Raw genomic sequence first — 115,343 nt, 5'->3', positions numbered from 1 at the left:
GTTGATTTATCTGAATACAAAGATGAGAAATTTATGACCTTGCAGGACGGTTTCGCAACGACTGCAGGTTTTTATGAGGCCTTTCGCTTGGCTGGTTTTGAGCCGAGTGTTGTGATGAAAGTAGGCGATATTTTTTCCCTGATGAATATGGTTTCGGGTGATTTGGGAAGGTCGCTGCTGCCTGGAAGAGTCAAGGCTTTAATGGGCGATGCCCTAGACTTCACCCCTCTAATGCCAAAATATCAGGTCTTTCAGCATATTGCCCTTTTGTACCTTCAGGCTAATGAAGCCAACCCCAATGTTTTAGCCTTAGCGGCTGAAACCCGTATGTTGCAACGCAATAATAATTAAGCACTCCAAAACTTTGCTAATATTCATTAACTTAAAGTTAATGAATATGAATCTGCGTTAATTGATTCTGACATCAAGCGGTAATAAATTGAATCGGTCTATTTACGGACTGATTTTTTAAAGAGATCTACATGCTTGAAAAGTTAGCAAAAGCCCGTTACTTATCTCGCCTAACCGGCGCAGTAAATCGCTTGATATCTGAGCGAGGGGAGTCTAATGCTGTCAGCATGGCAGATGAAGTGATTAACAATTACCGCAAGTTGTCAAAAGATCAGCACGCGAAGTTTTTCACATTCTTATTTCAAAAACTCAATCCGGATCCAGCAGCAGTGATGGCTGCAGCACAAAATTTTTCCGCAGAAGCCAACGCCAGAAACTATATTAAGTTACAACGTGTTGCTGAGCCACCAAGACAGGAGTTATTCCGTCGCTTAAATCGTGCCACCAATGGCACTGCTGCTCTTGTGGCAATGCGTCGTGATCTATTAGCGCTTCTTGAAAAGCAACCTGAATTAACGGCCGTAGATTTTGATTTACGGCACTTACTATCTTCTTGGTTCAATCCTGGTTTCTTAAAGATGCATCAGGTTGATTGGAAATCTCCTGCAGAGATTTTGGAGAAGCTGATTCAGCATGAAGCGGTGCATGCGATTGATGGTTGGGATGACCTGCGCCGCCGTCTCCAGCCTGATCGTAGATGCTTTGCATTTTTCCATCCGCAATTACCTAATGAGCCATTAATCTTTGTTGAAGTAGCCTTGCTGCCAGAGATTCCTGCGGTAATTACTCCGCTGGTCGATAAGAAAGCAGAGACTGTTCATCAAACTACAAACTATAAGGTTGCTGCGTTTTACTCGATCAGTAACTGCGAGCCTGGTTTGCGTGGTGTTTCGATGGGTAACTTTTTAATTAAGCGCGTTGCTGAAAAGTTGCATGCTGAATTTCCAGGATTAAAAACCTTTGTAACCTTGTCACCAATTCCAGGTTTTATTGACTGGGTTGCTGCCGGTGCTGATCTTGGTCCAGATAAAGCGGGCGCTCAACTGAAGCCAGCGATTCGGGTTGCTAAGGAGCAAGCTCTAGAAGCCTTGGGTTTAGCTAATCGCTCTTGGACGGAGAGATTGAGTGGTGGATGGCATCCAGATAATGCAACTGAAAAAGAAAAAAATGCTTTGCTAAGTTTGGCAAGTATTTATCTTGGATTAGGGTCTGCAGGCCGCAACGGTAATCCAGTAGCCAAATTCCATTTAGGTAATGGCGCAAGACTGCATCAGATTAACTGGGCTGCTGATCTCTCCCGCAAGGGATTGCGTCAATCTGCTGCGCTGATGGTGAACTATTTGTATGATCTCTCCGCAGTTGAGGAGAATCATGAGCGATTTACACAGGGTGAAATTGATTATTCGCGTGCAGTTGGTCGTTTAATGGCACCTTGATGGGGATGAAAGCAAGATTTAAAGCAGTTTAAGCAATATATAGCTGGAGGAGATGTTCTAAAGCAGAATTCATAGAGTATTCGCTTTAGAATGAAAACAAAGAAGCTGGGCGCTAAGATCCGGCAATTTATAAGTAGTTTGAATAAATATAAAGACAAGAAATTAGGAGATCAATATGAGCAATGAATTCAATTCAGGATCTGGCGCATCTAAACCAAATGCACTGCGCCGCCAATTGTTGGCGAGTTCTGCAGCGCTGCCTTTAGCTGGCGTAATGGGCTATAGCCCAAATATCAATGCACAAGGCGCCACAAAAACCTTAAATATTTCTCATCAGTTTCCTGGCGGAACCATTCAAGCAGGCGATTTTAGAGATCGCTTGTGTCGTAAATTTGCTGAGTCCGTAGAAAAGCGCACTAAAGGCGCGCTGAAGTTTCAGGTTTATCCTGGATCATCCCTCATGAAAACCAATGCCCAATTTAGTGCAATGCGTAAGGGTGCTCTAGATATTTCATTGTTCCCGATGCCCTATGCCGGCGGTGAAGTTTCTGAGCTCAATATTGGATTGATGCCAGCACTGGTGAGTAGCTATGAGCAGGCTGCAAAATGGAAAACTGCTGAAGTAGGGCGCATGCTGACCAAGATCCTAGAAGATAAGGGTATTGTGATTCTCAGTTGGGTTTGGCAGGCAGGTGGCGTTGCCAGCCGATCCAAGCCAATCGTGCTTCCGGAGGATGTAAAGGGCATGAAAATCCGTGGTGGTAGCCGTGAATTTGATTTGATGCTCAAAGCTGCAGGCGCATCTGTTATTTCTTTGCCATCCAATGAAATCTACGCAGCCATGCAGACCGGTGCAATGGACGCGGCATTTACTTCTTCAACCAGCTTCATGTCTTTCAAGCTGGAAGAGTTGGCAAAAGCATTTACTAGTGCCCGCAATAAATCCTATTGGTTCATGCTTGAGCCACTAATGATGTCCAAACAAATTTTTGATGCATTACCAAAAGATCAACGCGATGCTTTGATGGCTGCGGGTGCTGAGATGGAAAAATTTGGTATGGAGCAGGCCAAGGACGATGACAAAACAGCGGCACTGGCTTACGCAAGAGCAGGCAGCAAGGTGACAGATATCGATACAGCAATCGTGGATAAGTGGAAAGCCATTGCGCGCGATAGTGCTTGGAAGGATTACGCCGAAAAGAATGAAAGCTGTGCGGCATTACTCAAAGCAGCAGAAAAAGTGACCTAAACCATGACTCAACTTTTACAAGCGACCGACCGCTTCATGTCGGGATTAAACAAGCTAATGGTGTTATTTGGCTCTTTAGCATTGGTGGCAGCATCTGTGATATTGAGTTACAGCGTTGCCTCACGTGCCTTCTTTGGGGCTACGACAGACTGGCAAGATGAAGCAGCTGTATTTTGCTTGGTGGGCGCGACATTCCTATGTGGTGCCTATGTTCAGGAGATACGGGGCCATGTTGGAATCTCAGCAATCTCAACCATGTTGCCGAGGTCTATCAATCGTGTGCGGATTTTGCTAATTGATATCGCTTCCTGTGCCTTCTGTGCCTTTTTTGCATGGAAGTCGTGGGCCTTGTTTCATGAGGCCTGGATTGATGGTCAAGTCACATCCTCTTCATGGGCCCCGCCGCTGTGGATTCCTTACATCATGATGTCGATTGGTATGAGCTTATTGGCATTTCAAATCTTGCTCCAAGCGTTTGGAGATGTATCTAATCCAGGCAAAGGGGAATAAGCATGTCAATTATGATGCTCGGTTTATTGTTTGCAGTAGTCACGCTACTCATTATGTTTTCAGGAATGCCAATCTCTTTTGCATTGGGTTCTGTTGCAGTGGTCTTTATGTTTTTCTTCATGCCATCATCCTCTTTGGATACGGTTACCCAAAACGTTTATGAAGAAATGGCAAGTATCACCTTGCTCTCAATTCCGCTCTTTATTTTGAAGGGTGCTGCGATTGGTCGTTCACGTGCCGGTCAAGATTTGTATGAGGCTTTGCATGTATGGCTAGGCAAAGTTCCAGGTGGCCTTGGCGTGGCAAACGTGTTAGCTTGCGCCTTATTTGCTGCAATGGCGGGCTCAAGCCCAGCAACCTGCTCTGCAATTGGTAGCGCAGGTATTCCAGAAATGCGTAAGCGTGGTTATTCCCCTGGTTTGGCTGCAGGCATTATTGCTGCTGGCGGCACTCTAGGTATTTTGTTGCCACCATCGATTACGATGATTCTGTACTCTGTTGCGGCAGAGCAATCATTGGGGCGTTTGTTCCTTGCTGGTATTGGCCCTGGCTTGATGTTGGTATTGTTTTTCTCGATCTATACGGTTTACCGCTTCCGCAAGGAATACAACTTGGCTTTAGAGGCTGTTAAAGTTGGCGCGCCTCGCCAGCCAATCTTGGAGCGTCAAACCTACACCATGCAGCAGAAGATGAGTTCACTGCCACGGGTACTGCCATTTTTGGTTCTCTTGATTGGTGTCATGATTGCCTTGTATGGTGGTTATGCAACGCCATCAGAAACTGCTGGCCTTGGTGCAATTCTGGCCTTTGCTTTGATCGCCGGTATTTACAAGATGTGGCGTGTCAAAGATTTATCACCTTTGCTGAATGCAACGATCAAAGAGTCCACCATGTTGATGTTCATCATCGGTATGTCACTCCTATTCTCCAATGTGATGAGTCATTTGCACCTAAGTCAATCTGCAGCGCAAGCCATCGTTGATTTAGGCTTTGGTCGTTGGGGACTATTGGCAGCTATCCTGACTTTGGTGGTGATTTTGGGCTTCTTCTTGCCTCCAGTTTCGATTATTTTGATGACTGCTCCCATTTTCTTGCCACCCCTCAGAGCTGCTGGCTTTGATTTGGTCTGGTTTGGTGTCGTCATGACGATTGTTATGGAGACTGGATTGATTCACCCTCCAGTAGGACTCAACATTTTTGTGATTAAAAACATTGCTCCTGATATTTCGCTCAACGAGATTATTTGGGGTGTGTTCCCATTCGTGATCATCATGATTCTTTCCGTTGTTTTGCTCTGCTTCGTACCAGAGATTGCAACTGGATTGTCTGATCTTGTCATGGGTCCAGCCAAACTGCATTGAAAGCATATTGATCAATAAGTCCTTTAGGAATTTTCATGAATTTGTACTCGGTATTGGAAAAAGGTTTTCCAAAAGATAAAAAAGCTTGCGCATTGGAAACGCATGACGGTTTGTATTACTCATGGGGCGACCTAGAGGGTGCAACTGCTAAGTTAGCCAATTTACTCAAGAGCCTGAAGCTCCCTGCGGGCTCTCGTGTCGCGGTTCAAGTGGAGAAATCCCCAGAGGCGCTTTTCTTGTACCTGGCTACTATTCGTGCAGGCTATGTCTATTTGCCTCTCAATACCGCTTATCAAGCTGCTGAAATCCAATACTTCATTGAGAATGCCGAGCCTGCAGTGATGGTGTGCAGTAGTAAGAATTATTCTTGGGTATCCAAGGTCGCATCTAAAGCAGGTACAAATCATGTTTTCACTTTGGATGAAAACCGCACGGGTACCTTACTTGAGCGTGCAGCTGGTCTAAGCGACTCATTTAAAACTGTCGTCACTAAAGATGATGATTTGGCAGCAATCTTGTATACCTCTGGTACTACAGGGCGTAGCAAGGGCGCAATGCTGACCCATAAAAACCTCTACAGCAATGCTCAGGTCTTGCAAAAGTTCTGGGGCTGGAAAAAGGGCGACGTGCTATTGCATGCATTGCCAATCTTCCATGTACATGGCTTATTTGTAGCAGCACATGGCGCTTTGATCAATGGCAGCAAAATGATTTGGTTGCCTCGCTTGGATATCGCACAGTTGCTTCACCACATGCCACAGTCAACTGTCATGATGGGCGTGCCTACCTTCTATGTTCGCTTATTAGCAGATAAAGGTTTCAATAAAAAAGTTGCCCGCAATATGCGCTTGTTTGTTTCTGGATCCGCACCGTTGCTGACAGAAACCTTCAATTCATTCAAAGAGGTTATTGGTCAGCCAATTCTTGAGCGTTATGGCATGAGCGAAACCGTGATGTTGGTTTCCAATCCTTACAAAGGTGCGCGAGTGGGCGGATCTGTGGGACTACCTCTCCCTGGCGTTAAGGTTCGCGTGGTAAATGAAAACAATAAGCCATGTGGCGTAAATGAAATTGGCAGCATTCAGGTGAAGGGCCCCAATATATTCAAGGGCTACTGGCGTATGCCTGAGAAGACCGCTGAAGAATTTACTAAAGACGGCTGGTTTAAGACGGGTGACGTCGGACGTTGGGGTGGCGACGCTAATGGCGGCAAGGCCCCGAATGACTATCTCTGCATTGTTGGTCGCAGCAAAGATTTGATTATTTCTGGTGGTTACAACGTGTATCCAAAAGAAATTGAAGGCTTTATCGATGACATGGATGGTGTCGATGAGAGTGCAGTGATTGGCATTCCGCATCCAGACTTTGGTGAGGCGGTGATGGCAGTCGTAGTACCTAAAGCCGGCGCAAAGTTAAACGCTGACTCCATGATCGCAACTCTGAAAACTCAGATTGCTAATTTCAAGATACCAAAACGTTTAGAGATTGTGAGCGACCTACCGCGTAATGCAATGGGTAAAGTGCAGAAGAATATTTTGCGTGAGCAGTACGCTAAATAATTTCGTTGGGTATTAAAAACCAAACGCCTTGCGGCTTTCATTGAACATGAAGGCTGCAAGGAAAAATAACATGATGCCAAAAACACGCTTGAGTTGAGCGACATTCAGTTTTCTGGCCATCTTTGCTCCCCAAGGGGCAGTGAAAATGCTAATTACAACAATGCAGGCGACTGCAGGCAGATAGACAAAGCCTAGCGAGCCGGCTGGTAGATTAGGGTTGCCCCAACTACCATACATATACCCAATCGTCGCTGCAGCAGCAATCGGTAGTCCTAAGCCAGAGGAGCTGGCCATTGCGGTGTGGGGCTTTACATTGCACCAAAGCATAAAAGGGATGGTGATGAATGCGCCGCCTGCACCAACCAAGCTGGCTAGAGCGCCCGCAAATGTGCCAAAGCCAAATAAGCCTAAGGGTCCTGGAAGATCTCGTCCTGCTTTTGGCTTTTTATTGAGTAGCATCTGGATGGATGTGTAGACAATAAAGATGGCGAAAAATAAAGAGAGCCAAGAGGTTTTGATGGCTTCAAATAATTCACTGCCACCCACAAGACCGCCAAAAATCATTCCGGGGCTGAGTGAAGCAACCAACTTCCAATCAATTGAGCCATGCTTATGGTGAGCCCAAATAGCAGAAGAGGTAGTAAACAAAATAGTAGCCATACCAGTTGCAATGGCCATATGCACAATCACTGATTGACTAAATCCGAGATGATTAAATACCAGGATCATGAAGGGCACCAGAATCATGCCGCCACCAATGCCAAGAAGACCTGCTAAAAATCCAGAGATAGCCCCACATAAGAGGAGCATCAAGATATCGCTTAGTAACATGAATTCCCCGCCTTAGCCGCTAGGCCGTCATCCTGAACCCTAAGGTTCAAGGTGGAACGGCTACTCTGTTTCGGGTGCATTAAGGAGTTCAGGGAGTCACCAAGTCTAAGTTGGCACTGTGAACTACCGAAACGCTCACGCCCACAAGGTAAAGATCGTTCCGGATGCTTGCGCATCGGTTCAAGGAACTATTGGCCTTGGCGAACCAGGCAGGGAAAGGGTTTGCATCAAAGCATCCACTTGATCTTCGAGTGCACGAATTTCTGACTGAAGTCGAATGACTTCATCAGGGCTCACGTTGGAAGAGGGGGCTTGTTGCGTTTGATTTTTTTGCAGAGTAATTAAGTCACCTGCAATTTTAAGGGCGGCCATCATGCTAGCGCGTTCAATGCTGCGATTACCGCCGCCAATAGCTAATTGAATTTGTTCATCTACTAACACGCAGGCTGCGCGCAGGAGGGGTTCATGCTCAGTGCTAGTCGCCAGCGTAATTTTTTGACCGGCAAGAGTTACTTCAATGCGTTGTTGGCTCACTATCATCCTCTGCGTTGGTGGGTGGAATAGCTTCACCAAGTAAATTTAATTGGCGACCATCGTTTTGTTCTGGAAGACGACTCAAGATGCGTTGCACGCGTTTTTGAGCATCCTCAATTTTGCCCTCAAGCTGCACGCGATTCTGCGTTAACTGCTTTACAGATTCAGAGATCGAATGGATCTTCTCGGCAATCCTTTTAAGGGATGCGCTCAGGGCATCAGTATCAATGTCAGTAGAGAGAGGGGTGGGCTCATTCATACTGGCATTGTAGACTGAAAAAAGCCTTTATTTCATGGCGTAGCGAAGGCCCACAAATACATTAGATCCAGCATTGGCGTAGCCGTAGCTGGTCTGATATTGTGAATTGAATACGTTATTCCACCTAATGAAAGTGGAGAGACCTTTTTCTATTTGGTAGCTCCCATAAAGGCCAACCAGGGTGTAGCTAGGTAGGTTATTCACATTTGCTGTTTGATCGGAATTGACGCCTCCCCATCTTGCTCCAGTTACTGTGACATTTGACCCAACATTAAATTTATTAAGCTTGTAATCAATCAGTAAATTGCCAACCCAATTTGCCCTATTGGGCACATCTAGACCTGTGGTTTGATCTACAGTACTCATTGCATCGGCAGACGCTTTCAGCGTTAAATTTGAAATTCTTGCGTCTGCGCCCAAAGAAGCGCCTTTAATTTGAACCAGGCTAAAGTTTGCTGGATAGGATTGTGAATAATATGCTGGGTTTGCGCATCCTAGGTTCGGATCACAATTAATGGGAATAATAAAATTCTCAATTCTATTTTGATAGGCGGTGAGATGTAGGCCGTAACTTTGTGTCTCATAATGAATTCCGCCTTCAACGTTTTTGTTTGTCTCCGGCTGCAAATTGATGTTCCCGTAACCCGGGTAGTAAAGATCACTAAATGATGGCGCTCTAAATCCAGTGCCGTAATTCACATTCACTCTAAATTCTTTGGTTAGAAAATATCCATACGCAGCACTGTAAGTAACCTTAGACCCATATTGAGAAATTTGGTCATTTCTAACTGAGAGGGTGGCGAGGTTATTGCCCCGTTTTAATTCGTAAGCACCAGCAATGGAGTTAGTGGTTCGAAGTTGGCTGACATTGATATTGTTGCATGCACCTGCTGGACCATATCCGCAGTATGTCGAATAAGCCGAATTATCCATATTGGCATATTGCATATTTCGTTCTAACAGAACTTGCAATTTATCTGGACCAATTTTGATATCGTTTTGCCAAAGAAAATCATAGGCCGGCGTAACTAATTTGTCATTGCTTTGAGGAGTATTCGCTTGAGTTGCATTCGTTGAACTCGACATCTGAAACAGACTATTCCAGATATCCGTTACTTGATTTCGTGAGTAGGCAGAAAATACGGACAACTGGTTTACACCGCCGTTTACTGCTGCAGCCCCACCTAAATAATCGTAGCTTGGATATTGCCAATTGTTTTTGCTAGCAAATATTTTGAAACCCAGTTCTTGTCCTTGCGACCAAGTATTGGATATAGACCCAGTGGTTCCTATTCTGGTGTAGCCAGTCGCAACTGTAGGGTATGGCCCCCACCCACGATAATTTGCGCCACTGGGGTTAGCTGGATTGTTACTGGCAACGGTGTTAAACCCAGCTGAATTTTCTTGGCTTACCCCAATTGAATATTGGGTTGATTTCTCGCTTCCCAAGGATCCTGAGACGGATGCACTTGAAATGCTAGTGTTATAGGAGCCGTATCCTGCAGAGACATCAAACTCTGTTGCTGCACTGCCTTTCTTGGTAAAGATTTGCACTACACCACCCATTGCATCTGAGCCATAAAAGGTGCTTTGAGGGCCATAAATGATTTCAATATGATCTATTAGGGAGAGTGGAATAGAGTTCCATATAGCCCCGCCTCCAACAGAATCAATTTTCACGCCATCTATCAGAATTAAACTTTGAGCATTACTTGTGCCTCTTAAGTAAACGCTCGAAATATTTCCAGACCCACCGGAGCTCGATATCTGAACTCCTCTTTGTTGTTGAAGCAAATCAGGAAGGCTTGATTGCGCTGAATTTTCAATTTCATCTCTACTGATGTATGTGTAGTCTGCCAACACATCATTGCCTGACTTAGGCGTCCTCGTTGCAGTAACAATAATCGGATTGATTGGGTCTAGAGAATTGGTTACCGAAACACTAGAACTATTCTGCGCCTCTGTTGCGCCGCCATAAATAACTAGCCCGGCACAGAGAAGGGTGCCAAAGTGTTTGCTACTGAACTGCTGTTTCATTCTTGACTTTCTGTGATCGAATGCCTAGCTCACCTCCCCGTAAGCTGCGTCGAACAGAATTTCTCGTGCAGGAGATTGGCGTCAATTTGGCGCAAGATCGATAGACCAAGAGCTTCACTGGCGCGCGAAGGTCCCCGTCCGCGAAATTCCACCTGTCTTGGCCGGTATCCGGGCTAGTAAATCTCAGAATTTGGCCTTCCCATGCGATTGACGCGCACAGTGGCGTATTCAAATTCCTGACCTCCAAAACTGCTGCTGAAGAGGCATTTACTTACCGTTGCGGGGGCAGCACACGTTTAGTGTTTCCCGTTTAACCTTATTGCATTGCAATAAAGCACCACGACCTCTCAATTCTAGCCTATTTGGGGGTATTTACTGTGAAATTCAGGGTAAAAAAGCCTACAATAATGGGTCTAGGATTAAGGATTCATGACCGCATTAGACAAGCACCCCGAAAAAAACCTGATTCGCCTGCAGCTGAGTCAAAACTCCGTTCTCAGCAGCTTGAGTCCGGAAGAAATGGCTGAACTAGAGAGCCATTTGGAGATCTCGGACCTCAAGAAATCAGAAATCCTGCTGCATCAAGGCGATCACCAGATGGAGCAGTACTTTGTGCTCGATGGCATTCTGAAGCGGATTGTTTCTAGCTCTGATGCAAAAGAAATGATTCTGCGTTTTGCCATCGAAAAGGATATTGAGACCAGCTATGCTGCCTGGCGCCTTAAAACGGCCGCACCTTATAGCATTGCGAGTGTCACCAAAGCCCGTGTAGCTCGGATGCCCCTCAAAAAATGGGCTGAGTTTTTAGAGCAACATAAACCCCTCAAGGAAAGCTTTGAGTTCGAGGTCATGCGCTTAATGAGTGAGATCATGGCTCATACCATTACCTTGCATATGCTCGATGCCCCGGGCCGAGTAGAGCGCTTCTTACGTAAATACGAGGACTTGTTTGAGTTGCTCCCCAAAAAGGAGCTGGCGGCCTATCTGAACCTCTCCCCTGAGACCCTGAGTCGCCTTAAAACAAAGCATAAAGAGCTTTTTATCTGAGCTTGCACCCCCAAGATTTAGGGGGAAATTGACCGAAGTCAATGATGATCCACACCCCCGAGCCTAATATTCGTTACTGCCTAGGCGGGAGCAATACCCGTTGTGCAATTAATAACTTGATTGGAGACACTAGCGTAAGCTAAATTGCTAAGAGCTCATGAAGAGCCAAATTTGCAATTGACAAAAATACTATGACAACAGATAACCAAAACACACAATTAACTGATGGCTTTCATCTCGTCATTGACGCCTTGAAGGCGAATGATCTCAATACAATTTTCGGTCTTGTTGGTATTCCAATTACAGACTTATGCCGTTTAGCGCAAGCTGAAGGGATACGTTTTATTGGTTTCCGTCATGAGCAGCATGCCGGTAATGCTGCGGCAATTGCGGGCTACATGACCCAAAAGCCTGGTATCTGCATGACAGTTTCTGCACCTGGCTTCTTAAACGGTTTGACAGCCTTGGCTAATGCCACAGTGAACTGTTTCCCAATGATTTTGATTTCTGGTTCTAGCGAGCGTGAGATCGTTGACTTGCAGCAGGGTGATTACGAAGAGATGGATCAGCTCAATGCGGCGAAGCCTTACTGCAAAGCGGCATATCGTATTAATCACATTGAAGATATTGGCATCGGTTTTGCGCGCGCTATTCGTGCAGCCGTTTCTGGTCGTCCAGGTGGCGTGTACTTGGACTTGCCAGCACAGTTGCTCAGTCAAACCATGCCAGTGGAAGAAGCCAAGAAATCCATTTTCAAGGTAATCGATCCTGTCCCACGTCAAATCCCAGCTGCTGATGCTGTGGCTCGTGCATTAGATGTTCTCAAAGGCGCTAAGCGTCCATTGATCCTCTTGGGTAAAGGCGCAGCTTATGCACAGGCGGATAAAGAGATTCGTGATTTGATCGAGAAGTCTGGCATTCCTTACTTGCCAATGTCGATGGCCAAAGGTTTATTGCCTGATAACCATCCACAATCTGCTTCTGCCGCGCGCTCTTTTGTATTGGCTGAAGCTGATGCCGTTATGTTGGTCGGTGCGCGTTTGAACTGGTTGCTTGCACACGGCAAAGGCAAAACCTGGGGTAAAGATCCAAAGAAATTTATTCAAATTGATATTCAAGCCAACGAAGTGGATAGCAACGTACAAATCGCCGCTCCATTGATTGGTGATATCGGTTCATGCGTTGGTGAGCTCTTGAAGGGTATTGCTGCTGTTCCTAAGCCAAGTGCCGAATGGATTGCTGCAATTAATGAGAAGAAAGAGAAGAACACTGCGAAGATGGCAGAAACGCTTGCTAAAGAAGCAAACCCAATGAACTTCCACGGCGCATTGCGTGCAATTCGTGATGTGATCAAGAAGAACCCAGATGTGAACTTGGTAAACGAAGGTGCCAATACGCTTGACTATTGCCGTGCAATTGTCGATATGTACAAGCCACGTAAGCGTTTTGACTCTGGTACCTGGGGCATTATGGGTATTGGTATGGGTTATGCCATTGGTGCTGCAGTAATCAGTGATTTGCCAACTGTTGCCGTAGAAGGCGATAGCGCATTTGGCTTTAGCGGTATGGAGCTCGAAACGATTTGCCGTTACAACTTGCCTATCACCACAGTAGTTTTTAATAACAACGGCGTCTATCGTGGCACCGATGTAAATCCTACTGGTGGTGCTGATGTTGCCCCAACCGTTTTCGTAAAAGATGCACGTTACGACAAGATGATGGAAGCATTTGGTGGAGTCGGTTATTACGTTACCACTCCAGCAGAACTAGAGGCAGCTTTAACAGAAGCGATTGCAGCTCGTAAGCCAGCACTCATCAATGCTGTCATTGATGAAACTGCGGGTACTGAGAGCGGGCGTTTAACGAACTTAAACCCAGCTTCTACAGCTTCTAAGAAATAAGTTCATACAGGATTTAAGCCAGTAATAAAAAGATCATATTTTTGGAATACATTGAGTAACAAATAAGAAATAATTAAGGAGAAACAAACATGACTAAACCATTAGACGGCATTCGCATTATTGACTTCACCCACGTACAAGCAGGTCCTGCATGTACTCAGCTATTGGGCTTTTATGGTGCTGACGTCATTAAGGTAGAGCGTCCAGGATCTGGTGACGTAACCCGCAGCCAGTTGCGCGATGTGCCAGGTGCAGATGCTTTGTACTTCACTATGCTCAACGGTAACAAGCGTTCTTTAACTTTGGACACCAAAACGCCTGAAGGTAAAGAAGTATTAGAAAAGATGATCAAGACCTCTGACGTCATGGTGGAAAACTTTGGCCCAGGCGCTTTAGATCGCATGGGATTCTCTTGGAAGCGTATTCAGGAGCTGAATCCAAAAATGATTTTGGCTTCCGTTAAAGGCTTTAGCGATGGCCACTCATACGAAGACTTGAAAGTGTATGAGAACGTAGCGCAATGTGCTGGTGGCGCTGCTTCTACCACTGGTTTCTGGGATGGTCCTCCAACAGTTTCTGCTGCAGCGTTAGGCGACTCTAATACTGGTATGCACTTGGCAATTGGTATTTTGACTGCATTGATGCAGCGTCAAAAAACTGGCAAAGGTCAAAAAGTTTCTTGCTCAATGCAAGATGCTGTATTGAACTTGTGCCGCGTGAAGTTGCGCGATCAACAGCGTTTAGACAAAATTGGTTACTTGGAAGAGTATCCACAGTACCCACACGGTTCATTTACTGACGTAGTTCCACGTGGCGGTAACGCTGGTGGTGGTGGTCAGCCAGGTTGGGTGTTGAAGTGTAAGGGCTGGGAAACTGATCCTAATGCCTATATCTACTTCACTATTCAAGGCCATGCTTGGGAGCCAATTACCAAAGCATTGGGCAAACCAGAGTGGGCAACTGATCCAGCCTATATGACTGCTGAAGCGCGTCAAGACAAGATTTTTGACATCTTCGCAACCATCGAAGACTGGCTTAAAGACAAGACTAAATATGAAGCTGTGGATATTCTCCGCAAGTTCGATATTCCTTGCGCGCCAGTCCTCTCTATGAAAGAACTAGCAAACTCACCAGACTTGCGTAAGAGCGGTTCGATTGTTGAAGTTGACCACAAGGTTCGTGGCAAGTATTTGACTATCGGTAGCCCAATCAAGTTCTCTGATTTGGAAATTGAAGTGAAGCCTTCTCCAGTATTGGGTGAGCACACTGATGAAGTGTTGGCTGACCTTGGATATGGCAAAGAAGAAATTGCTAAATTGCACGAGGCACGTGCGGTTTAATTTCTAGTTACCGCATGAATTTAAAGGCGCTCCTTGTGAGCGCCTTTTTTATTCTATAGACTGAGAACATGAATACAACTGTAGATCTACATCAATTGGTTCAGTGCATGGGTGATGCCATTATTGTTGCGGATGCGCATGAAAAGATCATTCTGTGGAATCCGGCAGCAACGCGCATCTTTGGTTACTCAGCAGCAGAGGCGCTTGGCCAGACTTTAGATCTGATCGTGCCTGAGCGCCAGCGTCATCAACATAACGCGGGCTATAGCAATTCAATGAAGACGGGTACCACCCGTTATGGCGCTTCTTTGCTAAAAGTTCCCGCCTTACACAAAGATGGCAGCACGCTTTCTATCGCTTTTACAGTGGGGATGTTGTTTGATGACCATCATCAAGCGAATGGAGTCGTAGCGGTGATTCGGGATGAAACTGAGCGCTTTGCCCAGGAGAGGGCGCTCAAAAAGCGGATCGCTGACCTTGAAAACCCTCAGGCATAACCGCATATAGGCCTTAGAAGTAATGATTAAGGCTGATCTGGCATGGATGCCCAAAAACCGGGCATAACTGAATTACCCCCATTCCTCGCTGGTAAAATTGCCCTAATTCAAAATTTCATTCTTATTAGGACTTAAATCATGGCAAAAGCACTAGAAGGGGTCAAAATCCTCGACTTTACGCACGTTCAATCCGGGCCGACTTGTACTCAGTTACTCGCTTGGTTCGGAGCTGACGTTATCAAGGTAGAAAAATCTGGTGAAGGGGATGCAACACGCGGTCAGTTACGCGATATTCCTGACGCAGACAGTTTGTATTTCACCATGTTGAACCATAACAAGCGTTCAATCACCGTGAATACCAAAACCCAAAAGGGCAAAGAAATTCTTGAGCGTTTGATCAAGGAATGTGACGTATTGGTGGAAAACTTTGCACCGGGTGCACTCGATCGCATGGGATTTACTTGGGAGCGTATTCAAGAACTCAACCCAATGATGATCATGGCTTCTGTAAAAGGCTTTGGTCCTGGTCCATATGAAGATTGCAAAGTGTATGAGAACGTTGCGCAGTGTGCTGGTGGTTCTGCATCCACTACCGGTTTTGATGATGGCCCTCCGATGGTAACTGGAGCTCAGATTGGTGACAGTGGTACTGGTTTACATTTGGCGCTAGGCATCGTTACTGCTTTGTATCAGCGCACTCATACTGGCCGCGGTCAAAAGGTATTGGCTGCAATGCAAGACGCGGTATTGAACTTGTGCCGCGTGAAGTTGCGCGATCAACAGCGCCTTGAGCGCAACGGCACGATGAAAGAGTACCCACAGTACCCGAATGGCGAGTTTGGTGAGTCTGTACCCCGCGCCGGTAATGCCTCTGGTGGTGGTCAACCTGGTTGGATTCTGAAATGTAAAGGCTGGGAGACTGATCCCAACTCCTATATTTATGTAGTTGTACAAGCCCCTGTATGGGAAGCGATTTGCAAAGTCATTGGTCGTGAAGACTGGATTACAGACGTACGTTTTGCATCGCCAATGGCTCGCTTGCCCCATTTGATGGAGATCTTTGGTGAGATCGAAAAGTGGACCATGACCATGAGTAAGTTTGAGGTGATGGATGTCTTGAATAAATACGACATTCCATGTGGCCCAATTTTGTCCATGAAAGAGATTGCAGAAGAACCTGCATTGCGTGCTACAGGTACTGTAGTTGAAGTAGATCACCCGATTCGTGGCAAGTACCTAACTGTCGGTAATCCGATCAAGATGTCTGATAGCCCCACTGAGGTGTTGCGTTCGCCATTGCTCGGTGAGCACACTGATGAGATTTTGAGTGAACTTGGTTACTCAACAGATGAATTGATTTCTCTCCGTCACGATAAGGTTATTTAAGATGCGGGTCGCCTTGATTGGGAGTGCGGATTTCGGTAAGGCGGCTTTAGAGGCCTTTTTAGATCGCGGCGATGAAGTGGTTGCCGTTTTCTGTCCACCAGATAATCCCAAATCAACTAAGCCTGAAGTGCTTAAAGAGGCTGCGCTAGCAAGGGGATTGACCCCCTTGCAGTTTAGCTCCCTCAAGGGTCCAGAGGCTGCTCAAGCCATGATTGATAGCAATGCGGACATCTGCGTGATGGCCTATGTATTGCAGTTTGTTCCGCAAGAGCTCTGCAAGATTCCGAAGCACGGCACAATTCAATATCACCCATCACTCTTGCCAAAGTATCGTGGTCCGAGTGCTATCAATTGGGCGATTGCATTGGGCGAAGAAAAAACGGGCTTAACGATTTTCCGTCCTTCTGATGGTTTAGATGAGGGCGAAGTGATTTTGCAAAAGGAAGTTGCTGTCGGTCCCGATGACACTCTTGGAAAAATCTACTTTGATCATCTATTTCCAATTGGCGTGAAAGCATTGCTAGAAGCTGCAGACCTTGTAGTAGCAGGCAAGCATCAAGAGGTGGTTCAAGATGAATCACAAGCCAACTACGAAGGTTGGTTTGATGCTAATGCCGCACAGATTCACTGGGCAACACATATCAGCCAAATCTATAACCTCATCCGGGCTTGCAATCCAGCGCCTGGGGCATGGACAAAGTTTGGTGAGCAGAAAGTGCAGATCTACGATTGCCATAAGCATATCGCTGCAACTTATGGCGCTGTTAAAGGAAAGCCTGGAGAAATTACTCAGATCACCCTAGATTCATTCTTTGTCACTTGCCATGGCGGACAGATTGAGGTCCTCAAAGCCAAGGGTGGCGCAGGAAAGGTGACTGGTGCTGAATTGGCGAAAGAGTTAAACCTACAAGTAGGTCAATTTTTCGCCCTGTAGGAATATCGCCCAGATTAAATTTCTAGGTTATCAATCAAACGCGTTTTGCCTAGCTTCGCAGCCGTGAGAATCACCAGCGGCTCACCAGCTTGCAAGGTCTCATTTGAAGCCGGTGCTAAATCACTTTGCTGACGAATCGCGATGTAATCCGGTTCCCAGCCACGCCCAGCAAGGGATGCGACAGCAAGTTTTTCAATTTCTGAAAGCGATTTTGCGTCACGAACATTGAGGTCGAGGACCCGTTGACGCACGTCTTTTAAGGTTTTCATGAGCTCGGGTGCTTCTAAACGCTCTGCAGTGGATAGATAGCCATTGCGGGAGGAGAGGGCCAAGCCATCTTCAGCGCGAATGGTTTCACCTGGAACAATCTCAACAGGCAAAGCAAACTGCTTGGCCATTTGGCGAATAATCATCAGCTGTTGATAATCTTTTTTACCAAACACCGCCACCTTGGGTTGGACACAAGAAAATAATTTCAATACGACTGTGCATACGCCTTTAAAAAATCCTGGTCGGAACTCGCCTTCGAGGATATCGCCAAGCTGTTGAGGTGGATCAACACGGTACTCTTGGGGTTGTGGATACAGATCGCGTTCAGTCGGTGCAAACAGAATGTATACACCTTCTTTTTCTAACTTCTCAATATCAGCCTGCATAGTGCGTGGGTAGCTATCGAAGTCTTCGTTTGGACCAAACTGCAAGCGATTGACAAAGATGCTAGCCACCACTGGATCACCGTGTTGTCTTGCTAGTCGCATGAGTGAGAGGTGACCTTCATGCAGGTTGCCCATGGTCGGCACAAAAGAGGCCCGGTTTTGGCCGCGCAAATGGTCGCGCAGCTCTTGAATATCGCTAATGATTTTCATGCAACAGGAGTGTAGGCAAGGCGTACATAAATTGGTGCATAGGGCTCAGCTTGAGTGATCTCAACCAAAGCCTCGCGAGAGAGTTCTAGTATCGCAATAAAGTTCACGATCACAACTGGAATCCCCTTGCCACTCTTAATGGCATCTTCGAAGAGCTCGCCAAACTCAATAAAGCGACTGCTTTGTAAGCGACGCAAGATGCGGGTCATAAAGTCACGTACAGAGAGTTCTTCACGAGTAATGGTGTGGTGCTGGGTGAGTTTGGCGCGATGCAATACATCACGCCAGGCCATTTGCAAGTCTTCTAAGTTCACTTCAGGCCAAGTAATGGCAACGGTAGTATCCACAAAGCCATGTGCAACCTGGAAGTCCCGTCCTTGCTGAGGGATCTGGTCAAGCTCTTGTGCGGCTAACTTCATGCGTTCGTACTCTAAGAGACGACGTACTAATTCTGCACGAGGATCTTCGACTTCCTCTTCGCTATCTGCTTTTTTCATTGGCAGAAGCATGCGAGATTTAATTTCAATCAACATTGCTGCCATGAGCAAGTACTCGGCAGCAAGCTCAAGATTGTGATGGCGAATTTGATCGATGTAACTTAAGTATTGTTGTGTTACTTGCGCCATCGGAATATCAAGTACATTGAAATTCTGCTTGCGGATCAAGTAAAGCAAGAGATCAAGCGGCCCTTCAAATGCCTCCAAGAAAACTTCGAGTGCATCTGGCGGAATATAAAGATCAGTAGGAAGCTTAAAGAGTGGCTCGCCATACAGCTTGGCAAACGCTTCTGACATCCCGTCGGTTACAGACGGCGTGCTGTCCAGTAAATCGGAGATCGGTTGAGCACTTGGCTCAGGCTCCAACCCATTACCTAAATTAGTCATTCGAATATACGTAAGCGCGTTGCTTTAATTTCGCGGCTTTTGCGCGACGTTGGTCTTCAACGCTCAATGGCTCTTTGTCCCACAAGAGGGCGCGACCCGCTTGTTGCTCAGCCTCAAGATTGGGCTTCTCAGTTTTGAGCTCATTTAAGAACTGGGTGAATTCAGATTGATATCTTGCCATGGTATTTCCTAAAATACTCAATAAATTCAATGACTTAATGGAATAAATTCGGAAATTCATCCCAACAGTCATTCTTGTACTACGGCACCATTATAGGTGCTTTTTAGGGGTATTTTTACAGGTTTGCAGCCAGTAAAGCCTCAATTTGAGGGGCTTCCACTCGGGTCATGAGGTGTTTATAGGCCTGAATGGGGTTCTTGCTCGATAGCGGCGTGTGGATATCGTTCCAGACCTGCGGCGGGAGCGAGAGGAACTCCTCTACGCCTGCAGCAACCTGCGGAATAACCGGTTTGAGGTAGAGACTTAGCATTCTGAAGGCCTCAAGCGTAATGCTGCAAACCTGCTGCAATTGGGCTTCGCGCTCAGGATCTTTGGCAATTTCCCAAGGCTTGTTTTCATCTACAAAGCCATTCACTTTGTCAGCAAGTTCCATGATGGTCCGCAGCGCTTTGGCATATTCACGCCCTTCATAAAGCTGCGCAATTTTTTCGCTCGCTCCTTCAATTTCTTTGAGCAACGGATTGCTCATTGCTGCATCAGACACAATGCCGCCAAAACGTTTCACCAAGAAGCCAGCACTACGACTAGCAATGTTGATGTACTTGCCTAAGAGATCGCTATTTACTCGTGCGACAAAGTCTTGAAGATTCAGATCCAAATCTTCCATGCTGTCATTGAGTTTCGTAGCAAAGTAATAGCGGAACCACTCAGGATTAAATCCACACTCAATCACACTGTTCGCTGAAATTAAGGTGCCGCGAGACTTACTCATCTTCTCGCCATCAACGGTTAAGAAGCCGTGAGCAAATACATTGGTGGGTGTGCGATAGCCAGAAAATTGCAGTGTCGCTGGCCAAAACAAAGTATGGAAATACAGAATATCTTTACCAATGAAATGGTATTGCTCTGTAGTGGTATCTGGCTTGACCCATTCATCAAAATTCAGGCCTTTGGCTTGGCAATAGTTCAGGAAGCTAGCGTAGTAGCCAATCGGGGCATCCAGCCAGACATAGAAGTATTTACCTGGGGCATCAGGGATCTCAAAGCCGAAATAGGGGGCGTCGCGGGAGATATCCCAGTCCCCAAGCTTGCTCTCGCCAGGCTGGCCAACCCACTCTTTCATCTTATTGCGCGCTTCAGCTTGCAATGGTGTTCTGACTTGTGTCCAGTCTCTTAAGAAAGTTTCGCAGCGTGGATCTGATAATTTAAAAAAGTAATGATCAGACACTTTTTTGATCGGGGTTGCACCGCTTACTACCGAGAAAGGATTCTTGAGATCAGTAGGAGAGTAAGTGGCACCACATTTTTCACAAGAGTCGCCATATTGATCTTTGGCAGCGCACTTAGGACATTCGCCTTTGATAAAGCGATCTGGTAAGAACATCTCTTTAACGGGATCATAGGCTTGCTCAATGGCACGCTTTTCAATTAAGCCAGCATCCCTGAGTTTGAGATAAATGCTTTGAGACAGCTTTTCATTTTCAGGACTATCAGTCGTGTAGTAGTTATCAAATGAGATCAGGAAGTTATCAAAGTCTCGCTTGTGTTCTTTCCAAACATTGGCGATTAATTCCTTGGGAGTAATCCCTTCTTTTTCTGCTCGTAACATGATTGGAGTGCCGTGCGTATCGTCAGCACCCACATAGTGAACTTCATGGCCGCGCATCCGTTGAAAGCGTACCCATATATCGGTTTGAACATATTCCACTAAATGGCCGATATGGATCTGGCCATTGGCATATGGCAACGCTGAGGTAACTAGGAGGCGACGCTGGGGGCTGCTCATGTAATGCGGACTTAAATAAGAAGGTTAAATTAGGGTAATACGCAATTATGCGGGCTTCTGCAACGATTTTAGTCTGCGGTTAAAGTAAAGCACTCCCGAATGCTAAATTCAGCCCCATTAACTTCAGTTTCAACCCGATTTAGAAAGTCTTGCATGGCTGTAAAACCCGATATCCAGATGTCCAATGCCTCCGTGCCCTTGGTGCATGAGGTGGAGATATTGGATGAGGCCGGAAGAAAGAAACTCACCCATATTCCTGGCGAACGTCCTCTAACCATCTATCTGGATAAGCGGGAGGTGGTCACCCTGATGACTCTGGGGAGCGCTCCTGAGGCTTTGGTACTGGGCTATCTGCGTAATCAACGCCTCGTGGAGTCTGTGCACGATATTGAAAGTATTCAGGTGGATTGGGAGACCGATTCGGCTGCAGTTAAAACACGCCGCAGTACGGTAGATATCGATGCACTCACCAGTAAGCGCGTGGTCACCACAGGATGTGGTCAGGGAACTATGTTTGGTGGCTTGATGGAAGAGATGGCAGAGATTTCTTTGCCAGATGGACCCAAGTTATCCCAGGAAGCTATTGTTGCCCTCATTGAAGCCATTCGAGTACATGACTCAATATATAAAAAGTCTGGGTCTGTGCATGCTTGCGCCGTTTTTGAGAGATCAGGAGATCACGGCGTTCAGTTGCTCCACTTTATAGAAGATGTTGGTCGTCACAATGCGGTGGACTCGATTTCTGGCTTGATGTGGTTGGCCAATAAATCCGGAAAAGATTTAATCTTCTTCACGACGGGTCGTCTGACTTCAGAGATGGTGATTAAAGGTGCACAAATGGGCATTCCCTTCTTGCTAACCCGCTCGGGTGTCACCCTGATGGGCCTAGAACTGGCCCGCAAAACCAATCTCACTATCCTGTCCCGCTGCTCGGGCAAACACTTCGAGATCTACAACGCCCCTGAACGGGTGGTTTTTAGCCAAAACAGCTAATTTTGGGCCTTTAGACCCCAATAAATGCGGGGTAATGGCGGTGAAGGTTTTACAATTCGCCCATGACTATTAAATCTGACCACTGGATCCGCCGTATGGGCGAACAAGGCATGATCGACCCGTTCGAGCCTGGACAAATTCGCCAAGACGCTGCTGGCAACAAAATCGTAAGTTATGGCACATCAAGCTATGGTTACGACATTCGTTGTGCAGATGAATTTAAGATCTTTACAAACATCAACAGCACGATTGTTGATCCTAAGAATTTCGATGAGCAATCGTTTGTCGATTTCAAGGGCGATGTTTGCATCATCCCACCGAATTCATTTGCATTGGCTAGAACGGTTGAGTATTTCAAGATTCCGCGCAGCGTGTTAACAGTTTGCGTAGGTAAGAGTACTTATGCACGTTGCGGAATTATTGTGAACGTCACTCCATTTGAGCCAGAGTGGGAAGGCTATGTGACTTTGGAGTTTTCTAACACGACGCCATTGCCTGCCAAGATTTATGCGGGCGAGGGATGTGCGCAGGTACTCTTCTTTGAGAGCGATGAAGTGTGCGGAACATCTTATAAAGATCGCGGCGGAAAATATCAGGGTCAGCGGGGCGTAACCCTGCCTAAGACCTAAAAGCTTTTCCTGCCAGTGGACGAATTCCAGTTTGGCCGCCGCCCCACGCGGATAAACCTTGAGGACTATCGGGCTACCTTAACCCGCTCATCTTTAGCGCGACCAGAGAATGATTTCTACCACTGGCTATTAGGAACTACTTGGAGCAAGTTCATGCTCTTAGTGATTCTGGTTTATCTGGGAACCAATCTGCTATTTGCCTTGGGATACCTAGCTTGCGGCCCAGGTGCTATTACCAATACCAAACCAGGCTCACTTTTAGATGTCTTTTATTTCAGTGTCCAGACAATGGCAACGATTGGCTATGGTCAGATGACGCCAGTAGGGCATTGGCCTAATTCCATCGTGACCTTTGAAGCATTTTTTGGGATCGTATATTCCGCACTAACAACGGGTTTGGCTTTTGCCCGCTTTACTCGCCCAACTGCTGGTGTGCGCTTTTCTAAGGTAGCTGTAGTCGGAAATCATGATGGCATGAAGACCCTCAAATTTCGGGTGGCTAACTGTCGTAGCTCCCATATTGTGGAGGCCCAGTTACGGCTTTGGTTGATTGCTGAGAGCATCACCTCTGAGGGGGAGCGTTACCGGCGTTCGGTAGAGTTGACCCTCCATCGCTCGGAGAGCCCAGTATTTTCCTTAACCTGGACGGCGATGCATAGCCTAGATGAATCCAGTCCATTGGCAGAGTGCTTTTCCCAAGGCTCCAGCAATCTTTGGCACCTATTGGTCACATTTACTGGTTACCATGAGAGCCTCGCAAATCAAGTCTATGCACGTCACGTATATTTGCCCAAAGATATTCAGCAAAATGCGACATTTATCGATATAGTCACGGTTTCGCCAGATGGCGGTCGAGTCATAGACTTGGCTAATTTTGAGAAGTGGGTTCCGAATGCCTCGGACCGAATAGCAGGGGAGTTTTTATGAAATTTCGTTTCCCAATCATCATTATTGATGAGGACTTTCGTTCCGAAAATATTTCGGGCTCAGGTATACGCGACCTTGCCGAAGCGATCGAGCATGAAGGCATGGAAGTTATTGGCTTAACCAGTTATGGTGACTTAACTTCCTTTGCGCAACAAGCTTCACGTGCCTCAACTTTCATTGTTTCCATTGATGATGAAGAGTTTGTATCAGATTCTGAAGACCATGATCTTCCAGCATTAAATAATTTGCGTGCATTCATTACTGAAGTGCGTAAGCGCAATGAAGATATTCCCATCTTCTTATATGGTGAGACTCGTACCTCACGCCATATGCCTAACGATATCTTGCGTGAGTTGCATGGCTTCATTCATATGAATGAAGACACGCCAGAGTTTGTTGCACGTCATATTATTCGTGAAGCCAAGGTTTACCTCGATTCATTAGCGCCACCATTCTTCCGTGCTCTCACCAATTACGCCTCTGAAGGCTCTTATTCTTGGCATTGCCCGGGCCACTCTGGTGGAGTTGCTTTCCTGAAGAGCCCTGTGGGCCGGATGTTCCATCAATTTTTTGGTGAAAACATGTTACGTGCTGACGTATGTAACGCGGTTGAAGAATTAGGTCAACTCTTGGACCACACTGGTCCGGTATTGCAAAGTGAGCGTAATGCTGCCCGCATCTTCAATGCAGACCATTTATTTTTTGTTACAAACGGTACATCAACATCGAACAAGATTGTTTGGCATTCCACCGTAGCGCCTGGCGATGTGGTCTTGGTTGACCGCAATTGCCATAAGTCAGTAATTCACTCCATCACCATGATGGGTGCGATCCCGATTTTCTTGATGCCTACTCGTAATCACCTTGGTATTATTGGTCCGATCCCGAAAGAAGAGTTTGAGTGGGCCAATATCCAGAAGAAAATTGCAGCAAATCCTTTTATTAAGGATAAGAATGTTGTTCCTCGCGTCATGACTTTGACGCAAAGTACTTATGACGGCATTGTGTACAACGTCGAGATGATTAAAGAGATGCTTGACGGCAAAGTAGATTCCCTGCACTTTGATGAGGCTTGGTTGCCTCATGCTGCATTCCACCCATTCTATAAAGACATGCATGCGATTGGCGCTGACCGTAAACGCACGAAGAAGAGTTTGATGTTCGCAACCCAGTCAACGCATAAATTATTAGCTGGTTTGTCACAAGCTTCTCAGGTATTGGTTCAGGATGCTGAAGATACTAAGTTGGATCGTGATTGCTTTAATGAGGCTTACTTGATGCACACCTCTACTAGCCCACAGTACGCCATCATTGCTTCCTGTGATGTTTCAGCGGCAATGATGGAGTCTCCTGGCGGTACCACCTTGGTTGAGGAATCTATTGCTGAAGCGATGGACTTCCGTCGTGCAATGCGCGAAGTCGATGAGCAATTTGGCGCCGATTGGTGGTTCAAAGTTTGGGGTCCAGAGCACTTAGCTGAAGAGGGTATTGGCGAGCGCTCCGATTGGGTATTGGAGCCCAATGCTACTTGGCATGACTTTGGCAAACTTGCCACAGACTTCAATATGCTTGACCCGATCAAGGCGACAGTCGTTACTCCAGGTCTCGACATCGAGGGCCATTTTGGCTCCATGGGCATTCCAGCGAGCATCGTCACTAAGTACTTAGCTGAACATGGTGTGATCGTTGAGAAGTGTGGGCTGTATTCCTTCTTCATCATGTTTACGATCGGTATTACTAAAGGTCGTTGGAATACCTTGGTAACGGAGTTGCAGCAATTTAAAGATCACTTTGATAAGAATCAGCCGCTCTGGAAGGTTCTGCCAGAGTTTGTTGCCAAGCATCCTCGATATGAGCGTGTTGGTTTGAAGGATATCTGCCAACAGATTCATGAGTTCTATAAGAGCCGTGATGTAGCGCGCATGACCACTGAGATGTACACCTCGGATATGGTTCCAGCCATGATGCCTTCAGAGGCATGGGCAAAGATGGCTCATAAAGAAGTCGATCGGGTACCTTTGGATAAACTAGAGGGGCGCGTGACGGCGATGTTGGTTACTCCGTATCCTCCAGGTATTCCACTGTTGATTCCAGGGGAGCGTTTTAATAAGCGCATCATTGACTATCTCTACTTTGCAAGAGACTTTAACGAGAAGTTCCCTGGCTTTGAAACAGATATTCATGGTTTGGTGAAAGCGGAAGTCAATGGACATAGCGAGTACTATGTTGATTGCGTAAGACAAGAACGCGATATCAGTCTGTAATTGTTAGGAAATAGAGATGAATAGAATTATGTTGCTGGCCAAGATTCACCGTGCTACGGTGACTGAAGCAGATCTTCACTATGAAGGTTCGTGTGGAATTGATGAAGATCTTTTGGATGCAGCGAATATGCGTGAATTTGAAAAGATCGAGTTGTACAACATTAATAACGGTAATCGTTTCTCGACTTACATTATTAAAGCGGCACGCGGCTCTGGCATCATCTCCCTAAACGGCGCTGCTGCCAGAAAAGCACATGTTGGTGATCATTTGATTATCTGTACTTACGGTTCAGTACCAGAGAGTGAAGTTGCCTCTCATATTCCTAGAATTGTTATCGTGAATGACGATAACAGCATCAAAGAAATCAAGAAGCACTAAAGATCTGCACGACCCTGTGCAATCGCTGCAAGCACCTGGGCTGGGGCAGTCCCACCAGCGTGCTGGCGAGATTGGACTGAGCCATCTACAGTCAGTAGCGCAAAGACATCATCGCCAATCAGTTCAGGGCGACTATCTAAGCCACAAGCAAAGCGTAATTCAGAAAGACTTAAGTCGGTCAGCATGCAATTTCTGCCGACGCAGGCTTTAACGGCGTGTGCTACTGCTTCATGAGCATCACGGAATGCCAAACCTTTTTTGACCAAGTAGTCAGCTAAGTCGGTTGCAGTTGCAAAACCTTCTTCAGCAGCTGCTTTCATAACGGCTGCCTTGACTTCAATATGGGGCACCATATCAGCAAAGATGCGCAGGGTATCTTGTACGGTATCAACGGCATCAAATAAAGGCTCTTTATCTTCTTGGTTATCTTTGTTGTATGCCAGAGGTTGACTCTTCATCAGTGTTAGCAAAGACATGAGGTCACCGTAAACACGGCCAGTCTTCCCACGTGCTAATTCAGGGACATCGGGATTTTTCTTCTGCGGCATGATGGAGCTACCAGTGCAAAAGCGATCTGGCAGATCGATGAAGCCAAAGCGTGGGCTTAACCACAGTACAAGCTCTTCAGATAGACGGGATACGTGCATCATCAAGATCGATGCAAAGGCGCAGAATTCAATAGCAAAATCCCGGTCTGAAACGGCATCTAGAGAATTCTTACAAATACCATCAAATCCAAGTGCTTTAGCTACTTGCTCACGATCAATCGGATAGGTCGTGCCCGCTAAAGCAGCGGCTCCTAATGGCAGACGATTAAAGCGTGAGCGTAAATCTGCCAAACGACTGGCATCACGACTAAACATTTCAAAATAAGCCATCAAATGATGACCAAAGGTAATTGGTTGTGCAACTTGTAGATGGGTGTGCCCAGGCATGATGGTGGCAGCATGCCTCTCAGCTAGATCTAGAAGTGCAACACGTAAGGTTTTCAGTGTTTCTGAAATTTCATCAACACTACCGCGCAGCCATAGACGCAAGTCAGTAGCTACCTGGTCATTACGTGAGCGACCAGTATGTAAACGCTTGCCTGCATCACCCACAAGTTCAGTGAGGCGAGCTTCAATATTGAGATGCACATCTTCCAATGCCAGCTGCCACTCAAATTGACCGGCTTCAATTTCTCCCTGAATCTGGGCCATTCCTTTTTGAATGTCCGCCAAATCTTGGGCGCTGATAATCTTCTGATTGGCCAACATTTGGGCATGGGCTAATGAGCCAGCAATATCGACCATAGCAAAGCGTTGATCAAAGCCAATGGAGGCCGTATAACGCTGCACAAGTTCGTCAACGGGTTCATTAAAGCGGGCTGACCACGCTTGGGCTTTGTTGGCTAAGGAATTTTTGGATGAGCTCATAAACACAGTATATTGGTGTAGGTCTTTGATTATTTTAAATGTTATGTCCCAAACCCTGAATTCTTCCTCAGCATCCGCCCATTTGGCTGCTCCCAAGCGCCTGGTCATTGCATCCCGTGAGAGTCGGCTAGCCATGTGGCAGGCTGAACACGTCCGAGATTGCCTCAAAAAGCTGTATCCCGAGTGCGACGTCCAGATTCTAGGAATGACTACCCGTGGGGACCAGATTTTGGACAGAGCACTATCTAAAGTGGGTGGTAAAGGTCTTTTTGTAAAAGAGCTCGAAACGGCCTTAGAGGATGGGCGCGCAGATTTAGCTGTCCACTCCCTTAAAGATGTGCCTATGGTGATGCCAGAAGGATTTGAGCTCGCCTGCGTGATGGCCAGAGAGGATGCACGCGATGCATTTGTTTCTAATGACTTTGCCCGTTTGGAAGATTTGCCAGCAGGAGCTGTTGTTGGAACTTCGAGCTTGCGTCGTGAGTCAGTGTTACGAGCCAGGTTTCCCCATTTAGAAATCGCGCCACTGCGCGGTAATTTAGACACACGCATGAGTAAGCTGGATCGTGGCGAGTATCAAGCGATCATCTTAGCTGCAGCAGGCTTAAAACGCTTAGGACTAGAGAGTCGTATTCGTGCATACCTGCCATACGACCCTTATACTCCGGCCGCAGGGCAGGGAGCGCTCGGCATTGAGACGCTGAGCTCTCATCCAAACATCAAGCAATGGCTTGCCCCCTTAAATGACTTGGCAACTTTATATGCGGTTTCGGCTGAGCGTATGGTTTCTCGTCAATTGGGTGGTTCTTGCGAAGTGCCCTTAGCGGCTTACGCTGTATGGGATCAGAACCAAATGCAGATTCGTTCTTTTGTAGCAAGTGTGGATGGCAAAGCGATCTGTCTTGCTAGTGGCGCTGCAACAGTGCAGTCGATCGAAGATGCTGAGGCGCTAGGACTAACTGTTGCGAATGATTTGCTAGCACAGGGTGCAGCAGATTTAATTCCGCAGCTCCCCAAATAAAAACGCACCATTCATCATGAGTACTAAAACCATTGTCGTGACTAGGCCCGGTGGTCAAGCACGTCAATTGGTCGAGGCGCTTTCTAGCAGTATTGAAAGAGGTGGCATCTCTCAATGGAATGTGCCAGAGATTATCTCTTTGCCGCTGCTCACCATTGTTCCGAAGAGCGATGAGCAATTGGCTGAACATATCGGCAATGTTTTACAAGATGCGGACCTAGCCATCTTTGTGAGCCCCAATGCGATTGAGTGCGTGATGCGTTTGCTGGAATGTAATTGGCAAGACTTTTCTCAGAAGATTATTCCCATTGGGGTAATGGGTGGTAGCAGCAAGTCTGCCTTACAAAATCACGGTATTGGTCGGGAGGATTGTGCTACCCCAATCCTGATGCCAAAGAACAATGAGCAGTGGGATTCAGAAGGCTTATGGCAAGAGCTTCAAACCCTAGGCTGGAATTGGAATAATAAGAAGGTGGTGATCTTTAAGGGTGAGGGTGGCCGAGAGTGGTTGGCCGAGACTCTAAAGCATGAAGGCGCAGTGGTTGAGGCCATATCAACCTATAGCCGAGTGCCATTGGATTTGGATAATCCCGCTTGGGATTTGATTCGGGAGATCGATTTTGCTAGCTCCCTTTGGCTGCTCACTTCGTCTGAGGCAGTGCGTTATCTGGGGCAAGTGGCCCAGGATCAATTTCCCCAAAGTTTAGATAGCGCAAGTGCATTGTGTCCGCATTACCAAATTGCTGATGCGGCAGAAATCATTGGGTTTGGAGAAGTATTTACTACTGAGCCAGGTGATGAGGCTTTGATTAAAGCCAGCCTTGCTTGGTTACGCCTTTAGGCTTTTGTTTGTTGCAATAGAGCCGGCAAGAATATTTCATTCACCAGTATTGGGTGACCCTTTAAACGATAGAGGGTACGTCGTGCCCATAAAGGTGAAGTTATCTTAGGATGATTTTTAGAACATCTTTTCCATAACGCACTGCTTTTGTCTAGGCGTGCAATGTCTCGTGGTGGTTTAGCTTTGGAGTGTTTACGTGTTTTGGCAAATAACACCGCTCCTAGGGGCTTCTTGCCTAAGCGCAGAACCGCATGATTACTACCGCTAGAGCTGAAGGTTGGGATCACGCTATGGGCCATGACCAAAGGGATGCCATTTGCACAGAGTAGTACTTCCCGGACTCGGCAGCGTCTAATCCTGAAATGAAAATAGCGACTCTCGTCGCTATTTAAGGTTTGTGGGCAATCGCGCAAAACCTGCACTTCCAGTTTTTGACCAATTGCCTTCTCAATTTTTTGGGTGAGTGACCCAGTATCACTTAGCCAGGCTTGCCACTGACGCGGAGCCCGATGAATTTCACCGGAACCGACTCGATTCCATGCAGAACGGAGACGATTACGGTGAAACATTTTTAGCTACCGCTAAAGTTCCGACGTTGACCGCCAGACTTTGGTTTAGCAAAGCGTGGACCTGCTGGTCGCGCTGGACGTGAGTCAGCAGAGCGCGCAGGGCGTGAGTCGGCAGAACGTGCTGGGCGTGAATCAGCTGAACGAGATTCGCCAGAACGATTTCCACCAGCATTGCCACCGCCACCACCAAAGCGAGACTCAGAGCGTGCGCCTGAACCATAACGACCGCCACCACCGCCAGAGCGATTGCCGCCGAAGCCACCACCAGAGCGGCCACCAGGGCGACCACCGCCACCACCAAAGCTAGGCTTGGCTTGTGGCTCTAGACCAGCGATGACAGAGGCAACGATATCTTGCTGTGTAAAGCGCTCGATATTGCGAATCTTGGCGCGATCACGATGTTCAACCAAAGTGATTGCTACACCATTGCGACCAGCACGACCTGTACGACCAATGCGGTGCGTATAGTCTTCTGGTTTCATTGGCAAGCCAAAGTTAATCACGTGGCTAATACGTGGCACATCAATACCGCGAGCCGCTACGTCTGTTGCTACCAAAATCTTGGTATGACCCTTACGTAAAGACTCTAGGCGACGCATACGTACAGCTTGAGGCATTGCACCGTGAAGGGCAGTCGCTTCGTAACCATTCGCACGCAATGTGTCAGCGATCTTTTCGCTTTCAACTTGGGTACTTGCAAACACGACTGCTTGATCCAAAGAGGCATCAGCCAAAATGTGCTCAAGAAGCTTATGCTTGTGTGACATGCTGTCAGCCCAGTGCAACTTCTGCTCAATGTTGGCGTGCTTTTCACCTGCGTGAGCAAGTTCAATACGCTTGGCATCTGTAGTCAACTCATTTGCTAAAGACATAATCTTTGGTGCAAAGGTTGCAGAGAACATCAAGGTTTGGTCGCGACTAGCGCAACGTTTATCAATGGCTTCGAGATCTTCAGCAAATCCCATGTCAAGCATACGATCGGCTTCGTCGATAACGAGTTGTTTAACATCATCTAAGCGAATTGCTTTGCTATCGCATAAGTCGAGCAAACGACCTGGAGTTGCAACAACTAACAATGCACCTTTCAATGCTTGGATTTGTTTGCCGTAAGGCATGCCACCCATCACAGTAGCAATGCGGATACCTTTCATGCCGCGAACTAAGTTCACTGCATCAGCGGAAACCTGTTGAGCTAATTCACGAGTAGGGCAGAGTACTAACACTTTAGGTTGTGCCCGACCTGGTACAGGTGAATTATTTGGGTTGCTTTCAATCAGTTGATTAATTAAAGGCAACAAAAAGGCTGCAGTTTTACCGCTACCGGTTTGGCTGCTGACCAATAAGTCACCACCAGCTAGGGCTGCAGGAATAACCTGAGCTTGCACGGAAGTGGCTTGGGTATAACCCAGTTCAGCAACGTTTTTAAGGAGTGATGCCGCTAAGGCAAAATTCTGAAACTCAGTTCCAGTGCTTTTTGAGTCGTGACTTGCGTCTTTGGACTCGTGTTTTGTTTCTTTAGAAAAAGTCATGCTATTACACATCCCCTTCAAGGGATGTCTCCGTATGTTGCACCCATGGTTTTTTATAGGGTGCGATGGTCAAAGGCATCGACCATCAGACAGGCGGCAGCGCGTTTTGTGACTTCGGTGTTTATAACTTCTAAACGGTACGCTGAAATATAGCTGGGGGGCGATGAATCAAATTGCTTTAAAAAGCCTCTAATTATCGCAGTTTGAGGGACCGATTACAAGGGTTTTCCCGGAATAATTCATTTAAGTCGGCGCAATATGCCTTCAATCCTTTTCCCATAAGGAGGATGAGCAGGTTTTGTTCCCTTTAAAAGATTCGTACCGAAAATACCTTTGACTTCAAGAATCGACTTTTGATAGCTGAAGGTATTAAAGCCGGCTTTGCCGTGATACTTGCCCATGCCGCTAGGACCAACACCGCCGAACGGCAGGGTCTCAACAGCGGCATGCAAGAAGACGTCATTGATGGTGACGCCACCAGAACGAGTCTGATCTAGCACTTGCTGTAAATTTTTCTTGTCCTTACCAAACCAATAGAGTGCCAATGGATGGGGCTTACTATTGATGAACGCAATTGCTGCGGCAGTATTGGCTGCAGGGAGTATCGGCAGAATTGGACCGAAGATTTCTTCATGCAGTACTCGCGCATCCTGAGGAACATTAATCAGTGCTACAGGTTCAAATTGTCTGGTGCCAGCGGAGGAATCATTAATTAGGGGTATCGCTGTGGCACCACGATCCAGGGCATCACTCAGGAGATGCTGCCAGTACTGCAATTGATCGTCATCAATTGGTCCAGTGAATTCTTTGGGGTTGCTAAATTGTTTTGTTGCCGCAGATTGCAGTTCTTGAATAAATGCTTCTTGCAAGCTTTGCTCGATGAGAACGTAGTCGGGCGCAATGCAGGTTTGACCGCTATTGAGAAGCTTGCCGTAGGCGATTGATCCGGCAGCATCTTTCAGCTTAGCGGATGAATCAATCACCGCTGGAGATTTACCGCCAAGCTCTAAGGTCATAGGGGTAAGGTTTTCTGCGGCTGCACGCATCACTTTTTTGCCTATTGCCTCAGAGCCAGTGAAGAAAAGGTGGGCAAACGGTAGGGCGGCAAATTGTTCAGCAACATCTACGCCGCCGGTAGTGACACAAAACTCACTCGGGTGAAAATACTCTTGAATGAGGTTGGCTAAAAAGCCAGAGGTACGAGAGCTGCGCTCTGAGGGTTTAAGCCAAACACGGTTACCTGCTGCAAACGCAGCAATGGCTGGTAATAAAGCCAGTCTTACTGGGTAATTCCAGGGGCTCATGATGCCAACCACCCCCATCGATTGATGTTCAATCCAAGCTTCAGAAGCACCTAAGTATGCAGGAATCTCTACTTGAGTTGGTTTCATCCACTCCTTGAGATGTTTGCGGGTGTACCGGCATGCTTGGTAGAGTCCTTGAAACTCAACCAGCCGAGTTTCGATGGAATCTCTCACTCCAAAATCAGCAACGAGCGCTTTACAGATTTTCTCTTCGTTGGCTTGAATCATTTTTTCAATTCGACCAATACGCTCTAACCTCACTTCAAGAGTGGGATTTGGTTCAGCAGCATAGGCCGCCTGGATTTCTTCGAGCTGGATAGTGAAGCGATTCATAGGGAATTAATAGTTGGCAGACATTGGAATAAGGCATTAGGATAAAGCCATGACCCAAACTATTCTTGAAAACCATGCCCCTCTAGAGCAGGCCACCTTAGGTGGCGGATGCTTTTGGTGCCTAGAGGCTGTTTATCAGCAAATTTCTGGGGTGAAATCCGTGGTTTCTGGCTATGCTGGGGGCGCTAGACCGAACCCAACTTATGAAGCAGTTTGCACTGGTGTGACAGGACATGCCGAGATTGTGGACATCCTATTTGACCCGCAAATTGTTTCATTTAGAGACCTTTTAGAAATCTTCTTTGTGATTCATGATCCTACTACCTTGAACTATCAAGGCAATGATCATGGTACCCAATATCGTTCAGTGATCTTCACGCACAGTGACGAGCAGGCTCAGATTGCCCATGAAGTAGTGAAAGAGTTAGGGGATTCTAGAATCTATTCGAGCCCAGTAGTCACCCAGATTGAAGCGGCTCCAACAATTTTCCCTGCAGAAGACTATCACCAGAACTACTTTGTGCAACATCCTAATCAAGGTTACTGCATGGCAGTAGTAGCACCAAAGCTAGCAAAGTTCAGAGCGAAATTTAAAGCGCTCATTGCGCCACAGTATTCCTGAGTCTTTAAGGAGCCAGGCGATTAACATGCCACTCAGAGCCCACTAGCTTGTAGTGAATACGATCATGTAAACGGGAAGGTCGTCCTTGCCAGAACTCTATTTCTGTTGGGCGCAGACGGTATCCACCCCAATGCTCAGGGCGCGGTGGCGCATCACCAAATTCTGCTTTAAAGCGTTTTTCTGCTTCTTCTAGAAACTCACGGTTAGGTATGGCTGCACTTTGAGGGGATGCCCAGGCACCGATACGTGAAGCTGAAGGGCGGGAGTGAAAATATTCATCGCTTTCGACAGAGCTCACGCGCTCGACGATCCCTTGAATACGAACTTGACGCTCAAGCTCATGCCAATGAAACAATAAGGCAGCCTGGGGTCGAACTGCCAAATCCTTGCCTTTTTGACTTTCGTAATTAGTGAAAAAGGTGAAACCGTTTTGGTCGGCGCCTTTTAGTAAGACAATACGAGCTGATGGATTGCCGGCTTTATCAGCAGTTGCTAAGGTCATGGAATTGGGTTCGGGACACTCTGCTCTGACAGCTTGGTCAAACCAAAGCTGAAACAGTGGAAAAGGTGCGGCAGGAACGTCGGTTTCAGACAGCTGACCGAAGGTATAGTTTTTGCGAAGTTGAGCAATAGAGTCCATTTATTCAGTATAAAGAGAAGCTATGGCAGAAGACAAGGTAGAAGAAAGCTTAGAAGATCGTCGTTTTGGCGGGGTCTCCAGACTCTATGGGCCAGAGCTGCGCGAGCGCTTTCGTAATGCAACGGTAGTGGTGGCTGGCTTGGGTGGTGTTGGCTCTTGGGCAGCTGAAGCATTGGCGCGCACTGGTATTGGACACCTCGTCTTGGTCGATTTTGATCACATTGCAGAAAGTAATACCAATCGTCAATTGCACGCTTTAGAAGGTCAGTATGGCAAAGCTAAGGTGGAAGCCATGACTCAGCGCATTTTGCAAATCAATCCTGAAATCAAACTGACACCTTGCGATGAGTTTCTGACGCCAGAAAATTTAGATGTACTGATTCCAAAAGATGCATACGTATTAGATGCTACGGATTCGGTGCAAACCAAAATTGCTTTATCAGTGTGGGCTAATCAAAATCAGCGAGCGCTTGTGATGTGTGGTGCTGCTGGCGGAAAAACAGATCCGACTTCCGTGCGCTGCGATGATCTCTCGCGTACCGAGCAAGATGCTTTGCTAGCAAAGGTACGACAAGGTCTCAGGCAGGATCATGGCTTCTCCAGAAACCTCAAGAGAAAAATTGGTATCCGTGCCATTTATTCCCACGAACCCAGAGCTGGCGCCGCTAGTGGCGGTCTAGCATGCTCCGGCTACGGATCTACGGTCATGGTGACGGCAGCCTGCGGCTTGGCTGCAGCTGCAGAGATTTTGAATCTGATTGCTGCTAATTCTTTGGCAAGCGTAATTGAGCAATAAATCCCTCAGGGCATTCCCTGTAAGAAATGTTTGATTCTTTTGTAGTCAGAAATATTTCTGGATATCTATCTGGCTTGATTTCAAAGACATTCCACTCTTAGATACTTTACTTTTAATTGGTTTAAGTACTTTAGGTATTTTTATCCTCTAGTGCATCTGCCAAGCACTCCCTAGACTTTGCTTCGTTGGTAAATCAGCCAATGACAAATCGAAAGGAGGTCTCTTTTGCAGACTGAACACACTGGCTTAAAACGCCATCTCAAAGTAAGACACATTCGTTTGATGGCCCTAGGGTCAACAATTGGCGTTGGATTATTTCTTGGTTCGGCTAGCGCTATTCAAATTGCGGGCCCATCCATTCTTTTGGGCTACTTGTTAGCAGGGATTGTTGCCTTCATTGTGCTGCGAACTCTGGGTGAAATGGCTGTGCATGAGCCAGTAGCGGGTTCTTTTGCTGCCTATGCCAATAGTTATGTTGGTCCACTCGCCGGTTATATGGTGGGTTGGGGCTACTGGACCTATTGGATTGTGGTGGGCATTGCTGAAGTTACTGCAGTGGGTATCTACATGGGAATCTGGTTTCCAGAAACACCTCAATGGATTTGGGCGCTGTCTTCCATCGTCTTGATGGGTTTAATTAATCTCATTGCGGTCAAAGTCTTTGGAGAGTTTGAGTTTTGGTTTGCGCTCATCAAGGTGGTGGCTATTGTTGCCATGATTACCCTTGGTGGCTCAGTAATCTTGTTTGGTTTTACCAATGATTGGCAACCAATTGGCTTAAGTAATTTATGGCAGCACGGCGGCTTCTTTCCGAATGGAATCAGCGGCATGTTGCTTTCACTGCAAATGGTCTTGTTTGCCTATGTGGGTATCGAGATGATTGGCTTATCGGCAGGCGAAGCTGAGAATCCCAAGAAGACCATACCCATGGCCATTGATTCATTGGCATGGCGCATCCTCATTTTCTATATGGGTGCCATCTTAGTCATTCTGGCCATCTTCCCTTGGAATGAAGTCGGTCAGCAGGGCAGTCCCTTTGTAGTGATGTTTGAGCGCATTGGTTTGCGTGAGGCAGCAGGCTTAATTAATTTTGTGGTGATTACTGCAGCACTTTCATCCTGCAATGCTGGCATCTTTAGTGGCGGTCGCCTTCTTTATTCGCTAGCAAACAATGGTTATGCGCCCGCAAGATTTGCAAAGCTCTCGAAATATGGTGTTCCGCATCGCGCGGTGATGGCAACCGTTGCAGTGTGTATGACGGGGGTTGTACTGAATTACTTTGTTCCAGAAAAAGCCTTTCAATACATCATGGCAGCAGTCACCTTTGTCGGTCTGATGGTCTGGATCGCCATTCTCTTTACGCAACTCCAGTTCCGTCGTTCATTGACGAAAGACCAAGTAGCCCAATTGGCATATCGCACTCCTTGGCATCCCTATTCCTCATGGTTCGCTCTAGCATTTATTGCCCTGGTAGTAGTGCTGATGGGCTTTCATGAGGATGCACGGATTGCTTTGATATTGGGTCCGTGTTTATTGGCGGTGTATCTAGCAATGTTCTTCATTGTTGGTTTGCACCATAAAACAAAAAATCGTCGTGAATTTAAATAAAAGGAGATCAAAATGATTATTGGCGTACCTCAGGAAGTAAAAAACAATGAGTTTCGGGTGGGTTTGACACCTGGAAATGTCAGCGGCCTTTGCAAGCAAGGACATTCAGTATTAGTGCAGCGCGGCGCGGGTGAGCAGATCGGCTTAACAGATGAGGCTTATCGCATTGCTGGTGCTACCCTGATTAATAGCGCTGCAGAGGTTTTTCATAAAGCAGAAATGATTGTGAAGGTGAAAGAGCCACAAGCACAGGAATGTGCAATGTTGCGTGAGGATCAAATTTTGTTTACCTATCTTCATTTAGCTCCAGATCCGAAACAGACACAAGCGCTTCTACATTCTGGAGCAACTTGTATTGCCTATGAAACTGTCACTGCAATGAATGGTGCATTACCGCTACTCGCACCAATGAGTGAGGTAGCAGGGCGCATGTCAATTCAGGCGGCTGCCTCACATTTAGAGAAAACCCATGGTGGCCTGGGCGTTCTCATGGCGGGAGTGCCTGGCGTATCCCCAGCGAAGATTGTCATTCTGGGTGCTGGGGTCGTCGGGCGCAATGCACTGCAGATGGCGGTAGGTATGGGAGCTGATGTATGCATCTTTGATCGAGACATTGATCGTTTACGTCAAATTGACATGCTCTATGGCAATCGGGTGCGCACCTTTTACTCGGATAGTTTATTAATTGAGCAAAAAGTCAGTGAAGCGGATGTGGTGATTGGGGCTGTGCTCCTTCCTGGGGGAGCCGCACCGAAACTCGTGAGCCATGAGATGATTCGAAAGATGAAGCCAGGCTCTGTGGTTGTTGATGTGGCAATTGATCAAGGTGGTTGTTTTGAAACCTCAAAGCCAACCACCCATGCAGATCCCACCTACTTAGTGGATGGTGTGTTGCACTATTGTGTAGCGAACATGCCCGGAGCAGTTGCCAGAACTTCCACCTTTGCCCTAACTAATGCGACTTATCCATTTGTAGAGGCTTTGGCTAATCGCGGTGTGATGAAAGCCTTATCAATAGATCATCATCTGCGTAATGGCTTGAGTGTGCATAAGGGGGTATTGACCTCGAAGCCTGTAGCACAAGCACAGGGTCTGGAATTTGCTCACGCTGAGGAGTTAATCATGGCTTAGCCTTACTCCGTATACCTAGTAAGTGAGTTGAGTGTATAGCGCCTTAGAGGATTTAAACTAGCCTTAGCGCACTTTCCTGACAAATTATTCACTCCCTTACTAGGATCATCCAATTGATTGATTTTTCTGCTCTCACCCTCTCTGCTGGCGTTGTTGCTTTGGCGGAGATGGGTGACAAAACTCAACTACTTTCTTTAATGTTGGCGGCTCGCTATCCCAAGCAAGCCATCGCTATTATTGCTGGCATCTTCATTGCCACTATTGCTAACCATGCATGCGCTGCGCTACTAGGCCATTGGTTAACCATCATGGTTTCTCCCGATGTCATGCGTTGGATCTTGGGCTTGAGCTTTTTGGGAATTGGTCTTTGGCTTTTAGTGCCAGATCATATTGATGATGCCGCTGGATCTAAAGTGGCTGATCGCGCATGGCAAGTATTTTTGCTGACTGTTGGCTTGTTCTTCTTGGCAGAGATGGGGGATAAAACTCAAATTGCAACTATTGCTCTGGGCGCAAGATATCAAGATGTTTTCTCGGTCACGGTTGGCACTACTTTGGGGATGATGCTAGCAAATGCGCCGGCAGTCTGGGTAGGTCAAAAATTTACCCAACGGATGCCAATCAAGTGGGTACACGCAGTAGCTGCAGTGACCTTCATCGCTATTGGGATTGCTACTTTGGTTTGGGCTTAGCCGGTACAACATTCCTGGCAAAAGCTTAAAATGAGGCTATGAAAACTGATCTGCCACAGAGCTTTCGTCGGCTCGAATACCGTCCTCCCGTTTACACCTTCGATCAAGTCGAGCTCGATATTGCATTAGATCCAGCAAGGACCATCGTCAAGAGTCGAATTGAGGTGTTACCAGGCGAAAGTTTTGAAGCGGGGGCGCCATTGACCTTAGTCGGTCAAGCATTAGAGTTTGTGAGCTTGCGCATCAATGGAGAAGCACACCGTCATTTTGAGTTAACCCCTGAGACCCTCAGCATCCATTCATTGCCAAAAGAGGGTAAAGACAAATTCATCGTAGAGATCATCTGTGTTTGTGTCCCTGAAAAAAATACATCTCTCATGGGCCTGTATGTTTCGAATGGCAACTTCTTTACCCAATGTGAAGCAGAAGGCTTCAGAAAAATCACCTACTTCTTAGATCGCCCTGATGTGATGGCCCGCTACCGTGTGACTTTACGTGCCCGCGAAGCAGAGTGCCCAGTCTTGCTATCTAACGGTAATTTACTGAAGACCGAAAAACTACCCAATGGTTGGCATAGCGCTATTTGGGAAGACCCATTTCCAAAGCCTTCGTATTTATTTGCTTTGGTAGCAGGTAAGTTGGAATGTATCGAAGAAACGATTGCTACCAGTAGCGGTGCTAAGAAGTTATTGCAGATCTGGGTTGAGCCTCACGATCTCAAAAAGACCCGGCATGCCATGGATTCTCTGATTGCAGCTATTCACTGGGATGAGAAACGGTTTGGATTAGAACTTGATCTAGAGCGCTTCATGATTGTGGCGGTGGGCGATTTCAATATGGGGGCGATGGAGAATAAGGGGCTGAATATCTTCAATACGAAGTTCGTCTTAGCTCAGCCAGAAACGGCAACGGATGCTGACTTTGCCAATATTGAGAGTGTCGTCGCCCACGAATATTTCCATAACTGGACTGGTAATCGAGTCACTTGTCAGGATTGGTTTCAGCTTTCACTTAAAGAAGGCTTAACAGTCTTTAGGGATCAAGAGTTCTCTGCCGATCAAATGGGTAGTGAATCTGGCCGAGCGGTCAAACGAATTGAGGATGTGCGTTTACTGCGCCAACTCCAATTCCCGGAGGATGCAGGTCCGATGGCCCATCCCATTCGTCCAGATGAGTATCAAGAAATCAGCAACTTTTATACCGTCACGGTCTACGAGAAGGGCTCCGAGGTTGTGCGGATGTATCAAACCCTGCTAGGTAAAGAGGGTTTCCGCAAAGGGATGGATTTGTATTTCAAGCGCCATGATGGCCATGCTGTGACTTGCGATGATTTCTTGGCGGCGATGGCGGATGCGAACGGCAAAGATCTCACTCAGTTCAGAAATTGGTATAGCCAGGCCGGCACTCCAAAGGTAAAAGTGCAAGAGCGTTTCGATGCCGCAAAAAAACAATATCAACTTACCTTAACTCAAAGTTGCCGTCCTAGCCCTGGTCAGCCCGAGAAAAAACCATTTCATATTCCCTTGAAGATACGCTTGATTACCAAGAGCAATGATCAAGCAGAGCAATTACTGGAGTTGACGCAGCCTAGCCAAACTTGGACTTTTGACAATATTGCTGAGCGTCCAGTACTGTCGATTAATCGGAATTTTTCTGCGCCGGTTAATTTAGATTTTGAGCAAAGCGAAGCGGATCTTCTGACCCTATTCTCAAGTGATGATGATCCATTTAATCGCTGGGAAGCAGGCCAGAAGCTGGCTATGCAGATGATTTTGAATAATCGTTTGCCGGATGCAAAGTTGCTTGATGCTTATCGCAATCTCCTGATGGATCCTAAGCTCGATCCTGCCTTCAAGGAGCTTGCTCTAACTTTGCCTGCCGAGTCTTACCTCTATGAGCAGTGCGCCTCTGTCGATCCTCAAAAAATCTTTATAGCACGCCGCGCTTTCCGAAGAGAAATAGCTAAGCAACTGCAACTGGAGTGGGCGGCACTCTACCAACAAATGCAAACACCCGGACCCTTCAAGTCCGATGCCGTAGATTCCGGAAAGCGGGCCCTTAAAAATCTGGCATTGAGTATGTTGCTCGAAGCCAATCCAGGTGTATGGGCACCCATGGCAGTACACCAGTATGAGATTGCTGACAATATGACTGACCGCTATGCTGCATTAGCGGCATTAGTAGTGCATGGCGCCAAACAAGCCAAAGAGTGCCTCGCGGATTTCTATCAGCGATTTGAGAATGATCCCCTCGTGATTGATAAGTGGTTTGGTTTGCAATCGAGTCGTCCACCAGTCGATGGTCTTCAATCTACGCTGAGTGATGTGCGTCAATTACGCGAGCATCCTGCCTTCAAAATGAACAATCCCAATCGGGTGCGCAGCGTCATTCATGCCTTTTGCTCAAACAATCCAGCGAGTTTTCATCAGGCTGATGGCAGTGGTTATGAATTCTGGGCTGATAGTGTTTTAGCCTTAGATCCCATTAACCCTCAAGTTGCAGCCCGCTTGGCCAGAGCCTTGGATCGTTGGCGCTTGTTTGCCCAACCTTACCAAGACCATATGAAAGCTGCTTTGGAGCGTGTGGCTGCCTGCAAAACACTGTCGCTCGATACCAGGGAAGTCATTAACAAAGCCTTAGGTAGCTAGCGCCTTGTATAACAGGGCAAAATAGAGCCTATAGTCATTGGCACCAATAATCGGAGAAATACCTTTGTCCTCAAGCGATAACACCAATTTCAAGCAATATCTTGTCAGCGCTCTACCAAAGGGTGCGGCTATCCCTACTGGTCTTCAAGAGTTATTGCTCGCAGTAGTGAATACCTGCTCGACCCTGAGTCATGAAGTGGCGCAGGGCGCATTAATTGGTTTGTTGGGCTCTGCTGGCAGTGGCAACATTCAAGGTGAAGTCCAACAAAAGCTCGACATCATCGCCAATGATCAATTGATTGAGGGCGTGAAGGGGTGTAAATCTTTGGCTGGTCTTGCATCAGAAGAGATGGAGCTGCCTGTGCCTGTACAGGGGACTGGTGACTATTTACTTTTATTTGATCCGCTCGATGGCTCTTCTAATATTGATGTCAACGTATCCATTGGCACTATTTTTTCTATATTGAAGAAGCAGGATCCAAATGCTCCGCTGCAGACTACCGATTTTCTGTTGTCAGGTCGTCACCAAGCCGCTGCAGGGTATGTAGTTTATGGCCCGCAAACTACCATGGCCTTGACCTTGGGTGATGGTGTGGTGATGTTTACCTTAAACAAAGAGACTGGTGAGTTTTTACTCATTAAAGATGCTGTGACGATCGCACCAGTTGCAAAAGAATTTGCAATTAATATGTCTAATATGCGTCACTGGGCTGAACCAGTGCGCCGTTATGTTGAAGAGTGTTTGGCTGGTACTACTGGACCTCGCAATAAAGACTTCAATATGCGCTGGATTGCATCGATGGTTGCTGACGTGCATCGTGTTTTATCGCGCGGAGGTATTTTTATGTACCCTTGGGATCAGCGCGAGCCACACAAGGCCGGTAAATTGCGCTTGATGTATGAAGCAAATCCCATGAGCTTCTTGGTAGAGCAGGCTGGTGGTGCATCTATCAATGGCACTCAAAACATTCTGGATTTACAGCCTACTGGTCTGCACGAGCGTGTTTCAGTGATGCTGGGGTCCAAAGAAGAGATCGAGCGCTTAAAGCAATACCACGCGTAAGGGCTTTAGATATCGTCAGATTACGGTCTGACTTTTTCTTTTAGGTAGGCGAGTGATTCTTCTACTTGGTCAATCAGGATTAGACAAATATCTCCTGGGGAGACATCACTCAAGGCGGTATCGATCGCTTTGAATTCGCCATGGATTTCCTTAACTTGCTTTGCTTTGGTGGCGCCTACCAAGCCTTCTTGTAGAAGTTTCAGTACTTCACCATCTTCGCGGCCACGTTGACAGGCATCTTGATAGAGGATGATGTTATCAAACGAATTTCCCAGGATGCGAGTGAGATCGCGAATATCTTCATCGCGTCGATCGCCAGCACCACTAACCACAACATGACTCTTTTTGGGCTTCATGGCCTCAATCGCACTGGCTAGTGCACGCATTGCATCAGGGTTGTGGCCATAGTCAGCAATGACAGTAGCGCCGTTGTGCTGGAATTGATTAAAGCGTCCTGGTACGGAGTTCGCATCACTCTCAAAGCTGTGAAGACCACGAGCAATTTTCTCGGCGTCAAGGCCTAGTGCCCAAGCAGCACCAATGGCAGCCATTGCATTTTCAATTTGAAAGCCTAATACGCCATTTTTGGTTAGAGGAATTTCGCTTACAGGGAAGCGATACATCACACGTGAGCCTTTAGAGGCAACAATGTAAGTGCCATCAAAGTAAATCACTTTTTTATTCTTGGCGCGATGCGCAGCAATGACGGGATGGTGTTGATTCTGGGCAAAGAAAATCACTCTGCCAGAACATTTATCACCCATCTTAGCAACCATAGGGTCGGCTGCATTCAATACTGCCGCGCCAGTAGGTTCAACGTTTTGCACAATCACGCGCTTCAGAATGGCTAAATCTTCCACGCTAGTGATGTAGTTCAAGCCTAAATGATCACCCTCACCAATATTGGTGACAACAGCCACTTCACAGCGGTCAAAGCCCAGACCTTCTCGCAGCATTCCACCTCGAGCAGTTTCAAGAACGGCTGCATCTACATCGGGGTGCATTAACACGTTACGGGCACTCTTAGGGCCGCTGCAATCACCAGTATCAATGAGGCGATGATTGATATAGACCCCATCAGTGCCAGTCATGCCAACCCGTAAACCCGTTTCACTTAAGAGGTGAGCAATGAGACGCACAGTAGTGGTTTTGCCATTTGTACCGGTAACAGCAACTACTGGAATGCGGCCGTCCTCACCAGGCGGGAACATCATATTGATAATGTCTTCGCCTACCGGACGACCTTTACCGTAGGAGGGTTTGAGATGCATGCGTAAGCCCGGTGCCGCATTGACTTCTACAATGCCACCACCTTGCTGTTCCAAAGGCTTGTAAATGGATTCACAGAGGATATCCACACCAGCGATATCTAAACCAATCATTTGAGCTGCAGCTACAGCGCTAGCAGCGACATCAGGATGTACATCGTCAGTCACATCGGTGGCAGTTCCACCGGTACTGAGATTGGCGTTGTTACGTAACAAAACGCGCTCACCAGTTTTGGGTACGTATTGCGGAGTTAAACCAGAGTTTGCTAAATGCGCCAGCGCAATATCATCAAAACGAATCTTGGTCAGTGCTGTAGCGTGACCATCACCCCGTAGTGGATTTTTGTTTTCTAATTCAACGAGCTCTGCCACAGTGTGTTTGCCATCGCCCACTACTTGAGCGGGTTCGCGACGGGCAGCAGCCGATAAACGGTTGCCAACGACTAAAAGACGGTAGTCTGCGCCAGGAAGATAGCGCTCCACAATGGTCTCGCGTCCAAAGTTTTGGGTGACTTCAAAACCCGCACGGACTTCTTCTTCAGTCTGAATGTTAGCGACAACACCTTTACCTTGGTTGCCATCTTTGGGTTTGAGAACGACAGGACCACCAATTTTTTGGGCTGCACGCCAAGCATCGTCAGCATTAGTGACTACTTCACCAATAGGTACTGATACACCAGCAGCCGCTAATAGATTTTTAGTAAGCTCTTTATCTTGTGCAATCGCTTCGGCAATCGCACTTGTGTCACTTGTTTCCGCTGCTTGAATGCGTTTCTGTTTGCTACCCCAGCCAAACTGCACCATGCTGCCTTCAGTCATACGGCGGTAAGGGATATTGCGCTGAATAGCGGCATCCACAATAGAGCCAGTGCTTGGGCCTAGACGCACATCTTCATAAAGAGCCTCTAATTCAGAGAGAGCTGCCCCAAGATCAAAAGGTGCATCGTTCAATGTAGCCTGGATGAGTGCAAAGCCAAAATCAAAGGCCATGCGACCAACCACTTCCTCGGTATATTCCACAACGACTTGATATACGCCATCATCTACGGTTTGCACTGTGCGACTAAATGTGACAGGGCAGCCTGCTTGTGCTTGCAAGCCAAGGGCTGCGTATTCTAAGGCATGGGCTAAAGAGAGTTTTTCATTGGGGCCACCGCGACGCATGCTGCCAAGCTGCGGAAAGCGCTCACGAATCTTCGTTTCAAACTGAGGAATGGAATCGATGGAGCGTTCTGACTCATCGCAAGCAACAATGGCTTCTAAAGCGGTGTGGCGACTCCATAAATTGGGGCCGCGCAACATACGAATACGGGTGATTTCCAATTAAGCCCCTGTTGCGGTAGTGAGATCTGGCACAAAAGTTTCTACGCCAGCTTCAATGACATTAAATGGGATATCCAAAGCCCAGGCGGCTGAAATAGCAGCACCAAGGTTCATCGCCTTCCATGGGGAAGTGTTGTCAGATTCAGAGTGGCGCGGTATTGGAATAGCTTTTTGATCAAGCTTGCCTGACTTGAGCGTAATTTGCTGCTTGCCAACCATGACTACTCGGCCGCCATTTTGCAAATGGGTCTTCACCACCTCAGAATTTGGATTCTCACTAAAGTAAATAACTTGCCCATCGCAAAGTTCAGCCATTTGCACACACAGCGGATCATCCGCATTGAGGACTCCCACACCTGTGGGCAGAACGACATCAATTTGGGTGCGGACAATGCTAAAGACTTGCTCTTCATCGTAAATAGCGTATTGCGGGAAATTGGCTTTAGGATCAACGTTCAGTACTACGCCAACTTGGCAGCGGTCATAAGCTAGACCTTCAATGAGCATCGAGAGGTGATTATTTTCAATCACAACGGCTTCCACTGCACGATTCAATAAAGTGCGACGGGCATTTTCCCAATTGGATGCATTGGTATTCGGAATGGCTCGACTGCCAAAATATAAACCTTTGCTGCAAGACAGACCAACATACACATTGGTTAAGCGCAAGAAGTGCGCAATCATCTCAGCAACAGGAGTCTTGCCATGCTCACCACAAACGCCGACTACAGGAATTCGGAAGTTTGTCCCTGGAGGGAAAAGGTGATTGGCAATTTCTTTACCAACCGGTTGCGGTTTACCACTAGCCGGTTTTAGGTGCATCAGCAGACCAGGTCCTGCATTGACTTCAACGATGGCAGCATTTTGTTCTGCGAGAGGGCGACTGATGTCTTGCGCTACCAAATCGACACCAGCTATCTCTAACCCAACGACGCGAGCGGCCAAAGCTACTTGGCTGGCAACGTCCGGATGAATCAAGTCGGTTACATCAAAGGCCACGTTGCCATTACTTTGTATCAGTACTTTGTGATCTAGGGCAGGGATGCTATCGCCAGTCAATTTTTGGCGCGCAAGCTCTAATTCAACTGCAGAATCAATCCGCACTGGATTCAGTGGATGCTCTTCGGCAGTGCCACGGCGTGGATCAGAATTAATTTGAATCTGAATGAGCTCACGAACAGTATGTTTGCCATCACCAGTAACCCAAACAGTTTCACCTTTGGCAGCAGCAACTACTTTATTACCCACAACGAGTAAGCGATGTTCATCACCAACAATGTGTCTTTCAACCAGTACTTCACTGCCTTCATCAATCGCTACCGCATAAGCAGCTTCAATTTCTTGTTGGGTGTAAAGATTAATAAAGACACCGCGACCGTGATTACCATCAATGGGTTTCACAACTACTGGTAAGCCAATATCTTGAGCAGCCTCCCAGGCATCGTCAGGGCTGGTAACAGTTCGACCTTCTGGGGTAGGTACGCCGGCGCTACGCAGCAAGCTCTTGGTTAAATCTTTATCGCGAGAAATGGTTTCTGCAATCGCGCTAGTCTGATCAGTCTCAGCTGTCCAGATGCGGCGTTGTTTGGCACCATAGCCGAGTTGTACTAAGTTGCCTTCAGATAAACGAATCGAAGGAATGCCACGTTCTTCAGCAGCGTTCACAATGCATGCGGTGCTGGGGCCAAGCAAAAGATCATCACCGAGATCTCGCAAGCTCTCAATAATGTTTTGGACCTCAGCCACACAATCTTTATTGTCTTGCGCTAAAGCGAGATAGAGATCGCGCGCATATTTGAGGGCAGTGAGTGTGACTTCTTCATTGATGGCGCTCACCATCACTTTGTAAACACCCCGACGATCACCATCGCGGGCTTTACCAAACCCCCCGGGAATACCGGCTAAGTTTTGTAATTCAAGAGTAAGGTGCTCTAGGATATGAGCGGGCCATGTGCCTTCTTCAACCCTTTTCAGAAAGCCACCGGTTTCGCCATAGCTGCAACGATGCTCAACCAGGCTAGGCAACGCCTTCACTAAACGCTCATAAAAGCCAGGAATCAGGTTTGAGGGATAGTCCTCTAAGTCGCCAATGTCTACCCAAACCTCGATTACGGGATGATAAGTCCACATATTGGGGCCACGGAGATGCTTAACGCTCAGGATCTCAATGGATTTATCTAGTAATTGGGGCATGTGTGGGGTATTGCGAGGGCAGACGCCAGAGTTTGGCGATGATGCGTCAGACAGTCTCTCGATTTCTAGTTTTAGTTAAAGCTCACAAAAATAGCAAAAATACATAAAAAAGCCTTGGTAAAGAATCTAACGATCTTCTTGCCCCTAAAGTTGACAAGAACTATAAATCTTAAAAATCTAGCTCCACTATACTTTTAAGGTCAATGAAGCCAGAAATCCTACCTTTTGCCCCTGCTTTGCCAAGCGATTGGCTGGCTATTTTGGAGGGTAAAAACGCCTCTATCCCTAGCCTGGACGCCCTGCTGGCATGGGTTGAGCTCGATTTAGATGCCGATCTGCGCTTTGAAAAAAGCCTGCTCTTACTGAGTGAGTCGGGCCTGTTTTGGACCGATGGCCAGCAATTTGAATCCTGGCCAATCACTTCTGGAGCTCATCTGATTCATGGTGATCATGCCGGGGTAGGTCATTTAAGGCTAGAAACTGCCGATCAACTGCTACGGACTTGGTATTTCACTTTAGCGGTAAACCCCCAAGTCCTGCGCCTGCAATCTAGCTACAAGCAATTGATGAAAGGTGAGGAGCAACACCAAGCCGAAGTAACTGAATACGACAAGCAAGTTTGCCCAATCTGCTTGAGTCCTAAGCCAGCCAATTCTGATGCTTGTCCGACCTGCGATCCCGAGGAAGACGCACCACCATCGACTTGGACTTTATTTAAGTTGTGGCGTTTTGCTCGTCCCTATAAGAAACAACTCGCATTGGGTTTTGTGTTGACCTTGTTATCGACTGGAGCAACACTCATCCCGCCATACCTCACGATGCCTTTGATGGACCATGTCTTGATTCCGTATGAACGTGGTAACCCAATTGATTTTCATTTGGCGAGTATGTATTTGTTGGCCTTGTTCGGCGCTTCCATTGTTGCGTGGGGCTTAGGCTGGTGGAAGACCTATTTATTGGCATTAGTCAGCGAACGCATCGGCGCTGATTTGCGTAACACCACGTTTGAACATTTACTCAAACTCTCCTTAGAATATTTTGGTGGCAAGCGCACAGGCGACTTGATTGCCCGCATTGGCGCAGAGACTGATCGCATTTGTGTTTTCCTATCCTTGTATGCCCTAGACTTTGCTACCGATGTCTTGATGATCACGATGACTGCTGCCATCTTGGTCTCGATTGATCCTCTATTGGCTTTAGTGACGCTGGCGCCATTGCCCTTTATCGTTTGGATGATCCATGTAGTGCGTGATCGTTTACGTTTTGGTTTTGAAAAGATCGATCGTATTTGGTCTGAAGTGACCAATATCTTGGCTGATACCATTCCAGGAATTCGTGTAGTTAAAGCGTTCGCACAAGAAGATCGCGAGCTCAAACGTTTTGTTGACTCGAACAAACATAATCTGCAGATTAATGATCGGGTGAATCGTGTTTGGGGATTGTTCTCTCCAACAGTGACATTGCTCACAGAGACGGGTTTGTTAGTCGTCTGGGGCTTTGGTATTTGGCAGGTTGCCCATCAAAAAGTGACTGTGGGCGTATTGATCGCCTTCTTAGCGTATATCGGACGTTTCTATATTCGCTTAGATTCAATGAGTCGTATTGTTTCGCATACACAAAAAGCAGCTGCTGGTGCCAAACGCATCTTCGACATTCTTGACCATGTATCCAGCGTTCCTGAGCCCATCAATCCTGCACCATTAGGTAAGGTTGAAGGCCGCATCTCCTTGCGTGGTGTCGGTTTCCGCTATGGCAACAGGGCAGTATCAAAAGGGATTGATCTCGATATTGCCCCAGGCGAGATGATTGGTCTAGTAGGGCATAGCGGTTCAGGCAAGAGCACTTTAGTGAACTTAATTTGCCGTTTCTACGACGTGAGCTCGGGCTCGATCTCTTTAGATGGTCGTGACATTCGTAGTATTGGCATTGCTGACTATCGCAAATGTATTGGCTTAGTTCTGCAAGAGCCTTTCCTGTTCTTTGGCACGATTGCTGAGAATATTGCCTACGGTAAGCCTGATGCTAGTCGTGAAGAAATTATTGAAGCAGCACGTGCAGCACATGCCCATGAATTTATTCTCAGACTACCGTTAGGCTATGACTCCTTAGTTGGTGAGCGTGGTCAATCATTATCCGGTGGTGAGCGTCAACGGATTTCGATTGCGCGTGCGCTGCTGATTAATCCAAGTATCTTGATCTTGGATGAAGCAACCTCATCTGTTGACACCACAACTGAAAAAGAAATTCAGCGGGCTTTGGATAATCTAGTAAAAGGCCGTACCACTATAGCGATTGCACACCGTCTATCTACCCTCAGAAAGGCTGATCGCCTGGTGGTTCTGGACAAGGGTGAGATTGTGGAGATTGGCTCACACGAGCAATTAATGGAGGCGCAGGGCGCTTACTACACCCTGTACCAAGCACAACTACGCCATGCTGCTGAGCTGGTTGAGGGCGGGGCGATTGGAGAGAGTCTCGAAGAATCACCAAAAGAGCAGCAAGAAGAAAAGCGAGAAGAAAGACTCGAAGTAATTGCAAAGAATATTGGGGGCGGGGTATGACGCAAGCGTATCAAGCAGCAAACCAACTCATTCGAGATTCCTTAGGGCGACTCGTGTTTATTGACGCAGATGGTAATCAGCATGTTGGCGTTTATCCGGTCAGAGCATTCCCGATTACTGCGCCTACAGCGGGTGTTGCGATCATGGATCAGTCAGGCAAAGAAGTATTTTGGTATTCAGAAGTTGCAGCCATTGCAAAACCAGAGCTTCAATTAATCGAAGAAGAATTAGCCGCCCGAGAATTTATGCCGGTGATTGAAAAGATTAGCAAGGTCTCTACATTCGCAACCCCAAGCATTTGGGATATTGAAACCGATCGCGGGCCAACACGCATTCGCCTCAAAGGCGAGGAAGATATTCGCAGAATAGCTGGCAATACTTTACTCATTGCAGATTCCAATGGTCTGCAATTTCTGATCAAAGACTCGACCCAACTCGATAAAGTCAGCAAGAAACTCTTAGACCGCTTCCGCTAGAATTTACGAAAAAGCAAAAGCCGCTTTAGCTCAGTTGGTAGAGCAGTTCATTCGTAATGAAAAGGTCGCCAGTTCGATTCCGGCAAGCGGCACCAAACCCCCCAATAAACAGTCTAAATACCGTTTTTGGCCTATTTAGGGCCTAAAAAGAGGCATTTGGAATTGGGTTGATATTTTCATAATACGGAATCACTTTTTGTATCGTAAGACGTATTAGGGTTATACTCTAGGTACTAACCCTTAAGGAGATTCAAATGACTGTTTTATTGAATATGATTAATCAGCTTTTTTCTGAAAGCAAAACTAACCAAGAGCAGGCTGCTCGTCACTATGATTTTGACGGCGCTTATCGCGGCATGTAATTTAAAAAAAGACAACATGACAAAGCCACCTTCAGGTGGCTTTTTCTTTTTCTGAAAATTAATCTCCAAACCATGCAAACAAAACTCTTGAATGTTGAATAAACCCACAGAAATCAGAAGGTTATAGCAAGGGTAATCACTAGTGGGGTTTTAAGAGTTTCTTGATTACTGTCAAGACTTCACTGACATAAATCCTTAACAATCAGGTACCGATTTATCGGTCTGATAAGTATTTATAAAAGATAAAAGCATAATTAGGAGATTGAGTATGAGTAGCGAAAAAACTTCGGGTCCATTAGGGGGTCGATGGTTTCAGCTTTTGATCGGCGTGATTTGTATGTCCATGATTGCAAACTTGCAATACGGTTGGACTTTATTCGTAAACCCAATCGATGCAAAATTTGGATGGGGTCGCGCAGCAATTCAAGTGGCTTTCACTATTTTCGTATTAACAGAAACCTGGTTAGTTCCAATTGAAGGTTACCTCGTTGATAAATTTGGCCCACGTCCAGTAGTGTTTGTTGGCGGCATCTTGTGCGGTATCGGCTGGATGATGAATGCCCATGCTGACACATTAGCGATGCTCTATACCGCAGCTGCAGTAAGCGGTGTTGGTGCTGGTGCTGTGTATGGTACTTGCGTAGGTAATGCGCTCAAGTGGTTCCCAGATCGTCGTGGTTTAGCTGCAGGTGTAACAGCAGCAGGCTTCGGTGCAGGTTCTGCATTGACTGTGATTCCAATTGCCAACATGATTGCAAATCAAGGTTACCAAGAGACTTTCTGGTTCTTCGGTATTGGTCAGGGCGCCATCGTGGTGGTGTTGAGCTTGTTGCTCTCCAAACCTATTAAGAGCGCAATCACTACTGTTAAGGCAGCAGTTGTTCAGACTCGTAAAGACTTCCGTCCAATGGAGATGGTTAAGCAGCCTGTGTTCTGGATCATGTACCTTATGTTCGTGATGGTTGCTGCTGGTGGCTTGATGGCTACTGCGCAATTGGCTCCAATTGCTAAAGACTTCCAAGTGGCAGGTGTAACTGTCAGCCTGATGGGCTTGGCATTGCCTGCATTGACATTTGCCTTAACAATCGATCGCGTTTTGAACGGCTTGACTCGTCCATTCTTTGGATGGGTATCTGACAAAATTGGTCGTGAACAAACGATGACTCTGTGCTTCTCATTTGAGTGCTTAGGCATTCTGGGTTTGTACTACCTCGGTCGTGATCCAGTGATGTTTGTTCTGTTAACTGGTTTAGTGTTCTTTGCATGGGGTGAGATCTATAGCTTGTTCCCATCAACCAATGCGGATACTTTCGGCTCAACCTATGCCGCAGGTAATGCAGGCCTACTCTATACAGCAAAAGGAACTGCTTCATTGCTAGTACCTTTGTCTAGCGTATTGGTTGCTACTACCGGTGGTTGGGAAGCGGTTTTCTGGGTTGCTAGTATCTTGAACGGTACAGCGGCAATCTTGGCTTGGTTTGTATTGCGTCCAATGCGTCGCAAACTCATCGAGCGTTCTGCTTCAATGTAATCCAGGTCAAAAGCCTAGAAAAGGGGTCTTCGGACCCCTTTTTATTTGCCTAGAGCAAGGCAGCAGGAGAATCGGATAAAATTCCTCCATCATGAATTTCCACAAAAACCGCTTCGTTCACTGGATTGCAGCCGCAGCCATTGCGATGAGTGCACTTGCTCCAGCGGTTTCTCAAGCGGTATCGCTCGCGAAGCATGGCCAAGGTTTTTCAATGGAGATTTGCTCTGCTAATGGCGGCAAGATGCAAATTGACGTGCAGGGTGATGAACAAGAAGTTGCAGATCAAATTCAACCATGTCCTTATTGTGTGGCACAAAGTAGTATCACCCCAGCTTTCAACACCGCACTCACATTTGAAGCGCCAATCTCTTTTGCCTTGCTTCCCAAGCTCTTCTATCAATCACCCAAGCTCCTTGCAGTTTGGGTAACGCCTCCTTCAGCAGCACCTCCCACAAAAGCCTAAATCTATTTAGGGCATAGCAACGCTATGTAATTAGTAAATAGCGGAAATCGATTTTCCGTTTTGAATTGTGTGGAGAAGTAAATTGAAGTTAAAAAAATTAGTATTAGCAATTTCATTTGTATTACCAGCTACTGGAGCAATAGCCTGTGCCAGCTGTGGTTGTAGTCTAAATACCGATATCGGCACTCAAGGCATGGGAATGAATGAAGGTTGGACCCTTGATGTGCGTTACGACACTCTGAATCAAAACAAATTGCGTTACGGTACAAAGGGAATTTCTCAAGCGCAAGCAGCCAATACAACTAATGGAAAAACTGGCGAGCCAGCCGAGGTAGAGAACTACACCCAAAATAATTACCTTACAGCATCCTTGGATTACAACGATGGTGTGAGTTGGGGTGTTACTGCATCTCTACCGTACATCATGCGAAACCATAGTACTTATGGAAGTTTTGAGGGCGGTGATTTCTCTACGACAGGTGGCGCTGGTGCTTACTCCTCTAAAACTGCTGGTATTGGTGATATGAAAATTCTCGGTCGCTACTTTGGTCTTGCAGAGCAAAAAGATTGGGGCTTTCAATTTGGTGTGAAGTTACCAACCGGCAGTAGAAATCAAACGGGATCTCTATCCGATGGAGGTGGGAGCGTACTCATTGACCCAGGTCTGCAAGCGGGCACTGGCTCAACCGACTTGATAGCGGGCATCTACAAATTTGGATTCATTAATAACTCCGACAATTGGGGGTATTTTGCACAAGCTCAATATCAAGCTGCTGTGATGGTGCAATCGGTACCAACAAATGCTCCCAACCCAGGCGGTACTTATGGTGGAACTTATAGGCCTGGAAATGCCGCTAACCTGAACTTGGGTGTTAACTACCAAGGCTTTGAAAAGTGGGTGCCAACTTTACAGTTGAATGTTCTGAATAAAACTACAGATAGTGGAACAGCTGCAGATACCTGGGCAACTGGGGGAACACTGGCTTATTTAACTCCTGGTGTTTTGTATCGCCTAACGGATGCAACCCAGGTATATGCCAACTTGCAATTGCCCGTTTATCAAAATGTGAATGGTATTCAGTTGGTACCTTCGTACATCGCCTCAATGGGTGTACGAGTTCACTTCTAACACTTTTTTATTGAGCGGATAAAAGCGGGGTAACGATTTCTTCGAGAAGTTTGGTGTCGACTTTAGGATCACCAGTCATGCCATTCTTTCGAAGAATGCCCTGCTTATCAATAATGAAGGAGCTGGGTATGCGCCAGATCCGGCCATAAGCTGAGTAATCCATTTGTTTTTTCTCAGCAAACAGAAAGGAGTAGTTTTGCATGATTTGTTTTGCTTGTTCAATATCGGACGGTTTATCCATGGTTATGGCAAGCACCTCAAATCCTTTTGATTTATATTTTTTGAGGTAAGCCTCTATGGCTGGCATTTCTTCTCTACAGGGCTCACACCAACTAGCCCAAAAGTTTACTAAGACAACCTTGCCTTTATTGTTGATTAGAGAGAAAGGCTTGCCATCAATCAGCGTTCCTTCTATATTGGGCGCAGGTTGCCCTACCTCAATGCCAGCATTTGCCGAGCTACACAAAATGGCGGCTATCAGCATGAAGCTTTTGAGATAAGAGGGGGTAAGAAATTTAAGTATCAAAGCAAGTATTCATTGAAAATTAATTAGAGGAGTATTTAATGATAAAGAGTAATTTAGGTTTAGTGTCTAGAGCAGTAGTTTGTTTTGGTGCAGTACTTATTCTGAGCTCTCAGGTTTATGCCCAATCAGTAAAGGTGGATGCAGTGAGTGTCTCAGATGCCTATACGCGTGCCACTGCGCCGGGCCAACAAGTGGCTGGTGGATTTATGAAGATTGAGAACAAAGGCAATGTTTCGGACCAGTTGTTATCTGCCTCCTCTCCTGCTGCTGGTGAAGTGCAATTGCACGAGATGGGGATGGAGGGCAATGTCATGAAAATGCGTCAAGTAAAAGATATTGCTGTTCCAGCAAACGGCTCTGTGGAATTGAAGCCAGGCGGATTTCATTTGATGTTTCTTAACCTCAAAGGCCCATTTGTAGCGGGCGAAACCGTTCCCGTGAAATTGAAGTTTGCAAAAGCTGGAGATGTAGAGGTGAAGTTCCCAGTGAATGCAGCGGGTGCCATGAAACACTAAACAGTTGCTAGGATGTAAATAAAAAAGCCCCTAGTAATTACCTAGGGGCTTTTGCTTTAGCGATGTGCGGATTAAGTCAGATCTAAATTTAGATCGGTAACAGCACCTTTGCTAGCGCTACTTGCTAGGCTTGCATACTTTGCCAAGAGACCACGGGTATAGCGTGGCTTAGGTTGCTTCCAAGCTGCTCTGCGCTTCGCAATTTCTGCTTCATCTACATTGAGCTGAATCAGAAGTTGGTGTGCATCAATCGTGACGGAGTCGCCTTCGTGGATCAGGGCGATGACACCGCCAACATAGGCTTCAGGAGCAACGTGGCCAACTACCATGCCCCAGGTACCACCTGAGAAGCGACCATCAGTGATGAGGCCTACAGACTCGCCTAAACCTTGACCCACGAGAGCGGAAGTAGGAGCCAACATCTCGCGCATACCAGGACCGCCTTTAGGTCCCTCGTAGCGGATTACTACGATGTCACCATCTTTGATTTTTTGCGCCATGATGGCAGCCATTGCATCATCTTCGGAATCAAACACTCGGGCTGGACCAGTAATAGAGGGGTTCTTGAGGCCGGTAATCTTGGCGACGCAACCTTCTGGAGAAATATTGCCCTTCAAGATTGCTAAGTGACCTTGTTTGTACAAAGGATTATCTAAAGTACGAATTACTTTTTGATCTGCACGTGGGATAGATGGCACGTCTTTTAATACTTCAGCAATCGTTTTACCGGTAATGGTCATGCAATCGCCATGCAGCAGTCCACCATCTAACAAAATCTTCATCACTTGTGGAATGCCACCAGCTTGGTGCAAGTCAGTTGCAAGATAAGTGCCTGAGGGTTTCATATCGACGATGACTGGTACTCGTTGACGAATGCGCTCAAAGTCATCAATGGTCCAATCAATTTCAGCGGCACTCGTGATAGCCAGGAAATGCAAGACAGCATTCGTTGAGCCGCCTACTGCCATGATCACGCTGACAGCATTCTCAATGGATTTCTTGGTAATGATGTTGCGTGGTCGTAAATTATTTTTAATGGCTTCCACTAAAACCCGTGCAGAGTCTGCTGCGCTGGCAACTTTTTCAGCATCCACGTTTGCCATGGTGGAAGAGTAGGGTAGGCTCATGCCAAGCGCCTCAAAGGAAGAGCTCATGGTATTGGCGGTATACATACCACCACAAGAGCCACTACCTGGACATGCATGCTGCTCAACACCTTTGAGATCCTCTTCACTCAATCGGCCAGAAGTAAATTCTCCAACTGCTTCAAATGCAGAAACAATGTTGAGGTCTTTACCTTTGTAATGACCCGGCTTAATTGTTCCGCCATAGACATAGATTGCTGGCACATTGGTGCGTGCAATCGCCATCATGCCACCTGGCATATTTTTGTCGCAACCACCAATTACCACCACACCATCTTGCCAAAGACCATTGACACACACTTCAATACTGTCAGCGATCACTTCGCGTGAGACGAGAGAATATTTCATGCCCTCGGTACCCATACCAATGCCATCAGAGACAGTAGGGGTGCCAAACATTTGCGCTTTTGCACCCGCGCCTTCCAGGGCTTCAACTGCTGCATCGGCCAATTTTTGTAAGCCACTATTACAAGGAGTAATGGTGGAGTGGCCATTCGCTACGCCAACCATTGGCTTTGAGAAATCCTTTTCTTCGTATCCCATTGCGTAATACATCGAACGGTTAGGTGCGCGAGCAACCCCTTCGGTGACCATGCGCGAGCGTTCATTAAGGCGTTTCATGCTTCTTACTCCAGAAAAGGTTGATATCGAAAGGCTCTATTGTGCCGTGAGACGCCTCTACACATTTGCTTTCTGGGGAAATCAGAGGCAATTTGGCATGTTGCACTGCAATATCCAGGGCCGCACTGAACTCTTCATGTCTAGCGCTATCAACCCTGGGGTTAATTATCTTTGTAATGGGTCTGTATTAATTCTGTAATAAGATTTGAAAATTCCTATAAGACACAGGCGACTACTCGTGAACAAGCCAGCAAAGCTCCCAGAGATTCGTAAAGAGGCATTTACCAAAGCTAGAGAAAACCTCGGCTTAAGTATCAAAGAACTATCAGCAAAATCCTGCTTCTCAGTGCATCAAATTGAGCAGCTTGAAAATGGCGAGAGCAGTTCTTTTTACGGACCTCAAGTCAAGGTTACTGCTGCGAAAAAGGTTGCTCGCTTATTAAACTTATCCGAAGAAGAAGCGTTTGATTTCAGTGGTGTAGTAGCGCCAGTTAAAGAGGCGCCAGAAGCAGTAAAACCTTTGGTAGATTCTGCGACAGCTTCAATACCAGTAGCAAAAAAAGAAAAGAGTGTAGACAAAGTTGCCTTAGCCGCTACACCTAAAGCAAGTAATTTAAATTCCCAAAGTAAGCCCAAAAGAAAACCATTTCTCTTTTTGGGTATTGCTGCAATCTTAGTATTCTCGATTATCAATCTACGCCCTTTATTTTTTCCAGAGCCACCGAAAGAAGAGATCGTAGTAGTAGAGGAAGTAGTGCAAGACCCTGCTCCTGCAAATCCTCCCGCTGAAGAGAGTAAACCTGCATCCACACCAACGCCACCCCCGGTTGAAGCTGCAGCACCAGCAGCGGCAATCATTTCTAGCGAGTGTCCCGCTGCTGATGTGGCAATCACTTATAAGCCCGATGCTCCTAAGAAAGCTGGCGATGTGGTTTATATGCAGTCTAAGACTGCCCAAACAGTGTGTGTGATAGATGCTTCAGGCAAAACTCAGAATAAGACGCTGGAGTCAGGGGTGGGGGCTAGTGTGTATGGCAAGCCACCATTTAAGGTTCTCACCAGCGGGTTAAATCAGGTGGACTTGTACTACCAGGGCGCTAAGGTGCGAACTAGCGGTACCGGCAAAACCATTATCTTGGAGGCGGCTGACATCCCTCAGCCTGCAGCTTCAACAGATTCTCAGATGCGCTGAGAATCTGCATTAGCACTGTTTTTTAGACTGCGGATTCGTTGGTTTCGCCTGTGCGAATCCGAATGACATGTTCAACTGCGGTCACAAAAATCTTTCCATCACCAATCTTGCCAGTATGCGCAGCTTTGGTGATCGCTTCCAGTGCAGCTTCAAGACGATCAGACGGAACCACAGCCTCTACCTTTACTTTAGGCAAAAAGTCGACCACGTACTCAGCGCCACGATAGAGTTCGGTATGGCCCTTTTGACGGCCAAAGCCTTTCACTTCTGTGACAGTTAGGCCGGTAACACCGACCTCAGCCAATGCTTCGCGAACTTCATCGAGCTTGAATGGTTTGATGATTGATGTAATTAATTTCATTTGTTCCCCCTAATGCAGCAATCATACCTAGAACTGCCAAATATCTCCAAGAAAGAGATACGTTGTTGGGTTTTTAGGCTCTAAATGATGAAGTAATGGGGTAGCGCCAGTCGCGTCCAAATGCTCTGGTGGTAACACGCACCCCCGGAGGGGCTTGGCGACGCTTATATTCATTTAATTTAATGAGGCGTGTTACCTTTTCTACGCTCTCAGCATCAAAGCCAGCCCCAATGATTTGCTCAATGGACTGGTTCTGCTCCATATAGCGCTCCACAATGCCGTCCAAGACTTCGTATGACGGTAAGCTGTCCTGATCTGTTTGATCCGGACGCAATTCAGCAGAAGGGGCGCGAGTCAAGATGCGCTCTGGAATCACGGGACTAATACTGTTGCGATATGTGCACAGGCGATACACCAAGGTTTTGGCGATATCTTTGATCACTGCAAAGCCACCCGCCATATCTCCGTACAAGGTGCAATAGCCAACCGCCATTTCACTTTTATTGCCGGTTGTGAGAACCAGGCGACCTGTTTTATTCGATAGCGCCATAAGGAGGGTGCCACGTACGCGCGCTTGAATATTTTCTTCAGTGGCGTCCGCTTTGAGTCCCTTAAATTGTGCAGCCAAGGATTCTTCTAGAGCATCAACTGGACCACTGATGGGTATCTCATCGTATTGAACGCCTAGATTTTTGGCGAGCTCACGAGCATCTATCCAAGAAATATTTGCGGTATAGCGTGAGGCCATCATCACTGCACGTACTTTGTCAGCACCTAAGGCATCTACTGCAATTGCCAATACCAAAGCTGAATCTACGCCGCCCGATAAACCAATAATCACACCTGGGAAGCGGTTCTTATGAACGTAGTCACGTACGCCCAGCACTAGGGCTTGATAGGCCTGAGCTTCAACACTTTGTGGCGGACAAATGAGACCTTTTTCCAGCTCGCCTGCAGAGTTGATGCTAACGATACCTAGACCAGCCTCAAACTGGGGCATAGACATGACAACAGCACCTTGGCTATTTAATGCAAATGACCCACCATCAAAAACCAATTCATCTTGACCACCCACCGCATTGACATAAACCAAGGGCATATGGGTTTGAGCAATGTGTCCGCGTAGTACTTCAATGCGTAAAGATTCTTTTTTGAGGTGATAAGGGGAGGCATTGGGGACTAGTAATACTTGAGCGCCTGCAGCATAGGCTTGTTTGGCGGGGCCAGCATGCCAGGCGTCTTCACATAGGATCAGGCCGTATTGAATACCTTCACAGGTAAAGACACAGGCTTCATTACCTGGCACAAAGTAGCGCACTTCATCAAAGACTTCATGATTGGGTAATTCTTGTTTGGCATAGCCTGCAATCACTTTGCCATCTTGTAAAACGGAAGCAAAGTTTTGTAGGCCAGCAGTAGTTCTTTTTGGGTGACCTACAACAACAGTGAGACCAGAATATTGAGCCAGCTCTTTCATCAAGAGATCGAGCTGCGCTTGCGCCGCTTCAATAAATGCAGGGCGTAGCAATAGGTCTTCTGGGGGGTAACCGGTGAGCGAAAGCTCGGGAGTGACTACCAGTTTGGCGCCTTGTTGAAGGGCATCCAGAGCGGCCTTGTGAATCAGTTGCGCATTGCCAGCCAGATCACCCAGTAATGGGTTCATTTGGGCTAGGGCAATTTTTTGTGCGCTCACTCCGAATCACAAAGCCTATGCTGATATTGAAAACAATTAAGCGTGCTCTTTGTTGTAACGTTCAATACCCTCAAGAATTTCTTGATGGGCATCAGCAACACCACCCCAACCTTTTACTTTTACCCATTTCCCTTTTTCGAGATCTTTATAGTGCTCGAAAAAGTGTTGGATTTGATTTAGGCGTAATGGATTCATATCTTCTGGTTTTTGCCAGTGGGTATAGATCGGCAAAATCTTATCTTCTGGAACGGCTAATAATTTAGCGTCTTGACCAGCTTCATCTTCCATTTTCAAGATGCCAATCGCACGGCAACTGACGACAACACCAGGAATGAGAGGGAATGGAGTAATCACGAGTACGTCAACAGGGTCGCCATCACCAGCAATCGTTTTATTGATGTAACCATAGTTACATGGATAGTGCATTGCAGTACCCATAAATCGGTCAACGAAAATTGCGCCACTTTCCTTATCCACTTCATACTTGATAGGATCTGCATTCATTGGGATTTCAATAATGACATTGAAGCTCTCAGGGATCTTTTTGCCTGGCTTGACGTTGTCGAGACTCATAAATACTCCGAATAGTGATTAGTAAATACCCTGATTCCAGCGAAGGGCCGCAGGGGTGATTCTGCTACATACTGATACAGCTTAAAGACCCTAGTTTAAAGCTTTCCAAAACCTGGTCGACCTAAGCGCTAGATAGACAAAACAATAAAGATTAACTTTAGGGAGTTCAAGCATGAGTAATATCACTTTAGGCTTGTATTTTGCCTTGGCGTGCGGTGTCCTGGCCGTGGTTTACGGTTTTGTGATGCGCAGCTGGATTTTGAAGCAAAGTACCGGTAACGCCAAAATGCAAGAGATTGCAGAGGCGATTCAGCAGGGTGCAGCCGCTTATTTATCGCGGCAATACAAAACGATTGCCGTGGTTGGAGTGGTGCTGACCATTCTGATGGCACTCTTCTTAGATTTTGCAACTGCTATTGGTTTTGTGGTGGGGGCAGTTCTCTCTGGTGCCTGCGGATTTATTGGCATGAACGTTTCAGTACGTGCAAACGTACGTACTGCAGAAGCAGCAACCAAGGGCATGAATGAGGCTCTCAATGTGGCTTTTAAGGGCGGCGCCATTACTGGCATGCTCGTAGTTGGCCTTGGCCTCTTGGGCGTTGGTCTCTTTTTCATGTTCCTGGTATCGATTGGTGCAGGACAAGACCTGTCTTCTGTCTTGCATCCCCTGATTGGTTTGGCATTTGGTTCATCCCTGATTTCCATCTTCGCGCGTTTGGGCGGCGGCATTTTTACCAAAGGTGCCGACGTTGGTGCTGACTTGGTTGGTAAGGTTGAGGCAGGCATTCCAGAGGATGATCCTCGTAATCCTGCAGTGATTGCAGATAACGTAGGCGATAACGTTGGCGACTGCGCAGGTATGGCTGCGGACTTATTTGAAACCTATGCAGTGACACTGATTGCTACCATGGTGCTCGGTTCTCTGATGGTAGCTGGTGCTCCAGTTGCAGCCATTATTTACCCATTGGTACTCGGTGGCGTATCGATTATTGCTTCAATCATTGGCTGCTCATTTGTAAAAGCTACACCAGGTATGAAGAATGTGATGCCTGCTTTGTATAAGGGCTTGATCATTGCTGGCGGTTTGTCATTAATCGCCTTCTACTTCGTGACCAACTTCATCATGCCTGATGATGCATTGGGTATTCCAGGCAGCCAATGGCGTTTGTTTGGTTCAACCGTGGTTGGTCTATTACTTACAGCAGGCTTAGTTTGGATTACTGAGTACTACACCGGTACCCAGTTCAAGCCAGTACAGCATATTGCAGAAGCTTCAACCAAAGGTCATGGCACCAACATCATTGCAGGTCTCGGTATCTCCATGAAGTCCACTGCTTATCCAGTGCTATTTGTTTGTGCAGCGATTTTTGCAGCGTATTGGCTAGCCGGTTTGTACGGCATCGCAATTGCAGCAACTGCGATGTTGTCAATGGCGGGTATCGTCGTTGCTCTAGATGCATATGGACCGATTACCGATAACGCCGGTGGCATTGCTGAGATGGCGGGTTTGCCACAAGCAGTGCGTGACATTACTGACCCATTGGATGCAGTAGGCAACACCACTAAAGCTGTTACCAAGGGCTATGCAATTGGTTCAGCAGGCTTAGCCTCATTAGTACTATTTGCCGACTATACGCATGCACTAGAGGCCATTGGCCAACAAGTTTCCTTTGATCTTTCTAACCATATGGTGATCATTGGCCTCTTCATTGGCGGCATGATTCCTTACTTGTTTGGTGCGATGGCGATGGAAGCGGTAGGTCGCTGTGCTGGTGCGGTGGTAGAAGAAGTGCGTCGCCAATTCCGGGATATTCCTGGAATCATGGAGGGCACCGCAAAGCCAGAGTACGGCAAAGCTGTCGATATGCTGACCTCAGCTGCCATTAAAGAAATGATTGTTCCTTCTCTATTGCCAGTTGTTGCCCCAATCATTGTTGGACTCTTATTGGGACCTGCTGCTTTAGGTGGTTTACTCATGGGTACGATCGTGACGGGTTTGTTTGTTGCTATCTCGATGTGTACTGGTGGTGGCGCCTGGGATAACGCTAAGAAATACATCGAAGAAGGAAACTTCGGCGGTAAAGGTTCTGAGGCCCATAAAGCTGCTGTGACTGGTGACACTGTAGGCGATCCCTACAAAGACACCGCAGGACCAGCTGTGAATCCACTCATCAAGATCATCAACATCGTGGCATTACTGATCGTGCCATTGTTGCCAATCATGGGGCGCTAACGGAGTTAGTAAGGTCACTTAAGTAACAAACAAAACGCCTAGCATTGCTAGGCGTTTTTTATTACCCAATAATTTAATGCGAGGAACTTAATCCAAGGTTTCTAAATAGCGTTGCGCATCTAATGCAGCCATACAGCCAGTGCCTGCACTCGTAATGGCTTGGCGGTAGATGTGGTCTTGGACATCGCCAGCAGCAAAGACGCCAGGGATATTGGTAGCGGTAGCATTACCTTCTAAACCTGAGTGAGTCTTAATGTAGCCATTATTCATGTCTAGTTGGCCAACAAAGAGTTCAGTGTTTGGCTTGTGGCCAATCGCGATGAAAGCGCCAGTGACTGCAATGTCTTCGGTACTGCCATCTTGCTTCTTGATGCGTACACCAGTGACACCTTTGTCATCGCCAAGCACTTCATCCAGTGTTGCATTGAGTTTGAGTTCAACTTTGCCTTCGGCAACTTTAGCCATTAAGCGATCATTCAGAATCGGTTCAGCACGGAATTTATCGCGACGATGAATCACAGTCACTTTCTTAGCAATGCCAGTGAGGTAGAGCGCTTCTTCTACGGCAGTGTTACCACCACCGACTACGCAGACATCTTGATTGCGATAGAAGAAGCCATCGCACGTTGCGCAACCAGAAACACCGCGACCCATGAATGCTTCTTCACTTGGCAAACCAATGTATTGGGCAGAGGCACCAGTGCAAATAATCAATGCATCGCAGGTATAGGTTCCGGAGTCACCAACCAAGCGAATCGGCTTTTCTGTAAGGGCTGCCGTATGAATATGGTCAAAAATAATTTCAGTATTAAAGCGCTCGGCATGCTTCAAAAAGCGCTCCATCAGCTCCGGCCCTTGGACGCCATCAGCATCTGCAGGCCAGTTTTCCACGTCGGTAGTGGTCATTAATTGACCCCCTTGAGCCAAGCCAGTAATGAGGGTAGGCTTTAAATTGGCTCGGGCGGCATAGACTGCAGCGGTATAGCCAGCAGGGCCAGATCCGAGGATCAGAACTTTGGAGTGTTTTGGGGTATTTGTAGTCATAACCAAATTATAGATTTGCTTGTTTACAATCGGTAGAACATGGCAAGAACCGTATATCCGAAGTCCAAGGCTCCGATGAGTCCCCAGCCCCCTAATGCGGACGGGCAAGGGCGGATGCCCCGCCTACTCCTAGAGGCTCGCTGGTTCATTTCCTTGGGCCTATGTCTGGGCTTATTTGCCATTTTGCTGACATATTCAAAAGGGGACCCAGCTTGGTCTCATGCCAGTTTTGAGGCTCCTCGCAACTTGGGCGGTCGTTTTGGTGCCTATTTAGCCGATCTCATGCTCTATATCTTCGGAATATCCGCTTTTTGGTGGGTGATTCTCTTTGGTCGCCGCGTTCTCAATGGCTGGCGTGAGCTTTGGAGTATTCCACTGCCACCGGATCCTGATGCTAAGCCAGAGTCCCTGCTGGTGCGTTGGTTGGGCTTTGGACTAACTTTAATTTGCAGTATGGGTCTTGAGTCCATTCGCTTGCATTCTCTTTCATGGGATCTCCCAAGGCCGCCTGGTGGCATTTTGGGTGAGCTGATAGGTGATCCTTTGCAAATGTCCCTGGGCTTTACTGGAGCAACCCTAGTTCTGCTCTTTGGTCTTTGTGCTGGCTTGTCTCTGTTCCTCCATTTTTCCTGGCTCGATGTAGCAGAGAAGGTAGGGCGCTTTCTAGAGGTGAGTTTTTATCGCATCCGTGAGCGACGCGATAGCGAAGAAGATCGCAAACTCGGCGAGGTAGCTGCAGAAGAGCGTGAAGAATTTGTTGAAGAGTTTCGTGGTCGTGTTGAAGTGGCTGCGCCAGTACAAATTGTGCGTGCGCCAGCAGAGATTCCGAAGAGTGCGCGCGTTGAACGCGAGAAGCAACAGCCATTATTCGTGGATATCCCCGATTCAGAATTACCCCCATTGGCACTGCTAGATCCCGTACCGGAAGCAAAAGAAACAATTTCTGCCGATGTACTGGAATTTACGTCCCGCTTAATCGAGCGCAAGCTAGCCGAGTTCAATGTTCAGGTAACAGTGATTGCCGCTTACCCTGGACCAGTAGTTACGCGATACGAGATTGATCCCGCGATCGGTGTAAAGGGCAGTCAGATTGTCAATCTCTCACGCGATCTTGCCCGTTCACTTGGCGTGGTGAGCATGCGTGTTGTGGAAACCATTCCTGGTAAAACTTGTATGGCTTTGGAGCTGCCTAATCCAACGCGTCAATCGGTTTACTTGTCTGAAATTCTCACTTCACAAGTCTATAACGACAATCACTCACTACTGACACTAGCTTTGGGTAAAGATATTTCAGGCAGCCCTATGGTGGCCGACTTAGCTAAGATGCCGCACTGTTTGGTAGCGGGTACGACTGGTGCTGGTAAGTCTGTTGGTATCAACGCGATGATTTTGTCGCTGCTATTTAAAGCGAAGCCTGATGAAGTGCGTTTGATCATGATTGATCCGAAGATGTTGGAGATGGCCATTTACGACAAGATTCCTCATCTGCTTTGCCCAGTAGTAACCGATATGAAGCAGGCGTATAACGCGCTGAACTGGGCGGTTAATGAGATGGAGCGTCGTTACAAACTCATGAGTAAGTTTGGCGTACGCAATCTAGCTGGCTTTAATAAGAAGATTCTGGAAGCAGAAGAAAAAGGTGAGAAGCTCACCAATCCATTTAGCTTGACCCCCGAGGATCCTGAGCCAATCTATAAAGCACCAGTGATCGTGATCGTAATTGATGAGCTAGCTGATTTGATGATGGTCTCTGGCAAGAAGATCGAAGAACTCATTGCACGAATTGCACAAAAAGCCCGAGCTGCAGGTATTCATTTGGTGTTGGCAACCCAACGTCCAAGCGTAGACGTCATCACTGGCTTGATCAAAGCCAATGTACCTACCCGAATTTCATTCCAGGTCAGCAGCAAGATTGATAGTCGTACGATTTTGGATCAGCAGGGCGCAGAAGCATTACTGGGTATGGGCGATATGCTCTACATGGCCCCAGGCACAGGTTTGCCAGTGCGTGTCCATGGCGCTTTCGTATCTGATGATGAAGTGCATCGTGTGGTTGAGTGGCTCAAAGAGAAGGGCGAAGCCAATTACATTGATGGTGTTCTCGAAGGTGCTGATGAATCTAATGTAGATGCCCTGACCGGTGAGAGTGGTGGCGAAGCTGATCCACTTTACGATCAAGCAGTAGCGATCGTTCTTGAGAACAAACGCCCATCCATCTCTTTAGTGCAGCGCCATTTGCGGATTGGTTACAACCGTGCAGCGCGCTTGCTGGAGGATATGGAAAAAGCAGGGCTCGTATCGAAGATGGGCAATGGCGGAAATCGCGAGATTTTGCATCGTCCTTCAGAGTAAGAGCCCATGTCTAGATTTCTCATTGCAGCAATTCTGACAATTGCAAGTATCTTTTTTTCGGGTACAGCGCTTGCTCAAAGCGAAAGTGCTGCTGATCAATTGCGTCAATTTGTCCGAAACTCTAAAACTGCAGAAGGGGATTTTGTACAACAGCAGTTACGCGCACCCAAAGCAAATGAGCCCCAAGATAAGGGTTTGAAAGTGATTCGCCAGACTCAGGGCCATTTTGTATTTCAGCGTCCAGGCCGTTTTGTATGGGACACCCAAAAGCCCTATGAGCAAAAGCTGATTGCTAATGGCAATCAACTCATTTTGTGGGACAAGGATTTAAATCAAGCGACCTTTCGTCCAGCAGGCCAAGCGCTAGCTTCAACCCCTGCAGCCATCTTATTTGGTGAAACTTCCTTAGATCAACATTTTGATTTGATTGAAGGTGAAGAGCGCTTAGGCATGAAGTGGGTTAGCTTGGTGCCGAAAAAAGATACAAATGCAAAAGGTGGCAATGACTTGCCCTACACCAAGATCTCGATCGGTATGACCAATGGCTTACCAAGAGCCCTGGAGTTAATGGATGGACTAGGGAGCGTGGTCTTAGTTACCCTAGATAAAATCCAATTAAATGTGGCTTTGCCTACAAATCGCTTTACTTTCACGCCACCAGCGGGTGCCGAAGTCTTACGCTTAAACTAGAGCCTCAATAACAAAGTACTCCTCATCTATAGAGCATTAAATGATTGATCCGCAATTACTCCGTAAAGATATCGCTGCAGTCGCGGCGCGCTTAGCAACTCGCAAATTTCAACTCGATGTCGAGAAGTTCAATACCCTAGAGTCCGAGCGCAAATCTTTACAGACTCGTACCGAGGAATTGCAAGCCAAACGCAATCAATTGTCGAAAGCGATTGGTATGAAAAAAGGCAAGGGCGAGGATGCCTCAGCGGAAATGGTGGAAGCCAGTCAGATCAACCTTGATATGGAATCTGGCGCAGCGAGACTCGCCATTTTGCAAGCCGAGATATCTGATTTCTTGATGGGTATCCCAAACTTGCCAGATGAGTCTGTACCCATCGGTAAAGATGAAACAGAAAATCAAGAGATCAAGCGTTGGGGCGAAGAGCCGATGTTTGATTTTGAAATTAAAGATCACGTGGACCTTGGAGGTCCATTAGGTTTGGATTTTGAAGTAGCCGCTAAGATTAGCGGTTCCCGCTTTGTTGTTCTGAAGGGACCCATTGCGAGATTGCATCGTGCTTTAGCGCAATTCATGATTGATACACATGCAACGCACCATGGCTATCAAGAGGTTTATGCCCCTTATATGGTCAATGCTGCATCGATGCGTGGTACCGGTCAGTTGCCCAAGTTTGAAGAAGATCTTTTCAAAGTCCCCCGTCAGATGGGCGGGGAAGGCGAGGGCGGCGAAGCCAGAACTGAAAATTTCTATCTCATTCCAACAGCAGAAGTTCCAGTAACCAATTTAGTTCGTGATGAAATCGTCAATGCAGATGATCTGCCATTGAAATTTGTCGCTCATACTCCATGTTTCCGCTCTGAAGCAGGTAGCTATGGACGTGATGTGCGCGGGATGATTCGTCAGCACCAGTTTGACAAAGTAGAGTTGGTGCAAATCGCCAAACCAGAAGACTCCATGCAAGCTTTGGAAGAGTTAACAGGTCATGCAGAAAGAATCTTAGAGTTACTCGAGCTGCCATACAGAAAAGTATTGCTCTGCACGGGCGATATGGGCTTTGGTAGCACCAAGACTTATGACTTAGAAGTATGGGTGCCATCTCAAAATGCTTATCGGGAAATTAGCTCTTGCTCAAGCATGGGTGACTTTCAAGCAAGACGGATGCAAGCCAGATTTAAAGCAGGCCAAGGCAAGCCAGAGTTAGTTCACACCCTAAATGGATCTGGTCTAGCGGTAGGTAGAGCACTAGTAGCCTTAATTGAGAACAAGCAACAAGTGGATGGCAGCATTGCCATTCCGAAAGCATTGCAACCCTATCTAGGCGGCCTAGAAGTATTAAAGTCCCTCTAAGCTTTCAAGCGACCCCAAAGCTATAATTGCCCTTCAGTTCGGAGAGGTGGCAGAGTGGTCGAATGTACCTGACTCGAAATCAGGCGTACTGTCAAAGGTACCGAGGGTTCGAATCCCTCCCTCTCCGCCAAAGTCAATTTCTTTTTTTAAGGCATTCTTGATGAACTTACTCCGTGTATTGAGTATTGCTGGTGTTGCAGTAGTCACGATGGCTTGCTCAACCCCTGAAAGTGAATTCGGGGTATACAAGCAATCCGATGGCGCGATTGGTGTGCATGCACCCAAGGGGGCTAAACAGGACGAGGCTCAAGATGTGGCGATCGCAGAATGTCAAAAGCTAGGCAAGCGCACCGCAGTGATTGCGGAAAATAGGAAAACGGTCAATGACCGCTTTCCTATGACGTATATCTACTTGTGTAGATAAATTGAATCAGCTGATTGATTAGCTCAGCAACCACTTCTTAATAGACTTATTGACACACATTGCATCTAAAGCAAGACCAAAGAACTCAGAACCATTGGTGACCATGCTTTCGATCGCTTCTACTTTCCCAGACTTAATACCACGCAAGTAGGTTGCTGCGCGATAGCGTAAGAAGTGCTCTGTTTCACCTTCTTCATTTTCAGTAGAGCAGAGCTCAAGGCTACCGTAGCGGGTTTCTGGGTTGATATTGAGAATCGCTAAACCTAATGCGCCAATCAATTTCTCAGGAACAGGGATCGGCACATAGGAGTAGAGTGAGATGAGCATCTCTTGTTCATCTACTTCAATGATGTGATCAATATCGAGAACATCTTGTTCGGTTAATTCGGTTTCGCCAGAATCGCCACCACCAAATGTAGATTCAAACTGCAGCATCGCAGTATTGCTACCTTTAGAGATTTCAATCATGTCAGGGTAGCCAAGCAAACCTTTCCACCAGTACATCAGCGAGAAAGTGCATGGCTTGACTTCAACCAAACCCTTGTTAGTGGACTTAGCAAAGTACAAACCGTAGAACTCATCGTCTTGCTCTAGACCGTATTGATCTACTTTAGGAGATTTGACAGAAGTCTTCTTAACAGCTTTTTTAGCCACTTTCTTTGCAACTGCCTTTTTAGCTACCGGCTTTTTTGCAGGCGCTTTTTTAGCAACTACCTTTTTTACTACTTTCTTAGCAGCAACTTTTTTTGCAGGGGCTTTTTTTACCACCTTGGTAGCTACTTTCTTTTTTGCTGGAACTTTCTTTGTAGCCATGGTTTATTACCCTTCTTTTGGTTTCATTGTGCTTAATTGCTTACTGATATTACTGCAAGTTCTTTGCAGAATTGCTACATGCTATATGGGGTTTATCCCCCTTATTACAAGGGGATATTTTTAAATATCGGTAGAGCTATTGTTCTCCTCGTGGAGCAGGGATAAACTGAAGATGCTAGTTTTACCTTTCCACATATTTAACTGAAAGAAGATCTATGTTCCCAGAATTCCGTGAATTGATTACCAAGTTAAAAACTACAGATCGTCACTTTTCTCATTTATTTGATAAGCACAACAATCTAGATCAGAAGATTCAACGCATGGAAGCGCACATTGAGGCAAGCACTCACGAAGAGATTGAAACCTTGAAGAAAGAAAAATTGCTTTTAAAAGACCAGATTTATACGGTATTGAAAAAGGCAAGTCAGGAAAAGGTAGGTAGCTAAGCCTTTTTAAGGAAGCATGCTTTTAGTAGCATATTGCCTGCTTCTGTTTTGCAATCTACCTCATGATCTCCCGAGACCAGGCGAATTCCCTTAATCTTGGTACCCACTTTTAAGGTAGTAGAAGAACCTTTTACTTTGAGATCCTTAATGAGCGTGACAGTGTCACCGTCAGCCAAAAGATTGCCGTTGGCATCTTTGACAATGAGACCTACTTCGGCCTCTTCTACTACTGCTGCCATGGGCCACTCATGACCGCATTGCGCACAAACAAAATTGACTCCATCTGGGTAAGTCATATCTTCCTGGCAGGCAGGGCATTTGGGCATTTGATCTGGATTCATCAGCAACATTTTAGACTACAGCCCAGCAAGCCTATAGAATGAATAAGCCATGAATAAAACCCTGAAACTTTGCCTCATCATCTTTGTCGCCGCTCTAGTCTTGGGCGGCTTAGGAGCTTGGTATGCGGCCTCGGCAATAGATCCTGCAAAGTTAACCAAACTATTGAGCACAACGATTAAAGAGGAGGCTGGACGTGATTTAATAATCTCGGGACCAGTTAGCCTGAGTATTTTTCCGTCAATCGGCGTTAAAGCAGAGCAAGTGACATTGAGCAATGCTAGTTGGGCATCTGACGATCAAATGCTATCCGTAAAGCATCTCGAGCTCGATGTGAAATTGTTTCCCTTGTTTTCAAAACGAGTTGAAGTGAGCAAGATTACTTTGGTGGGCGTAGATGCTCATTTGCAAACCAATAAGGCAGGGCAAGATAATTGGGATTTGAGCTCATCAAGCAGTGCTCCAATCAGTAGCCCCACAGCAAGTAACTCAGCAAATAACGCCTCTGACCAGAGTAATTTAGTCGCTATTGAGACAGTTGAGATAACTGATGCCAGGATTAGTTATCAAAATGGTAGCAGTCCTCCAAAAGTCATCAATATTCCCAAACTCTCATTAATCGGTGAGGGTGGAAAGACTGCGGTCTTACTCGATGCGCAATACGCTGATTACCAACTGGGCTTAAAGGGCAAGATGAGCTCTCTGCGTCAGGCCATTATTGACTGGGGCCAAAGTCCTGTTCACATGAACCTAGACTTAACGCTTTCCCTCAATGGAAAATCTTTAGATATTGGCGGAAAAATTGATAAGCCTACAAAAGGATTGCCTCAGTTTGATATTCAGTTGACATCGAAATCATTTGATTTGGTCCCACTAGCTGCAGGGGCTGCTGCCTCTGGTCAAAAATCTGCCCGAGTTTTGAGATCGCCATCAACCCAAAGTCGATATTTCTTTAGTGATGCAATATTGCCATTGGATGCAATACCGAGCGCTGATGGTAAGGTTCAGATCAACATTGCAGAGCTGGGTGTTCCCGACCAAGCCCCTTTCAAGAATGTCTCGGGTACCGTCGCCTTTAAAGGTGAGAGGCTTGATATTCAGGATTTGAAATTTGAACTTGGCAGAGGGCAGGCCCAAGCTCAAATTTCTCTCTCGCAGTTTCATAGTGCTAGCCCTCATTTCACCTTAAAGGGCATGGCCAACAATTTCACGCTGGAGCAGATTGTTGTGAGCAGAGACCCCAGTGCAAAGATGACAGGTGGGGAAGCTCAGGTTGCCCTGAATCTATCAGGCAGAGGAAATAGCTTGCATCAAATGGCAAGCACTGCCAATGGCGCTGTTCAGCTGACGGTTGGACAAGCCCGCCTGGACTCGAAGCTCTTAAATACCGCTGGCGACTTTGCGGTAACAGTCATGAATGCTGTGAACCCGATGCGCAAAAATAATAAGCAGGCGATTTTGGAGTGTGCTGTGGTCTATTTGCCGATCAGCAATGGTTTCATCAATATTCAAGATTCCGTTGGGGTTGAAACGGATAGGCTAGATATTGTTTTATCGGGAACTGTCAATTTGCAAAGTGAAGCAATTAACCTCAAGATTCACCCTCAAGATAAAACAGGGCTTACTACCGGTGTCGACTTGGGTGGCCTGGTACAGATCGAGGGTAGCTTAGAAAATCCGAGAGCTGGAGTGAATAAAGCAGGCGTTGTAAATAGTGCCGTCGCAATCGGACTGGGAATCTTGACTGGCGGCATCAGTATTGCCGCCGAGAATGCCCGATCACTCACTACCAAGAGGCAGCCATGTAAAACGGCAATGCACTCTTGGGCGAGCATCTATCCAGGATCGAATTGAGAGATTTCTTAGAACACCAGCCCACTAACAAAGAGGCTGAATAAAGAAATAAAGATGCTGGCAAACAGTGCGGTCCAGAAGCTAGAGATCGTAAAGCCACTCACTAAAGCAGAAACCAGCATCAGCACCAAGGCATTCACCACCAGTAAAAACAGACCCATCGTGAGCACTGTTAGGGGCAAGGTAAAGAGAATAAGCAATGGCTTTACCACGGCATTAGCAAATCCCAGGACCAGGGCAGCAATCAAGAGCGAGCTACCATCGGCAAAGCGTAGACCGCTGAAAATATAGCTGGCTACCCAAAGAGATAAAGAGGTCAATCCCCACTGAACTAGAAATAGCGTGATGTTACCCATGATGAACGTCCTTTTTTGAAGAATGTTATAAAAATAATACTAAAGCTATCTTATCAGCCACTCAATAATGGGGCGGAATATCGTCTTTGAGGCTTCCGCCACCAGTACTGCTGGCCTGCTCCTTAATGGCTTTAAGCTCGCGATATAAAAATTCGATTTGTTGCTGTTGCTTATAAATGGTCTCATTCAGTTTTTCGATGAGGTCTTCAGTAAAGCTGAGTTTGATTTCTAGATTAGTAATACGGTCATCTGTCATGTGATGGCTTCCTTTTATTCGGAGATTAGTTCGAATCGCCCATCTTCCATCTCTGCTTTTGGGCGAATCCAAAAATCATGAGACTGCAGCGATTCATAAACATAGGCTGGCTCTAGTGAGGCTTCAACATTCGCTAGCAGGAGAACTTTATAAAATCCACCGCTCTTAATATGCTTAAGCTTACTACCGGGTTTAAATAAGCCATCATCAGGATTGGCCATTTTTGATTTAGTCATCCGTTTTCCTTACTCATTGCACCGTAATCAGCACTAATCATGACAGACTCTTTTGCCGCGCTCGCCGCAAACTTGAGGACCTCATTGTCTTTACTGAAGAGAGTACACGGCTTGGCTGTATAAGCCAAATCCAGAAAGACCTGATCATCTGGGTCTTGGCAGCGCCACGGGGAGGGCATCAGGGTTTCATCATCTATTACGCTGGCTAATGACTGCCATTGCAGTAAAAGCTGCTCTTGATCTCTTTGTCCCAGGGCAAATAGGGGTCTTGCGATCACATCTGCAAATTCCTCTAAGGTTTTGGGGGTTGCAAGCGCATCCAGTGCTCCATCGAGTAGGGCTTGCTTCAGATGAATCGCCCGAAAGTCATTAAAGACAAAAATATCTAGCAAGACATTGGTATCAAAGACAATCGCTTTCATCGAAATAGAATGACTTACTCTTGATTGCTACGCCACACTTCGGGTGTAATGGTCACTTGACCTTGGTCGGAAGAGACATACGCTTCACCATCTTGCACATTGACATGAATCACCATGCTGCGTTCAACGAGCTTATTGAGATCGTTGGCCTGTGTCGCAGGAATCGAGATAATTTGCAGATTGCGGGCGCGAGTCAATTTATTAGCAATGCCATCCCACCAGATCTTGCTAGTTTGTCCACCATAGCAATACACAATGACTTGATCAGATCTACCGCAGGCCTTCAAAATACGCCGTTCGTCAGGCTGCCCAATTTCTATCCAAAGTTTGATGGCATCAGTGAGGTCTTTGATCCAAAGATCGGGTTCATCGGTATCGCTTAGACCCTTTGTAAAGACCAAATCCTCATTGGCTTGCAGTGCAAAAGCAATGATCCTGACCATCATCCGCTCATCTGTTTCGGATGGATGCTTAGCAATAGTGAGGGAGTGACTGCCGTAATAGTGACGGTCTGAGTCTGCGACGTGAAGGTCGGCTTTGTGGATTGTTGCGCGTAGAGCCATGAGGCATTATCGCCTGTGCCGGCTACCTTCTCTTAGAAGTGAGGATTTAACCAGTATTATTTACTTCTAGAGACTGAATATAGCGAGCTAAGAGCACCTCATTACCGAGTATTGTAAAAACCCATGATTCGTATTACTGAACTCCGTCTACCCATTGACCATGCGCCAGAAGCTGTGGAAGCAGCGATCCTGAAGCGTCTCAATGTGTCTCCGCAAGATTTGATTCGGTTCGATATATTTAAGCGCAGTTACGACGCTCGTAAAAATGTAGCACTCTCTTTTATCTACACGGTAGACCTCTCGGTCAAAAACGAAGAAGCCATCCTGAAAAAGTTTGATGGAGATATTCATGTAAGGCCATCACCAGATACGAGTTATCACTTTAAGGCTAAGGCTCCAGAGTCTATTGCCAGCGGTAAATCATTGCGACCGGTTGTCATTGGCTTTGGCCCTTGCGGCATATTTGCTGCACTTCTGTTAGCGCAAATGGGTTTCAAGCCCATTGTTTTAGAGCGCGGCAAAAAGGTAAGAGAGCGCACTCAAGACACCTGGGGTCTGTGGCGCAAAAATGTACTCAATCCAGAATCCAATGTGCAATTTGGTGAGGGTGGGGCGGGTACCTTTTCAGATGGCAAGCTTTACAGTCAAATTAAAGACCCCAAGTTTTACGGCCGCAAAGTCATTCAGGAATTTGTGAAGGCAGGAGCCCCCTCAGAAATTCTGTATGTTGCTAAACCCCATATAGGTACCTTCCGTTTGGTGGGTGTGGTTGAGAAAATGCGCCAAGAGATCATCGATCTTGGTGGTGAGATTCGCTTCTCACAAAAAGTGATTGGCTTTGATATTGAAAATGGACACATTGCGTGTGTCAAAATTGAAGGACATGACGATCTACCTGCTAGCCACGTAGTGCTTGCGCTGGGCCACAGTGCACGTGATACTTTTCAGGCCCTGCATGATGCCGGTGTTTATATGGAAGCCAAACCATTTTCAGTAGGTTTCCGTATTGAGCATCCGCAATCGCTAATTGATAGGGCACGCTTAGGCCCACATGCTGGAAATGAATTAATTGGTGCCGCAGATTACAAATTGGTTCACCATGCTAAGAACGGCCGCTCAGTCTACAGTTTTTGTATGTGCCCCGGTGGCACAGTGGTGGCAGCAACTTCAGAGCCTAATCGCGTCGTGACCAATGGGATGAGTCAATATTCTCGCAATGAACGAAATGCCAATGCCGGAATTGTGGTGGGTATTACACCTGATGATTATCCAGGCGGCCCACTTGCAGGCATCGCGTTTCAGCGTGCAATCGAATCTAAAGCCTTTGAACTTGGCGGCGGAACCTATGAAGCCCCAGGGCAGTTGGTTGGAGATTTTCTAGAGGGTAAGCCCTCAACGGAGTTTGGTAGCGTCTTGCCTTCTTACAAGCCCGGTGTGCACCTAACAGACTTAGCCTTGAGTTTGCCTGACTATGCTATTGAGGCAATTCGTGAAGCGCTTCCGGCATTTGAAAAGCAAATTAAAGGCTTTTCAATGAAGGATGCTGTCTTAACAGGCGTAGAGACCAGAACCTCTTCTCCTTTGCGCATTACGCGCGGCACTGATTTTCAAAGTTTGAATATCAGAGGACTGTATCCCGCAGGTGAGGGGGCAGGGTACGCAGGTGGAATCTTGTCTGCTGGGGTGGATGGGATTAAAGTTGCTGAAGCACTAGCGCTGGATTACTTACTAAAGTAGGTTTTCAAAGGTCATTTTCTTTGACCCATATCAAAATCCAAGCTCTTTTTAGGAAGTGACGATAATGTCGCCATGGCTTTAATCGTACTCACTGATGCAAAACTGGCTTTCGGCCACGTAGACCTCCTCGCAAACACTGCTTTTTCACTCGAATCTGGTGAGCGTGTCGGCTTAATTGGCCGTAATGGCACAGGCAAATCCTCTTTGTTGAAGATTCTGGCCGGGATCGAGAAGATGGATGACGGACTTCTGCAGTACCAGCAAGGTCTACGTATAGCTTATGTTCCGCAAGAACCTATTTTCGAGGCAGAAGAAACAGTCTTTGATGCTGTTTCTAAAGGGGTTGCTCAAGCTAAAGCCCTACGTGAAGAATATGAGGCGCTTAGCGTAGGTGATTGGGATGATGCCTCTCACCATCGCCTCGATGAAGTGCAATCGCAATTAGAGGCCTTGAGTGGTTGGAATTGGGAGCAACGCGTTCATGAAACATTAGATCGTTTGCATTTAGAGGCAGATGTCAAAATCAGCACCTTATCGGGCGGAACTAAGAAGCGAGTTGCCTTGGCGCGTGCTCTAGTAGAAATGCCAGATGTATTGTTGCTTGATGAGCCAACCAACCATTTGGATCTCGATTCCATTGCGTGGTTAGAAGAGCTTTTAAAAGAATATCAAGGCTCAGTGATTCTGATTACCCATGATCGTGCTTTTTTGGATAATGTCTGCACTCAAATTGTGGAGCTCGATCGCGGTATTTTGCGAAGCTATCCAGGTAATTTCACTCAGTATGAGGTGCTCAAGGACCAAGAGCTCAATGCAGAATCTTTGGCTAATGCTAGGGCAGATAAATTGCTGGCTCAAGAAGAGGTCTGGATTCGTAAAGGTGTCGAGGCACGCCGCACTCGCAGTGTGGCGCGCATTGCCCGTCTTGAAAAATTACGAAGCAGTCGTGCTGAGCGCAGAGACGCGATGGGACAGGTCAAGCTTGCAGTTTCAGCGGGTGATCGCAGTGGCAAGATTGTGGCTGATTTACAAAACGTCAGTAAGTCCTATGACAGACCGATTGTGCAAGACTTCACGGCAACAATTCTACGCGGCGATAAAGTGGGCTTACTTGGGCCAAATGGCGCGGGTAAAACAACCTTACTGAAATTGATTTTAGGAACGATTGCCCCCGACTCAGGGACTGCCACCATGGGCACCCGGATTGAGGTGGCTTACTTTGATCAAATGCGTGAGGGTCTTGATCTCAATGCATCGCTTGAAGACTATATTAGCCCTGGTAGCGAATGGATTGAAATCAACGGTAACAAAAAGCATGTCAAGAGCTATTTAAGTGATTTCTTATTCGCACCCGAGCGTACTAATTCTCCGGTGAGCACTTTGTCGGGTGGCGAGCGCAATCGCCTTTTGTTGGCACGCTTGTTTGCAAGACCGGCAAACGTATTGGTACTAGACGAACCTACTAATGATTTAGATATTGATACCTTGGATTTGCTTGAGCAATTACTCCAAGACTATAAGGGCACCGTTTTCTTGGTCAGCCATGATCGTTACTTCTTGGATAACGTAGTGACCAGCATCATTGCGAACGAGGGTGATGGATTTTGGCGCGAGTATGAAGGGGGTTATGAGGATTGGAAGATCCAAAAAGCCCGCTCAGATAAAATTCGCGCCAATAACTCTGCTGCTAAACCAGGCGCTAAGGTGGAGTCTAAGTCTGAACCCAAGGCAGAAATCAAGCCTGTTGCTAAGACTGGCGTGCAAAAACTCAATGGCAAGGAGCGTCAAGAGTTGGAATCTTTGCCACTGCAGATCGAGCAACTCGAAACCGAGCAGGCTGATATCGGTATTGCGATGAGTAACCCAGATCTTTATAAAAACGAACCGGAGCTAGCCGCGAGTATGCAAGCCCGTTTAAGTGAAATTACTGAAGCGCTAGAGAAAAATCTGCAACGCTGGGAGCTTCTACTCAGTCGCTCTGAGTCTTAAGACTCGCGCAGTAAGCGAGAGCGCAGTTGAGCGATTTCGTCCAAGAGATCAAGTGCCAGAGCAACACCAGGAACATTGAGCTCTAGATCATGTGTAAGGTGTGCCGCAGTTTTGGCTCTTCTCAGAGAGTCACCACTAAAGCGCCAGTCTTCTGGTGAAGAACCAAGAGGGCTCAGAACACCTTCAGAAACCCAAGACATGATGAGTTCTTGGGGGGTGCGAGCGGCATGAGAGAGTTCTACGATACTCATGTGCACTTCATTTTCAACAACACTTGCTTCAATCCAGGTGGTATTTATCTGTGTCATTTCATCATCCCTTCAAGTGAGATCTGGGGTTGAAATCAAAAGCTTTACTAAAGTTCTCATAAGCTTCTTTTTGGCTATCCGTGCTCGCTGGTGGCAAAGCAATCGTTGGAACCACATACAAATCACCAGGTTCTGCGCTAGGAATGCCTTTGCCTTTGAGGCGCATCTTGCGTCCAGCAACCGTACCTGCCGGAATCTTGAGCTCTAGAGTAGATCCAGCGGGCGTTGGAACATGGACAGTCGTACCTAATGCCGCTTCCCATGGTGCCAATGGAATGTCGATAAAAATATCTTTGCCATCAATGCGATACAGGGGATTTGGATGAAAGTCGATTTCTAAATAGAGATCACCTGCAGGGCCTTGTCCGACACCAGGTCCACCTTGCCCAGCAAGGCGAAGATTTTGTCCCGCTTTAATTCCTTTCGGAATGCTGACATCCAATTTACGCTCTTGGGTGCTGACATGACCATTGGCATCAAGTGCTGGCATATGCAAAGCAATAGTGCGCTTTGCGCCGTTATACGCATCAGCTAAATCAACCAAAATTTTGGCGTGATGATCTTGACCCTTGAAGTTCATTCCCTGGCGTGATTGACCGCCACGACCACCTTGACGGTGATTACCTCTACCAAATAGCGATTCAAAGAATTCGCTCTGGTCGCCTTCAAAGCCACCGCCATAACCTGGGTGACCACCACCAAAACCACCGTCGGAATACTCAAAACCTTCATTCCAATTGGGAGGAGGGGTGAAGTCTTGACCGTTTTTCCAGTTCTCCCCAAAGCGATCATAAGCGGCACGTTTTTCCGTATCCTTCAGGACGGCATAAGCCTCCCCGATCTCTTTAAACTTTTCTTCAGCGCCAGATTCTTTATTGACGTCTGGATGGAATTTGCGAGCGAGTTTGCGATACGCTGCTTTGATTTCTGCTTCAGTAGCGGTCCGTGCTACCCCAAGCGTTTCGTAGTAATCCCTAAATTTCATGAGCTAAATTGAATCCTGATTAAGCTGATATTCAATTCTACATTCCTATTCATACAGCGCCTGCTTTTTAATCCCCAAGGAATCGTCAGTGAGGGCAGGGAATTATTGAGGATTGAGGTCGAAAAACAGCACCTCTGCCTCGACACCATGATCTATTTGTAGAGTAGATTCATTTTCAATCAGTAGGGCATCACCCGTTTGGAGTTGTTGGCCATTTACCTGCAAGGATCCACGGACAAGATGGAGATAGGCTTTGCGATTTGGGTCTAGAGCTACCTGAGCTGATTGAGAGCCATTAAAGAGGCCTGCATAGACTTTCGCATCAGCAAAGATTTTGACGCCGCCATTCTCGCCATTTGGAGAAGCAACTAAACGCAGCTTGCCATCTTTCTCAGCGGTCGGAATAGTCTTCTGCTCATAACTAGGCGCAATCTCAAGGACGTTTGGTTCAATCCAAATTTGTAATAAGTGGGTAGTTTGATCTTTAGCGTGATTGAATTCACTATGCAGCACTCCAGTGCCAGCACTCATACGCTGTACATCTCCCGGCGGAATACTTTCCACATTGCCCATGCTGTCTTGGTGAGCCAATTCGCCTTCAACAACATAGCTAATGATCTCCATATTGCGATGGCCATGCTTGCCAAACCCCATACCAGGAGCAACCCAATCTTCATTGATAACTCTGAGATTTCCCCAACCCATAAATTTGGGATCGTGGTAGCCAGCAAACGAGAAGGAGTGAAAGCTTTTGAGCCAGCCATGGTCAGCATAGCCTCTGTCTTGGGATTTTCTAAGGTATAGCATTCAGAATATTTCTTAAGTTAAATGAAGATGTTAGAGCTTGATGGTATTGATGGGACTTTACTCACCCTCACCAGATCTGCTGGGGTATTTAAAGGAAGCATAACGTACGATGGCATTGGCTAAGGCCAGAATTAAAATGGTAAGGCCCATAAACAAAATAGCCATGTCTGCTTCGTGCTTTGTGTTCACCAAATCAATAATGAGTCGGGTCACGGCAGTAATCGCAACGTAGATCAAGAAACGGACCGGCATGTGATTGGTCTTAAAGTAAATACCGACCATTGCACCAATTTCTAAGTAAATAAATAGCAGGAGTAAATCTTCAATCGAGGCTGAGCCTTTATTTACCATACCCAGAAAAGCAACTGCAGCAGACCAAACCGTTGCTGCACCAATTCCGAATAAGGCAATGCGATGAAATAAGGAAACAAATAGGTTCCCGATTGGAACGGTCCATTTTTCAATCGCCTCTTCTAATTTGTAGGCATCCTTTGGTGAGCTAGGGGTCATATTGATGAGGTCTCCATTTTTAGGTATTGATTTTTCTCAGTATATTTCTCTATTGGGTCAAGCGGAATCAAAAAAGAGGCTTAAGAGCCCCTTTTTTTCACAAGTGTTGACTTGGGTCAACCTAGGCTGTCTGCCCAGATATTGTGCGCCCAACCCCATGCATACACTCCCTCTAAAGTTGATGGTCCTGGGGAGACCCCGCCTGAGCCAGGAACGGGTTTAAAAGTCTTCTCAGCAGCAATATATTGGTGAACGCTCGCCACGTGCACCACTTCGCGATCGTTGACGAAGCTATAGCAGGTATTCGTGAGTACCGGAGCTGGATTCACTTCCCAGCCACTGAGCTCCGCAACAATGGCCGCTGCTGCAACTTTGGCATGTTGATTCGCCATGTGTCCAGACTTAGGCATTGCATAAGCAACTTGGATGGAGTCGCCAAGGACATGAATATCTTTTTGTGCAGTGGATTCAAAATTAATGAAGTTCACATTCACCCAGCGCCCATTAGAATTTGCTAGACCAGTTTTCACTGCAATTTCACCAGCACTCATCGCAGGCAATAGATTTAATACGTCCGCTTTCACATCATCCTGAATTTCCAGTTTGATGGTTTTGGTTTTGGCATCTACTCCAGTGACATTATGCTTTGGTAAATATTCCACAATGCCAGGGTACTGCTCAGCCCACACTTTTTTAAACAATGCGCCTTTGGAAGTCACATCTTGATTTGCATCCAAAATCAAGACTTTAGATTTAGGTTTATGGTGCTTGAGGTAATTCGCTACCTGGCAAGCGCGTTCATATGGTCCTGGAGGGCAGCGGTAGGGGGCTTCTGGAATGCTAATGGCAAATGTTCCCCCATCCCGCATGGCTGCTAATTGCTGATGCATGGCTACCGTTTCAGGGCCGGCTTTCCATGCTTGCAAGGTCACACCAGCCTTATTGGCTTGCGCTAAGCCCTCAATGCTATTCATCATTAAGGTCACGCCTGGCGAGACAATGGCCTTGTCATATCGCAAGGTTTTACCTGAAGCTAACTTCACCGTTTTCTTGTCGGGATCTATGCTAGTAACGCTGTCTTGAATAATATCGATGCCGTGACGTTTTTTTAAATTGTCATAAGGCGTAGTGAGCTCCGCTAAAGTTCGTGAGCCACCAACCACTAGGTTAGACAGAGGGCAGGAGATGAAAGTAGGGTTAGGCTCAATGAGCGTAACTTTGGCAGTGTTATTCGAAAACAAGCGCAGGTACTTCGCAGCTGTAGCGCCGCCGTACCCGCCACCAATCACCAGAATTTCTGCTTTTTGTAAATTAGCACGTGCCTGTCCGGAGAAGCCCGCAAGTAGACCTAAGGCAGCTGCGCTTTGACCAATAAAGTGTCGACGATCCATGATGGGCTTCCTTATGGTTGCTTGCCAAGTTGCTTGGCGATAGTTTCGAGTTGCTCGTCAGAGTAGCCTTTGGCTAACTGCGGCATGATGGTGCCTTCACGTGCACCTGATTTGAATGCTTTTAATTGAGTCAGCATTTGTTCGCTGGTCAGTTGATTGATTAAAGGCATACCACCATCTGGCACTCCTTTGCCATCAGTGCCATGACAGTTCGCGCAGGTAGCGGCAAGACCGCGGTGATACAAATTCGTAGCATCAGCATTTTGTGCTGCCGCAGTTGACCAGGGACTTAGGCCAAGATACATTGCCACTAGCATTGCGGGTTTTAAAAATGGTGCTCGCATGGGGTTTGTCTCCATTTCGATAATTACTGGGTAATGAGTCTATTTTTGTCTATTCCATATCTTAATCAAGAAGTACATGGAATGTAGTATCTAGCTCATATTCATTTTTCATAAGCTCATGCAAAACAATGGTTGGCTTGGGTTTTCTCCATCCTAGCTGCAAGCCCTATAAACTATGGGAATGCGAAGCCCATTCTCTTACCGTTCCGCGCTCTTCATACTGCTTCTGGGTGTATTCACCTATCTTTATGGATTAGACAGCCGATTTGCGCCTAAAAATGGGGATGAGTATCCCTATATGCATATAGTGCGTATGACTGCTGATGCTGGCAATTGGTTGCCGCTTCAATCTGAGATGGAAGGCATCAAAAATACCAAGCCACCGCTTATTTTTTGGCAAGGAATTGCCACTACCGCTTGGGCGAATCAGTGGTCTCTTGAAAACTTGCGTTGGCCCAGTGTTTTATACACAGGACTCACAGCATTTTTCTTATGTTTGGCAGTGCGTCGATTTAGTGGAAACACACAAACTGGTTTACTAGCTGCTTTAGTGTGGCTTTCTTTTTTTGCGACCTATCGTTATGGTCGCCCCTTCTTAGCTGATCCTCCAGAAGTCTTTTGGATTAGTCTGCCATTCATGGCGCTTCTCTATTGGGGCAAGTCGGCTTTTGAATCTAAATTCTTATATCCTATATTTGCGGGGATTTGTTTTGGTTTAGGACTGTTTGCTAAATCGTTTGCCTATATTGCGCCAGCATCGCTTGCACTAGGTCTCTACTATTGGCGCTGGCGACAGTGGAGTATCCCTCAAACACTCATTCATGACCTCTACAAGATACAGATAGCCTGTGTATTGGCGCTGGGTGTATTCGCGCTATGGTTTGCTTTGGATCCTTATCCAGCAGCAGTGTGGCAAGAGTTTGTTGTGGGTGAGAACGCGGGTAAGTTTGCTGCTCGCAACTCAAATTACTTATTAGATCTCCTGCGGGGCGGAGACAGTATTTGGCTTTTGCTGCTCACCACCTTAGCCAATGCTGGTTTCTTCATTTTTGTCTTGATCACTACCTTATGGCAATGTTGGCGTAGCCGCCGGTTCCTAGATATCAACGAAGTGTTGTTGTTATTGTTAATCGCCGCATTTTTACTGGTATTTAGTTTGCCAAGTCAACGCTCTGGTCGTTATCTTTTGCCGGTGATGCCCGCATTTGCAGCGTTAATTGCATTGCATTGGAATCGATTGCCTATATGGGGCTTTCGCATTGCATTGTGTTTGCAGCTCTTAGTGTTGTCGCTCTTGTTGTGGGTAGGCATCAATTTGCAGCTCTCGGGTTTCGGTGGCGAGAATATTGCTTGGACCTACTCTCATTTTCACTGGGGGCTAATGGGTTTTAGTCTAGTGATCATCTTGATGGGCTTATTGAACTCCAAGCGAAGCAAAACTTTGGCCTTAGCTGCTTGTTTCCTGACTTACTGTGCCTTGACCAGTAGTCTTGCACCGCTAGAAGGGGAGTTAGGTCGCTATTCAGTAAAAACGATTACTAATATGCAAGGCAAGGATGTTTGGATCCCTTGCGATTATCGTGCTAAAGACGAAGAATATCGCTTACTTCTGCCTGGTGCCCAGTTGCATGGATATGCTGCTAAAGATGCAAGTGACGTTCAGAGTTTAACGAGCGCTTATCCATTGGTGGCGGTGTATGCACCCTTAGGGGCTCCTCCAGCCTTGTGCGAATCTTGTCAGATTGTGGGGCAAAGAATGGAAATGCGCGCACGCCATACGAATGAAGAAATGATTGCAATGCTGAAAGGCCAGATTGGCAAGTATCTTTTTGTAAATGAATATTTGATAGCAACACCAGCCGCCAGCCCTGATCTGAGCAATGTGAAGGATATGTGTAGATGAGCCGTGTGATTGCCCTCTGTTTTTTATTGCTAGCTGCCGTGATTGGTTTCTTGCACATTGATAGTCGTCCAGCATGGACCTCATTTGCTGTGAACTCTCCAACCATAGCGAAAGAACAATTAGAGTTACAGCCTGTCGCTCCTGTCAAGCAATCTACAGTTCCCAGCAAGTCCAATATACCCACACCATTAGATACTTGGTTGCCCGAGACAGGTGCTCCGTCGGTGCACGCCGCATCACTGATTGCTTTGAAAGATGGGGCAATCAGGGCATTTTGGTTTGCTGGTAGTCGCGAGGGCGCAGCAGATGTGGTGATCAATAGTGCAGTCCTGGACCCAAAGTCATCAACCTGGGGTGCGCCAACAGTGGTTATGGATAGAGTCAGCGCAGAAAAAGGTTTGTCACGTTACATCGCTAAGTTGGGCAATCCCGTTCCAGCTAGAACATCTGATGGCCGCCTGCAATTATTTTTTGTTACGGTGTCGATTGGTGGTTGGGCGGGTAGTTCCATCTCCAGCGTGATCTCAGATGATGAAGGGCTGACCTGGAGTAAGCCACAACGACTGATTAGCTCTCCTTTAATCAATCTCAGCACTTTGGTTAAATCTCCTGCGATCACTTTTGCAGATGGCCGCTTAGGCTTGCCTGCGTATCACGAATGGATCGGCCGCTTTGGGGAGTTTCTCAGGATCGATGCTGGACAAGTAATTGATAAGCGACGGATGAGTTCGGGACGCGGTGCAATTCAGCCACTGGTATTTGTGAACAACGCCCAAGATGCTACGGCATTCTTTCGTCAAACCCGAGGTTCTCATCAGCCCAAGCAAATTCCTGTGAGTCAAACTCAAAATTCTGGACAGGCATGGCATTCGGCTGATGATCTCCCCATTGCTAATCCGAATGCAGCTGTAGCAGGAGTGCAGCTGAGCGATGGGGTTCGTATTTTGGCGCTCAATAATATTGAAGCCGGTCGCTCGCGCCTGATGTTGATGATGAGTGATGCGCAATCCTCTCATTGGCAAATCATTGAGGTCCTCGAAGACGATTCAGCATTACCAGATGATCAACGCCGTGAATTTTCCTATCCATATCTCATTACGGCCAATGGAAATGATGCGCATCTGGTTTATACCTGGGACCGTAAAAAAATTCGTCATCGATATTTTTCAGGAGCATGGCTCAAATATGCTCATAGCCAACTCAGTAGCGCCGAGTCAGTAGCACCTGCAGAGGAGGCAAAATAATGAGCGACTTCATGCAAACGATAGCCTTGATGGAGATGTCAATCACTTGTGCTGTTGTGGTGATCTGGCTATTACAAAAGTCCGCATCTCAGCCTTTTCCATGGATGGCAAAATTCATCATGATGATATTGATTGGCAATCTATTCTTTTGGCCCTTAGGGTTGGGAATGGAGTTGCCGCTTGCTGCTTATGTTCGTGGCGTGACAGGGGATCTGAGTATTGTGACCTTATTACTTTTGTGGGGCTCTTTATTGCCTGGAGCTAAGCCTATTCCATTGGCCTTTAAATGCGTGCTTGCCGTGATTGCCTTGAGCTTTTATCCCTTTGCCCTCGGATTTGGCATGGTTGATCCGTACGCCTGGGGTTATGGCTCGATCCCATTTTTCATCGGCGTACTGTTGTTTGCATTGCTCTGTGGTTTGTTTAATTGGGCCAAAGGAGTCTGGATCATTGCGCTTGCCATCATCGCCTGGGCAGCCCATTGGCATGAGTCTGCGAACCTCTGGGACTATGTACTCGATCCCTTTTTAGCAATTTGGGCCTGTATTGCAATATTGGGCGCGCTATATAAAAGACGCAAAGATAAAGCGCGCTCTGGCTATTTATTTAGACCTGGTTAATGCCAATTAAAATCCAAAGTAGTAAAGTGTGATGTATCTAGTGAGCTAGGTATATAGATCAATACTGAGGCAGACATGAAACAGGTAAGTCAAGAAAGTATTTCGACCTTGAGCAGAAAAACAAGAGGATTCGTTCTGGTAATAATTGCTACTGGAGCTCTGCTTAGTGGATGCGTTATGAATCCCGGGCCCTATCAGGCAAGTGGCAATTATTACCCTCAGGAATATGCTGGTTCTGACTACGCCGATGACTCTAGGGGTAACGCTGGTCCGCAAATGATCTCATCACAACAATTACAGGCATTGGTCTCTCCAATAGCGCTTTATCCAGACTCTTTACTGTCGCTCATGCTTTTAGCGTCAACTTATCCGCTAGAAGTGGCAGAGGCTTACAACTGGAGAAATAGTCATGCATCATTGAAAGGTGATGCTCTACAAAATGCACTTAAGGCGCAATCTTGGAACGATAGCGTGAAATCCTTAATCTCGTTTCCAAAAGCATTCAATATGATGGGCAGTAAGTTGCAGTGGACTCAGAACTTAGGCAATGCCTATAAGCTCCAGGCCGCAGATACGATGAGAGCGATTCAAGTGCTTAGAAAGCTGGCTATTAAAGCGGGCAGCCTGAAGTCCAATAAACAAATTACGGTGACGACTGATGCGAACGGACATATCTTAATCAGCCCCGCTAATGAAAAAGTGGTTTACATCCCAAGCTATAACCCAACAGTAGTTTATGGGCCATGGCCTTATTCCGGATACCCACCTTATCCCATCTATGACCCTGCTTGGGGGTATATGGATTTTGGAATTGGTTTTATGATCGGCGACGGTTTTTGGTCCTATCCTAACTGGAATGATGGCACGATTAACTCTACCAACATTAATCCATCCGGACGCATTGCCCCCCGTCCCATTATCGGACCGGCAAGCATCGTTAATCAGCAACGTTTACTGAATGATTGGCAAAATAAATTGACTCCAGAACAAAGACAAGCTGCCCGTCTTGAGGCGCAGCGCGCCAATAATGCTTTTCAGAGAGATGCCACTCCTCAAGAAAGAAATCAAGCGGCACGCCTCAATCAAGAAGCGCGTAATGATGCCCAAATGGATAGAACTGATCCCAGCGTATATCGTGAGGCTGCTCAAGAAAATGCCATGCGCGATCAAGCACGCTTTGATAGTGACGAAGACCGCTCACGTGGCTTTGGTGGTGGTCATATGGGTGGATTTGGTGGTGGTGGCGGTGGCCACATGAGTAGTTTTGGTGGTGGCGGTGGTGGTCATATGGGCGGCTTTGGTGGCGGTCACATGAGTGGTTTTAGGCGTTAATCTTTATTAAGAGAAAAGAGTCATGAAAATATTTCCAGCAACATTCATACTAATTGCATCCATTCTTTCCTTTACTTCAAGTGCATTTGCGCAGAAGGATCTTCCAGTAGACGATGCCAGTACAGCTGCATTTGTTGAGCTTTGCAAAAATCCTGCTGACGAGCAAGGTCGCAGTTTTTGTTTTGGTTTTGGAGAGGGTGTTTACCAGGGCTACCTAGCAAATCGTAAGCCCGAGGCTAAACCAGCTATCTGCTTTATCAATAAGAGTGAGACTCGCAGTGAGGTCTTACAAAAGTTCTTAGCATGGACAAAGGCAAACCCTCAGTTCAATCAAGACAATGCGGCCAAAACCCTCATGCGTTTCTTTACTAGCAACTACCCCTGCAAATAAAAGTTTAGTAAAAGAAAAAGCCAGCAAATTGCTGGCTTTTTTAATGCAGCGACGCAATCTTAGTCGGCAATATTCGACTTACGAATCACGGGCCCCCATTTATTAATCTCTGACTCAAGGTGAGTCTTTAAGCCATTGGGTGTCATTTTGTCTTGTGAAACGATATCGATATTGGCGTCCTCTAAACGCTTTTTAACGTCTGGAGAGTTCAAGGCAAATTTTAGGGCGGCATTGAGCTTATCCAAAATTGGCTTGGGCACACCTTTGGGTGTGTACATGCCATGCCATACTTTGACTTCAAAACCTTTTAGACCCTGTTCATCCAAAGTTGGCACATTGGCGATTGCAGGCAAGCGCTTGAGCGTAGTGGTTCCGTAAGCTTTCACGCGTCCATCTTTGATGTACGGAATGGTTTGGGTGGTTTGATCGCAGAGCAGATCTACTTGGCCACCGAGCAAGTCTGTGAGAGCAGGGCCCGTTCCTTTGTAAGGGACGTTGGTGAGCTTGACGCCCAAACGGCTTTGAAAGAGTAGGCCGCACAATTGTGACACCGCACCAGGACCAGCATTCGCCATCGTCACTTTAGAACCATTGGCTTTAATGTAAGCCTCTAGTTCTTTAAAGTTGTTTGGTGGTAAATCTTTTTTACCCAAGAGCACCATGGGTACGTCCGCTACTTGACCGATGTATTCAAAATTGGTCAAAGGGTCATAAGGGAGTTTGTCATACAGAGCATTTGCAGTTGCCATACCCATATGGTGTAAGTAGATGGTGTAACCATCGGGTGCGGCACGTGCAACCTTGGTGGTGGCGATGGTGCCACCTGCGCCATTGACGTTCTCAACAACCACAGTTTGCCCAAGGTACTGGCCCATGGGTACAGCAATCAGGCGTGCAACAGAGTCAGTCGGTCCGCCAGCGGCAAAAGGAATGACTAAGGTAATTGACTTGCTGGGCCAGTCTTTTTGCGCCAATGCATTGCCACACAAAGCAGTACTAAGGGCAATAGCGCTAGCAATGCCAGAAAATAGGAAATTCTTGATCTTCAATTTTGGTCTCCATCTTGTTTTTATGTAGACCAATTCTGCCAGTTTTGCAGGTTTTTGACCTTAGTGTTTACCAGCAAGTGCAAGCGTTCTTTGCGCCAAAAGAACTACTGGGCGGTCAATCATGCGGCCATCCAGCTTGACTGCACCTCCCTGGGATGTTTGAATCGCCTCGATTACTTTCTGAGCCCATAAGATTTCCTGCTCAGATGGCATGAAGGCGTTCTTGACTGTAGGAACTTGCTTAGGGTGGATGCAAAGCTTGCCACCAAAGCCCATACGCTTGGCCCGTTCAGCATCATCTTGAATCCGCGCTTCATCATCTGTTGAGGGGGTAACCCCATCAATAGGGGGAGCAATTTGCGCAAGTCGGGATGCGAGCACGATTTGATAGCGCGCAGCCTGTAATTGTGTTTCTTGCGGATCACAGATCATGCCAAGATCAGCCTGTAAATCCAAATTACCTAAAGCAAGGCGAATCACTTGATTTGAATTGGCGATTTGTTTGAGTTGATCTAAACCGATGGCAGTTTCAATCATGGGAATCAGCGTGGTGTTAGGCAAAATCAGTGCAGCACCATTGATCTGATCAGCAGACTCAGATTTAGGAATGAGCAAGCAGGTGGCTTTCAACTCCTGAGCCAGTATCAAATCCGCAGAATAAAACGGACTACCTGGAGAGTTGCTGCGAATGACTAAACGACTCTTCTGTTCGGTGCTAAAGCTCGGCCAAGCAGCCCGAATCGCATTGCGGGCAGTCTCTTTGTCATCCGGTGCGACCGCATCTTCTAAATCGATGATCACTGCAGCAGCGCCACTCTCAAACGCTTTTGCAAAGCGCTCAGGGCGATTGCCTGGAACAAACAGAAAGGTGCTGCAAAAGGCTAAAGGGAAGTCGGATGGATTCATAGGGAGCTTAAATTGATATCACGCTAATTGGGCAGTCGCCTGCATGGTGAGCCAAGCTTCATGATCTTCGGCCCAAACGGAAATAGTCTTGCCACTAGGATCTTTTTCTAAATCAGGTTTGGCCGAGACTTTAAATACATTGATATCAAAGGTCGGGCGAATTACACGGAACTCAAAGCTCTTGAGTCTGCATCCAGGAATGCTTTGACGAACCAAATCTACCAGCAGTGTGGCGATCAAGGGACCATGCACAATGAGGCCAGGATAGCCTTCTACTTCGGTAACGTATTTGCGATCGTAATGAATGCGATGACCATTAAAGGTGAGCGCTGAGTAGCGGAATAGCAAAACATCATCTGGCGTAATAGTCTTTGTCCATACTGCATCTTTTGGAGCGGGAGTGGGGGCCGCGGGTTTGTCATCTGGTCCGGGCGCATCACGATACACAATGTCATGCTCTTCAATAATGGCAAGACCATTTTGATTGGAGATGAGGTGTTTCACTAAAACAAAGATCAGATCACCTGCACGTCCTGCTTTGTGGGTGACAGATTCAATCGTGGAGACGCGTTCAATCTCATCTCCCACGGTGAGTGGAGCTAACCATTGCAAGCGACTACCGGCCCACATCCGACGTGGTAGCGGAACAGGAGGAAGAAAGCCGCCACGCTTCGGGTGGCCATCAGGTCCGATATCGGATTCGCGGGCATGGGGTAAAAAATACAGCCAATGCCACAGCTCTGGTAAAAAAGTGCCTTTGCTTGGTGCTGGGTCATCGCGATCTAAAGTAGCAGATAGGGCGCGAACTGGTGCAGCCGTAACTGAATCTTGGAATGACTCAGTTTTACCGAGCCATTCTTGTAAGTGGGCAATAGTTTGAGCTTCGATTCGCATATTTTCCATTATGCCAATCTTCATCAAGCCGGGCTTGAAGTGACTAGCCGATGAAGGCTACGGCGAGGTAAGAGAGAAGGCCAGCTAAAGCGCAGCCACCTAGCACCGTCATTACCCCTTTTTGAAACTGAAATAGCCCTAAGCTAGCTAAAGCGCAGATGACGATGGATATCCAAGAGATAGAGCCTCCTAGACCACTAGGTAAGAACACATGGTAGGCAAAGAAGAGACCCAGATTAGCGATCACGCCAACCACAGCAGCAGTGATCGCAGTCAGGGGTGCAGTAAAGCCAAGCTTTCCATGAGTAGACTCAATCAGTGGGCCGCCTACCAAGATAAAAAAGAATGAAGGTAAAAAAGTGAACCAAGTAGCGACACACGCACCAAGTACGCCAAACCAAAATGGATTGCTATTGCCAATCAGGTGCTGAATATAACCAGCTAAATAACCTACAAAAGCCACCACCATAATCAGCGGTCCAGGAGTGGTCTCACCCAGAGCTAAACCATCAATCATTTGATTGGCGCTGAGCCAATGAAAATGATCTACAGCACCTTGATAAACATAAGGCAGTACTGCATAAGCACCACCAAAGGTCAGCAAGGCAGCCTTAGTAAAGAACCACGCGATAGCTGGATAGAGTGTTCCCCAACCAAAGACTGCAATCAGGATGACAATTGGCAGAAGCCAGCATGCGATTGCGACCAGGCTATGTCGAATGGTTTTCTGAATCTGAAACTGTGCGTGCTCAGGAGTAGGGGTATCGTCATCAATAATGGCCCTACCGTAATGTTGATCTTGCGTATTGGCATGTCCACCCTTTTGGGAAAAATACTCTGGGTAGCGTTTGCCTCCCCAAAAGCCAATCGCAGCAGCAATCAAAACAATGATTGGAAAAGCCAAATTGAGAATGAAGATGGCAATGAAAGAACCCAAGGCAATCCACTGCAGAGCTTGATTGTGAATGGTGCGCTTACCAATACGCACAGCCGCATGCAAAACAATTGCGACCACCGCCGGTTTAATGCCAAAGAAGATGGCGGCAATCCAAGGCACTTGCCCAAAGCTTAAATAAACCCAAGATAGGCCAATCAAGATAAACAGTGAGGGCAAGATAAATAGTGTGCCCGCCAGAATGCCACCCCAACTACGATGCATCAGCCAGCCAATATAAGTGACGAGTTGTTGTGCTTCGGGCCCTGGTAAGAGCATGCAGTAGTTCAGAGCATGTAAAAAGCGCCGCTCAGAAATCCAGCGACGCTTCTCAACCAACTCTTGATGCAAAACCGCGATTTGTCCAGCGGGACCGCCAAAACTAATAAAGCCGAGTTTGGCCCAAAACTTGAGGGCCTCGCTTAAGGGAACGCTCAAACTTCTTCCATTCCACCAATGACTTGGCTAAAGCCGTTATCCACATAAATGATTTCAGCAGTGATACCGTTTGCAAGATCAGACAACAAGAAGGCAGCAGTATTGCCCACATCATCAATCGTGACATTGCGGCGTAATGGTGCAGTTTGTTCGACTGCTTCCAAAATCTTGCCGAAGCCTTTGATGCCAGAGGCAGCGAGCGTTTTGATTGGTCCTGCAGAGATGCCGTTGGCACGAATTCCCTTAGGGCCAACTGAGCCGGCGAGATAACGTACTGAAGCTTCTAAAGAAGCCTTCGCTAAACCCATGGTGTTGTAGTTGGGAACGTTCTTCATGGATCCCAAATACGTTAAGGTGAGTAGTGAAGATTTATCGCGCAACATGGGTAAAGCTTCTTTTGCCATTGCCGGAAAACTGTAAGCAGAGATGTCATGCGCAATTTTGAAGCCTTCACGAGAGAGGCCTTCGAGGAAGTCGCCTGCAATGGCTTCACGGGGTGCAAAACCAATGGCATGTACAAAACCATCAAACTGAGGCCAGGATTTGGCTAAATCCTGAAAGAGGGCTGCAATTTGTTCATCGCTACCAACATCACAGTCAAAAATGAGATCGGTGCCGAATTCTTTTGCAAAGTCGACGATACGGTCCTTAAAGCGTTCGCCAACATAAGTAAAGGCTAATTCAGCGCCTTCACGGTGACATGCCTTGGCGATACCATAGGCAATTGAACGATTGGAGAGGAGGCCGGTAATGAGGATTTTTTTGCCGGAGAGAAAGCCCATGTTGTGTCCTTTGCTTCAAATATGATTAGCTATCTACAATTGTTGCATATATGCCGACCCTAAAGCCCATTCGCCAGCTCGCCCAATACCTGCTGCTAGCCCTGCTAGTAGGGTTTGGAGTCAATACAGCAGAGGCGGCACAGGGGATTTCTCAATATGGCAAGCCCAAGTATGCCGACGGATTTGCCCATTTCGATTACGTCAACCCCAATGCCCCCAGGGGAGGTACGCTGACTTTACCCAATCCAGGGCAAAGAACCAGTTTTGATAAGTTCAATCCATTTACCCTGCGAGGAGTGACTGCCCCCGGAATTGAATTGATGTTTGAATCTTTGGCGGAGGGAAGTGCGGATGAGGTATCGAGTATTTATGGTTTGCTGGCTGAAGATATTGCGGTAGCAGCAGATCACAAATCTGTGACCTTTCGAATTCGTCCAGAAGCCAAATTTTCGGATGGCAGTCCCGTGTTAGCGGCAGACGTTAAATACAGCTTTGATATTTTAATGAGTAGCAAAGCTCACCCACGTTACAAAACGACTTTTGCCGATATTAAAGAGGCAGTCATTGTTTCAGATCGAACAGTGCGTTTTGACTTTAAAAATGACAATGCTGAACTTCCCATCCTCGCTGGAACCTTGCCAATCTTTTCTCGCAATTGGGGTAAGCAAGCAGATGGCAGCATTACTCCTTTTGAGAAGATCGCCTTTGAGACGCCGATTGGTAGTGGGCCTTATCTGATCGAGTCCTTTAAGGCAGGTAAATCGATTGTCTTCAAACACAATCCGCAATATTGGGCAGATCAACTCAGTAAACCGCTGAACGTGCGCGTTGGCTTTTATAACTTTGATCGGGTCCTATACAAACTGTATAGCGACGATGCCGTGCGGCTTGAAGCATTTAAAGCAGGGGAATTTGATGCCATCGTGGAATATCGCGCCAAGATTTGGGCTAAGGGATATGTTGGTACAAAGTTTGATAACGGCACTTTACTCAGAAAGGCCTTCTTAAATCACAACGGTGCTGGTATGCAAGGTTTTGCCATGAATATGCGCCGTCCTTTATTTAAAGATGCACGCGTGCGTGAAGCCTTGGGCTTGGCTTTGGATTTTGAGTGGCTTAATCGCCAAATCTTTTTTGATCAATACAGTCGAATTAATAGTTATTTTCAGAATAGCGACTTGAGTGCGAACTTTGATGGCCATCGCAAACCGACTGAAGCGGAGTTGAAATTATTGCGACCACTCAAAGACAAATATCCACAATGGGTGCCTGATGCGGTTTTCGGACCGATGCCGTATGCACCATCGACTAAGCCGCCGGGCAGCTTGCGCCAGAACTTAAAGCAAGCACGTGAATTGCTGATGCACGCTGGTTGGCAATACCGTGATGGCGCCTTGCGTAATGAGAAGGGTGAGCCTTTTCGCTTTGAGATAGTAGAAGATGGCGGTTTCTTCTTAAGAGTGATTTCCGCATATGTCCGCAACCTCGAAAAACTGGGTGTGCAGGTAGATATCCGTACTAGCGACTTTGCTTTGCATCAAAAGCGCATGAATGAATACGATTTTGATATGACGACAGTCCGCTTTCCAGACTCGCAAAATCCGGGGAATGAACTTTGGGATCGCTTTGGTAGTCAAGCCGCTAAGGAAAAAGGCTCAGACAATGTCATTGGAATTCAATCTCCCGTAGTCGATGCCTTGGTCGCTGAGGTGACTAAAGCCCAGAACCGAGAGCAGCTCCGTGCAGCGACAAGAGCTTTGGACCGCGTACTTTGGAATAGTTACTACGTCATTCCACAGTGGTACAACCCTACGCATAGAGTCGCGTATCGTAAAGAGATGCATTATCCAGAACCGCCTTTGTATTATTCAGCTGAACCTTGGATTATGCAAAATTGGTGGAAAGAAGAGTCTAAATAATGCACGGTCAAATGCGCGTCTATATTTTGAAACGTTTGCTGTTGATGATCCCAACATTGTTGGGCGTATTAACACTCACTTTTGCAGTAGTGCAATTTGTCCCAGGCGGTCCGGTAGAGCAGATGGTCCTCGAATTAAAAGGCAAAGGTAGTGCTGCAACTGGTGGATCGGAGTCTTCTGGTGCCGGAGCGACTTATCGTGGACGTCAAGGCGTCGATGCGCAACGCTTAGAGGAAGTGAAGGCTTTGTATGGTTTTGACAAGCCGCCAGTAGAGCGTTACTTCATGATGCTAGGTCGTTTTGCACGCTTTGATTTAGGCCAAAGCTATTACCAACATGAAAGTGTCTGGGGCTTGGTGGTCTCCAAGCTCCCCGTTTCTATCAGCATTGGATTATGGACCTTCTTCATTACCTATTTAGTGTCCATACCCCTGGGTATTGCCAAGGCTGTGCGTGATGGTTCACGTTTTGATGCTGTCACGAGTAGCATCATTTTGGTAGGTTATGCCATTCCAGGATTTGTCTTGGGCGTGCTGCTTTTGGTTCTCTTTGGTGGGGGCAGTTTCTTGCAGATTTTTCCACTACGCGGATTAACTTCAGATAACTGGAGTGAGCTGAGTCTATTAGGCAAGGTCATGGATTATCTATGGCACTTAGTGCTTCCAATTACAGCTTCAGTTTTGGGCAGCTTTGCAGTAGTAACTATGTTGACTAAGAATTCTTTTTTAGAAGAGATTCGTAAACAGTATGTGTTGACAGCGAGAGCTAAGGGTCTTACTGAGAAACAAGTACTTTGGAAGCATGTGTTTCGCAATGCATTACTTCCTTTGGTGACTGGCTTTCCAGCGGCATTCATCGGGGCATTCTTCACGGGCTCACTACTCATTGAGACTTTATTTTCTTTAGATGGTCTTGGCTTACTTTCCTATGAGTCTGTCATGCGTCGTGATTACCCGGTAGTATTTGGAACGCTGTATCTATTTACCTTGATTGGGTTATTTACCAAGCTCATTTCCGATCTTTGCTACGTCTATATCGATCCCCGCATTCAGTTCGGCGCTGGAGGTGGTTCATGAGTCGTTGGCAGCGCTTTAAAAATAGCCGTACCGGCTATGCCAGCCTCTGGATCTTTATGGTCTTGTTTGGTCTATCGCTTTGCGCTGAGCTGATTGCGAATGACAAGCCCTTGCTTGTGCGCTATCAAGGACATTTTTATTTTCCGATTATCCAAAATCAACCAGAGACTGTATTTGGTGGAGACTTTTCTACGCCAACAGATTTTTTAGATCCTGATATCCGTCAAAACATTACAAGTAATGGTAATTGGGCAATTTATCCACCCATTCATTACAGCTATGAAACCCTTAATTACTTTTCCACTGTTCCAAATCCGGCTCCCCCATCTTGGGAGAACTGGCTCGGTACAGATGATCGTGGGCGCGATGTTTTGGCGCGTTTGATCTATGGATTTCGACTGTCAATCTTATTTGGCCTAGCGCTCACCATTGTAGGAGTCAGTGTAGGCATTATTACCGGATCCCTGATGGGGTTCTTTGGTGGCAAGTTCGATCTGATTTCACAACGTTTGATTGAAATTTGGTCGGCAATGCCAGAGTTATATTTGCTCATTATTTTTGCGTCCATCTTTAATCCCAGTGTTTCTCTCTTGGTCATTCTCTTAGCGGCGTTTGGTTGGATGGGATTATCTGATTACGTACGGGCCGAGTTCTTTCGGAATCGTGCTTTGGAGTATGTCCGAGCAGCGCGCGCCTTGGGTCTTACGAATCTGCAAATCATGTGGCGTCATATTTTGCCCAACAGCTTGACACCGGTAATTACGTTTTTACCCTTCCGCATGAGTGCTGCCATTCTCTCTTTAACCAGTTTGGATTTTTTGGGATTGGGTGTTCCGCCTGGTACGCCTAGCTTGGGCGAGCTCCTCTCACAAGGTAAGGGCAATCTCGATGCTTGGTGGATTTCGCTATCGACCTTTGTAGTCCTAGTGACTACCTTATTGCTGCTTACTTTTATGGGTGAGGCATTACGCGATGCTTTTGACTCTCGTAAAACAGGTTTAATGAGTGGAGGTCGTTCATGAGCTTGCTCAAGTATGAAGACCTCTGCATCTCTTTTGGATCGGGGCGTCGTGAAAAATTTGCAGTCAATCATTTGGATTTAGAGATTGGTATTGGAGAGCGGGTAGCGCTGGTTGGTGAATCTGGCTCCGGAAAAACACTCACTGCTTTAGCTCCACTTCGCCTTGAGCCTGAGGGTGCGAAAGTTTCTGGCAAGATTCTGTGGAACCAGGGTGAGGGTAAGGGAACGGTAGATCTTTTGTCACTGCCGATTGAAGAGATACGCCAGATTCGGGGTCGAGAAATTGCCATGGTCTTTCAGGAGCCGATGACTGCGCTCAATCCCTTATTTACAGTAGGCAATCAAATTATCGAAGCAGTACAAATCGATCAGCCTCTGATTTCTAAAGCACAGTGCGTTGATGCTGCCATTGATTTGCTGAGGAAGACCGGCATCCCCGAGCCAGAGCGTCGCTTTCATGCCTATCCGCATCAACTCTCCGGCGGTCAACGGCAGCGTGCCATGATTGCGATGGCTTTAGCGTGCAAGCCGCGCCTCTTGATTGCAGATGAGCCAACTACCGCATTAGATGTCAGCTTGCGTTTGCAGATTTTGGAATTGCTGAAAGATCTTCAAGAAGAATTTAAGGATCATGGCGGTATGGGGATCTTGCTCATTACACATGATCTCAATTTGGTGAAACACTTTGCGCAGCGTGTTGCAGTTCTCCATCAAGGTAACCTGATGGAATCTGGCCCAACCAAGCAGGTGTTTAGTCATCCAAGCGATCCCTATACCAAAGCATTGGTCAATAGTGCTCCCGTGCGTGATCTTGCACCCTTGATGCCTTTAGCCCCCGTTTTACTTAAGACCGAAGAACTTTCGGTTGCATACCCCAGCTCTGAAACCGTTTCTTGGTTCAAAAAAGCACCGGCCCATAAAGTATTGAAGAAGGTGAGCTTTGAGTTAAAGCAAGGTCAAACCATTGGCGTCATTGGTGAGTCTGGCTCTGGTAAGACTACTCTTGGTATGGCGGTGCTCGGTTTGCTGGGTGATTCCTCTGCAGAAGTTTCTGGAGATGTGGATGTGTTGGGTAGTGATTGGCAAAAACTCAAACCTGCAGAACGACGTGCTATGCGTGCGAGTTTGCAAGTGATCTTTCAGGATCCCTTTGGATCATTGTCACCGCGCATGAATGTGATGCAGATTGTGGCTGAGGGATTAGATGCGCACTTCCCAAATCTCACAGCAGCTGAACGTGAAACTCGTGTGCTCGATATGTTGAAAGAAGTGGGTCTTGACCGCACTGCGCTTACGCGTTATCCCCATGAATTTTCTGGTGGACAAAGACAGCGTATTGCCATTGCCAGAGCGCTGATCTTGCGCCCCCAAATTTTGGTTTTAGATGAACCTACCTCAGCTTTGGATGTATCTATACAAAAGCAGGTACTAGCGCTTCTGACTGAACTCCAAAAGAAGTACAACTTAGCATATTTGATGATTAGCCATGACTTGGCAGTCATCAGGGCGATGTCACATCAGGTGATGGTCCTTAAGGGCGGCAAAGTGGTGGAGTTTGGGGATACAGAGACCCTGATTGCGCACCCGCGCCAGACCTATACCAAAGAGCTTTTTGCTGCAGCTGAGTTGACTTAATTACCCAGAAACCCAATTTCAATGGGCTAAATTGGTGCATTAACCCCCCTTTGGGGCACAATTTATTCTTAAAAAATGTTTATAAACAATGACTTGAGTCAAAAGTCTAGTCTTGGTTGTGAAGTACTTCTTTGTTACACTAAGACGATGTCATTGAAAAAAGCGCTCCTGCCAAAGCTCTTGGTTCTCGCCTTGGGCTTGAGCTTTGCTTGGTCAACTTATGCTGTTGATGCTCCGGTTGAGACTCCAGCTGAGGCAGCTGTACCTAAAGAAAGTATGTTTCAGGCGGGCCGCTCTTATTTATCTCGAGTATCTGATCGTTTGGTTGATACCGTCTCAGGAAAATCTGAAGAACTTATTAATCGCGCAATGGAAGTCATTGGCGTGCGTTATCGCTGGGATTCTGAATTGCCACAATCAGGATTGGATGGCAGCAGCTTTGTTGGTTACGTCTTTAAAGATAAGCTTGGATTTTTATTACCCCGCAAATCGACTCAGATGAGCAGAGTTGGTAAGCCGATCAATCGTGATGAGTTGCAGCCAGGTGATCTCGTATTTTTTAACACCATGCGACTCACCTTTTCGCACGTGGGTATTTATGTCGGTGACAATAAATTTATTCACTCTCCATCCAAAGGCACTGCAGTTCGTGTCGATGATCTTGGTAGTCTTTATTGGGATAAACGTTTTGATGGTGCTCGCCGTCTAGATGGTAGCGACAATCTGAATGACGCTGAACGTCAAGAGCTCCTCAATGAAGTGAAGAACTTAAAGCGCAAGTCTCCAAGCCTCTAATTCCGTGGGCAATAGCCCTGATTTACCCCTTCAGCTTTTCCTTAATCAATGCCATTTGTTCTTGTGCTGCAGCCTCGCCAGCCAGGATTGCCGCATTTCTGGATTTAAAGTCGCCACTACTCATTTGTCTTAGTTGTGGAGTAATGGCAATATCCGCACTTTTTAATTCATACTGATTAATACTGCGTTGCATGATGGAGATGGTTTGTTGCAGCACCCCAAATGTACCGCTAGCGTCTTGATGCACGGGTTCAGAAGAAATATTCACCGCGATCACGAGAGTGGCGCCCATCTGTCTGGCATAACTTACCGGTACGGGTGCAACCAATCCCCCATCGACATATTCTTTGCCGCCAATCACGGTGGGTTGAAATACACCAGGTACGCTGCACGATGCGCGGACTGCTTGACCCGTATTGCCAGTCCTAAATAAAACACCTTTGCCAGATTGCAATTCGGTTGCCACAATGCCCAGCGGAATACGCATTTGTTCAATGGTTTTGTTTTGCACTTCCCGATTGACCATGTTTTGTAAGGCATCACCTTTAATGAGGCCACCAAAGCGCCCCACAAATGGCAGACCCCAATCGGCAATAGTGGCTTCATCTAAATTGAGTGCCAGGCGATTCAGTTCATTACCTGTTGCACCAGAGGCAAGGAGGGCGGCAATGACGCTACCTGCGCTACTGCCAACCACAATATCGGGACGAATGCCCTGAGCTTCGAGGGCTTTAATGACGCCAATATGAGCAAAACCTCGGGCAGCTCCAGCGCCTAATGCCAAACCAATAACAGGCTTTTTGCTGCCAATCATGCTGCAAGAGCTCAAGCTAGCGCCACCGAGCAGGGCGCCTAAGCCAATTCCGAGGCCTAGCAAGCGACGCCGCTCTGGGGAGCCGGGCTGCATCAAGGCTGGAATCGGGAGTTTTGAGGATTTATTGTGCATATGGCTATTGTATTGAGCCTACCTTATAATGGGTGCACGGTGAACGAGAAGGACTTCGTTTCGGCGCGAACCAATCCCCCAACGAGAATTTAAGAGATGGATTGTTCGTAGTAGCTAGAGAACACCTAAAACCCATTACTGAAATACACTTTTTAAAGCCTCATCAGGAAAATTCCTGATAGCCCACTTTTATGGACGATCACAACAAGCGCGTTATTGAAACAGCCCTCCTGTGCGCACAGGAACCCCTCACTGTCGCTGATTTATCACGCTTGTTTGTGGAAGACATCACAACTGCAGATATTGACGAAGCTTTGGTGGAGTTACAGCGTGCCTGGGACGATAAGGGCATGGAGCTAGCCCACATTGCTACTGGTTGGCGTTTTCAGAGTCGTTTATCGATGCGCGAGTACCTTGATCGTTTAACGCCAGAGAAGCCACCGAAGTATTCCCGTGCGGTGATGGAAACTTTAGCCATCATTGCCTACCGCCAGCCGGTGACACGCGGAGAGATTGAAGAGATTCGCGGAGTGGCTGTTAGTAGCAACGTGATGAAGCAGTTAGAAGATCGTGGTTGGGTTGAAGTGATTGGTCATAAAGAGACCATCGGTCGCCCAGGTTTATACGCCACCACCAAACAATTTTTAGATGACTTAAGTTTGACTAATTTACAAAGTTTGCCAATCTTGGAAGACGCTGCGCCTATGGCTGCAGCAGAGCAGTTGGGTCAAGCCATTATTGAATTTGATCCCGATGCTACTGTAGAGACTGTGGTGATCGATGAAGCGATTACCGAAGTTTCAACCCAAGATGCTGTAGAAGAAGTTACTCCCGAGTCTGAATCTTCAGACGAAACAAAAAATAATTAATGACAAGTTCTAACGACAACGATTCATTCCCGGCAATACCTTCAGCGGCAACACCATCCCATTCTGAGGCTGCTCCATCGCATGGAGAGGGCCAAGCGTCTGAGGGTCGTGAGGCAGGGGAGAGGGGCGAGCGCGGTCAGCGTAACCCACGTCGTCAAGGGACTGGCAAGCATCCTTTTAATAAGAAGCGCCCATTTAACAAGGACCGCCCACGAAGAGAGGGTGGTGATAACCATGGGCCACGCGAAGGTGGCAACCATTCTGCCGCCAAGCTAGCGCCCAATGCAGCCGATAGCGAAGCCTTATTTGCTTCAGTAGTTTCAGGCGAATTTGATGCCGCACTCGATGCTCCGGAAATTGAGGAAGTTAAAAATCCGGATGGCTTTAATGAACATGAAATCTCCCATCAAACTGGTGCAGAGCGACGTGCACAGCGCGCACAACGTTCCCGTGAAGATGAGGATCCTGATGCACCAACTGAAGAAGAAGTCAGTAGCTTGCAATTTGCCAATGTGGATGAGTTACCACTGAGTTTGCGCGATGAAGTCTGGTCCGATCTCGATGGCTTAGATGACGATGCCGATGATGAGGATACCGTTAAGCTGCATAAGGTATTAGCAGATGCTGGCATGGGTTCCCGTCGCGATATGGAAGATCTGATTATTCAGGGGCGCGTATCAGTCAATGGATTGCCGGCACATATTGGGCAGCGTATTGGTCCAACAGATCAAGTACGTATTAATGGCAAGCAGGTCCATCGCAAGATTCAGACCAAGCCACCACGCGTGATTTTGTATCACAAGCCAGCTGGCGAAATCGTGAGCCAATCAGATCCCGAAGGTCGTCCAACCGTATTTGATCGTTTGCCTAAACCACGGCAGGGTCGTTGGATCGCGGTGGGTCGCTTGGACTTTAATACTGAAGGACTCTTGTTGTTTACCACCTCTGGTGAGTTGGCAAATCGTTTAATGCATCCACGCTATGGTGTTGAGCGTGAGTACGCAGTGCGTATCTTAGGCGAGTTGAGTCAAGACAATACGGCGCAACTCAAAAGCGGTATTCAGTTAGATGATGGTCAAGCCAAATTCTTACGTCTGGCAATGGGTGGTGGTGATGGCGCCAACCGCTGGTATCACGTTGCCTTAACCGAAGGTCGTAATCGTGAAGTGCGTCGCATGTTTGAAGCAGTTGGTCATACGGTATCTCGCTTAATCCGAACACGATATGGCATTTTCTTATTGCCTCCGCGCTTAAGACGTGGCAAGTGGGAAGAGATTGAAGCTGGCGGTATCTATAACCTGATGAAGTCGGCAGGACTAAAAATGCCACAGCCGCAAGATAAAGGCCGTAACCCGAATGCTGGTGGACAAAGTCGCAATCCAGAAGGTGCTGATTTCCAGCCTGATCCCATGCAAACCTCAGTGTCATACTGGGGCTCACGCGATGCCTTAACGCTGGCGAGTGGCCATAACGGCATGACTCACCAAGGTAGAGGTGGAAAGCCTGGCGGTGGCGGGTCTGCTGAAGGTCGTGGTCCATTCCGTGGTCGTACCCAAGGCGGTCGCCCTGGACAGGGTGGCGGTCAAGGCGGGCAAGGTAGTCAAGGCGGTCAAGGCCGTAACAAAGGTAAAAAAGTCCATCATGGGCAGTCTGCTTTTGTGACGGGAAGCCCTCAAACCCCAGGAAATGGGCCAAAACGGGGCGCTCCAAAAGGACGCAAACCCTTCAATAAGGGCCCCAGAAAACCCCGCAATCCTGGCGAAAGCTTCTGATTTCTAATAGATTTCCCTGAGAAAGGGAACAAAAATCAGCTATAATTTTGGTCTTACAGCAGAATTCTGCTGTTTTTAGTTGTTACCGACTGATGTTGCGATCAACGTAAGTCGGCCTGTTCTGAATTTCGAGAATATGGGCTTCAAAGCCCATTTTTTTTTGTCATTTTGGTATGAAGGGTAGTCGTGAAAGATCAGCAGGTCATTTCTGCAGAGCTGGAAAACTTGGGTTACACGCTAGTAGATATCGAGCGTGAAGCCGGAGGATTGCTGCGCGTCACGATTGAAAACCCCGATTACGAGCGCTTGATTACGGTGCTTGACTGCGAGAAGGTGAGCCATCAACTGAGCTACACCTTGCCGGTTGAGAACATCCCTTACGAGCGCTTAGAGATTTCTTCACCAGGCTTAGATCGCCCTGTGAAGAGTGCAGCAGACTTTGAACGTTTTGCTGGAATGGAAGTGGATTTAAAACTACGTGTTGCCGTTGGTAACCGTAAGAATTTTCGTGGTGTGTTGCAAGGTTTGCTGACTGGTGAATTGAATTCACCTGATGCGAAATTTGGTTTGGTGTTCGAGGGTGCTGATGGTCAGCCCTCTCAATTGGAGTTCTCTATAGCCGAGGTCGATAAGACTCGGTTGGTCCCTGTTATTGATTTCAAAGGAAGAAAGTCATGAGCCGAGAAGTTCTCATGTTGGCAGACGCGCTAGCGCGTGAAAAGAACGTTGATCAAGCTATTGTGTTCGAGGCGCTAGAAATGGCGTTGGCATCGGCCACAAAGAAGCGCTATCCCAATGAAGATGTGGATATTCGTGTATCGATTGACCGTGAGTCAGGCGAATACGAAACTTTCCGTCGCTGGTTGGTGGTTCCTAATGAAGCCGGTCTGCAAGAGCCTGATAAAGAGATTTTGCAATTCGAAGCCCAAGAGCAATTGGCTGATATGGAAGTCGGCGACTACATTGAAGAGCAAATTGAATCCTTGGCATTTGGCCGTATCGGCGCACAAGCTGCCAAGCAAGTGATCTTGCAACGCATTCGTGATGCTGAGCGCGAGCAGATTTTGAACGACTACCTAGAGCGTGGCGAAAAAGTCATGACTGGTACCGTCAAGCGTGCTGATAAGAATGGTTTGATTATTGAATCTGGCCGTGTTGAAGCATTGTTGCGTCGCGATCAAATGATTCCAAAAGAGAATTTACGTTCTGGTGACCGTGTGCGTGCTTACATCCTCAAAGTGGATCGTGAAGCTCGTGGTCCCCAGATTGAACTTTCCCGTACCTGCCCTGATTTCTTAATCAAGTTATTTGAGAATGAGGTTCCAGAGATGGAACAAGGCTTGTTAGAGATTAAGGGCGCAGCCCGTGACCCCGGTATTCGCGCCAAGATTGCTGTAGTGACTTACGACAAGCGTATCGACCCAATTGGCACCTGTGTTGGTGTTCGTGGCACACGCGTTACTGCAGTACGTAACGAAGTGGCTGGCGAAGCAGTGGATATCGTGTTGTGGTCTGAAGATCCAGCCCAGTTTGTGATTGGTGCTTTGGCTCCAGCGCAAGTCTCTTCAATCGTGGTTGACGAAGAGCGTCACGCGATGGATGTGGTGGTTGATGAAGAAAACTTGGCAATCGCCATTGGCCGTAGCGGACAAAACGTGCGTTTGGCAAGTGATTTGACTGGTTGGCAGATCAACATCATGACTCCTGAAGAGTCTGCTGAGAAAACTGAAAAAGAAGCTTCTTCTGTGCGTCAATTGTTCATGGACAAATTGGACGTTGACCAAGAGGTAGCAGACATCTTGATTGAAGAAGGTTTCAACACTTTGGAAGAGGTGGCTTATGTGCCATTGTCTGAAATGTTAGAGATTGATTCATTTGATGAAGACACCGTGAACGAGTTGCGTACCCGCGCTCGTGATTCTCTATTGACTATGGAGTTAGCTAAAGAAGAGCGGATTGGTGAAGTTTCCCAAGACTTGCGCTCTTTAGAAGGCATGACTACCGAGTTGATTGCAAAGCTTGCTGAGAATCAAGTCCACACCCGTGACGACCTTGCTGAACTGGCTGTTGATGAGCTAGTTGAGGCGACACAAATTGACGAAGAAACTGCGAAAACGCTCATCATGAAAGCGCGCGAACATTGGTTTACTTCATGAGAGGAAGTAGTGCATGGCAACAACAACAGTAAAAGTACTCGCCAAGGAACTGAAACGAACCGCGGCTGACCTCTTGGAGCAATTGAAGGCAGCTGGTATCGATAAAAGTTCTGAGGACGAGAGCATCACCGAGAAGGACAAAACAGTCCTGCTCGAGCATTTGCAAAAAGCACACGGCAATGCTGAAGCTGGCGCTCGTAAAAAAATCACCTTAATCAAGCGTGAGAATTCTGAGATTCGTCAGGCAGACTCTGCAGGGCGTACGCGCACTGTTCAGGTTGAGGTGCGTAAAAAGCGTGTACTTGTTAAAGCCGGTGATAAAGGTCCTGCAGTAGAAGAGGCTCCAGCAAAGGCAGCTGCACCTGCTCCGTCTGCTAAGCCAATTCTTTCGGAAGAAGAATTAGAGAAGCGCGCAGCAGAAGCAACTCGTCAAGCTGAATTATTGGCTCGTCAAGAAGCAGAGATGAAGGCGGCTGAAGAAGCGCGCCAAAAAGAAGCTGCGCAGCCTATTGTTGAAAAAGATGCCAAGGGTGATGAAGCTCCAGCTGCGGCTGAGAAAAAAGCCCAAAGCGATAAGGCGGCTAAAGATTTAGCCGCTAGCAAAGAAAAAGAATTAGCAGAAATTCGAGTGCGTCGTGCTGCTGCTGAAGCTGAGGCTTTGGCTATTCGCGACATGATGAGTGCCCCAGCGCGTGTACTCAAGGCGCCAAGTGAAATTGCTGCTGAAGAAGCGAAAAAAGGTACTCTCCACAAGCCTGCTAAAGCAGAGGGCGCAGATGATAAGAAAAAATCTCCAGCGAAAGTTGGCGGTAAAACCATTAAATCTTCTGAGACATCTTCTACTTGGCAAGAAGAGGGCGCCAAGAAACCGGGTGGCCTGAAAACTCGTGGTGATTCATCTGGTGGTGTTGGTGGCTGGCGCTCAGGCGGTGGTCGCAAGAAGCAGCGCCAAATTGCTGAAGCGAACGTCGACACCAATTTCCAGGTGCCTACTGAGCCAGTCGTGCGTGATGTGCATGTTCCAGAAACCATTACCGTTGCAGAGTTAGCTCATGCAATGGCAGTGAAGAGTGCGGAAGTGATTAAGTTATTAATGGGTATGGGTCAGATGGTTACCATCAACCAAGTACTCGATCAAGATACCGCCATGATCATTGTGGAGGAGATGGGTCATAAGGCTCATGCAGCGAAATTAGATGATCCTGATTTAGATCTTGGTACAGATGGGCATGATGCAGAACTATTGCCACGTCCTCCAGTGGTCACAGTAATGGGTCACGTTGACCACGGTAAAACTTCTTTGCTCGATAAGATTCGTGCGGCAAAAGTAGCCACTGGTGAAGCGGGTGGTATTACTCAGCACATTGGTGCATACCATGTGGAAACACCACGCGGCATGATTACTTTCTTGGATACCCCGGGTCACGAAGCCTTTACGGCGATGCGTGCTCGTGGTGCCAAGGCAACCGATATTGTGATCTTGGTGGTGGCGGCAGATGACGGCGTGATGCCGCAAACCAAAGAAGCGATTCACCATGCAGTTGCTGGTGGCGTTCCCTTGGTTGTGGCGATCAACAAAATTGATAAACCAGAAGCCAATTCTGAGCGCGTTAAAACCGAATTGGTTGCTGAGCAGGTAGTCCCTGAGGAATACGGTGGCGATGTGCCATTTATTCCCGTGTCTGCAAAAACAGGCGAAGGTATTGATGCTTTATTAGAGAACGTGCTCTTGCAAGCAGAGATTTTGGAGCTCAAAGCTGCTAAAGATGCTCCAGCACAAGGTCTCGTGATTGAAGCGCGTTTGGACAAAGGTAAGGGGCCAGTGGCTACTATCTTGGTTCAATCTGGCACGCTCAAACGTGGCGACATGCTCTTGGCTGGTTCTACCTTCGGTCGTGTACGCGCAATGATGGATGAAAACGGTAAGCCTTGTAATGAAGCTGGTCCTTCGATTCCGGTAGAGATTCAAGGTTTAGCGGAAGTGCCTGCTGCTGGTGAGTCTGTTCAAGTGGTTCCTGATGAGCGTAAAGCCCGTGAGATTGCACTCTTCCGTCAAGGTAAGTTCCGCGATGTGAAGTTGGCTAAGCAACAAGCATTCAAGCTCGAAACCATGATGGAAAACATGGAAGAGGGTGCAATTGAAGCGAAACTCTTGCCATTAATCATCAAGGCAGACGTTCAGGGTTCCCAAGAAGCTTTGGCTCAATCCTTAATGAAGCTCTCTACACCAGAGGTGAAGGTGCAAATCGTTCACGCTGCTGTGGGTGGCATTACCGAAACCGACGTGAACTTGGCGGTAGCCTCTAAAGCAGTCATCATCGGCTTTAATTCTCGTGCAGATGCAGCAGCTCGCAAGTTGGCAGAGAACAATGGCGTAGATATTCGTTATCACAACATTATTTATGACGCGGTGGATGAAGTGAAGTTGGCCTTGAGCGGCATGTTGACTCCAGACAAGAAAGAGGAAATCACCGGTATGGTTGAAATCCGTCAAGTCTTCTTGGTCTCTAAAGTCGGCGCTATTGCAGGTTGCTTGGTGGTGGATGGTGTGGTTAAACGCACATCAAGTGTTCGCCTCCTGCGTGACAACGTGGTGGTTTGGACTGGTGAGCTTGATTCACTGAAGCGCTTTAAGGATGATGCCAAAGAAGTTCGCGCCGGTGTTGAATGTGGTCTGTCATTAAAAGGCTATAACGACATTAAAGAGGGCGATCAGCTTGAGGTATTTGAAGTCACTGAAGTAGCTCGTTCACTCTAAGCTAGATGCATAAGACTAGTCCGCATCGTAACCAGCGTCTCGCCGATCAAATTCAGCGAGACCTGGCCGAGCTTATCCCTCGTGAACTGCGTAGTCCTAGTTTGGGCCTCATTACTTTACAAAGTATTGAGCTCACACCCGACTTAGCGCATGCCAAAGTATTTTTTACGGTCTTGGGAGCAGAGCCTGAGCATGCATTAAAAGCACTTCAAGAAAAAGCTGGGTATTTACACTCTTTATTATTTAAGCGTTTACATATTCATACAGTTCCAACTTTGCATTTCCACTATGACAACTCTATTGAGCATGGTATTGAAATGTCTCGACTGATCGATCAGGCTGTGGATAGTGACCGCAGCAGCGATCACAAAGACGAGAGCCAATAATTTCATGGCTACGCGGATCGATGGTGTGGTGTTGTTGGATAAACCTGCGGGCATGAGTTCTCAGGGTGCGGTTACCGCAGTCAAACGTGCCTTTAATGCTGATAAAGCTGGCCATACTGGTACCTTAGATCCGATGGCGACAGGCCTTTTGCCGATTTGCCTGGGTGAGGCTACAAAATATTCACAAGATTTGCTCGATGCAGACAAAACCTACATCGCCAATGTCAAATTTGGAGCACGCACTGATACCGGTGATGCTGAAGGTCAAATTATTGAAGAGTTTGCCTTGCCGATCTTTGCGAGCGAACTGGAACTCCAGCAGACGCTCGATGCATTGCTCCCAAAATTTACTGGCCCGATCTCACAAGTGCCACCCATGTATTCCGCTTTAAAGCGTGATGGCAAGCCTTTGTATGAGTACGCACGTGCAGGTGTTGAATTAGAGCGCACTGCCCGTGATATTACGATTCATCACATTCGGTGGATTGATATTCAATGGCCACAAGCGACATTAGAAGTGTCTTGTAGTAAAGGTACTTATATTCGCGTGTTAGCAGAAGATATTGGCAATGCACTGGGCTGTGGTGCCCACTTGGTCGGTTTACGTAGAACTGAAGTAGGGCACTTGACCCTGGAGCAGTCCTTCACTCTAGAGTCGATTCAACAAGCATTGCACGATAGCTCTAACTATATTTTGCCGGTCGATGCCTTGCTTCAGACCCTACCGCATTTAACAGTAGATGAGCAGCAAGCGAAGCGCCTCGAAATGGGCCAACGCGTACCGCTGAATTTGCCTTCGATTGAGGCTTTAGTGCGGATTTATCGCGCTACCGCTGCTCCCCATAACTTTATCGGCACTGCAGATTGGCGCTCAGGTGTATTACACCCCAAGCGATTGATTTCTCAGGCGCATTAAAGCAATACATTAAATCAAACTGACTTATTTATTTACTAACCTTCTATTAACCCAATTCCTAACTTCAAAAGCTTCACATGACTAAACGCGCACTTCGTAACATCGCCATCATCGCCCACGTTGACCACGGTAAAACTACTCTGGTTGATCAACTCTTACGCCAATCTGGCACATTCCGCTCCAATGAAAAAATGACTGAACGCGTCATGGACTCAAACGATTTGGAAAAAGAGCGTGGCATTACTATTCTTTCTAAAAACTGTGCTGTGGAATATGACGGTACACACATCAATATTGTGGATACCCCAGGACACGCCGACTTCGGTGGTGAAGTAGAGCGTGTGCTCTCCATGGTTGATGGCGTATTACTCTTAGTTGATGCGGTTGAAGGCCCAATGCCACAAACCCGTTTCGTGACTAAGAAAGCCTTGGCACTCGGATTGAAGCCAATCGTTGTGATTAATAAAGTCGACCGTCCAGGTGCGCGTACTGATTACGTGATTAACGCTACTTTTGAGTTGTTTGACAAACTCGGCGCTACCGAAGAGCAGTTAGATTTCCCAATCATTTATGCATCCGGCTTGAATGGCTATGCAGGTATGACGGAAGATGTTCGTGAAGGCGATATGCGTCCATTATTTGACGCTGTCTTAGAACACGTTCCTGTCCGTGATGATGATCCAGATGGTCCTTTGCAGTTCCAGATTTCTTCTATTGACTACAACAGTTATGTTGGAAAAATTGGTATTGGTCGTGTAAACCGCGGTCGCGTGAAGTCTGGCATGGAAGTCATTTGCATGAATGGCCCAGATGGTGTGCCATTTAAAGGCCGCGTAAATCAGGTTTTAAAGTTCAAAGGATTGGAGCGCGAGGTCGTTGAAGAAGCCATTGCTGGCGATATCGCTTTGATCAACGGTATTGAAGAGTTAGCAATTGGTACCACTGTTTGTACGGTTGATAAACCCGACGCATTACCAATGCTCAAGATTGATGAGCCAACTTTAACCATGAACTTTATGGTGAACACAAGCCCATTGGCTGGCCGTGAAGGTAAGTTTGTAACTAGCCGTCAGATCCGTGAGCGTTTAGATCGCGAACTCAAGTCCAATATGGCTTTGCGTGTCAGAGAGACTGATGACGATACTGTTTTTGAAGTATCGGGTCGCGGTGAGTTGCATCTCACGATCTTGGTAGAAACAATGCGTCGTGAAGGCTATGAGATGGCAGTTTCCCGTCCACGCGTTGTTTTCCACGAAGAAAATGGCGTGAAGATGGAACCCTACGAAAACTTAACGGTTGACGTAGAAGATGCTACTCAAGGTGCTGTGATGGAAGACTTGGGCAAGCGTAAGGGTGAGTTGCAGGATATGGTGAGTGACGGTAAAGGACGTACCCGTCTTGAGTACCGCATCCCAGCGCGTGGCTTGATCGGCTTCCAGGGCGATTTTATGACCATGACCCGTGGTAATGGATTAATGAGTCATACCTTTGATTCTTATGCGCCTGCCAAAGACGGTATTTTGGGTGAACGTCATAACGGCGTATTGATTAGCCAAGATGATGGCGAAGCGGTTGCTTATGCAATTTGGAAATTGCAGGATCGTGGCCGCATGTTTGTAAAACACGGTGATCCAGTTTATGAAGGCATGATTATTGGTATCCACAGTCGCGATAATGACTTGGTTGTGAATCCGATTAAAGGTAAGCAGCTCACCAACGTTCGTTCTTCCGGTACCGATGAGGCAGTTCGCTTGGTTACCCCAATTGATCTGACTTTGGAATACGCGGTTGAATTCATTAGCGACGATGAGTTGGTTGAAGTCACTCCGAAGAGTGTGCGTGTCCGTAAGCGCTACCTGAAAGAGCATGATCGCAAAAAGGCCTCACGCGAGTAAGGTTTTTAGCTAGACCAGCAAAGCCACCTTCGGGTGGCTTTTTTTACAGGTTTCTCTGCGTATTTACCTGTAATTCACTTACATAAAGAGCAAAAATTCTCTAAACTACTCTTTTGTATTTTTAATCACTCAAGGTGAAGATACCCATGAAATTACCTCTCTTAATCTCCCGTGTTGCCGCGTTGGCGCTATGTGTCTCCGGACTCGGTATCACCACTGCTCAAGCGGCTGACTTTCCGGGTGATCGTCCGATTACCTTGGTAGTGCCATTTTCTGCAGGTGGCCCGACCGATAAAGTTGCCCGTGAATTAGCCCTCGCGATGGGTAAGCAACTCAAGGGTCAAGTGATTGTGGATAACAGCCCTGGTGCTGGTGGCACGATTGCAGCAAAGCGTGTGATTAACTCCAAAAATGATGGCTATACATTGCTCATTCACCACATTGGCATGTCAACTGCGCCAGCTTTGTATAAGAACCTGGGTTTTGATCCAATGACTGATTATGAGTATGTCGGTCAAGTAGCAGACGTGCCGATGATTTTGGTGGGCAATAAAGATTTGCCACCAAAGAACTATCAAGAACTCTTGCCGTACATGAAAGCGAATGCTAGTAAGATTGCTTATGCGAATGCTGGTGTTGGATCTGCCAGTCACCTGTGTGGTTTGCTCTTCATGAGCCGCATTCAGTTGGACTTAACGACTGTTCCTTACAAAGGCACAGCACCAGCCCTAACAGACTTGATCGGCGGACAAGTGCAATTGATGTGTGATCAAACGACGAATCTCTCTGGCCAGCTCGCTACAAATGCTGTGAAGCCCTATGGCACAACGACGATGCAGCGCATTAAGGCCTTTGATAAGATTCCGACTCTCAATGAGCAGGGTCTAAAGAACTTTGAAGTGAAGGTATGGCACGGGGTCTATGCACCTAAAGGCACACCAAAAGCAGAAATGGATAAATTGGCTAAAGCATTGCAAGGCGCTATTCAAGATCCAATCTACAAACAGCACATGGCCGAGTTGGGTGTAGAGATTCCTTCACAGGCTAATGCCACTCCAGAGGGTTTGAAGAAGCACCTCAAAGCACAAATTGATTTGTGGTCACCCATCATCAAAGCTGCGGGCATCTACGCAGACTAAGTTTCTTACCAGCTTACTCTGCTGACTATAAAGCCGCCTACGGGCGGCTTTATTCATCCTTGCAGAATTGCATATGCTCAATCCCTTAAAATACATAGCTCTAAGTCAAAGCGTCTAGTCACTGTGAAAGTCAATTCAGAAGGAGTCTCAGCATCACGGGTATTTTTACCCGCTGATCAGTCTCATCCGAATGTATTGCAATTCTTCATCAAGCAATTTCCTCACATTGCAGTAGAGGAGTGGGAGAGTCGCTTTGCGCAAGGTCTAGTATTGAATGATGAGGGGCGTGCCTTGGAGGCAGGTGAGCCATACCAAGCCAATATTCACCTCATTTACTTTAGACGTTTGGCACGAGAGCCAGAGATTCCGTTTGAAGAGCAGATTCTGTATCAAGACGACCATATTCTGGTGGCAGATAAACCCCATTTTTTGCCTGTGACACCTAGCGGCCTTTATTTGCATCAAACCTTACTCAATCGCCTCAAGAAGACAACAGGAATTCAGACATTAAGTCCGATACATCGCATTGACCGAGATACGGCAGGCTTGGTACTGTTCTCGGTTAATCCGTCGGAGAGGGCGCAATATCAAAATCTATTTCGGGACAGGCTGGTCACAAAGGTGTATGAAGCCATTGCCCCTTACTCCGATGAATTGACAAAGCAACTCCCGATGACGTATTGCAGTAGATTAGAAGAGTCTGAACATTTTTTGCAAATGCAGGAAGTACCCGGTGAGCCGAATAGTGATACCTTGATTGAGTTGATTCAAGCGAAACCAGAATGGGCTTTGTATCGACTTATTCCCGGTAGCGGCAAGAAGCATCAGTTACGCTGCCACCTCAATGCTTTAGGGGCACCCATCAAGCATGATCAGATCTACCCCATCCTCACGCCCTATCAAGAGTATGAGCTGGATTTTTCCAAGCCGTTGCAGCTATTGGCAAAAGAGATCGCCTTTAAAGACCCCATTACCCAGCAACAGAGGTCTTTTACTAGTCAACAAAAACTGGAGTTCTGAGCTAACCCAGAGCTTAGGCGTGCTTGTGAGCGGAGAAGCTGCTCGCTTGTGCCTTATGCCAATACAGTTCAAACACGCGTGGTAAGTTGAGCGATTGATCAATATGATCGTCTTTAAGTAGAAGACCTGCTGGCATTTCGGGTAATAAGAAAGACAAAAGGCGCACTTCGTTTTTACTAATGCGTCGCACAATATGAGAAGCATCAATCTCGTTTGGATGATCTAAACCAGCAGCCTCTACTAACTCTTTTAGAGTCTTAAGGGTTTCATTATGAAAGTTAAAGACCCGCTCAGATTTATCGGGTACCACTAGCGCTTTTTGGCGAACAGGGTCTTGGGTAGTGACACCGGTAGGGCAAAAGCCTGTATTACAGACCTGCGCCTGAATGCAGCCTACCGAGAACATAAAGCCACGGGCACTATTGCACCAGTCAGCACCCAAGGCAAAAGCCACTGCCATATCGAAGGCGCTAATGATTTTTCCAGAGCAGCCAATTTTGATCTTATCGCGCAAGTTCACGCCCATTAGGGTGTTATGCACTAAACGCAAACCATCTTGCAGCGGCGTACCAACGTGGTTAGTGAACTCTACTGGTGAGGCACCGGTACCACCTTCAGACCCGTCGACCACAATGAAGTCAGGATGAATATTGGTTTCTAACATGGCTTTGACAATGCCAAACCATTCCCAAGGGTGGCCAATACATAACTTAAAGCCCACTGGTTTACCACCTGAAAGATCGCGCAAGCGTTGCACAAAGTGCATCATCTCAATTGGTGTTGAAAATGCACTGTGGGAGGATGGGGAGATACAGCTTTCACCTTCTTTAACACCGCGAGCAGCAGCAATCTCAGCGGTCACCTTAGGTCCCGGCAGGATGCCACCATGCCCGGGCTTAGCACCTTGACTCAGCTTAATCTCAATCATCTTCACCTGAGCATCTAAGGCATTGTCTTTGAACTTATCGACATTGAATGTCCCGTCTGGATTGCGACAACCAAAATAGCCAGAGCCGATTTCCCAAATCAGGTCACCACCATGCACACGATGGTAATGGGAGATAGAGCCTTCCCCCGTGTCATGCGCAAAGCCACCTTTCTTGGCACCCAAGTTCAGGGCCAAGATGGCGTTAGCGCTCAAAGAGCCAAAGCTCATGGCCGAGATATTAAAAATACTTGCTGAGTATTTCTGGGTACAGTCTTTGCCACCAATCTCAATTCGGAAATCATGGCCAGGCAAATGGGTTGGTGCAAGGGATTGATTAATCCACTGATAACCTGGCGCCATCACATCTAAAGTAGTGCCAAAGGGAATCTCATCGGCCACTGCCTTAGAGCGGGAATAGACTAAAGTACGCTGCTCTCGAGAGAAGGGTGTTTTATCGTTATCGCCCTCGATAAAGTATTGCCGTATTTCTGGACGAATAAATTCCAGCAAGAAACGCATATGACCCAGAATCGGGTAGTTGCGCAAAATAGCATGCTTTATCTGTAGGCTGTCATAAATACCTACAGCAGTTAAGAAGCTAAATATCAAAAACAGGGGCCAATCGGAGACGCCCATAGTGAGGGCAAATCCACTAATAATGGTGCCAACAATACTGATGGCAAAGGTGCTCAGGCGGATTGGGAAAATAGACATATTTGCTCTAGAAATGAGGTGTTTTTGGTAAATGGCTGAAAACTCAAGATTTTGAGTATACGAATTAAATGCTACCTTGTGATTTTGACCTGAATCAAGGCTTAAACACCATTCTGAAGCCTTCCAGGAGTATCCTAAAGGAGGACTCATTATTAATCATAGGAAGAATATGTCATTAAATCACGCAGTTATTTGGATCGATCACCAAGAAGCCCACGTCATGTTTTTAAGTAAGGACGCTAGTGAGGCTGAAATTATCAGAAGCAAAACTTCCCACTCCCATTTACATCACAAGGCCAATGAAGTCGGCAGCGGTAGATTAGCCTTGGATACAAAGTATCTTCATTCCGTGCTTCAAGCAGTCAATGAGTCAAAGGAAATTTTGATTCTGGGACCAGGCTCTGCCAAACTCGAACTCATTAAGCATGCCCATCACCATGATCCTAAAATTGCGGAAAATATTGTTGGGGTAGAAACAGTTGATCATCCTACTGATAAAGAAATTCTTGCTCATGCACGCAAGTTCTTCTATAAAGTAGATCAGATGCTTTAAGAATTCAATCAAGGAATACATATGCCTAAAGAAACCATAGAAGAATTAGGGCCAGATGGTCTGCCAGGTCACGATTATTTTCTAGATGCGGTAAATCACATTGATGAAGCAGTAGCCAATAACACGATCGCAGCGGGAGCAGCGAAAGGAATCATCTATAGCTTGGTTGAAACCCTGGGAAGCATGGTGGGGGATCCCGATCTACCAGCCCATCTCAAGTCTGGTTATATGGGCGCTCTTGATCTTGCGGTGGAGCTAGAGGCAAAACTCAGCAAGCTCTAGAAATAGACCATCGAGCATTAATAGATAAGGGCAACTTCGGTTGCCCTTATCTATTGGTATCCATTTAAAATAGTGAGCAATGCCATTTAACTGAATTACATGACCAATATCCCAAAGAAACGCCTAGCAGTTGCGCCCATGATGGAATGGACCGACCGCCATTGTCGCTCTTTTCATCGCGCACTGACTAAAGAAGCGACTCTATATACCGAGATGGTGACAACGGGTGCACTTATCCATGGTGATGTTCCACGCCACTTAGATTACTCCCAAGATCAGCACCCAGTCGTTTTGCAATTGGGTGGATCTGAGCCCAACGATTTGGCTAAGGCTGC

At 46.9% G+C, this 115,343-nt stretch carries 104 protein-coding genes, 2 tRNA genes, 1 other RNA gene, 2 pseudogenes and 1 riboswitch (2 of these 110 cut by a window edge); of the genes and pseudogenes, 67 read left to right on the top strand and 42 right to left on the bottom strand.

What is annotated here, in order from left to right; genetic code table 11:
• The 6 genes from IEN92_RS00820 to IEN92_RS00795 all read left to right on the top strand — a co-directional run.
• On the top strand, positions 1-351 hold the 3' end of the coding sequence (locus tag IEN92_RS00820) for a LysR substrate-binding domain-containing protein (RefSeq protein ID WP_216159633.1). Its footprint begins 558 nt before the window's first position; the window shows 351 of its 909 coding nt (coding positions 559-909); the start codon falls outside the window, past its left edge; it ends in the stop codon at positions 349-351.
• A 131-nt stretch (positions 352-482) separates the two neighbouring features.
• Positions 483-1,787: a malonyl-CoA decarboxylase domain-containing protein gene (locus tag IEN92_RS00815; protein WP_216159630.1), complete on the top strand. Its 1,305-nt coding sequence runs from the start codon at positions 483-485 to the stop codon at positions 1,785-1,787.
• 175 nt (positions 1,788-1,962) lie between these two features.
• A complete protein-coding gene (gene dctP, locus IEN92_RS00810) occupies positions 1,963-3,036 on the top strand; it encodes a TRAP transporter substrate-binding protein DctP (RefSeq protein ID WP_215373570.1) in 1,074 nt (357 codons plus the stop codon).
• 3 nt (positions 3,037-3,039) lie between these two features.
• On the top strand, positions 3,040-3,546 hold the full coding sequence (locus tag IEN92_RS00805; protein ID WP_215373568.1) for a TRAP transporter small permease: 507 nt from the start codon (positions 3,040-3,042) through the stop codon (positions 3,544-3,546).
• A 2-nt stretch (positions 3,547-3,548) separates the two neighbouring features.
• A complete protein-coding gene (locus tag IEN92_RS00800; RefSeq protein WP_215373566.1) occupies positions 3,549-4,907 on the top strand; it encodes a TRAP transporter large permease in 1,359 nt (452 codons plus the stop codon).
• A 35-nt stretch (positions 4,908-4,942) separates the two neighbouring features.
• Positions 4,943-6,466, top strand: a complete 1,524-nt coding sequence (locus tag IEN92_RS00795) for a malonyl-CoA synthase (protein WP_216863880.1) — start codon at positions 4,943-4,945, stop codon at positions 6,464-6,466.
• 12 nt (positions 6,467-6,478) lie between these two features.
• Here the strand turns inward: IEN92_RS00795 and IEN92_RS00790 are convergent, their stop codons facing one another.
• From IEN92_RS00790 to IEN92_RS00770, 5 genes and pseudogenes are all read right to left on the bottom strand, one after another.
• Positions 6,479-7,297: a sulfite exporter TauE/SafE family protein gene (locus IEN92_RS00790; RefSeq protein ID WP_215373564.1), complete on the bottom strand. Its 819-nt coding sequence runs from the start codon at positions 7,295-7,297 to the stop codon at positions 6,479-6,481.
• Positions 7,298-7,516, bottom strand: a non-coding RNA gene (gene ssrS, locus IEN92_RS00785) — 6S RNA.
• 84 nt (positions 7,517-7,600) lie between these two features.
• Positions 7,601-7,837, bottom strand: a pseudogene (locus IEN92_RS08940) (cell division protein ZapA); the annotation flags it as partial.
• Positions 7,812-8,090: a hypothetical protein gene (locus tag IEN92_RS00775; protein ID WP_215373562.1), complete on the bottom strand. Its 279-nt coding sequence runs from the start codon at positions 8,088-8,090 to the stop codon at positions 7,812-7,814. The pseudogene IEN92_RS08940 and the gene IEN92_RS00775, both read right to left, overlap by 26 nt.
• Before the next feature lie 27 nt (positions 8,091-8,117).
• The gene (locus tag IEN92_RS00770) at positions 8,118-10,127 is read right to left on the bottom strand and encodes a TonB-dependent receptor domain-containing protein (protein ID WP_215373560.1); all 2,010 of its coding nucleotides are present in this window, start codon (positions 10,125-10,127) and stop codon (positions 8,118-8,120) included.
• A 141-nt stretch (positions 10,128-10,268) separates the two neighbouring features.
• Positions 10,269-10,484: riboswitch (cobalamin riboswitch) on the bottom strand.
• 72 nt (positions 10,485-10,556) lie between these two features.
• Between IEN92_RS00770 and IEN92_RS00765 the strand changes: the two genes are divergently transcribed.
• The 6 genes from IEN92_RS00765 (at position 10,557) to IEN92_RS00740 (ending at position 17,232) form a co-directional block, all read left to right on the top strand.
• Positions 10,557-11,174 carry a Crp/Fnr family transcriptional regulator gene (locus tag IEN92_RS00765; protein WP_215373558.1) on the top strand — a complete coding sequence of 206 codons (618 nt, stop codon included), beginning with the start codon at positions 10,557-10,559 and terminating at the stop codon, positions 11,172-11,174.
• Positions 11,175-11,365: 191 nt separating this feature from the next.
• Positions 11,366-13,075, top strand: a complete 1,710-nt coding sequence (gene oxc / locus IEN92_RS00760; RefSeq protein WP_215373556.1) for an oxalyl-CoA decarboxylase — start codon at positions 11,366-11,368, stop codon at positions 13,073-13,075.
• An 89-nt stretch (positions 13,076-13,164) separates the two neighbouring features.
• Complete coding sequence (gene frc, locus IEN92_RS00755) at positions 13,165-14,415, top strand: formyl-CoA transferase (RefSeq protein WP_215373554.1); 1,251 nt, start codon at positions 13,165-13,167, stop codon at positions 14,413-14,415.
• A gap of 68 nt (positions 14,416-14,483) precedes the next feature.
• Positions 14,484-14,912 carry a PAS domain S-box protein gene (locus IEN92_RS00750; RefSeq protein WP_216159627.1) on the top strand — a complete coding sequence of 143 codons (429 nt, stop codon included), beginning with the start codon at positions 14,484-14,486 and terminating at the stop codon, positions 14,910-14,912.
• A 138-nt stretch (positions 14,913-15,050) separates the two neighbouring features.
• Positions 15,051-16,298, top strand: a complete 1,248-nt coding sequence (gene frc, locus IEN92_RS00745) for a formyl-CoA transferase (RefSeq protein ID WP_215373550.1) — start codon at positions 15,051-15,053, stop codon at positions 16,296-16,298.
• A 1-nt stretch (position 16,299) separates the two neighbouring features.
• The gene (locus IEN92_RS00740; protein WP_216159625.1) at positions 16,300-17,232 is read left to right on the top strand and encodes a methionyl-tRNA formyltransferase; all 933 of its coding nucleotides are present in this window, start codon (positions 16,300-16,302) and stop codon (positions 17,230-17,232) included.
• A 14-nt stretch (positions 17,233-17,246) separates the two neighbouring features.
• On the opposite strand, the gene panC is transcribed toward IEN92_RS00740, so the two are convergent.
• The 4 genes from panC to metG all read right to left on the bottom strand — a co-directional run bounded on the left by panC (position 17,247) and on the right by metG (position 20,949).
• Complete coding sequence (gene panC / locus IEN92_RS00735) at positions 17,247-18,098, bottom strand: pantoate--beta-alanine ligase (protein ID WP_215373547.1); 852 nt, start codon at positions 18,096-18,098, stop codon at positions 17,247-17,249.
• On the bottom strand, positions 18,095-18,982 hold the full coding sequence (locus IEN92_RS00730) for a ScpA family protein (RefSeq protein WP_215373545.1): 888 nt from the start codon (positions 18,980-18,982) through the stop codon (positions 18,095-18,097). The genes panC and IEN92_RS00730 overlap by 4 nt, the downstream gene beginning before the upstream one ends.
• A complete protein-coding gene (locus tag IEN92_RS00725) occupies positions 18,975-19,163 on the bottom strand; it encodes a DUF3460 family protein (RefSeq protein ID WP_215373543.1) in 189 nt (62 codons plus the stop codon). Before IEN92_RS00725 ends, IEN92_RS00730 begins: the two co-directional genes overlap by 8 nt.
• Positions 19,164-19,278: 115 nt before the next feature.
• On the bottom strand, positions 19,279-20,949 hold the full coding sequence (gene metG / locus IEN92_RS00720) for a methionine--tRNA ligase (RefSeq protein ID WP_216159622.1): 1,671 nt from the start codon (positions 20,947-20,949) through the stop codon (positions 19,279-19,281).
• A gap of 153 nt (positions 20,950-21,102) precedes the next feature.
• Here metG and IEN92_RS00715 point away from each other — a divergent pair, with 153 nt between their 5' ends.
• From IEN92_RS00715 to panD, 5 genes are all read left to right on the top strand, one after another.
• Positions 21,103-21,942: a formate dehydrogenase accessory sulfurtransferase FdhD gene (locus IEN92_RS00715; protein WP_216159619.1), complete on the top strand. Its 840-nt coding sequence runs from the start codon at positions 21,103-21,105 to the stop codon at positions 21,940-21,942.
• 62 nt (positions 21,943-22,004) lie between these two features.
• Positions 22,005-22,571 carry a dCTP deaminase gene (gene dcd, locus IEN92_RS00710; RefSeq protein ID WP_215373538.1) on the top strand — a complete coding sequence of 189 codons (567 nt, stop codon included), beginning with the start codon at positions 22,005-22,007 and terminating at the stop codon, positions 22,569-22,571.
• A 15-nt stretch (positions 22,572-22,586) separates the two neighbouring features.
• A complete protein-coding gene (locus IEN92_RS00705; RefSeq protein ID WP_215373536.1) occupies positions 22,587-23,498 on the top strand; it encodes an ion channel in 912 nt (303 codons plus the stop codon).
• Complete coding sequence (locus IEN92_RS00700; RefSeq protein WP_215373534.1) at positions 23,495-25,762, top strand: arginine/lysine/ornithine decarboxylase; 2,268 nt, start codon at positions 23,495-23,497, stop codon at positions 25,760-25,762. The genes IEN92_RS00705 and IEN92_RS00700 overlap by 4 nt, the downstream gene beginning before the upstream one ends.
• A 16-nt stretch (positions 25,763-25,778) precedes the next feature.
• A complete protein-coding gene (panD, locus tag IEN92_RS00695; protein WP_215373532.1) occupies positions 25,779-26,141 on the top strand; it encodes an aspartate 1-decarboxylase in 363 nt (120 codons plus the stop codon).
• Here the strand turns inward: panD and argH are convergent.
• Complete coding sequence (gene argH / locus IEN92_RS00690; RefSeq protein ID WP_216159617.1) at positions 26,138-27,556, bottom strand: argininosuccinate lyase; 1,419 nt, start codon at positions 27,554-27,556, stop codon at positions 26,138-26,140. The genes panD and argH overlap by 4 nt on opposite strands.
• A 43-nt stretch (positions 27,557-27,599) precedes the next feature.
• Between argH and hemC the strand changes: the two genes are divergently transcribed.
• Positions 27,600-28,577, top strand: a complete 978-nt coding sequence (gene hemC / locus IEN92_RS00685) for a hydroxymethylbilane synthase (protein ID WP_216159614.1) — start codon at positions 27,600-27,602, stop codon at positions 28,575-28,577.
• Positions 28,578-28,593: 16 nt separating this feature from the next.
• Positions 28,594-29,418, top strand: coding sequence for a uroporphyrinogen-III synthase (locus IEN92_RS00680; RefSeq protein ID WP_216159611.1), 825 nt, complete (start codon positions 28,594-28,596; stop codon positions 29,416-29,418).
• Here the strand turns inward: IEN92_RS00680 and IEN92_RS00675 are convergent.
• From IEN92_RS00675 to IEN92_RS00665, 3 genes are all read right to left on the bottom strand, one after another.
• Positions 29,415-29,987 (bottom strand): chorismate lyase, encoded by a 573-nt coding sequence (locus tag IEN92_RS00675; protein ID WP_216159608.1) that lies wholly within the window; start codon positions 29,985-29,987, stop codon positions 29,415-29,417. The genes IEN92_RS00680 and IEN92_RS00675 overlap by 4 nt on opposite strands.
• A 2-nt stretch (positions 29,988-29,989) precedes the next feature.
• Entirely contained in the window at positions 29,990-31,516 is a 1,527-nt protein-coding gene (locus tag IEN92_RS00670) for a DEAD/DEAH box helicase (RefSeq protein ID WP_215373524.1), read from the bottom strand.
• A 239-nt stretch (positions 31,517-31,755) separates the two neighbouring features.
• On the bottom strand, positions 31,756-33,153 hold the full coding sequence (locus IEN92_RS00665; RefSeq protein WP_216159605.1) for a coniferyl aldehyde dehydrogenase: 1,398 nt from the start codon (positions 33,151-33,153) through the stop codon (positions 31,756-31,758).
• A gap of 49 nt (positions 33,154-33,202) precedes the next feature.
• Between IEN92_RS00665 and msrA the strand changes: the two genes are divergently transcribed.
• Positions 33,203-33,775: a peptide-methionine (S)-S-oxide reductase MsrA gene (msrA, locus tag IEN92_RS00660; RefSeq protein WP_215373521.1), complete on the top strand. Its 573-nt coding sequence runs from the start codon at positions 33,203-33,205 to the stop codon at positions 33,773-33,775.
• 4 nt (positions 33,776-33,779) lie between these two features.
• On the opposite strand, the gene pdxH is transcribed toward msrA, so the two are convergent.
• Entirely contained in the window at positions 33,780-34,415 is a 636-nt protein-coding gene (gene pdxH, locus IEN92_RS00655; protein WP_216159602.1) for a pyridoxamine 5'-phosphate oxidase, read from the bottom strand.
• A gap of 22 nt (positions 34,416-34,437) precedes the next feature.
• Here pdxH and IEN92_RS00650 point away from each other — a divergent pair, with 22 nt between their 5' ends.
• The 6 genes from IEN92_RS00650 to IEN92_RS00625 all read left to right on the top strand — a co-directional run bounded on the left by IEN92_RS00650 (position 34,438) and on the right by IEN92_RS00625 (position 42,353).
• Positions 34,438-35,211, top strand: coding sequence for a ThiF family adenylyltransferase (locus IEN92_RS00650; RefSeq protein ID WP_216159599.1), 774 nt, complete (start codon positions 34,438-34,440; stop codon positions 35,209-35,211).
• A gap of 225 nt (positions 35,212-35,436) precedes the next feature.
• On the top strand, positions 35,437-36,819 hold the full coding sequence (locus IEN92_RS00645; protein ID WP_215373516.1) for an amino acid permease: 1,383 nt from the start codon (positions 35,437-35,439) through the stop codon (positions 36,817-36,819).
• A 12-nt stretch (positions 36,820-36,831) separates the two neighbouring features.
• On the top strand, positions 36,832-37,950 hold the full coding sequence (gene ald, locus IEN92_RS00640) for an alanine dehydrogenase (RefSeq protein WP_216159596.1): 1,119 nt from the start codon (positions 36,832-36,834) through the stop codon (positions 37,948-37,950).
• Between the two features lie 116 nt (positions 37,951-38,066).
• Positions 38,067-38,642, top strand: coding sequence for a TMEM165/GDT1 family protein (locus tag IEN92_RS00635; RefSeq protein ID WP_216162070.1), 576 nt, complete (start codon positions 38,067-38,069; stop codon positions 38,640-38,642).
• 38 nt (positions 38,643-38,680) lie between these two features.
• Positions 38,681-41,290 carry an aminopeptidase N gene (pepN, locus tag IEN92_RS00630; RefSeq protein ID WP_216159593.1) on the top strand — a complete coding sequence of 870 codons (2,610 nt, stop codon included), beginning with the start codon at positions 38,681-38,683 and terminating at the stop codon, positions 41,288-41,290.
• A gap of 64 nt (positions 41,291-41,354) precedes the next feature.
• Positions 41,355-42,353: a class 1 fructose-bisphosphatase gene (locus IEN92_RS00625; RefSeq protein WP_216159590.1), complete on the top strand. Its 999-nt coding sequence runs from the start codon at positions 41,355-41,357 to the stop codon at positions 42,351-42,353.
• Between the two features lie 20 nt (positions 42,354-42,373).
• Here the strand turns inward: IEN92_RS00625 and cphA (IEN92_RS00620) are convergent, their stop codons facing one another.
• Positions 42,374-44,944 (bottom strand): cyanophycin synthetase, encoded by a 2,571-nt coding sequence (cphA, locus tag IEN92_RS00620; RefSeq protein ID WP_216159586.1) that lies wholly within the window; start codon positions 44,942-44,944, stop codon positions 42,374-42,376.
• Positions 44,945-44,956: 12 nt separating this feature from the next.
• Positions 44,957-47,137: pseudogene (gene cphA / locus IEN92_RS00615) on the bottom strand (cyanophycin synthetase); the annotation flags it as partial.
• 203 nt (positions 47,138-47,340) lie between these two features.
• Here cphA (IEN92_RS00615) and IEN92_RS00610 point away from each other — a divergent pair.
• From IEN92_RS00610 to IEN92_RS00585, 6 genes are all read left to right on the top strand, one after another.
• On the top strand, positions 47,341-49,698 hold the full coding sequence (locus IEN92_RS00610) for an ABC transporter ATP-binding protein (RefSeq protein ID WP_216159580.1): 2,358 nt from the start codon (positions 47,341-47,343) through the stop codon (positions 49,696-49,698).
• Positions 49,695-50,174 carry a DUF1854 domain-containing protein gene (locus tag IEN92_RS00605; RefSeq protein ID WP_215373504.1) on the top strand — a complete coding sequence of 160 codons (480 nt, stop codon included), beginning with the start codon at positions 49,695-49,697 and terminating at the stop codon, positions 50,172-50,174. Before IEN92_RS00610 ends, IEN92_RS00605 begins: the two co-directional genes overlap by 4 nt.
• 19 nt (positions 50,175-50,193) lie before the next feature.
• Positions 50,194-50,269 (top strand) — tRNA-Thr (locus IEN92_RS00600).
• A gap of 535 nt (positions 50,270-50,804) precedes the next feature.
• Positions 50,805-52,067: an oxalate/formate MFS antiporter gene (oxlT, locus tag IEN92_RS00595; RefSeq protein WP_216159577.1), complete on the top strand. Its 1,263-nt coding sequence runs from the start codon at positions 50,805-50,807 to the stop codon at positions 52,065-52,067.
• A gap of 91 nt (positions 52,068-52,158) precedes the next feature.
• Positions 52,159-52,530, top strand: coding sequence for a DUF2946 family protein (locus IEN92_RS00590; RefSeq protein WP_216159574.1), 372 nt, complete (start codon positions 52,159-52,161; stop codon positions 52,528-52,530).
• A gap of 82 nt (positions 52,531-52,612) precedes the next feature.
• Positions 52,613-53,659 (top strand): TonB-dependent receptor, encoded by a 1,047-nt coding sequence (locus IEN92_RS00585; protein ID WP_216159571.1) that lies wholly within the window; start codon positions 52,613-52,615, stop codon positions 53,657-53,659.
• 7 nt (positions 53,660-53,666) lie between these two features.
• Here the strand turns inward: IEN92_RS00585 and IEN92_RS00580 are convergent, their stop codons facing one another.
• A complete protein-coding gene (locus IEN92_RS00580; RefSeq protein WP_216159568.1) occupies positions 53,667-54,143 on the bottom strand; it encodes a peroxiredoxin in 477 nt (158 codons plus the stop codon).
• Between the two features lie 80 nt (positions 54,144-54,223).
• Between IEN92_RS00580 and IEN92_RS00575 the strand changes: the two genes are divergently transcribed.
• The gene (locus IEN92_RS00575; protein ID WP_216159564.1) at positions 54,224-54,700 is read left to right on the top strand and encodes a copper chaperone PCu(A)C; all 477 of its coding nucleotides are present in this window, start codon (positions 54,224-54,226) and stop codon (positions 54,698-54,700) included.
• A gap of 71 nt (positions 54,701-54,771) precedes the next feature.
• On the opposite strand, the gene ilvD is transcribed toward IEN92_RS00575, so the two are convergent.
• Positions 54,772-56,466 (bottom strand): dihydroxy-acid dehydratase, encoded by a 1,695-nt coding sequence (gene ilvD, locus IEN92_RS00570; protein WP_216159562.1) that lies wholly within the window; start codon positions 56,464-56,466, stop codon positions 54,772-54,774.
• A 238-nt stretch (positions 56,467-56,704) separates the two neighbouring features.
• On the opposite strand from ilvD, the gene IEN92_RS00565 reads away from it, so the two are divergent.
• On the top strand, positions 56,705-57,658 hold the full coding sequence (locus tag IEN92_RS00565) for a helix-turn-helix domain-containing protein (RefSeq protein ID WP_216159559.1): 954 nt from the start codon (positions 56,705-56,707) through the stop codon (positions 57,656-57,658).
• Positions 57,659-57,680: 22 nt separating this feature from the next.
• Here IEN92_RS00565 and IEN92_RS00560 read toward each other — a convergent pair whose 3' ends face one another.
• The 3 genes from IEN92_RS00560 to ppa form a co-directional block, all read right to left on the bottom strand.
• The gene (locus IEN92_RS00560) at positions 57,681-58,019 is read right to left on the bottom strand and encodes a P-II family nitrogen regulator (RefSeq protein WP_215373490.1); all 339 of its coding nucleotides are present in this window, start codon (positions 58,017-58,019) and stop codon (positions 57,681-57,683) included.
• A 73-nt stretch (positions 58,020-58,092) separates the two neighbouring features.
• Entirely contained in the window at positions 58,093-59,712 is a 1,620-nt protein-coding gene (locus tag IEN92_RS00555) for an NAD+ synthase (RefSeq protein WP_216159556.1), read from the bottom strand.
• Positions 59,713-59,748: 36 nt separating this feature from the next.
• Positions 59,749-60,285, bottom strand: coding sequence for an inorganic diphosphatase (gene ppa, locus IEN92_RS00550; protein WP_215373487.1), 537 nt, complete (start codon positions 60,283-60,285; stop codon positions 59,749-59,751).
• Positions 60,286-60,457: 172 nt separating this feature from the next.
• On the opposite strand from ppa, the gene IEN92_RS00545 reads away from it, so the two are divergent.
• Positions 60,458-62,518 carry a sodium-translocating pyrophosphatase gene (locus IEN92_RS00545; protein WP_216159553.1) on the top strand — a complete coding sequence of 687 codons (2,061 nt, stop codon included), beginning with the start codon at positions 60,458-60,460 and terminating at the stop codon, positions 62,516-62,518.
• Between the two features lie 87 nt (positions 62,519-62,605).
• Here IEN92_RS00545 and trxB read toward each other — a convergent pair whose 3' ends face one another.
• Entirely contained in the window at positions 62,606-63,562 is a 957-nt protein-coding gene (gene trxB / locus IEN92_RS00540; RefSeq protein ID WP_216159550.1) for a thioredoxin-disulfide reductase, read from the bottom strand.
• Positions 63,563-63,637: 75 nt separating this feature from the next.
• Here trxB and IEN92_RS00535 point away from each other — a divergent pair, with 75 nt between their 5' ends.
• From IEN92_RS00535 to IEN92_RS00515, 5 genes are all read left to right on the top strand, one after another.
• The gene (locus tag IEN92_RS00535) at positions 63,638-65,914 is read left to right on the top strand and encodes a DNA translocase FtsK (protein ID WP_216162068.1); all 2,277 of its coding nucleotides are present in this window, start codon (positions 63,638-63,640) and stop codon (positions 65,912-65,914) included.
• Between the two features lie 6 nt (positions 65,915-65,920).
• Complete coding sequence (locus tag IEN92_RS00530) at positions 65,921-66,604, top strand: outer membrane lipoprotein carrier protein LolA (protein ID WP_215373482.1); 684 nt, start codon at positions 65,921-65,923, stop codon at positions 66,602-66,604.
• 40 nt (positions 66,605-66,644) lie between these two features.
• The gene (serS, locus tag IEN92_RS00525; RefSeq protein ID WP_216159547.1) at positions 66,645-67,955 is read left to right on the top strand and encodes a serine--tRNA ligase; all 1,311 of its coding nucleotides are present in this window, start codon (positions 66,645-66,647) and stop codon (positions 67,953-67,955) included.
• A 40-nt stretch (positions 67,956-67,995) separates the two neighbouring features.
• A tRNA-Ser gene (locus IEN92_RS00520) sits at positions 67,996-68,085 on the top strand.
• 30 nt (positions 68,086-68,115) lie between these two features.
• Complete coding sequence (locus IEN92_RS00515) at positions 68,116-68,379, top strand: hypothetical protein (protein WP_215373478.1); 264 nt, start codon at positions 68,116-68,118, stop codon at positions 68,377-68,379.
• An 18-nt stretch (positions 68,380-68,397) separates the two neighbouring features.
• Here IEN92_RS00515 and IEN92_RS00510 read toward each other — a convergent pair whose 3' ends face one another.
• On the bottom strand, positions 68,398-69,192 hold the full coding sequence (locus tag IEN92_RS00510) for a hypothetical protein (RefSeq protein WP_215373476.1): 795 nt from the start codon (positions 69,190-69,192) through the stop codon (positions 68,398-68,400).
• 215 nt (positions 69,193-69,407) lie between these two features.
• Here IEN92_RS00510 and IEN92_RS00505 point away from each other — a divergent pair, with 215 nt between their 5' ends.
• A complete protein-coding gene (locus IEN92_RS00505; RefSeq protein WP_215373474.1) occupies positions 69,408-69,638 on the top strand; it encodes a YdcH family protein in 231 nt (76 codons plus the stop codon).
• Here IEN92_RS00505 and IEN92_RS00500 read toward each other — a convergent pair.
• Complete coding sequence (locus tag IEN92_RS00500; protein WP_251366722.1) at positions 69,635-69,979, bottom strand: zinc ribbon domain-containing protein YjdM; 345 nt, start codon at positions 69,977-69,979, stop codon at positions 69,635-69,637. The two genes, IEN92_RS00505 and IEN92_RS00500, sit on opposite strands and share 4 nt — an antisense overlap.
• Before the next feature lie 49 nt (positions 69,980-70,028).
• On the opposite strand from IEN92_RS00500, the gene IEN92_RS00495 reads away from it, so the two are divergent.
• Positions 70,029-71,831: an AsmA family protein gene (locus IEN92_RS00495; RefSeq protein WP_216159544.1), complete on the top strand. Its 1,803-nt coding sequence runs from the start codon at positions 70,029-70,031 to the stop codon at positions 71,829-71,831.
• A gap of 8 nt (positions 71,832-71,839) precedes the next feature.
• Here IEN92_RS00495 and IEN92_RS00490 read toward each other — a convergent pair whose 3' ends face one another.
• Genes IEN92_RS00490 through IEN92_RS00470 form a run of 5 tightly spaced genes read right to left on the bottom strand, consistent with a single transcriptional unit; the run spans position 71,840 to position 73,664 of the window.
• Entirely contained in the window at positions 71,840-72,190 is a 351-nt protein-coding gene (locus tag IEN92_RS00490) for a phage holin family protein (protein ID WP_370623891.1), read from the bottom strand.
• 58 nt (positions 72,191-72,248) lie between these two features.
• Positions 72,249-72,443, bottom strand: a complete 195-nt coding sequence (locus IEN92_RS00485; RefSeq protein ID WP_215373470.1) for a SlyX family protein — start codon at positions 72,441-72,443, stop codon at positions 72,249-72,251.
• A 14-nt stretch (positions 72,444-72,457) separates the two neighbouring features.
• Entirely contained in the window at positions 72,458-72,679 is a 222-nt protein-coding gene (locus tag IEN92_RS00480; RefSeq protein ID WP_216159538.1) for a hypothetical protein, read from the bottom strand.
• Positions 72,676-73,101 (bottom strand): putative toxin-antitoxin system toxin component, PIN family, encoded by a 426-nt coding sequence (locus tag IEN92_RS00475; RefSeq protein WP_216159535.1) that lies wholly within the window; start codon positions 73,099-73,101, stop codon positions 72,676-72,678. The genes IEN92_RS00480 and IEN92_RS00475 overlap by 4 nt, the downstream gene beginning before the upstream one ends.
• 14 nt (positions 73,102-73,115) lie before the next feature.
• Complete coding sequence (locus IEN92_RS00470) at positions 73,116-73,664, bottom strand: YaeQ family protein (RefSeq protein WP_215373465.1); 549 nt, start codon at positions 73,662-73,664, stop codon at positions 73,116-73,118.
• A gap of 123 nt (positions 73,665-73,787) precedes the next feature.
• Here IEN92_RS00470 and IEN92_RS00465 point away from each other — a divergent pair, with 123 nt between their 5' ends.
• Positions 73,788-75,401 carry an NAD(P)/FAD-dependent oxidoreductase gene (locus IEN92_RS00465; protein ID WP_216159533.1) on the top strand — a complete coding sequence of 538 codons (1,614 nt, stop codon included), beginning with the start codon at positions 73,788-73,790 and terminating at the stop codon, positions 75,399-75,401.
• A 72-nt stretch (positions 75,402-75,473) separates the two neighbouring features.
• Positions 75,474-77,390: an ATP-binding cassette domain-containing protein gene (locus tag IEN92_RS00460; RefSeq protein ID WP_216159530.1), complete on the top strand. Its 1,917-nt coding sequence runs from the start codon at positions 75,474-75,476 to the stop codon at positions 77,388-77,390.
• On the opposite strand, the gene IEN92_RS00455 is transcribed toward IEN92_RS00460, so the two are convergent.
• The 6 genes from IEN92_RS00455 to IEN92_RS00430 all read right to left on the bottom strand — a co-directional run bounded on the left by IEN92_RS00455 (position 77,387) and on the right by IEN92_RS00430 (position 81,735).
• Positions 77,387-77,698, bottom strand: coding sequence for a chaperone modulator CbpM (locus IEN92_RS00455; RefSeq protein ID WP_216159527.1), 312 nt, complete (start codon positions 77,696-77,698; stop codon positions 77,387-77,389). The two genes, IEN92_RS00460 and IEN92_RS00455, sit on opposite strands and share 4 nt — an antisense overlap.
• Before the next feature lie 4 nt (positions 77,699-77,702).
• Entirely contained in the window at positions 77,703-78,683 is a 981-nt protein-coding gene (locus IEN92_RS00450; RefSeq protein WP_215373454.1) for a DnaJ C-terminal domain-containing protein, read from the bottom strand.
• Positions 78,684-78,785: 102 nt separating this feature from the next.
• Positions 78,786-79,490, bottom strand: coding sequence for a pirin family protein (locus IEN92_RS00445; protein ID WP_215373453.1), 705 nt, complete (start codon positions 79,488-79,490; stop codon positions 78,786-78,788).
• Between the two features lie 57 nt (positions 79,491-79,547).
• Positions 79,548-80,000, bottom strand: a complete 453-nt coding sequence (locus IEN92_RS00440) for a phosphate-starvation-inducible protein PsiE (RefSeq protein ID WP_216863879.1) — start codon at positions 79,998-80,000, stop codon at positions 79,548-79,550.
• Positions 80,001-80,116: 116 nt separating this feature from the next.
• Positions 80,117-81,391 carry an NAD(P)/FAD-dependent oxidoreductase gene (locus tag IEN92_RS00435; protein ID WP_216159524.1) on the bottom strand — a complete coding sequence of 425 codons (1,275 nt, stop codon included), beginning with the start codon at positions 81,389-81,391 and terminating at the stop codon, positions 80,117-80,119.
• Positions 81,392-81,402: 11 nt separating this feature from the next.
• Positions 81,403-81,735: a c-type cytochrome gene (locus tag IEN92_RS00430; RefSeq protein ID WP_215373450.1), complete on the bottom strand. Its 333-nt coding sequence runs from the start codon at positions 81,733-81,735 to the stop codon at positions 81,403-81,405.
• Positions 81,736-81,916: 181 nt separating this feature from the next.
• Here IEN92_RS00430 and IEN92_RS00425 point away from each other — a divergent pair, with 181 nt between their 5' ends.
• From IEN92_RS00425 to IEN92_RS00405, 5 genes are all read left to right on the top strand, one after another.
• Positions 81,917-83,638 (top strand): glycosyltransferase family 39 protein, encoded by a 1,722-nt coding sequence (locus IEN92_RS00425; RefSeq protein WP_216159521.1) that lies wholly within the window; start codon positions 81,917-81,919, stop codon positions 83,636-83,638.
• A complete protein-coding gene (locus IEN92_RS00420) occupies positions 83,635-84,882 on the top strand; it encodes an exo-alpha-sialidase (RefSeq protein ID WP_216159518.1) in 1,248 nt (415 codons plus the stop codon). The genes IEN92_RS00425 and IEN92_RS00420 overlap by 4 nt, the downstream gene beginning before the upstream one ends.
• Positions 84,882-85,502: a hypothetical protein gene (locus IEN92_RS00415; RefSeq protein WP_215373445.1), complete on the top strand. Its 621-nt coding sequence runs from the start codon at positions 84,882-84,884 to the stop codon at positions 85,500-85,502. Before IEN92_RS00420 ends, IEN92_RS00415 begins: the two co-directional genes overlap by 1 nt.
• Positions 85,503-85,679: 177 nt before the next feature.
• Complete coding sequence (locus IEN92_RS00410) at positions 85,680-86,834, top strand: DUF3300 domain-containing protein (RefSeq protein ID WP_216159515.1); 1,155 nt, start codon at positions 85,680-85,682, stop codon at positions 86,832-86,834.
• 22 nt (positions 86,835-86,856) lie between these two features.
• Positions 86,857-87,225, top strand: a complete 369-nt coding sequence (locus IEN92_RS00405) for a Rap1a/Tai family immunity protein (RefSeq protein ID WP_216159513.1) — start codon at positions 86,857-86,859, stop codon at positions 87,223-87,225.
• A gap of 59 nt (positions 87,226-87,284) precedes the next feature.
• Here the strand turns inward: IEN92_RS00405 and IEN92_RS00400 are convergent, their stop codons facing one another.
• Genes IEN92_RS00400 through fabI form a run of 5 tightly spaced genes read right to left on the bottom strand, consistent with a single transcriptional unit; the run spans position 87,285 to position 92,228 of the window.
• The gene (locus IEN92_RS00400) at positions 87,285-88,274 is read right to left on the bottom strand and encodes a tripartite tricarboxylate transporter substrate binding protein BugD (RefSeq protein ID WP_215373443.1); all 990 of its coding nucleotides are present in this window, start codon (positions 88,272-88,274) and stop codon (positions 87,285-87,287) included.
• A 60-nt stretch (positions 88,275-88,334) separates the two neighbouring features.
• On the bottom strand, positions 88,335-89,180 hold the full coding sequence (locus IEN92_RS00395; RefSeq protein ID WP_215373441.1) for a CoA ester lyase: 846 nt from the start codon (positions 89,178-89,180) through the stop codon (positions 88,335-88,337).
• Between the two features lie 18 nt (positions 89,181-89,198).
• Positions 89,199-90,083: a MaoC family dehydratase N-terminal domain-containing protein gene (locus IEN92_RS00390; RefSeq protein WP_216159510.1), complete on the bottom strand. Its 885-nt coding sequence runs from the start codon at positions 90,081-90,083 to the stop codon at positions 89,199-89,201.
• A gap of 34 nt (positions 90,084-90,117) precedes the next feature.
• Entirely contained in the window at positions 90,118-91,446 is a 1,329-nt protein-coding gene (gene chrA, locus IEN92_RS00385; protein ID WP_216159507.1) for a chromate efflux transporter, read from the bottom strand.
• Positions 91,443-92,228: an enoyl-ACP reductase FabI gene (gene fabI, locus IEN92_RS00380; RefSeq protein WP_215373435.1), complete on the bottom strand. Its 786-nt coding sequence runs from the start codon at positions 92,226-92,228 to the stop codon at positions 91,443-91,445. Before fabI ends, chrA begins: the two co-directional genes overlap by 4 nt.
• Positions 92,229-92,278: 50 nt before the next feature.
• On the opposite strand from fabI, the gene IEN92_RS00375 reads away from it, so the two are divergent.
• The 5 genes from IEN92_RS00375 (at position 92,279) to IEN92_RS00355 (ending at position 98,674) form a co-directional block, all read left to right on the top strand.
• Complete coding sequence (locus IEN92_RS00375) at positions 92,279-94,147, top strand: extracellular solute-binding protein (RefSeq protein ID WP_216159504.1); 1,869 nt, start codon at positions 92,279-92,281, stop codon at positions 94,145-94,147.
• A gap of 11 nt (positions 94,148-94,158) precedes the next feature.
• Positions 94,159-95,223, top strand: coding sequence for a microcin C ABC transporter permease YejB (locus IEN92_RS00370; RefSeq protein ID WP_216162065.1), 1,065 nt, complete (start codon positions 94,159-94,161; stop codon positions 95,221-95,223).
• Entirely contained in the window at positions 95,220-96,245 is a 1,026-nt protein-coding gene (locus IEN92_RS00365; protein WP_216159501.1) for an ABC transporter permease, read from the top strand. The genes IEN92_RS00370 and IEN92_RS00365 overlap by 4 nt, the downstream gene beginning before the upstream one ends.
• Complete coding sequence (locus IEN92_RS00360) at positions 96,242-97,879, top strand: ABC transporter ATP-binding protein (RefSeq protein ID WP_216159498.1); 1,638 nt, start codon at positions 96,242-96,244, stop codon at positions 97,877-97,879. The genes IEN92_RS00365 and IEN92_RS00360 overlap by 4 nt, the downstream gene beginning before the upstream one ends.
• A gap of 147 nt (positions 97,880-98,026) precedes the next feature.
• Positions 98,027-98,674, top strand: a complete 648-nt coding sequence (locus IEN92_RS00355; protein ID WP_216159495.1) for a C40 family peptidase — start codon at positions 98,027-98,029, stop codon at positions 98,672-98,674.
• A gap of 22 nt (positions 98,675-98,696) precedes the next feature.
• On the opposite strand, the gene IEN92_RS00350 is transcribed toward IEN92_RS00355, so the two are convergent.
• Positions 98,697-99,488 carry a patatin-like phospholipase family protein gene (locus tag IEN92_RS00350; RefSeq protein WP_251366813.1) on the bottom strand — a complete coding sequence of 264 codons (792 nt, stop codon included), beginning with the start codon at positions 99,486-99,488 and terminating at the stop codon, positions 98,697-98,699.
• Between the two features lie 323 nt (positions 99,489-99,811).
• Between IEN92_RS00350 and scpB the strand changes: the two genes are divergently transcribed.
• The 10 genes from scpB (at position 99,812) to IEN92_RS00300 (ending at position 112,531) form a co-directional block, all read left to right on the top strand.
• The gene (gene scpB, locus IEN92_RS00345) at positions 99,812-100,489 is read left to right on the top strand and encodes an SMC-Scp complex subunit ScpB (protein ID WP_216159492.1); all 678 of its coding nucleotides are present in this window, start codon (positions 99,812-99,814) and stop codon (positions 100,487-100,489) included.
• Positions 100,489-102,261 (top strand): 23S rRNA pseudouridine(2605) synthase RluB, encoded by a 1,773-nt coding sequence (gene rluB, locus IEN92_RS00340; protein ID WP_216159490.1) that lies wholly within the window; start codon positions 100,489-100,491, stop codon positions 102,259-102,261. Before scpB ends, rluB begins: the two co-directional genes overlap by 1 nt.
• Before the next feature lie 186 nt (positions 102,262-102,447).
• Complete coding sequence (rimP, locus tag IEN92_RS00335; protein WP_215373422.1) at positions 102,448-102,939, top strand: ribosome maturation factor RimP; 492 nt, start codon at positions 102,448-102,450, stop codon at positions 102,937-102,939.
• Positions 102,936-104,417, top strand: a complete 1,482-nt coding sequence (nusA, locus tag IEN92_RS00330; protein WP_216159487.1) for a transcription termination factor NusA — start codon at positions 102,936-102,938, stop codon at positions 104,415-104,417. The genes rimP and nusA overlap by 4 nt, the downstream gene beginning before the upstream one ends.
• 13 nt (positions 104,418-104,430) lie before the next feature.
• Positions 104,431-107,175 (top strand): translation initiation factor IF-2, encoded by a 2,745-nt coding sequence (gene infB, locus IEN92_RS00325; RefSeq protein ID WP_216159484.1) that lies wholly within the window; start codon positions 104,431-104,433, stop codon positions 107,173-107,175.
• Positions 107,176-107,180: 5 nt separating this feature from the next.
• Positions 107,181-107,561: a 30S ribosome-binding factor RbfA gene (gene rbfA / locus IEN92_RS00320; protein WP_215373416.1), complete on the top strand. Its 381-nt coding sequence runs from the start codon at positions 107,181-107,183 to the stop codon at positions 107,559-107,561.
• A gap of 4 nt (positions 107,562-107,565) precedes the next feature.
• The gene (gene truB / locus IEN92_RS00315; RefSeq protein WP_215373414.1) at positions 107,566-108,477 is read left to right on the top strand and encodes a tRNA pseudouridine(55) synthase TruB; all 912 of its coding nucleotides are present in this window, start codon (positions 107,566-107,568) and stop codon (positions 108,475-108,477) included.
• Between the two features lie 77 nt (positions 108,478-108,554).
• On the top strand, positions 108,555-110,372 hold the full coding sequence (typA, locus tag IEN92_RS00310) for a translational GTPase TypA (RefSeq protein ID WP_216159481.1): 1,818 nt from the start codon (positions 108,555-108,557) through the stop codon (positions 110,370-110,372).
• A gap of 146 nt (positions 110,373-110,518) precedes the next feature.
• Positions 110,519-111,511 (top strand): tripartite tricarboxylate transporter substrate-binding protein, encoded by a 993-nt coding sequence (locus IEN92_RS00305; protein ID WP_215373411.1) that lies wholly within the window; start codon positions 110,519-110,521, stop codon positions 111,509-111,511.
• A gap of 123 nt (positions 111,512-111,634) precedes the next feature.
• On the top strand, positions 111,635-112,531 hold the full coding sequence (locus tag IEN92_RS00300; protein WP_216159479.1) for a pseudouridine synthase: 897 nt from the start codon (positions 111,635-111,637) through the stop codon (positions 112,529-112,531).
• Positions 112,532-112,544: 13 nt separating this feature from the next.
• Here IEN92_RS00300 and IEN92_RS00295 read toward each other — a convergent pair whose 3' ends face one another.
• The gene (locus IEN92_RS00295) at positions 112,545-114,173 is read right to left on the bottom strand and encodes an FMN-binding glutamate synthase family protein (protein WP_216159477.1); all 1,629 of its coding nucleotides are present in this window, start codon (positions 114,171-114,173) and stop codon (positions 112,545-112,547) included.
• A 169-nt stretch (positions 114,174-114,342) separates the two neighbouring features.
• Here IEN92_RS00295 and IEN92_RS00290 point away from each other — a divergent pair, with 169 nt between their 5' ends.
• From IEN92_RS00290 to dusA, 3 genes are all read left to right on the top strand, one after another.
• Complete coding sequence (locus IEN92_RS00290) at positions 114,343-114,726, top strand: translational machinery protein (RefSeq protein ID WP_216159474.1); 384 nt, start codon at positions 114,343-114,345, stop codon at positions 114,724-114,726.
• 21 nt (positions 114,727-114,747) lie between these two features.
• Complete coding sequence (locus tag IEN92_RS00285; RefSeq protein ID WP_216159470.1) at positions 114,748-115,008, top strand: hypothetical protein; 261 nt, start codon at positions 114,748-114,750, stop codon at positions 115,006-115,008.
• A gap of 99 nt (positions 115,009-115,107) precedes the next feature.
• Positions 115,108-115,343, top strand: partial view of a tRNA dihydrouridine(20/20a) synthase DusA gene (gene dusA, locus IEN92_RS00280; protein ID WP_216159467.1) — the 5' end (the start) only. It continues 862 nt past the right edge of the window; only the first 236 of its 1,098 coding nucleotides appear in the window; its start codon is at positions 115,108-115,110; its stop codon lies off the right edge, out of view.

The sequence above is a fragment of the Polynucleobacter sp. MWH-Creno-3A4 genome, assembly GCF_018881885.1.
In the GTDB taxonomy this organism is placed as follows: domain Bacteria; phylum Pseudomonadota; class Gammaproteobacteria; order Burkholderiales; family Burkholderiaceae; genus Polynucleobacter.
This window is presented reverse-complemented; position numbering and strand designations above follow the sequence as displayed.

Excerpts from the sequence above, each read along its gene's own strand:
- IEN92_RS00815 (WP_216159630.1), top strand. The coding sequence starts at position 483 with ATGCTTGAAAAGTTAGCAAAAGCCCGTTACTTATCTCGCCTAACCGGC.
- dctP (WP_215373570.1), top strand. The coding sequence starts at position 1,963 with ATGAGCAATGAATTCAATTCAGGATCTGGCGCATCTAAACCAAATGCA.
- IEN92_RS00805 (WP_215373568.1), top strand. The coding sequence starts at position 3,040 with ATGACTCAACTTTTACAAGCGACCGACCGCTTCATGTCGGGATTAAAC.
- IEN92_RS00800 (WP_215373566.1), top strand. The coding sequence starts at position 3,549 with ATGTCAATTATGATGCTCGGTTTATTGTTTGCAGTAGTCACGCTACTC.
- IEN92_RS00795 (WP_216863880.1), top strand. The coding sequence starts at position 4,943 with ATGAATTTGTACTCGGTATTGGAAAAAGGTTTTCCAAAAGATAAAAAA.
- IEN92_RS00790 (WP_215373564.1), bottom strand. The coding sequence starts at position 7,297 with ATGTTACTAAGCGATATCTTGATGCTCCTCTTATGTGGGGCTATCTCT.
- IEN92_RS00775 (WP_215373562.1), bottom strand. The coding sequence starts at position 8,090 with ATGAATGAGCCCACCCCTCTCTCTACTGACATTGATACTGATGCCCTG.
- IEN92_RS00770 (WP_215373560.1), bottom strand. The coding sequence starts at position 10,127 with ATGAAACAGCAGTTCAGTAGCAAACACTTTGGCACCCTTCTCTGTGCC.
- IEN92_RS00765 (WP_215373558.1), top strand. The coding sequence starts at position 10,557 with ATGACCGCATTAGACAAGCACCCCGAAAAAAACCTGATTCGCCTGCAG.
- oxc (WP_215373556.1), top strand. The coding sequence starts at position 11,366 with ATGACAACAGATAACCAAAACACACAATTAACTGATGGCTTTCATCTC.
- frc (WP_215373554.1), top strand. The coding sequence starts at position 13,165 with ATGACTAAACCATTAGACGGCATTCGCATTATTGACTTCACCCACGTA.
- IEN92_RS00750 (WP_216159627.1), top strand. The coding sequence starts at position 14,484 with ATGAATACAACTGTAGATCTACATCAATTGGTTCAGTGCATGGGTGAT.
- frc (WP_215373550.1), top strand. The coding sequence starts at position 15,051 with ATGGCAAAAGCACTAGAAGGGGTCAAAATCCTCGACTTTACGCACGTT.
- IEN92_RS00740 (WP_216159625.1), top strand. The coding sequence starts at position 16,300 with ATGCGGGTCGCCTTGATTGGGAGTGCGGATTTCGGTAAGGCGGCTTTA.
- panC (WP_215373547.1), bottom strand. The coding sequence starts at position 18,098 with ATGAAAATCATTAGCGATATTCAAGAGCTGCGCGACCATTTGCGCGGC.
- IEN92_RS00730 (WP_215373545.1), bottom strand. The coding sequence starts at position 18,982 with ATGACTAATTTAGGTAATGGGTTGGAGCCTGAGCCAAGTGCTCAACCG.
- IEN92_RS00725 (WP_215373543.1), bottom strand. The coding sequence starts at position 19,163 with ATGGCAAGATATCAATCTGAATTCACCCAGTTCTTAAATGAGCTCAAA.
- metG (WP_216159622.1), bottom strand. The coding sequence starts at position 20,949 with ATGAGCAGCCCCCAGCGTCGCCTCCTAGTTACCTCAGCGTTGCCATAT.
- IEN92_RS00715 (WP_216159619.1), top strand. The coding sequence starts at position 21,103 with ATGGCTGTAAAACCCGATATCCAGATGTCCAATGCCTCCGTGCCCTTG.
- dcd (WP_215373538.1), top strand. The coding sequence starts at position 22,005 with ATGACTATTAAATCTGACCACTGGATCCGCCGTATGGGCGAACAAGGC.
- IEN92_RS00700 (WP_215373534.1), top strand. The coding sequence starts at position 23,495 with ATGAAATTTCGTTTCCCAATCATCATTATTGATGAGGACTTTCGTTCC.
- panD (WP_215373532.1), top strand. The coding sequence starts at position 25,779 with ATGAATAGAATTATGTTGCTGGCCAAGATTCACCGTGCTACGGTGACT.
- argH (WP_216159617.1), bottom strand. The coding sequence starts at position 27,556 with ATGAGCTCATCCAAAAATTCCTTAGCCAACAAAGCCCAAGCGTGGTCA.
- hemC (WP_216159614.1), top strand. The coding sequence starts at position 27,600 with ATGTCCCAAACCCTGAATTCTTCCTCAGCATCCGCCCATTTGGCTGCT.
- IEN92_RS00680 (WP_216159611.1), top strand. The coding sequence starts at position 28,594 with ATGAGTACTAAAACCATTGTCGTGACTAGGCCCGGTGGTCAAGCACGT.
- IEN92_RS00675 (WP_216159608.1), bottom strand. The coding sequence starts at position 29,987 with ATGTTTCACCGTAATCGTCTCCGTTCTGCATGGAATCGAGTCGGTTCC.
- IEN92_RS00670 (WP_215373524.1), bottom strand. The coding sequence starts at position 31,516 with ATGACTTTTTCTAAAGAAACAAAACACGAGTCCAAAGACGCAAGTCAC.
- IEN92_RS00665 (WP_216159605.1), bottom strand. The coding sequence starts at position 33,153 with ATGAATCGCTTCACTATCCAGCTCGAAGAAATCCAGGCGGCCTATGCT.
- msrA (WP_215373521.1), top strand. The coding sequence starts at position 33,203 with ATGACCCAAACTATTCTTGAAAACCATGCCCCTCTAGAGCAGGCCACC.
- pdxH (WP_216159602.1), bottom strand. The coding sequence starts at position 34,415 with ATGGACTCTATTGCTCAACTTCGCAAAAACTATACCTTCGGTCAGCTG.
- IEN92_RS00650 (WP_216159599.1), top strand. The coding sequence starts at position 34,438 with ATGGCAGAAGACAAGGTAGAAGAAAGCTTAGAAGATCGTCGTTTTGGC.
- ald (WP_216159596.1), top strand. The coding sequence starts at position 36,832 with ATGATTATTGGCGTACCTCAGGAAGTAAAAAACAATGAGTTTCGGGTG.
- pepN (WP_216159593.1), top strand. The coding sequence starts at position 38,681 with ATGAAAACTGATCTGCCACAGAGCTTTCGTCGGCTCGAATACCGTCCT.
- IEN92_RS00610 (WP_216159580.1), top strand. The coding sequence starts at position 47,341 with ATGAAGCCAGAAATCCTACCTTTTGCCCCTGCTTTGCCAAGCGATTGG.
- IEN92_RS00605 (WP_215373504.1), top strand. The coding sequence starts at position 49,695 with ATGACGCAAGCGTATCAAGCAGCAAACCAACTCATTCGAGATTCCTTA.
- oxlT (WP_216159577.1), top strand. The coding sequence starts at position 50,805 with ATGAGTAGCGAAAAAACTTCGGGTCCATTAGGGGGTCGATGGTTTCAG.
- IEN92_RS00590 (WP_216159574.1), top strand. The coding sequence starts at position 52,159 with ATGAATTTCCACAAAAACCGCTTCGTTCACTGGATTGCAGCCGCAGCC.
- IEN92_RS00580 (WP_216159568.1), bottom strand. The coding sequence starts at position 54,143 with ATGCTGATAGCCGCCATTTTGTGTAGCTCGGCAAATGCTGGCATTGAG.
- IEN92_RS00575 (WP_216159564.1), top strand. The coding sequence starts at position 54,224 with ATGATAAAGAGTAATTTAGGTTTAGTGTCTAGAGCAGTAGTTTGTTTT.
- ilvD (WP_216159562.1), bottom strand. The coding sequence starts at position 56,466 with ATGAAACGCCTTAATGAACGCTCGCGCATGGTCACCGAAGGGGTTGCT.
- IEN92_RS00560 (WP_215373490.1), bottom strand. The coding sequence starts at position 58,019 with ATGAAATTAATTACATCAATCATCAAACCATTCAAGCTCGATGAAGTT.
- ppa (WP_215373487.1), bottom strand. The coding sequence starts at position 60,285 with ATGAGTCTCGACAACGTCAAGCCAGGCAAAAAGATCCCTGAGAGCTTC.
- IEN92_RS00545 (WP_216159553.1), top strand. The coding sequence starts at position 60,458 with ATGAGTAATATCACTTTAGGCTTGTATTTTGCCTTGGCGTGCGGTGTC.
- trxB (WP_216159550.1), bottom strand. The coding sequence starts at position 63,562 with ATGACTACAAATACCCCAAAACACTCCAAAGTTCTGATCCTCGGATCT.
- IEN92_RS00535 (WP_216162068.1), top strand. The coding sequence starts at position 63,638 with ATGAGTCCCCAGCCCCCTAATGCGGACGGGCAAGGGCGGATGCCCCGC.
- IEN92_RS00530 (WP_215373482.1), top strand. The coding sequence starts at position 65,921 with ATGTCTAGATTTCTCATTGCAGCAATTCTGACAATTGCAAGTATCTTT.
- serS (WP_216159547.1), top strand. The coding sequence starts at position 66,645 with ATGATTGATCCGCAATTACTCCGTAAAGATATCGCTGCAGTCGCGGCG.
- IEN92_RS00515 (WP_215373478.1), top strand. The coding sequence starts at position 68,116 with ATGAACTTACTCCGTGTATTGAGTATTGCTGGTGTTGCAGTAGTCACG.
- IEN92_RS00510 (WP_215373476.1), bottom strand. The coding sequence starts at position 69,192 with ATGGCTACAAAGAAAGTTCCAGCAAAAAAGAAAGTAGCTACCAAGGTG.
- IEN92_RS00505 (WP_215373474.1), top strand. The coding sequence starts at position 69,408 with ATGTTCCCAGAATTCCGTGAATTGATTACCAAGTTAAAAACTACAGAT.
- IEN92_RS00500 (WP_251366722.1), bottom strand. The coding sequence starts at position 69,979 with ATGAATCCAGATCAAATGCCCAAATGCCCTGCCTGCCAGGAAGATATG.
- IEN92_RS00495 (WP_216159544.1), top strand. The coding sequence starts at position 70,029 with ATGAATAAAACCCTGAAACTTTGCCTCATCATCTTTGTCGCCGCTCTA.
- IEN92_RS00485 (WP_215373470.1), bottom strand. The coding sequence starts at position 72,443 with ATGACAGATGACCGTATTACTAATCTAGAAATCAAACTCAGCTTTACT.
- IEN92_RS00480 (WP_216159538.1), bottom strand. The coding sequence starts at position 72,679 with ATGACTAAATCAAAAATGGCCAATCCTGATGATGGCTTATTTAAACCC.
- IEN92_RS00475 (WP_216159535.1), bottom strand. The coding sequence starts at position 73,101 with ATGAAAGCGATTGTCTTTGATACCAATGTCTTGCTAGATATTTTTGTC.
- IEN92_RS00470 (WP_215373465.1), bottom strand. The coding sequence starts at position 73,664 with ATGGCTCTACGCGCAACAATCCACAAAGCCGACCTTCACGTCGCAGAC.
- IEN92_RS00465 (WP_216159533.1), top strand. The coding sequence starts at position 73,788 with ATGATTCGTATTACTGAACTCCGTCTACCCATTGACCATGCGCCAGAA.
- IEN92_RS00460 (WP_216159530.1), top strand. The coding sequence starts at position 75,474 with ATGGCTTTAATCGTACTCACTGATGCAAAACTGGCTTTCGGCCACGTA.
- IEN92_RS00455 (WP_216159527.1), bottom strand. The coding sequence starts at position 77,698 with ATGACACAGATAAATACCACCTGGATTGAAGCAAGTGTTGTTGAAAAT.
- IEN92_RS00450 (WP_215373454.1), bottom strand. The coding sequence starts at position 78,683 with ATGAAATTTAGGGATTACTACGAAACGCTTGGGGTAGCACGGACCGCT.
- IEN92_RS00445 (WP_215373453.1), bottom strand. The coding sequence starts at position 79,490 with ATGCTATACCTTAGAAAATCCCAAGACAGAGGCTATGCTGACCATGGC.
- IEN92_RS00440 (WP_216863879.1), bottom strand. The coding sequence starts at position 80,000 with ATGACCCCTAGCTCACCAAAGGATGCCTACAAATTAGAAGAGGCGATT.
- IEN92_RS00435 (WP_216159524.1), bottom strand. The coding sequence starts at position 81,391 with ATGGATCGTCGACACTTTATTGGTCAAAGCGCAGCTGCCTTAGGTCTA.
- IEN92_RS00430 (WP_215373450.1), bottom strand. The coding sequence starts at position 81,735 with ATGCGAGCACCATTTTTAAAACCCGCAATGCTAGTGGCAATGTATCTT.
- IEN92_RS00425 (WP_216159521.1), top strand. The coding sequence starts at position 81,917 with ATGCGAAGCCCATTCTCTTACCGTTCCGCGCTCTTCATACTGCTTCTG.
- IEN92_RS00420 (WP_216159518.1), top strand. The coding sequence starts at position 83,635 with ATGAGCCGTGTGATTGCCCTCTGTTTTTTATTGCTAGCTGCCGTGATT.
- IEN92_RS00415 (WP_215373445.1), top strand. The coding sequence starts at position 84,882 with ATGAGCGACTTCATGCAAACGATAGCCTTGATGGAGATGTCAATCACT.
- IEN92_RS00410 (WP_216159515.1), top strand. The coding sequence starts at position 85,680 with ATGAATCCCGGGCCCTATCAGGCAAGTGGCAATTATTACCCTCAGGAA.
- IEN92_RS00405 (WP_216159513.1), top strand. The coding sequence starts at position 86,857 with ATGAAAATATTTCCAGCAACATTCATACTAATTGCATCCATTCTTTCC.
- IEN92_RS00395 (WP_215373441.1), bottom strand. The coding sequence starts at position 89,180 with ATGAATCCATCCGACTTCCCTTTAGCCTTTTGCAGCACCTTTCTGTTT.
- IEN92_RS00390 (WP_216159510.1), bottom strand. The coding sequence starts at position 90,083 with ATGGAAAATATGCGAATCGAAGCTCAAACTATTGCCCACTTACAAGAA.
- fabI (WP_215373435.1), bottom strand. The coding sequence starts at position 92,228 with ATGGGCTTTCTCTCCGGCAAAAAAATCCTCATTACCGGCCTCCTCTCC.
- IEN92_RS00375 (WP_216159504.1), top strand. The coding sequence starts at position 92,279 with ATGCCGACCCTAAAGCCCATTCGCCAGCTCGCCCAATACCTGCTGCTA.
- IEN92_RS00370 (WP_216162065.1), top strand. The coding sequence starts at position 94,159 with ATGCGCGTCTATATTTTGAAACGTTTGCTGTTGATGATCCCAACATTG.
- IEN92_RS00365 (WP_216159501.1), top strand. The coding sequence starts at position 95,220 with ATGAGTCGTTGGCAGCGCTTTAAAAATAGCCGTACCGGCTATGCCAGC.
- IEN92_RS00360 (WP_216159498.1), top strand. The coding sequence starts at position 96,242 with ATGAGCTTGCTCAAGTATGAAGACCTCTGCATCTCTTTTGGATCGGGG.
- IEN92_RS00355 (WP_216159495.1), top strand. The coding sequence starts at position 98,027 with ATGTCATTGAAAAAAGCGCTCCTGCCAAAGCTCTTGGTTCTCGCCTTG.
- IEN92_RS00350 (WP_251366813.1), bottom strand. The coding sequence starts at position 99,488 with ATGATTGGCAGCAAAAAGCCTGTTATTGGTTTGGCATTAGGCGCTGGA.
- scpB (WP_216159492.1), top strand. The coding sequence starts at position 99,812 with ATGGACGATCACAACAAGCGCGTTATTGAAACAGCCCTCCTGTGCGCA.
- rluB (WP_216159490.1), top strand. The coding sequence starts at position 100,489 with ATGACAAGTTCTAACGACAACGATTCATTCCCGGCAATACCTTCAGCG.
- nusA (WP_216159487.1), top strand. The coding sequence starts at position 102,936 with ATGAGCCGAGAAGTTCTCATGTTGGCAGACGCGCTAGCGCGTGAAAAG.
- infB (WP_216159484.1), top strand. The coding sequence starts at position 104,431 with ATGGCAACAACAACAGTAAAAGTACTCGCCAAGGAACTGAAACGAACC.
- rbfA (WP_215373416.1), top strand. The coding sequence starts at position 107,181 with ATGCATAAGACTAGTCCGCATCGTAACCAGCGTCTCGCCGATCAAATT.
- truB (WP_215373414.1), top strand. The coding sequence starts at position 107,566 with ATGGCTACGCGGATCGATGGTGTGGTGTTGTTGGATAAACCTGCGGGC.
- typA (WP_216159481.1), top strand. The coding sequence starts at position 108,555 with ATGACTAAACGCGCACTTCGTAACATCGCCATCATCGCCCACGTTGAC.
- IEN92_RS00305 (WP_215373411.1), top strand. The coding sequence starts at position 110,519 with ATGAAATTACCTCTCTTAATCTCCCGTGTTGCCGCGTTGGCGCTATGT.
- IEN92_RS00295 (WP_216159477.1), bottom strand. The coding sequence starts at position 114,173 with ATGTCTATTTTCCCAATCCGCCTGAGCACCTTTGCCATCAGTATTGTT.
- IEN92_RS00290 (WP_216159474.1), top strand. The coding sequence starts at position 114,343 with ATGTCATTAAATCACGCAGTTATTTGGATCGATCACCAAGAAGCCCAC.
- IEN92_RS00285 (WP_216159470.1), top strand. The coding sequence starts at position 114,748 with ATGCCTAAAGAAACCATAGAAGAATTAGGGCCAGATGGTCTGCCAGGT.